The organism is [Mycoplasma] cavipharyngis, from assembly GCF_042984175.1.
Lineage (GTDB): Bacteria > Bacillota_I > Bacilli_A > Mycoplasmatales > Mycoplasmoidaceae > Mycoplasma_N > Mycoplasma_N cavipharyngis.
Genome location: NZ_CP155569.1, coordinates 115,344 through 230,686 on the forward strand (window position 1 = coordinate 115,344; position 115,343 = coordinate 230,686).

The 115,343-nt window shown below is 25.2% G+C and carries 84 protein-coding genes, 1 tRNA gene, 1 other RNA gene, 3 pseudogenes and 1 riboswitch (2 of these 90 cut by a window edge); of the genes and pseudogenes, 46 read left to right on the top strand and 43 right to left on the bottom strand.

Annotated elements, in window-relative coordinates:
* The 4 genes and pseudogenes from MCAV_RS00450 to MCAV_RS00465 all read left to right on the top strand — a co-directional run.
* On the top strand, positions 1-1,900 hold the 3' portion of the coding sequence (locus MCAV_RS00450; protein WP_391591935.1) for an ABC transporter permease subunit. The gene continues 173 nt to the left of window position 1, outside the view; 1,900 of the gene's 2,073 nt are visible here — the last part of the coding sequence; the start codon falls outside the window, past its left edge; it ends in the stop codon at positions 1,898-1,900.
* 141 nt (positions 1,901-2,041) lie between these two features.
* A pseudogene (gene pstB, locus MCAV_RS00455) lies at positions 2,042-2,745 on the top strand (phosphate ABC transporter ATP-binding protein PstB).
* 3 nt (positions 2,746-2,748) lie between these two features.
* The gene (locus tag MCAV_RS00460; protein ID WP_391591936.1) at positions 2,749-3,906 is read left to right on the top strand and encodes a PstS family phosphate ABC transporter substrate-binding protein; all 1,158 of its coding nucleotides are present in this window, start codon (positions 2,749-2,751) and stop codon (positions 3,904-3,906) included.
* Positions 3,884-5,437: an amino acid permease gene (locus tag MCAV_RS00465; protein WP_391591937.1), complete on the top strand. Its 1,554-nt coding sequence runs from the start codon at positions 3,884-3,886 to the stop codon at positions 5,435-5,437. The genes MCAV_RS00460 and MCAV_RS00465 overlap by 23 nt, the downstream gene beginning before the upstream one ends.
* A 16-nt stretch (positions 5,438-5,453) precedes the next feature.
* On the opposite strand, the gene MCAV_RS00470 is transcribed toward MCAV_RS00465, so the two are convergent.
* Positions 5,454-5,969 carry a type ISP restriction/modification enzyme gene (locus MCAV_RS00470; protein ID WP_391592255.1) on the bottom strand — a complete coding sequence of 172 codons (516 nt, stop codon included), beginning with the start codon at positions 5,967-5,969 and terminating at the stop codon, positions 5,454-5,456.
* A 228-nt stretch (positions 5,970-6,197) separates the two neighbouring features.
* Here MCAV_RS00470 and MCAV_RS00475 point away from each other — a divergent pair, with 228 nt between their 5' ends.
* The 3 genes from MCAV_RS00475 to MCAV_RS00485 are packed head-to-tail and all read left to right on the top strand — an operon-like array spanning position 6,198 to position 8,083.
* Positions 6,198-7,127, top strand: a complete 930-nt coding sequence (locus MCAV_RS00475; RefSeq protein WP_391591938.1) for a hypothetical protein — start codon at positions 6,198-6,200, stop codon at positions 7,125-7,127.
* Positions 7,128-7,129: 2 nt separating this feature from the next.
* Entirely contained in the window at positions 7,130-7,426 is a 297-nt protein-coding gene (locus tag MCAV_RS00480; RefSeq protein ID WP_391591939.1) for a single-stranded DNA-binding protein, read from the top strand.
* Positions 7,427-7,432: 6 nt separating this feature from the next.
* Entirely contained in the window at positions 7,433-8,083 is a 651-nt protein-coding gene (locus MCAV_RS00485) for a hypothetical protein (protein WP_391591940.1), read from the top strand.
* A gap of 119 nt (positions 8,084-8,202) precedes the next feature.
* On the opposite strand, the gene MCAV_RS00490 is transcribed toward MCAV_RS00485, so the two are convergent.
* Together MCAV_RS00490 and MCAV_RS00495 are read right to left on the bottom strand one after the other, a co-directional pair.
* The gene (locus tag MCAV_RS00490) at positions 8,203-12,552 is read right to left on the bottom strand and encodes a type ISP restriction/modification enzyme (protein WP_391591941.1); all 4,350 of its coding nucleotides are present in this window, start codon (positions 12,550-12,552) and stop codon (positions 8,203-8,205) included.
* Positions 12,553-12,727: 175 nt separating this feature from the next.
* Positions 12,728-14,326, bottom strand: a complete 1,599-nt coding sequence (locus MCAV_RS00495) for a TrkH family potassium uptake protein (RefSeq protein ID WP_391591942.1) — start codon at positions 14,324-14,326, stop codon at positions 12,728-12,730.
* 223 nt (positions 14,327-14,549) lie between these two features.
* Between MCAV_RS00495 and MCAV_RS00500 the strand changes: the two genes are divergently transcribed.
* Positions 14,550-15,269, top strand: coding sequence for a potassium channel family protein (locus tag MCAV_RS00500; protein ID WP_391591943.1), 720 nt, complete (start codon positions 14,550-14,552; stop codon positions 15,267-15,269).
* Positions 15,270-15,277: 8 nt separating this feature from the next.
* Here MCAV_RS00500 and MCAV_RS00505 read toward each other — a convergent pair whose 3' ends face one another.
* From MCAV_RS00505 to ftsH, 3 genes are all read right to left on the bottom strand, one after another.
* Complete coding sequence (locus MCAV_RS00505) at positions 15,278-17,173, bottom strand: DUF31 family putative serine protease (protein WP_391591944.1); 1,896 nt, start codon at positions 17,171-17,173, stop codon at positions 15,278-15,280.
* Positions 17,174-17,274: 101 nt separating this feature from the next.
* Positions 17,275-18,570 carry a serine--tRNA ligase gene (serS, locus tag MCAV_RS00510; protein WP_391591945.1) on the bottom strand — a complete coding sequence of 432 codons (1,296 nt, stop codon included), beginning with the start codon at positions 18,568-18,570 and terminating at the stop codon, positions 17,275-17,277.
* 157 nt (positions 18,571-18,727) lie between these two features.
* Positions 18,728-20,968 carry an ATP-dependent zinc metalloprotease FtsH gene (ftsH, locus tag MCAV_RS00515; protein WP_391591946.1) on the bottom strand — a complete coding sequence of 747 codons (2,241 nt, stop codon included), beginning with the start codon at positions 20,966-20,968 and terminating at the stop codon, positions 18,728-18,730.
* A gap of 796 nt (positions 20,969-21,764) precedes the next feature.
* Between ftsH and MCAV_RS00520 the strand changes: the two genes are divergently transcribed.
* Both MCAV_RS00520 and MCAV_RS00525 read left to right on the top strand, forming a co-directional pair.
* Positions 21,765-23,141: a hypothetical protein gene (locus MCAV_RS00520; protein ID WP_391591947.1), complete on the top strand. Its 1,377-nt coding sequence runs from the start codon at positions 21,765-21,767 to the stop codon at positions 23,139-23,141.
* 24 nt (positions 23,142-23,165) lie between these two features.
* Positions 23,166-24,179 (top strand): hypothetical protein, encoded by a 1,014-nt coding sequence (locus tag MCAV_RS00525; RefSeq protein ID WP_391591948.1) that lies wholly within the window; start codon positions 23,166-23,168, stop codon positions 24,177-24,179.
* A 102-nt stretch (positions 24,180-24,281) separates the two neighbouring features.
* Here the strand turns inward: MCAV_RS00525 and MCAV_RS00530 are convergent, their stop codons facing one another.
* From MCAV_RS00530 to MCAV_RS00560, 7 genes are all read right to left on the bottom strand, one after another.
* Complete coding sequence (locus tag MCAV_RS00530) at positions 24,282-25,616, bottom strand: hypothetical protein (RefSeq protein WP_391591949.1); 1,335 nt, start codon at positions 25,614-25,616, stop codon at positions 24,282-24,284.
* A 101-nt stretch (positions 25,617-25,717) separates the two neighbouring features.
* On the bottom strand, positions 25,718-27,280 hold the full coding sequence (locus tag MCAV_RS00535) for an ABC transporter ATP-binding protein (protein WP_391591950.1): 1,563 nt from the start codon (positions 27,278-27,280) through the stop codon (positions 25,718-25,720).
* Positions 27,281-27,305: 25 nt separating this feature from the next.
* The gene (locus MCAV_RS00540) at positions 27,306-28,931 is read right to left on the bottom strand and encodes an ATP-binding cassette domain-containing protein (RefSeq protein WP_391591951.1); all 1,626 of its coding nucleotides are present in this window, start codon (positions 28,929-28,931) and stop codon (positions 27,306-27,308) included.
* Positions 28,932-28,984: 53 nt separating this feature from the next.
* Positions 28,985-30,085, bottom strand: a complete 1,101-nt coding sequence (locus MCAV_RS00545) for an iron chelate uptake ABC transporter family permease subunit (protein ID WP_391591952.1) — start codon at positions 30,083-30,085, stop codon at positions 28,985-28,987.
* A 4-nt stretch (positions 30,086-30,089) separates the two neighbouring features.
* Positions 30,090-31,268 (bottom strand): FecCD family ABC transporter permease, encoded by a 1,179-nt coding sequence (locus tag MCAV_RS00550; protein WP_391591953.1) that lies wholly within the window; start codon positions 31,266-31,268, stop codon positions 30,090-30,092.
* A gap of 54 nt (positions 31,269-31,322) precedes the next feature.
* Positions 31,323-31,829, bottom strand: a complete 507-nt coding sequence (locus tag MCAV_RS00555) for an NAD(P)H-dependent oxidoreductase (protein WP_391591954.1) — start codon at positions 31,827-31,829, stop codon at positions 31,323-31,325.
* Positions 31,830-32,011: 182 nt separating this feature from the next.
* Positions 32,012-32,908: an HAD-IIB family hydrolase gene (locus tag MCAV_RS00560; RefSeq protein WP_391591955.1), complete on the bottom strand. Its 897-nt coding sequence runs from the start codon at positions 32,906-32,908 to the stop codon at positions 32,012-32,014.
* Positions 32,909-33,014: 106 nt separating this feature from the next.
* On the opposite strand from MCAV_RS00560, the gene ffs reads away from it, so the two are divergent.
* An RNA gene (gene ffs / locus MCAV_RS00565) (signal recognition particle sRNA small type) lies at positions 33,015-33,097 on the top strand.
* Between the two features lie 57 nt (positions 33,098-33,154).
* On the opposite strand, the gene MCAV_RS00570 is transcribed toward ffs, so the two are convergent.
* The 3 genes from MCAV_RS00570 to deoC are packed head-to-tail and all read right to left on the bottom strand — an operon-like array spanning position 33,155 to position 36,261.
* Positions 33,155-33,568 carry a cytidine deaminase gene (locus MCAV_RS00570; RefSeq protein WP_391591956.1) on the bottom strand — a complete coding sequence of 138 codons (414 nt, stop codon included), beginning with the start codon at positions 33,566-33,568 and terminating at the stop codon, positions 33,155-33,157.
* Positions 33,556-34,881, bottom strand: coding sequence for a thymidine phosphorylase (locus tag MCAV_RS00575; RefSeq protein ID WP_391591957.1), 1,326 nt, complete (start codon positions 34,879-34,881; stop codon positions 33,556-33,558). Before MCAV_RS00575 ends, MCAV_RS00570 begins: the two co-directional genes overlap by 13 nt.
* A gap of 18 nt (positions 34,882-34,899) precedes the next feature.
* The gene (deoC, locus tag MCAV_RS00580) at positions 34,900-36,261 is read right to left on the bottom strand and encodes a deoxyribose-phosphate aldolase (RefSeq protein ID WP_391591958.1); all 1,362 of its coding nucleotides are present in this window, start codon (positions 36,259-36,261) and stop codon (positions 34,900-34,902) included.
* A gap of 260 nt (positions 36,262-36,521) precedes the next feature.
* On the opposite strand from deoC, the gene MCAV_RS00585 reads away from it, so the two are divergent.
* A complete protein-coding gene (locus tag MCAV_RS00585; RefSeq protein WP_391591959.1) occupies positions 36,522-37,040 on the top strand; it encodes a redoxin family protein in 519 nt (172 codons plus the stop codon).
* 330 nt (positions 37,041-37,370) lie between these two features.
* On the top strand, positions 37,371-37,895 hold the full coding sequence (locus MCAV_RS00590) for a redoxin family protein (protein WP_391592238.1): 525 nt from the start codon (positions 37,371-37,373) through the stop codon (positions 37,893-37,895).
* Between the two features lie 138 nt (positions 37,896-38,033).
* Here the strand turns inward: MCAV_RS00590 and MCAV_RS00595 are convergent.
* Positions 38,034-38,110 (bottom strand) — tRNA-Arg (locus tag MCAV_RS00595).
* An 891-nt stretch (positions 38,111-39,001) separates the two neighbouring features.
* Here MCAV_RS00595 and MCAV_RS00600 point away from each other — a divergent pair.
* On the top strand, positions 39,002-39,580 hold the full coding sequence (locus MCAV_RS00600; protein ID WP_391591960.1) for a redoxin family protein: 579 nt from the start codon (positions 39,002-39,004) through the stop codon (positions 39,578-39,580).
* 211 nt (positions 39,581-39,791) lie between these two features.
* Here the strand turns inward: MCAV_RS00600 and MCAV_RS00605 are convergent, their stop codons facing one another.
* Positions 39,792-40,826, bottom strand: a complete 1,035-nt coding sequence (locus MCAV_RS00605; protein ID WP_391591961.1) for an alpha/beta fold hydrolase — start codon at positions 40,824-40,826, stop codon at positions 39,792-39,794.
* 222 nt (positions 40,827-41,048) lie between these two features.
* Between MCAV_RS00605 and MCAV_RS00610 the strand changes: the two genes are divergently transcribed.
* The 16 genes from MCAV_RS00610 (at position 41,049) to MCAV_RS00685 (ending at position 55,760) form a co-directional block, all read left to right on the top strand.
* On the top strand, positions 41,049-42,161 hold the full coding sequence (locus MCAV_RS00610) for a hypothetical protein (protein ID WP_391591962.1): 1,113 nt from the start codon (positions 41,049-41,051) through the stop codon (positions 42,159-42,161).
* 7 nt (positions 42,162-42,168) lie between these two features.
* The gene (locus tag MCAV_RS00615; RefSeq protein ID WP_391591963.1) at positions 42,169-43,134 is read left to right on the top strand and encodes a hypothetical protein; all 966 of its coding nucleotides are present in this window, start codon (positions 42,169-42,171) and stop codon (positions 43,132-43,134) included.
* A gap of 35 nt (positions 43,135-43,169) precedes the next feature.
* Positions 43,170-44,384, top strand: a complete 1,215-nt coding sequence (locus MCAV_RS00620) for a hypothetical protein (protein WP_391591964.1) — start codon at positions 43,170-43,172, stop codon at positions 44,382-44,384.
* Between the two features lie 20 nt (positions 44,385-44,404).
* Positions 44,405-45,427: an ECF transporter S component gene (locus tag MCAV_RS00625; protein WP_391591965.1), complete on the top strand. Its 1,023-nt coding sequence runs from the start codon at positions 44,405-44,407 to the stop codon at positions 45,425-45,427.
* Positions 45,428-45,560: 133 nt separating this feature from the next.
* Positions 45,561-46,205 (top strand): hypothetical protein, encoded by a 645-nt coding sequence (locus tag MCAV_RS00630; protein WP_391591966.1) that lies wholly within the window; start codon positions 45,561-45,563, stop codon positions 46,203-46,205.
* Positions 46,206-46,214: 9 nt separating this feature from the next.
* Positions 46,215-46,967, top strand: a complete 753-nt coding sequence (locus MCAV_RS00635) for a hypothetical protein (protein ID WP_391591967.1) — start codon at positions 46,215-46,217, stop codon at positions 46,965-46,967.
* Positions 46,968-47,064: 97 nt separating this feature from the next.
* Positions 47,065-48,420, top strand: coding sequence for a DEAD/DEAH box helicase (locus tag MCAV_RS00640; protein ID WP_391591968.1), 1,356 nt, complete (start codon positions 47,065-47,067; stop codon positions 48,418-48,420).
* Complete coding sequence (locus tag MCAV_RS00645) at positions 48,420-48,884, top strand: hypothetical protein (RefSeq protein ID WP_391591969.1); 465 nt, start codon at positions 48,420-48,422, stop codon at positions 48,882-48,884. Before MCAV_RS00640 ends, MCAV_RS00645 begins: the two co-directional genes overlap by 1 nt.
* A gap of 79 nt (positions 48,885-48,963) precedes the next feature.
* A complete protein-coding gene (locus tag MCAV_RS00650; protein ID WP_391591970.1) occupies positions 48,964-49,782 on the top strand; it encodes a FoF1 ATP synthase subunit a in 819 nt (272 codons plus the stop codon).
* Between the two features lie 79 nt (positions 49,783-49,861).
* The gene (gene atpE, locus MCAV_RS00655; protein WP_391591971.1) at positions 49,862-50,182 is read left to right on the top strand and encodes an ATP synthase F0 subunit C; all 321 of its coding nucleotides are present in this window, start codon (positions 49,862-49,864) and stop codon (positions 50,180-50,182) included.
* Between the two features lie 44 nt (positions 50,183-50,226).
* Positions 50,227-50,811 (top strand): hypothetical protein, encoded by a 585-nt coding sequence (locus MCAV_RS00660; protein WP_391591972.1) that lies wholly within the window; start codon positions 50,227-50,229, stop codon positions 50,809-50,811.
* A 7-nt stretch (positions 50,812-50,818) separates the two neighbouring features.
* A complete protein-coding gene (gene atpH / locus MCAV_RS00665) occupies positions 50,819-51,370 on the top strand; it encodes an ATP synthase F1 subunit delta (RefSeq protein WP_391591973.1) in 552 nt (183 codons plus the stop codon).
* Positions 51,371-51,381: 11 nt separating this feature from the next.
* Positions 51,382-52,923 carry a F0F1 ATP synthase subunit alpha gene (gene atpA, locus MCAV_RS00670; RefSeq protein ID WP_391591974.1) on the top strand — a complete coding sequence of 514 codons (1,542 nt, stop codon included), beginning with the start codon at positions 51,382-51,384 and terminating at the stop codon, positions 52,921-52,923.
* 33 nt (positions 52,924-52,956) lie between these two features.
* The gene (atpG, locus tag MCAV_RS00675) at positions 52,957-53,877 is read left to right on the top strand and encodes an ATP synthase F1 subunit gamma (protein ID WP_391591975.1); all 921 of its coding nucleotides are present in this window, start codon (positions 52,957-52,959) and stop codon (positions 53,875-53,877) included.
* A gap of 17 nt (positions 53,878-53,894) precedes the next feature.
* Positions 53,895-55,331 carry a F0F1 ATP synthase subunit beta gene (gene atpD, locus MCAV_RS00680; RefSeq protein ID WP_391591976.1) on the top strand — a complete coding sequence of 479 codons (1,437 nt, stop codon included), beginning with the start codon at positions 53,895-53,897 and terminating at the stop codon, positions 55,329-55,331.
* 21 nt (positions 55,332-55,352) lie between these two features.
* Complete coding sequence (locus tag MCAV_RS00685) at positions 55,353-55,760, top strand: hypothetical protein (RefSeq protein WP_391591977.1); 408 nt, start codon at positions 55,353-55,355, stop codon at positions 55,758-55,760.
* 17 nt (positions 55,761-55,777) lie between these two features.
* Here the strand turns inward: MCAV_RS00685 and upp are convergent, their stop codons facing one another.
* Positions 55,778-56,398, bottom strand: coding sequence for a uracil phosphoribosyltransferase (gene upp, locus MCAV_RS00690; protein WP_391591978.1), 621 nt, complete (start codon positions 56,396-56,398; stop codon positions 55,778-55,780).
* Positions 56,399-56,487: 89 nt separating this feature from the next.
* The gene (locus tag MCAV_RS00695; RefSeq protein ID WP_391591979.1) at positions 56,488-57,411 is read right to left on the bottom strand and encodes a hypothetical protein; all 924 of its coding nucleotides are present in this window, start codon (positions 57,409-57,411) and stop codon (positions 56,488-56,490) included.
* A gap of 695 nt (positions 57,412-58,106) precedes the next feature.
* Positions 58,107-58,228, top strand: a riboswitch (TPP riboswitch).
* Positions 58,229-58,395: 167 nt separating this feature from the next.
* Between MCAV_RS00695 and cypl the strand changes: the two genes are divergently transcribed.
* From cypl to MCAV_RS00710, 3 genes are all read left to right on the top strand, one after another.
* On the top strand, positions 58,396-59,595 hold the full coding sequence (cypl, locus tag MCAV_RS00700; protein ID WP_391591980.1) for an ABC transporter thiamine pyrophosphate-binding lipoprotein p37/Cypl: 1,200 nt from the start codon (positions 58,396-58,398) through the stop codon (positions 59,593-59,595).
* Positions 59,596-59,804: 209 nt separating this feature from the next.
* Positions 59,805-61,046: an ATP-binding cassette domain-containing protein gene (locus MCAV_RS00705; protein WP_391591981.1), complete on the top strand. Its 1,242-nt coding sequence runs from the start codon at positions 59,805-59,807 to the stop codon at positions 61,044-61,046.
* Positions 61,047-61,148: 102 nt separating this feature from the next.
* Positions 61,149-61,865: a YebC/PmpR family DNA-binding transcriptional regulator gene (locus MCAV_RS00710; RefSeq protein ID WP_391591982.1), complete on the top strand. Its 717-nt coding sequence runs from the start codon at positions 61,149-61,151 to the stop codon at positions 61,863-61,865.
* Between the two features lie 7 nt (positions 61,866-61,872).
* Here the strand turns inward: MCAV_RS00710 and MCAV_RS00715 are convergent, their stop codons facing one another.
* From MCAV_RS00715 to MCAV_RS00740, 6 genes are all read right to left on the bottom strand, one after another.
* Positions 61,873-62,898: a Cof-type HAD-IIB family hydrolase gene (locus MCAV_RS00715; protein ID WP_391591983.1), complete on the bottom strand. Its 1,026-nt coding sequence runs from the start codon at positions 62,896-62,898 to the stop codon at positions 61,873-61,875.
* 24 nt (positions 62,899-62,922) lie between these two features.
* On the bottom strand, positions 62,923-63,933 hold the full coding sequence (gene trpS, locus MCAV_RS00720) for a tryptophan--tRNA ligase (RefSeq protein WP_391591984.1): 1,011 nt from the start codon (positions 63,931-63,933) through the stop codon (positions 62,923-62,925).
* A 10-nt stretch (positions 63,934-63,943) separates the two neighbouring features.
* Entirely contained in the window at positions 63,944-65,392 is a 1,449-nt protein-coding gene (locus tag MCAV_RS00725; RefSeq protein WP_391591985.1) for a GH32 C-terminal domain-containing protein, read from the bottom strand.
* A 231-nt stretch (positions 65,393-65,623) separates the two neighbouring features.
* A complete protein-coding gene (gene glpO / locus MCAV_RS00730; RefSeq protein WP_391591986.1) occupies positions 65,624-66,763 on the bottom strand; it encodes a type 2 glycerol-3-phosphate oxidase in 1,140 nt (379 codons plus the stop codon).
* 64 nt (positions 66,764-66,827) lie between these two features.
* Positions 66,828-68,189, bottom strand: a complete 1,362-nt coding sequence (locus MCAV_RS00735; protein WP_391591987.1) for a leucyl aminopeptidase — start codon at positions 68,187-68,189, stop codon at positions 66,828-66,830.
* Between the two features lie 100 nt (positions 68,190-68,289).
* The gene (locus tag MCAV_RS00740; RefSeq protein WP_391591988.1) at positions 68,290-69,579 is read right to left on the bottom strand and encodes a glucose-6-phosphate isomerase; all 1,290 of its coding nucleotides are present in this window, start codon (positions 69,577-69,579) and stop codon (positions 68,290-68,292) included.
* 245 nt (positions 69,580-69,824) lie between these two features.
* Between MCAV_RS00740 and MCAV_RS00745 the strand changes: the two genes are divergently transcribed.
* Both MCAV_RS00745 and MCAV_RS00750 read left to right on the top strand, forming a co-directional pair.
* Positions 69,825-72,671, top strand: a complete 2,847-nt coding sequence (locus MCAV_RS00745; RefSeq protein WP_391591989.1) for a hypothetical protein — start codon at positions 69,825-69,827, stop codon at positions 72,669-72,671.
* 1,116 nt (positions 72,672-73,787) lie between these two features.
* Entirely contained in the window at positions 73,788-74,060 is a 273-nt protein-coding gene (locus MCAV_RS00750; protein WP_391591990.1) for a hypothetical protein, read from the top strand.
* 431 nt (positions 74,061-74,491) lie between these two features.
* Here MCAV_RS00750 and MCAV_RS00755 read toward each other — a convergent pair whose 3' ends face one another.
* The 8 genes from MCAV_RS00755 to MCAV_RS00790 form a co-directional block, all read right to left on the bottom strand.
* Entirely contained in the window at positions 74,492-75,529 is a 1,038-nt protein-coding gene (locus tag MCAV_RS00755; protein ID WP_391591991.1) for an NAD(P)-dependent oxidoreductase, read from the bottom strand.
* A 437-nt stretch (positions 75,530-75,966) separates the two neighbouring features.
* Positions 75,967-76,662 (bottom strand): ribonuclease III, encoded by a 696-nt coding sequence (rnc, locus tag MCAV_RS00760; protein WP_391591992.1) that lies wholly within the window; start codon positions 76,660-76,662, stop codon positions 75,967-75,969.
* A 322-nt stretch (positions 76,663-76,984) separates the two neighbouring features.
* Positions 76,985-77,407 carry a ribonuclease III domain-containing protein gene (locus MCAV_RS00765; RefSeq protein ID WP_391591993.1) on the bottom strand — a complete coding sequence of 141 codons (423 nt, stop codon included), beginning with the start codon at positions 77,405-77,407 and terminating at the stop codon, positions 76,985-76,987.
* A gap of 136 nt (positions 77,408-77,543) precedes the next feature.
* Complete coding sequence (locus MCAV_RS00770; protein WP_391591994.1) at positions 77,544-77,993, bottom strand: ribonuclease III domain-containing protein; 450 nt, start codon at positions 77,991-77,993, stop codon at positions 77,544-77,546.
* A gap of 156 nt (positions 77,994-78,149) precedes the next feature.
* Positions 78,150-78,917, bottom strand: a complete 768-nt coding sequence (locus MCAV_RS00775; RefSeq protein WP_391591995.1) for a hypothetical protein — start codon at positions 78,915-78,917, stop codon at positions 78,150-78,152.
* A 582-nt stretch (positions 78,918-79,499) separates the two neighbouring features.
* Complete coding sequence (plsX, locus tag MCAV_RS00780) at positions 79,500-80,459, bottom strand: phosphate acyltransferase PlsX (protein WP_391591996.1); 960 nt, start codon at positions 80,457-80,459, stop codon at positions 79,500-79,502.
* Positions 80,450-82,147: a DAK2 domain-containing protein gene (locus tag MCAV_RS00785; RefSeq protein WP_391591997.1), complete on the bottom strand. Its 1,698-nt coding sequence runs from the start codon at positions 82,145-82,147 to the stop codon at positions 80,450-80,452. Before MCAV_RS00785 ends, plsX begins: the two co-directional genes overlap by 10 nt.
* Before the next feature lie 166 nt (positions 82,148-82,313).
* Positions 82,314-83,282, bottom strand: coding sequence for a phosphotransacetylase (locus MCAV_RS00790; RefSeq protein ID WP_391591998.1), 969 nt, complete (start codon positions 83,280-83,282; stop codon positions 82,314-82,316).
* A 572-nt stretch (positions 83,283-83,854) separates the two neighbouring features.
* Between MCAV_RS00790 and MCAV_RS00795 the strand changes: the two genes are divergently transcribed.
* The 4 genes from MCAV_RS00795 (at position 83,855) to MCAV_RS00810 (ending at position 87,601) form a co-directional block, all read left to right on the top strand.
* Entirely contained in the window at positions 83,855-86,092 is a 2,238-nt protein-coding gene (locus MCAV_RS00795) for a hypothetical protein (RefSeq protein WP_391591999.1), read from the top strand.
* 160 nt (positions 86,093-86,252) lie between these two features.
* Entirely contained in the window at positions 86,253-86,777 is a 525-nt protein-coding gene (locus tag MCAV_RS00800; RefSeq protein ID WP_391592000.1) for a hypothetical protein, read from the top strand.
* Positions 86,767-87,234 (top strand): DUF4231 domain-containing protein, encoded by a 468-nt coding sequence (locus MCAV_RS00805; RefSeq protein WP_391592001.1) that lies wholly within the window; start codon positions 86,767-86,769, stop codon positions 87,232-87,234. The genes MCAV_RS00800 and MCAV_RS00805 overlap by 11 nt, the downstream gene beginning before the upstream one ends.
* The gene (locus MCAV_RS00810) at positions 87,224-87,601 is read left to right on the top strand and encodes a hypothetical protein (RefSeq protein ID WP_391592002.1); all 378 of its coding nucleotides are present in this window, start codon (positions 87,224-87,226) and stop codon (positions 87,599-87,601) included. Before MCAV_RS00805 ends, MCAV_RS00810 begins: the two co-directional genes overlap by 11 nt.
* Positions 87,602-87,630: 29 nt before the next feature.
* Here MCAV_RS00810 and MCAV_RS00815 read toward each other — a convergent pair whose 3' ends face one another.
* From MCAV_RS00815 to MCAV_RS00825, 3 genes are all read right to left on the bottom strand, one after another.
* Positions 87,631-89,502, bottom strand: a complete 1,872-nt coding sequence (locus MCAV_RS00815) for an MIP family Ig-specific serine endopeptidase (protein ID WP_391592003.1) — start codon at positions 89,500-89,502, stop codon at positions 87,631-87,633.
* Between the two features lie 181 nt (positions 89,503-89,683).
* The gene (gene ftsY / locus MCAV_RS00820; protein ID WP_391592004.1) at positions 89,684-90,727 is read right to left on the bottom strand and encodes a signal recognition particle-docking protein FtsY; all 1,044 of its coding nucleotides are present in this window, start codon (positions 90,725-90,727) and stop codon (positions 89,684-89,686) included.
* Between the two features lie 3 nt (positions 90,728-90,730).
* On the bottom strand, positions 90,731-93,685 hold the full coding sequence (locus MCAV_RS00825) for an AAA family ATPase (RefSeq protein ID WP_391592005.1): 2,955 nt from the start codon (positions 93,683-93,685) through the stop codon (positions 90,731-90,733).
* Positions 93,686-94,025: 340 nt separating this feature from the next.
* Between MCAV_RS00825 and MCAV_RS00830 the strand changes: the two genes are divergently transcribed.
* The 7 genes from MCAV_RS00830 to MCAV_RS00860 all read left to right on the top strand — a co-directional run bounded on the left by MCAV_RS00830 (position 94,026) and on the right by MCAV_RS00860 (position 101,355).
* Positions 94,026-94,562, top strand: coding sequence for a hypothetical protein (locus tag MCAV_RS00830; RefSeq protein ID WP_391592006.1), 537 nt, complete (start codon positions 94,026-94,028; stop codon positions 94,560-94,562).
* Positions 94,563-94,788: 226 nt separating this feature from the next.
* Entirely contained in the window at positions 94,789-95,415 is a 627-nt protein-coding gene (locus MCAV_RS00835) for a hypothetical protein (protein WP_391592007.1), read from the top strand.
* A 323-nt stretch (positions 95,416-95,738) separates the two neighbouring features.
* Positions 95,739-97,565, top strand: a complete 1,827-nt coding sequence (locus MCAV_RS00840) for an N-6 DNA methylase (RefSeq protein WP_391592008.1) — start codon at positions 95,739-95,741, stop codon at positions 97,563-97,565.
* Between the two features lie 19 nt (positions 97,566-97,584).
* Positions 97,585-98,274 (top strand): restriction endonuclease subunit S, encoded by a 690-nt coding sequence (locus MCAV_RS00845; RefSeq protein ID WP_391592009.1) that lies wholly within the window; start codon positions 97,585-97,587, stop codon positions 98,272-98,274.
* A gap of 4 nt (positions 98,275-98,278) precedes the next feature.
* A complete protein-coding gene (locus MCAV_RS00850; protein WP_391592010.1) occupies positions 98,279-98,683 on the top strand; it encodes a hypothetical protein in 405 nt (134 codons plus the stop codon).
* Between the two features lie 17 nt (positions 98,684-98,700).
* Entirely contained in the window at positions 98,701-100,266 is a 1,566-nt protein-coding gene (locus tag MCAV_RS00855) for a DEAD/DEAH box helicase family protein (protein WP_391592011.1), read from the top strand.
* Between the two features lie 15 nt (positions 100,267-100,281).
* Positions 100,282-101,355 carry a hypothetical protein gene (locus MCAV_RS00860; protein ID WP_391592239.1) on the top strand — a complete coding sequence of 358 codons (1,074 nt, stop codon included), beginning with the start codon at positions 100,282-100,284 and terminating at the stop codon, positions 101,353-101,355.
* Between the two features lie 83 nt (positions 101,356-101,438).
* Here the strand turns inward: MCAV_RS00860 and rpoC are convergent, their stop codons facing one another.
* From rpoC to MCAV_RS00890, 6 genes and pseudogenes are all read right to left on the bottom strand, one after another.
* The gene (rpoC, locus tag MCAV_RS00865) at positions 101,439-105,350 is read right to left on the bottom strand and encodes a DNA-directed RNA polymerase subunit beta' (RefSeq protein ID WP_391592240.1); all 3,912 of its coding nucleotides are present in this window, start codon (positions 105,348-105,350) and stop codon (positions 101,439-101,441) included.
* Positions 105,351-105,659: 309 nt separating this feature from the next.
* Positions 105,660-109,784 (bottom strand): annotated as a pseudogene (locus MCAV_RS00870) (DNA-directed RNA polymerase subunit beta); the annotation flags it as partial.
* 166 nt (positions 109,785-109,950) lie between these two features.
* Positions 109,951-111,519 (bottom strand): pyruvate kinase, encoded by a 1,569-nt coding sequence (gene pyk, locus MCAV_RS00875; RefSeq protein ID WP_391592012.1) that lies wholly within the window; start codon positions 111,517-111,519, stop codon positions 109,951-109,953.
* 32 nt (positions 111,520-111,551) lie between these two features.
* On the bottom strand, positions 111,552-112,601 hold the full coding sequence (locus MCAV_RS00880) for an ATP-dependent 6-phosphofructokinase (protein WP_391592013.1): 1,050 nt from the start codon (positions 112,599-112,601) through the stop codon (positions 111,552-111,554).
* A gap of 702 nt (positions 112,602-113,303) precedes the next feature.
* Positions 113,304-114,662 (bottom strand): annotated as a pseudogene (gene eno, locus MCAV_RS00885) (phosphopyruvate hydratase); the annotation flags it as partial.
* Between the two features lie 60 nt (positions 114,663-114,722).
* Positions 114,723-115,343: the 3' portion of an MPN555 family protein chaperone gene (locus tag MCAV_RS00890; RefSeq protein ID WP_391592014.1), read on the bottom strand. It continues 30 nt past the right edge of the window; only the last 621 of its 651 coding nucleotides appear in the window; its start codon lies beyond the right edge, outside the window; it ends in the stop codon at positions 114,723-114,725.

Consider the following 115,343-nt stretch of genomic DNA (forward strand, 5'->3'; position numbering starts at 1 on the left):
ATTAATTACTTTATTAGCATTATTGATTTCAACTCCAATTGGAATTAAAACAGCAATTTTAATTCAGTTTCGCATTAAAAATTTAAAGTTAAAAAAATACTTAAGATTATTTATTGCCATTTTAGCTGGAATTCCTTCAGTTGTATTTGGATTGTTTGCTCGTAATTATTTAGGTGGGTTTTTACAAACTGTATTTAATTTACCAACATCATTTAACTTAATTACTGGTAGTTTCATGTTGGCTTTTATGATTCTGCCAACAATTATTTTTCTAACAATTGAAGCACTAGCATCAGTTGATCTTGATTTATTATTAAATTCAATTTCATTAGGAGTAAGTAAAACTAAAGGAATTTATCAAGTTGTTTTAAAAAAAATTCGTCCTTTAATTGTTGTCGCTTTATTTATTGCTGCAGGTAGAGCGATTGGTGAAACAATGGCAGTTTCGATGATCTTACAATCTGAAGCTTATGATTTAACAATCGATTCTGGTTTTTATAGTTTTCTTACTAGTTCACTAACACCAATTGGTGCAGTAATTTCTACTAATATGTTTTCAGATGGTTCAGGACCTGAAGCTCGTAGTGTCTTATTTGGTTTTGGGATTGCTTTATTAATTATTGTGGTTTTATTAAATGGGATCATTACTGTTTTAGTTAAAGAAAATAATAATCAAAATAATCGTTGGTTTAAAAAATGACCAGGTTGACTAAATTATCAAAAACGAGTTAAGTTAGTTAGTAAAAACTTACTAAGTCAATTATTTTGAAAGTGAGAATTATTAACATATTCTCCAGCAAAAAAAATTGCTTCAGAAAAAAACTTAGTTTTAAGTCAATATATTGCTGCACGTAAATCAAGAAATGATTTTCGTTCAATTACAAATGCGTGAAAATTTGTTAGTGAAATTCTTGCTGGATTAGTTGTTTTAAGTTTTATTTTCTGAATTTTAATTGTAATTTTAACTAATGGTTTTGCTGTTTGGTTTTCTAATCAAAATAGTTTATTTACTGCAGCAAAAAATAGTACACTTTATGCCTTTCTAACAACTATTTTAGTTATTGCAGTTGCCATCATTATTGCTTTACCACTTAGTTTATTAATTGCTATTTATTTAAATGAATATTGTAAAAAAAGATTAATTAAAAAAACAACCTATTTTGTTTTACAAGTTTTACAATCAACCCCTTCAATTTTGTTTGCTTTATTTGGTTTATCTTTTTTTATTTTAAATTTAGGTTTAACTGCTTCAGGCGTGCAAGGACGATCGATTTTAGCAGGATCATTAACAATTGCAATTGTTATTTTGCCCCATTTAATTTTATTAATTAAGTTTCAATTAGAATTAGTTCCACAAGCTTTGCGTGATAATTCTTATGCACTAGGAGTGAATAAAGCAACAACAATTATTAAAATTGTTTTACCAAAAGCCTTTTCAGGAATTGTTGAATCAGTTATTAGTATTATTGGACGAATTATGGGTGAGACTGCACCATTATATTTAACTGCAGGATTATCATCAGGAAGATTGTTTGCTCTAAACCAACCAGGGCAAACAATTACAACAAGAATTTATGCTCAAATTTATAATAATAATTTAGTTGAAGCGAACCAAATTATGTTTGAAAACGCCTTACTTTCAATCATTATTATTGATTTAATTATTTTATTTGTTAATATTTTCTTACCTTGAATTATGCAAAATACTAAGTATACATGACAATATTTTGTTTGATCAAAATGACAGAAAATGCAACTAATTAAAACTAAATCAATTTTAAATTATTGAAAATTATCTGCGCAATTAATTAATCGACCTGAAAAATTAGCATTAATTAATTATAAAATTACTAAATATCAAAATCAGCAAACCCAATTATATTTGGAGTTATCAAAGTAAATTGCAATGAAATTCTGATCTTATAAATTAAATAATAAGTTTAATGCTAAAAACATTCAAGCAAAAAGTAGTAATTTTGATTCTAAAAATTGTTTTGAAATTCATAATTTAAATTTATGATATGACAATAAAACTAGACAAATGTTAAAAGCAATTAATTTAAAAATTCCTAAAAACAAAATTACAGCATTAATTGGTCCTAGTGGCTGTGGTAAATCAACATTATATTAAGATGTTTAAACCGAATGAATGATTTTATTGAAAACATTGTGATTGAAGGTGAAGTTTATTTCAATCAAAATAATATTTATCATCCTAATTATGATGTTGAATTATTAAGAACTCAAGTTGGAATGGTTTTTCAAAAACCAAACCCGTTTCATTTTTCAATTACTGATAATATTACTTATGCACTTAAAGCACATGGTTTACACAATCCTTATCAACTAAATTTAATTGTTGAAAAATCATTAAAAAATGTTGGACTATATGATGAAGTGAAAGATAATTTAACTAAACTAGCAACAACTTTATCAGGTGGACAACAACAACGGTTGTGTATTGCTAGAGCGATTGCTTCTGAACCTGAAATTTTATTAATGGATGAACCAACTTCAGCCCTAGATCCAATTTCAGTTGCTAGGGTTGAAGAATTAATTGTGGAATTAGGTCAAATTTATACCATCATTATTGTTTCTCATTCCATGAGTCAAGTTAAACGTATTAGTGATTTTACTGTTTATATGGAAAATGGTGAAATTATTGAAAGTAATGTCACAAGACAATTATTTACTAATCCTAAAGATCATCGAACTTTAAATTATGTTAGTAAAGGCGCAGGTTAGTTTATGAAACGGCCAACTAAATATCGCAAAATTAATTTAAAATGAAATAAATATCGCACGATTGTATTCTCGACATTAACCCTTTCAGGGCTTATAGTTTTAATTGGTAGTTTTGCTTATCGCAAAATTGATATTATTAATTTTGAAGGCAGTTCGACTGTTAAACCATTAATTGATGCTTTTGCTACACCTTATTTGGCTAATAATTCTAATGTTGATATTGCTGTGCAAGCTGGTGGTAGTGGTGCTGGGTTATTAAGAGTAATTAATCATCATACTAATTTTGGAAATTACTCTTATTTTGTTGATCAAGTTGCCACTAAAAATCAATCAGCATGCTTAAATGAACGTTTAAAAACAATTACTTTAGCATGAGATGGGATTGGTTTAGTTTATAAACAACCAACTAATTGTAATCGCGATTTAGTCATTAGTCAAAATAATGTTAATTTATTATATGCTGCTTTTTCAGGTCATAAATTAGCTGATACTAATTTTAATTATACTTATGCTGATTTAGTTAATGCTAATGATGCTAGTTGTAATGTAAAATTATCAACTTATTCTCGTGCAGGAGGATCTAAACGTTCAGGAACGGCTGAAGCGTTTTTACACGCTAATCAAATTTTTAACTTTGATCAGTTTGAACAAAAATATCATCTTCAAGCTCAAGCCTTACTTAATGGTGATTATGGTCAAGATATTAAAACAGTTGAAACTGCTGAAGCTAATTCTGCAGCTTGATCAACAATTGAAAAAGATAATCTTGATGGATCAATGATTTATTTGTCAATGGGCTTTATTTTAAATAATTGACAAGCAATTCATGATCGTGGTTTTAAATTAGCAGGATATCAAGGTTTTAATGGCACAATAGTTAATCTTACACCTGATAATTTCCAAAACGAAATTACTAAAACTTATCAATGATTTAGACCATTAAACACAATTGCTTCACTAAATGATCTAAGTGAAGCAAGTAAACGTTTTATTGAGTCAATTTTAAATCCTGCAAAAAATGATATAATTACCAAACTAGGCTTTGTTCCTTTAACTAAAGAGCAACTAGCAACAATGAGATATCAAGTTAATAATCCTGCTTCAATGTGGAATTTTAGTGATCTTGATTTAGGATATTATGGAGCTAAAACTAAAATTTAAAAATAAAAAATGAATTAAACAAATTAATTATCTTGGTTTCATTTTATTTATTACTGCTTCAACAATTAGTAGTGGCATTTTTTTGAAAAACTATGAAATTTATCAATTGTCATCTCAAGTTTTATTATTATCAATTATTACTTGAATTGTTGGAATTTTTGGACTAACTTGTTTAGTAATTGCTACTTTAGATTTAATCATTACTAAAAAAGGAAAAAGTGGAATTTTAGAATGAACTAAAAGTTTTAGTAATAAATGGTTTCATCAAAGTGCAGTTAATTACATTAAGTTTTTATATAACCCAATTAATTCATTTGCTTTATCAATTTATGCAGTAAAAGTTTTTCAATTATCAGGATGAACTCTACCAAGTGGTTGGGGTGTAGTTTTTGTTGCTTTTTTTATCTTTTTCATTTTTAATTTTTTAAGTTTAGTAGGATATTATGCTGCAATTCAAGTTCAAAAAATTATTGGTGCAATTAAATTAATTGGCGTTATTGTGATACCAATTTTAACTTTAGTCAATGAATTTAATGTTTCTGGTAATAGCACTTTTTATGATATTGAACCAAACAAAGGATTAATTGCTCTTAGTCCTTACTTAGTATTAATTGCTGGCATTCCTGCAATTAGTTTTGCTTTTAATGGTTTTTATAATGCATCAACAATTAATAATTTTGAATTATCTAATCAAAAAGAAAGTAAAGTTTTAATTTTAGCACTACTAGTTGTTGTTGCAACTTACTTATTTATTGCCATTAGTTTTAATGTTACTCATACTAATTTAGGGGCAATTAATGGAACTAAAGTACAATTTTTTAATGACTGAAATACGATTTTAAAAGTTAGTAATTTTATTATTGGCATTGGTATTTTAGGTGTGATTAATGGCTTTGCTATGAGTGTTCCTAGACAAATTGTTGCTTTAGCAAAAAACAATCAAGCTAATGAAGTTTTATGATTTCAAATTTTTGTTTTCAGAAAATCATATGATCATGTTTGCCCCAAACAAATATTATTTAGTGCTTGATGTTCTTATTTTATAATTTCTAGTTTTTTTTATATTATTTTTGGCCCAATTGGTGCGTTTGTTTATCAAGATAGTTCAAATTTAGCTAAACAATTTGGAATTTATTCTGCTAGGATTTATGGTCTTGTTGACTTTCTAACAACTTATAGTTCAATCATTTTCTTTGTAATTATTGCTGTTGCTACTTTAGGATATTTGAAACAAAAAATTAAGCAAAAATTACCTAGTGTCATTAAAGGATTTAGTTTTTTTGCGATTATTGGATCAGTAATTATTTTTAGTGGTTTTGTTTTTAGTATCATTAATATTATTGTTAATGTTACTGGATTTAATCAAGCATCAGTTGCTGATTTTGTTGTTAAATTATTATTATATTTAGTGTTAATTGTGGTTCCAATTTTTGTTCCAACAATTAATTATTTTGCAACTAAATTTTGGCACAAACCAGATTTAATTCGGATTATTTCACCTCAAGAAAAAGGTTATCAAATTTGTAATTAATTGGTTTTTTAATCAATTAAATTTCTTGATACTCTGGTAATTGATCAATGAGATCAAGTGTTTCTAAACTTAATGTAATTAGTGACAAAATTAAATCAAAAACGTATTTTCCACCTTTAACTTCGTCAAATTTGTTTGGATCGTTGATAATTCCTGATTCTTCAAATATTTCAAATTTATATTGACTAACAACTCATTCTAGTGGTGATTTGCCACCTACTTTATATTGATTAGCACGAGCAGGAATATTTTTAATAGTAATATATTCATTAAATTTAATTTCAGTTCGATCATTAGAAAATTTTAATTTTTTAATTGTATAGTCATGTTTTTTGATATCAATTTCAACATTTTGATAAGGTGAAATTTCTTCATAATTCACATGTAGATCTATTAATTTTTGTCCTATTTCAACATATTTTCAAAAATCATTTAAATAAGGAATTCGTGGTAATTCTTTTTTTAAATTATTATTATATTTTTGTTTATAAACTGAGTGATGGAATAGGGCGTATATAAAAATATAGTATAATTATTATATCAAATCAATTGATTACGGCTTTTGATTTAAATCATATTGTTTAAATTTAAGTCTAAGTGTCAGTTGAAACCTGCATTTAGACTTTTTTTTATAAAAATTTAATTGATTTGATAAAAAAAACTATCAAAAGATTACGGCTTTTGATAGCAAGGTAATTATATCATAATTTTTTGGCTATCAATTTGGTTTTAATCTTTTGATAAAGAAAGAAAAATCAAAATGAATTATCAAATCACAGACTTAAACGAACTAATTGAGTTGTTTTTAGAAGTAAATTATCGTTATAAAAAGCCACTTTCTAAGTTAAATTGTAAAAGTTCATTAGTTCATTTAATCGAATTAAACACTTTAGATATTGAAACAATCAATAATTACTTTTATAACAGTGATAAATGAAACGATAACACTAAAAGAACCAAACTAGCTCACATTGCTACCTTTTTAAAATGATTATCAAGTTTTAAAAAAGATTATATTGATACAAAAAAATTGCTGAGATATCAAGCAGTTCCTTCTAAAAAAGAAGAATTTAGTGCTTCAGAATTAGAAATTATTAGAGATACAATCCTAAATGTGATGGAAAATCAAGCATTTTATGTTTATTTTGAAATGTTGCTATGAAATGGGTGCAGACTTGGTGAATTATTCAAAATTGATTGGGATGAAATTAAAAAAACCAACTATAGTTCAGTGATTATGGCTTTAAAAAATGGTAATAGTCGTACAATTGACGTGCCCAAACACTTAATTCCCATTATTGAGAATGAACAAGTTAAGCTTAAAGTCAAATATCAAAGTGTTAAAAACTGGTTTTCACGTTTGCAAAAAATCATTAAAACCAATTATAAAGACTGATATAAACCAATTTCTAGCCATTGTCCAAGGGTTCATAGAGCAACATATGCTTATTTAAATGGCATGACTTCAACTGAGATTTCTGTGATGTATGGTGCTAAAAACTTTCATACCTTCCAAGGAACTTATATCAAAGGTAAAGCAATTAACAAAACTTTGATTTTCCGTGCTAATCAAGATCCAATGCACTTAATGAATGACTTTGAAAAAGACCAAGAAATTAGTAAATTACGGAAAATGGTGGAATTGCAAAAAAACTACATTAATCAAATTAACCAAGAAAAAAATAATTAATCATGAAAAATTATATTGTTGTTTCAGGAGTTATAACTTCAAAAGTAACAACAACTTCAAATAATAGTTTTTGTACCTTTAGATTAAAGCAGAAGGCACCACAGAACTTAAGTATTAGTTGTATTTCGTGAAATCCAAAGATAATTGAGAAAATTAATGATTTTGAGATTAAAAAGGGCTCAATAGTTGAAATTATTGGTTCTTTAAAGTCAAATAATTACATTTGTGATAAAAATGTAAAATATGATTATGAGATAGTTGTTAGTAAAATTTTAACAATTAATGATAAGTTTAACTAGAAAATTATGAAAATTTCAACTCGTAAACTATGAAAAAGACGATTTAGGTTTATTACTAATACTTATATTTATAAGATAATTAAAGATTATGTTGAACATTTTAATTTTGTTTTTCATTTTTTACTTGATACAAATGCGATTAATTATCCAGTAACTGATAAAGAGATCGACTGACCTAACAGATACGTTAAACGTTATCGTTATCGTATGATAATTAGAAAATGAATTAAAATGAAATATTCACCAAAATTACTTTTTAAGCTAGTTTGAGCAATAAAACCAAAAACTTTAGATATTTGAAGACGTTATTTGTATTCTTCAGAACAGTTTATTAACGATTATGAGGACGATAATATTAAAAAAACGATCTATTATCAAGTTTTTATGACTTTTAAAACCGAGTATCGTGTTTTAAAGTATTTAGAAAGTTTTGGTTGAGAAGTTAGTAAAGCTAGAAGTTTTTATGACCAGTTTCACCAAATCGACTTATTTGCCTTGAATAAAAACAATCAGGATTGTGTAATTCAAGTGAAAACTAAGTTATATCAGGATTTAAAAGTGGATAAAATGCTAAAATATGCTAAAAAACACAATTGTATCCCTTATTTAGCGATTGTTAGTGATAATCAAATTAGACTGAAAAAACTTAAACTTTAAATTAAAAAAGTTAAAAATTTTCTCTATTTTCTCATATTTTATGAAAATAACACCTAAAAAGTGTTATTTTTTTTGTTAGAATAAAATCACAAACTTTAAAGTTTTTGGCAATATTGCTTTTATGTAAATCGTTCATAAAAGTACTTATATAAAGTACAATATATATATATATATATATATATATCGCGAGCAGTAATATTTGAATCATTATACTTTTTCCTAAATGAATTAACTGATTCTGAATTAATTGCATGATTTGTATTATTCAAGTTATTTTCAAATAAGTTAGGTTTCTCATTTGTTTTATATCAATAAAATGGATAACATTGAGTAGTTCCAAAAAAACCATGATCAATTAATTTATTCGTTATAAAATAAAAAAATTTTCCTGAACCACCCTTTAATCCTGATGTACAAATTAAAATATTTTTTGTATCAAATTTAGGAAATATGTTTAATCAACGATATTTTCTTTCAATAATTTGTTTATTGAAATAAAGATAACGTTTACTAAAAGGTCTATAATAACAAATTTTTATTTCGGTTTTTTTATCATCTATAAATTCTTTATTACGAATTAATAAAAATTGATAATAACTGATTTTTATTTTTTGATTGGAATTATTATGAATATATTTCATGGCATACTTTTCTTTGTCATGAGAATTATTTATTAATTGAAATTTAGTATCATTATGTAAATCATCTACCAATCTATTAAATTCTTTAATATATCCATCCATTTTTTCATTTAGGGATTTTTTATCAAATGAATATAATCATTCGTTTTTATTTGTTTTAATTCCTAAAGAATAATGTTCATTAAATATGGACATTTCATTATTTTTTTTATTACCAAGAGTAATAAAATTAGAAAATTCATCATTTGTTTTGTTTAATCAATCATTATTTTTATCAGGAACAATTTTTTCAAATTCTAAATTATAAATCGATTTACTATCTTTAATTAATTTTAGTTTTTCTTGAGTTTTTAAATTATCAGCAATTTGATAATAATTAATAAATGATTTAGAAGTTTTATTATTATTTTTTACAAGAAAAATAATGCTTACAGTTGTGCCGCATTTATTGCCAAAAATATTTTGACCTTCTTTTGAGTCATATTTTCTAAAATCACCTCTTAAATTAATAACAAAAATTTTATAAAATTCCTTTTTTAGTGCTTCTCGAAATTTTCTAAAAGCAACACTATCAATAAAACCACCATTAGTAACAAAACCAATAATTCCTTGATCGCCCAAACGATCAGTAGCTCATCTAAATGCTCTTACATATGAGTCATAAATTGAATTAGAATTGCGAACATTACCTACATATTTTTCTTTAATACGTTGATCTAAATTGAAATAACTAGTTCGTTTATTATTATCAGCAGCATTTTTTTGCTTTGCAGAATATGGTGGATTTCCAATAATAATTTTGATATCAGCTTGATCTTGTTCTTTAGCCTTATTATGAACTTCTTGAAACGGATAATCATTTTCAAATAAAGAAAAATTTTGATTTTTATTAAAACGTTTTTCAGATAACTGAAACGTATCAGTTAAAACAGCATGATTAAAAGATAAATATTGATTAGTTAATTTGCCATAAGTGTCTTCAATGTTGATTAAGGCAATATAATATGCTAATAAATTAATTTCATTACATCAAACATCATTTAAATATTTGTTTTTTAAGGTTTGATTATCTGCACCTAATTCTTTAAACTTTTCTAATAGTCTAACAATAAAAGTTCCTGTTCCTGTAAATGGATCAAGAATTTTAATATTCTCTTTTGCGATTGATTGATTAAATTCTTTTTTTAGAATTTCACTAACAGAATTAATAATAAAATCCACAATTTCAATTGGAGTATAAACAATGCCAAATTTTTCTGCAGTTTTAGGTAAAGCGTGTTGAAAGAATTTTTCAAAAAGCGTTCGAATTAATTCTTGACGATCTTTTGATTCATCAATTCCTTCAACTCTAACTGCAACTGATTGATAAAACTGATCCAAGTTAGTAATTTCATTATTAAGTCCATCAAATTTTTGCACCATTGATTCCATTAATTTAGTTACTGGATTATCATTGATCATACTATTTTCTTTGAAAATAATTTTTAGTACTGGTAATGTCACAACATGTTCAGCTAACATATTAATTACTTCTTGATCTTTAATAGTTGGATTTAGTAAATAACGAATTTTTGCTAAAAACCGATCAAAAGCATTTTTTAATTTTTGATTGTTATTTAATTGTTGTTGAATTCTAATTGCAATGCTATTAGTAACATTACCAATATCAACTGATCAGTCTTCTCAATAAAGTCGATTACCACAATTTTTAACTAATGCTGCTTTAAAACCTTCATTAAATTTTTTCAGATCATGTTCACTTGGAACAATATATTTTTGATGGTTATCAACTAAAGGATGATCACTATCTAATGCTGCTTGATCTTGAAAATCATCTGATGTTTTAAAATAGTTTAATTTAACAACACAAATATTGTCAGGTAAATTACCAGTAATACCAGATTTATTAATTTTATTATCTAATTTTTCATCATGTGATCTTAGTGCAGCAATAACTCTTCACACAGTTTTATAATCATCACTTTGTGATAATTGTTGATCAGTTAATTTAACACTATTAACAAAAACAGGAATAATGACATAACCATACTGTTTTTTTCTTTCAGGATCAGTTCGCATCACTCTACCAACTGCTTGAATAATATCAACTTGAGATTGTTTATTATTCATAAAAACAACACCATCTAATGAAGGAAGATCAATTCCTTCAGTTAGACATCGTGCATTAGTTAAAATATGACAATAATCATCTTCGATTTTATTACGCAATCATTCTAATCGTTGTTCTCTTTGATCAACACTATAAGATCCTTGAATTAATTTTGCTTTAGGTCGAATGCAATTATTGGTTTTTAAATATTGACTTTGAGTAAATTGATTAAAAACAGTAGCAACATTATCTGCCATTTTAATTGTAGAACAAAAGGCAATAACACGTTTCATTGGATCTGGATCATAACTAAAATCATAAGATCCGTTTGAGTTTTTTGAGATCGCATTTAATGATGCAATAATTTTGGCATTAATTTCAGTATTAAATTTATTGCTTAAAAGATCTTCAGCAACTGCAATATTTGTGATTTCAAAAACAATCACCCGATAATCACATAAAATTTTATTTTCAATTGCTTCATTAAAACTTAACCAATGAAATCGTGGACCATAATCTTTTTCTTGATCCATTGAATAAACATTATAACCTTGATTTCTCGCTTGGTTTTTAGCACGTTCACTATAAATTTTTTCTGTTGCTGTCATATACAAGCGTTTTTTAATTGGTAATTTTGAATCATGAATTTTAACAAAATTAGAAACGTTGTTTTCATCATAACCACCAATTGTTCGATGTGCTTCATCACAAACAGCAATGGCAAATTGAATCTGACATTTTTTAGCTAAATCAATCACAACATCAATTGATTGATAAGTTGAAAAGAAAATGTTGACTTTTTGATCACTTTTTTGATATTCACTAACTAGCTTCTCTAAATCTGTAGTTGGTGGAATTGGCATTAGAAATAATTTGTCTTTTAACTCATCTTCTCCTTTTTTAGGTTTTGCTTTGTTTGCAGCAGTAGCATCTGAACAAATCCCAAAAGTTCTAACATTGATAAAATCAGTTTGACATTTTCATTCAACAATTGTTTGTGATAGTAAAGAAATTGATGGCACTAAATAAAGGACATTAAAAGGACCATCATTTTGATTATGTTGCTGATAAAGTTGCTCTACAATTTTTAGTGCAGTAAAAGTTTTACCAGAACCACAAGCCATAATTAATTTACCACGGTCATTATTTTTAAAACCATTAATAACATTATTAACTGCTTTAACTTGATAATCTCTTAATTCTTTTTTAGCAACAGGTTCAAGTTTTTGATTTTTAATAAATTCTAATAAATCAAAATGTGCTCATTCAATTCCTGTATCATTAGCAATTTTTTTAGGATTAAAAGTTGCTAGTAAATCTTCAGCATTACAACTAATATGATCAGTTGTTGTAAATAAATATTTTCTTGCAAAAGTTTTACCAACTCCATTAATACTAAATTCACTTGTGCTTGCAGCAATAAAACTATCAATATCTTTTTTAGCAACAACACTATTAGGTTGATAAAACTTACATTGAATTGCTCAATATTGCTGATTATGATCTAAAACTACAAGATCAATGCCCCGATCATGTTTTTTATTATTACCAGGAAATTGACTTCATTTTCAAACTTGTTTAACATCATTTCTAAAAAGTGGAGCAATTTCTAAAATGCGTTTACATAAGTTTTCAAAAATACTACCTTTTTCAGCATTGCTATTAACTAATTTTTCTAACTCAAAAAGAAGATCTCAAAACTTTTCTAAATTGGTCATTACTAATTTTTATTTTCAAACATTAAAAAAAGACTAATTTTTTTAGCAATTAGTTTAATTTATGATGTTGAAATGCTTTCTTATTAATATTAAAAAACAGTGAAAAAAATACTAATTTTTTAACATTAGTTACATACATTTTAAATTAATATCTAACATTTTTAGACTTAGTAGGTTAACTAATTCTTAAATCTTCATATTGATAACGTAATAACTGATAAGTTGGTTTTTTCTTAGTTCAAGCTAAAATCGTATTAGCAATACCTAATTGACCAACAAACATTAATAAAATAATAATGATTTTAGCAAAACCACTAAAGTTTGGAATAATTCCAGTAGTTAATCCCGTTGTTCCAAATGCTGAAACAATTTCAAATAAAATATTAATACTATCAACATTAACTGCTTTATCTTGTGTTGCAGAAGTGAGAATGATTGATGTCACAATCATAATAATTGCTAATACAAAAACAATTAATGCTTCACTAACTAAATTACGATGAATTGTTCTTTTAAAGACTGAAACAAATTTTCGCCCCATAGCTTTACTATATAAATAAAAGACAATAACAAATAAGGCAATTGTTCTAATCCCTCCACCTGTTGAAGCAGGTGAAGCACCAATAAACATTAAAGCAATAAGTAATCAACGACTTTCAATTGTTAGTTGATTAATTTGCAATCCAGCAAATCCTGCTGAACGACTTGAAAAACTAATAAAAATAAAATTTCAAATTTTATCAAAATTACTAATTGTACTAAAATCATAAATTGGTGTTTTAGTTGGAACATTAAGATTAGCAATTTGGTGATTAAAAAATAATTGATTTTCTTTATGATCAGTTAATTCAAAAATTAAAATTGCCACAATTCCAAAAATCGCTACTGCTAAATATGCAGTTAAAGTAACTTTAGTAAACAAAGTAAATTTATGTTTTCTAGCTACTTTATGATCTTTAAACCAACAATATAAATCATAAAAAATTGGATAACCAATCCCACCAATAATTAAACCAATTAACATTACAAAAGATAATAAATTACCAACCCCTTCTTGATATGCTTCAAGTGAATTTGGTCCTAAAATATCAATTCCAGCATTATTAATTGCTGAAACAGAATGAAAATATCCTGATCAAATTGACAAACCAAGATTACCATGAATTTTAGTTGCATCAATATAATCAAATTTAGGCAAAATTAAATTATGATTAATTAAGTTAATTGGTTTTTTTGGTTCAACATAATAAAAAATGAAAACTAAAAAAATTCATAAAATAATTTTGACAATAAAAATGACAACAAAGGCAAAGCCAATAATTTTATAACTTTGTCCAGTTTTATTATTACCACGTTCATTATGCAATAAAGAACGTTGCTCAATTGTAAAATTATTTTGATTAGTAATAAACCTTCAGACAAAAACTAAAATTGTTACTAATCCTAATCCTCCTAATTGAATTAAAATACTAATAATAAATTGTCCAGGAATACTGAAAATATATGCAGTAACTTTAGTAACTAATCCTGTATCACTAAATGCTGATGAAGCAAAAAAGATCGCATCAAGAAAAGAGTATTCTTGAAAAATCAATCCATCTTGATATCAAACATAACGGTTGTTTTCATAAGTTCACCCTGGATTTAGTGAAAAAGGTAAATATAATAAACAAGCACCAAGAAAAATTGTTAAAAAATAAAGGCGAAAAAACTTTTTGTGAATCGTATCACCAATAATATAATGATTTAGCCAATCACGAAAAATAAATTTCATCTTTTTTTTCTTTTTTGGCTTGATTTGAAATATTCGTCTCATAGATTGATGGATTTAACCAAAAAATTATCTTTTTATCTCTATAATTTTTATTAAATAAGATTATAGAGCCAAAATAAGATTATTATCATTTTTCTTGTAATTGTTTTAACTAATAATTACAAGAAAATGATTAATTGTTTAATTTTAAAACAACAAAAATTATTAAAGATCAGAAATTTTTATGAGTATTCAATTATTTAAAAGTAAAACGAATAAATCAGTTAAAGACTATTGTATTATTGGTCTTGGTCGTTTTGGAACTGAAATTGCTCGAATTTTACAAAAAGAACGACAAAATTTAACAATTCTTGATTGTGATGAAGAAGTTGTAGAACAAAAAGGTGAAGATTTTAGTGATGTGCAAGTTGTTGATGCTACTAACATTCACAATTTAACAGATATTGGCATTAAAGATTATGACATTATTGTTGTTGCTGTATCTGATTTTGAAAAATCAATTATTATTTGTTCTAACTTACGTGAATTAGGAATTAAAAATATTATTGCTAAAGCTACTAACTTAATTCACCAACGGATTTTAAAATCAATGGGAGTATCACGAACGATTGTTCCTGATATTGAAATCGCTTCTAAAGTAGCATATCAAACAATTTATGGTATGAACTTTGATTTGTTTCAATTTGATAAAACAAATAGTAAAAAATCTTTTATTATTGAAATTCCAGTTTTTGCTTCTAATTTATGAAAAAAAACGGTTGCTGAAATTACTCAACAAAAAAATAATTATAGTTATACGATTATTGCCATTAAAAATTCTAAAGGGGAAATTAGAATGCCAATTAGAGGAACTGATGTTATTAATCGAGGAGATATTGTTTTTGTTATTAGTAATGCTGATAATGTAACTGAAATTACTAGTATTTTTCAAAACAACCAATAATTTAATAATTAGTTTGTTTCATCATTAGAAACAGGACATGTTGTTAAACTATTAGCCAATTTTTCAGTAATTTTTTTGTTATTTAAAACATCACATAATGATGGTTTTGATAAATTGTTTTTGGCTTGAAATAATTCATAGCGAAATGCTGAAGAAAATAGAACAATTCTTCCTGTTTTTCTAATTGTTGATGATAATGGATTATGATATTGATCAGCACCTGAATAAATTCCAATTAAGTTATAACCAGTTCCAGGAGCATTTGATTTAATTCATTTATCACTAATGGCTAATGAGCCTGATGATCCTGGCTTTAGATCTAAACTTGGTGTTTTAATATTACTATTAATTGCTAAAAAATTTTGATCACCATAATTGAGAACATTAGGATTATTATTTAATTTGGCTTGATTAATTTGTGCTTGATTATCAAAGTATGATAAACGACTATAAACTTTGTCATTTCATAAATTATTAGCAATTCTAAAAATACTTTCATCAGAAAAAGTACCACTATTAACTTCAGCTTCAACCCATTTAACAACTGGTAGACCATCTTTAAATGGTTTTTTATTTGGTTGAATATTAACTGGAGCACTAATTAAACTTTTAAAACCACTAATCACTTGAGTAAAAGTTTTGCTTTTATAATAATTATTATTTCCTGCTGCTTTATTTTGAATTGTTGCATCAACAATTAATAAACCATTATTAACATTATGAGTCAAATTAATTTTACTAATTGTTAAATATTTTTGATTTAAGTTTTTAATTTCAAAATAATCATTAAAATTTTCTGCACTAATTTCATTAGCGAATTTTTCAGTAATATTTTGATTAATTTTAAGAGCAAAATAAGGATCAGCATTATTAACAATTTCATTAATAATTGCATTTTGGTTTAAAGCTGAAAATCCTCCAATTAAGTATGATGGAGTTGATAAATTACTATTTAAAATAAAACTACGATTAGTTGGAATTGCTGAATAATTAACATCATTAGTTTGCATTTTTTGGTTAAATTTTTTTAATCATTCAGGTTGTTCACTAGGATCAAAAGTTAGTTTTAAAACAGCAAAATCAACTGCAAAATTAAATTCAGTTCTTTTCTGAATAAAATTAGTACTTTTAGTAAATGGATCAACTAAAGTTGGATTATATGAATCAATTCATTCAATTTCTTCTTGTTTTTGTGCAGCAATTTGATCACGAAACTGATTTAATAAATTAATGTTTTGATCAAATTTAAATAACTTTTTATTAATTGCTAAATTAGTTGCAGTATAAACTAATTCAACATTACTATTTTTAATTTTTTGATAAACATTCCGTTTTTCAGCATCATTAGCATTGTTGTTATTATTTTCTTGATAAAGATTAAAATCAGCTTTTAGTGGTCCAACGTTTTTAGCATCAGAAGTATCATAATCAAAAAAACTAAGATAAAAATCTTTGTTATTATTACTTGCTAAATCTGATAATTTAACATTTTCTTGCTGATTAATTTTGCTTAAATCAACACTAGGAAATAATTGTTTAACAACATGTAAATTAGTACCAACTAATAAATTAATTTTTTGGTTGTTAGTTGAACTTGAATCATTTTGATCACTAAAAGTATTAATGATAAAACCACTACTATTAATTTTGTTGTCAGGATTTTTATTATCTTGTAAATATAAACTAATATTATGGGTTCGTAAATATTCAGCACCAGAATGATTTTTTTCAGTAATTGGTACTGAAATATTACGACTATTACCTGGAATATTAACATCAATATCTTTTAGACCTTCTTCAAAACCACTAACATTAACAACTTGACTACTAAAACAAGCAGTTAGTAAAAATGTTGTAGGGAATAAAGAAAATAGAGATAATCAAAATTTTTTGAATTTATTCATGATGCTAAATATGATAATCATTTTTTAAAAACAATTCTAAAATGATCCCAATTATTTTTTAGGGATAATTTATTATTGAAAAGATATTAAAAAACAATGATTTATTTTTTATTATTTTTAGGAGTAATTTTTGTCAAATTGTTCATTAATGGTTGTAGTACTTCAGGAATGATAATTGAACCATCTGCTTGTTGATAGTTTTCTAAAACAGCAGCAAACAAACGATCAATAGCAACACCAGAACCATTTAAAATAGCAACATATTTGGTTTTATCAGTACTATTTTTACGATGGCGAATTAATGATCTGCGCGCTTGAAAATCGCCTGTATTTGAACAAGAAGAAATTTCACGATACTTATTTTCTGCTGGCAATCAAACTTCTAAATCATATGTTTTAGTACTTGCAAAACCTAAATCACCAGTACACAAACTTAAAACTTGGTATGGTAATTTTAATGCTTTTAAAACTGATTGGGCATCTTCAGCAATAATTTCTAATTGTTTTAAAGCATCAGTTTGTTCACAAATAATAACTAATTCAGTTTTATTAAACTGGTGTAACCGAATTACTCCACGAGTATCTTTACCAGCTGCTCCTGCTTCTTTACGAAAACAAGCTGTTGTTGCTGTCATTTTAATTGGCAATAATTTTGAATCAATAATACTATTGCCATAAACATTAACTAATTGTACTTCAGCAGTTGGTGATAAGTATTTATTGTTTTCTAAACTAAATAAATCATTAGCAAATTTTGGTAGTTGACCTGAATTAAATAAAGATTTATCACTAACAATAACAGGTAATTCATAAGGAAAATAATTATTATTTTCAATTTGAATTTTTCTTGTTAACTGACTGAGTGCATAATAAAGTTGTGCACCAACTCCTGTATAAGCAACAAATCTTGTTCCTGAAATTTTAGCACCCAATTCAAAATCAATTAAACCTAAATCACTTGCTAATTTTCAGTGTGGTTGAACTTCAAAATCAAATTTTGGTAAATTACCTCACTGGTATAAAACTTGGTTTTCAGTTTCATTAACTCCAATTGGTGTACTATCATCAGCTAAATTAGGAATTTGGTGATAAATTTGATCAAATTCAGTTGCAACTAAATTAAGACGTTGATCTAAATGATTCAAATCACCCCTAATTTTTTGCATTTCTTTTTGTAATTCAGTTGCTTCTTTTTGCTTGTTTTGATTATAAGCAATACCAATTTTTTTAGAAAGTAAAGTTCTTTGGTTATTCAGTTTTTCTTTTTCTAATTTTAGTAAAGATAATAAATCATAATTATCTTTAAAATTTTTAATTAAATTAGGATCAACTTGTTTGTCTAACAATTTTGTTTTAACATATTCAAAATCTTTTTTTAGTAAACGTAAATCAATCATTAATTATTAGGTCCAATCCTTGATTGAAAATTTTATGAAGCATTTTATATATTAATAATAATTCAAAGCAAAGCATGCTAAGACTAAGTAAGTGTTTTAGTAACAACAAATTTTATTTGTTTTTTTATATTAAAACTTACTAAGATTAAAAAATCTACTAATTTAACTTTTTACTAACTTTTTCTTTTTCTAATTGCAATTTAATTTTTACTGCTTCTTCAGGTAATTTTTTGTGCTTGTGAATGTAATTAATTTGTTCACGCACAATAGTTTCCATTAATAATAAACATTCAACAATTAATTGTAATTCTTGATCGTTTTCTCTAATAATTTTTTTAGCTAATTCATACTGTTGGTTAATGATGGTATCAATTTCTTCATCAATTGCTTTTGCAGTAATATCTGAATATTGTTTTACATATGGGTTCTGCTCACCTTCAGAAGGAATAAATTGGGTTAGACCAAGTTTAGACATTCCCAATTGGGTTACCATCGCTCTTGCAATATTACTTACTTTATATAAATCATTAGATGCTCCTGAAGTAATTTCTGATGGTCCAAATATTACTTCTTCAGCTGCTCTACCTGCTAATGCTGTTGTAATAATTGCTAATAAATCTTCTTTTGACTTTAACATCACTTCTTGTTCAACTGGAGCAGATAAAGTATAACCACCTGCTTGACCACGAGGAATAATTGTGATTTTTTCAACAACTTCACCTTTTTGAACATGTAAACCAGCAACAGCATGACCAGCTTCATGATAAGCAACTTTTCTACGTTCACTCATTGTAATAATTCGTGATTTTTTAGCAGGTCCAGCAATCACACGATCAATTGCTTCATCAATATCTTCAGTAGTAATTGTATTACGTTTGTGTCTTACTGCTAAAAGGGTTGCTTCATTTAAAACATTTTCTAATTGTGCACCTGAAAATCCTGGAGTTCTACGAGCAATGTCTTCAAGATTAACTTTAGAAGATAAGTTTTTGTTATTTGAATGAATTAATAAAATTTCCTTACGTTCTTTAATATCAGGTAAATTAACTTGAATGTGTCGATCAAACCTTCCAGGACGTAAAATGGCATCATCAAGAGTATCTAAACGGTTAGTTGCAGCCATGACAACAATTCCTGATGCTGTATTAAATCCATCTAACTCACTCAATAACTGGTTAATAGTTTGATCAGCAATGCCACTATTACCACCATTAACAACTCGATTACCCCGTTTTGAAGCCACAGCATCAATTTCATCAATGAAAACAATACATGGTGCAGCTTTTTTAGCTCTAGTAAATAAATCACGAACCCGTTTTGCACCAACACCAACAAACATATCATCAAATGATGCACCTGAAACTTCAAAAAATGGCACATGTGCTTCACCTGATACGGCTTTGGCTAATAAAGTTTTACCAGTTCCAGGAGGACCATATAAAACAACACCACGTGGTGCTCTTGCACCCATTGCAGAATATTTAGAAGGATGTTTTAAATAATCAACAATTTCCATTAATTCTTCTTTTTCTTCTTTAATTCCTGCAACATCTTTGAAAGTAATATTAGTTTTAACATTTTTAGCACTAGATTTACCAACACCAAAAATTGAATCTTGTCCACCAACACCACCTTGGGCTTTGGCTAAATAACGCATAAATAAAAGGAAAATAACAATATAGATAACAAAAGGTAAAAATTGTAAGAAAATGGTTAGAAAGATATTTGGTTGAGGAACAGCAGCAGTATTTTTAGCTAAATTTAAATATTGGTATAATGGCCTTAATGCAGCAGTATTATCAACTAAAGCATTAGGAGTTGTACCAACATTTGGATCAGCTGGAACATTTGGTGCTGGTGTTGTTGCTACTAATGTTGGAAATGACTGGGTAATTTTTTGAGTTTCAATATCATATAACAGACGATAATTACCAATGTCATACCAAATATTTTTAGCATCAGAACCATAAAAAACACTAAAAGCAATATTACCACGATTACTTGGAGTGGTAATTGTAATTTTTCTTAGTGTTGGTTCAGTTAATTCAGCTTGTGGTCCACGTTCTCTGTCAAGTTGAACATTATAACTTGTTTGATTATTATCAGTAAGTGTTAATGAGTTATTAGCAACACTAAAAGAGGTTGGGTTAACTACTAAAGCCCGGCCATAAAACCCAATAAAATAAATTAAAAGACCAATGATCGAACCAATAATTAAAACCGCCATTAATCTTTTTCAGCGAAATGGTGGCTTCACATTATCAGGTTTAGCAGAGATATTGACTTTTTGATCGGCTTTTTTATATCCAAAAAAAGATTTAATTTTTTCTCAGATAGTTTTATGTTGATTGGTTTTGTTGCTTTCAATCACCCCAAACCAATTTGCTAATTTAAACATAGATATTTAATATATTTTTATTTTTAATTTTTGAATAATCTGATTTTTTTAATAATTTTAAGTTTAAGTTGCCCTTAAACAAGTTATAAGAAGATTAATCTAAACATTAATCTTAATTTAACTAGTAATGATATCAAAGATCAAAATTTTGATCACTGTTCTATTAAATGGGGTTATTATAATATAAAATAAACTTAAATATAGTCGATTCAACCTTATTTGACTTAACAATTTATCTTCAAAAATATTTATCAGATTGAATTTAAGTTTATTTCATTTTCAATTAATGATCAATTAGTAATTTTAATTATGTTCTTGATTCTTAATGATAAATTTTGTTTTAAGATTTAAAATTATTTACTTAAATCTAATTTGAATCATAATAAATTGAACAAAAGCAATCATTTTATTATTAGTTATCCCCATGATCATTGGGGAAAAATAGAAGTTTTCCACAGAATTTTTATTTTTTTAAGCACAATTTAGTTAAAATTCAACTTTTTAAGCATGATTTTCTTAGTTTAATCCCAAAACTAATCAATGTTGAAAAAAAATTTGCTGATTTAAATTTTTATATGTTTAAATTTAGCATACTTTAATATTTGATACTATTAATTATTTTTAATCAGTTTAACTTAAAAAACAAGACATCATTATAAAAATTTTTTTTGCAGTTAGTTTCTTCTTAATATAGTATTTTTAGTCTTGTTAGTTGTTTTAAAATCATTTTTTTAACAATAAATTGCTTTGTTGCTTATATTATTTTTCTCAATTTATTATCATAAGGTTTTTTCTAATGGAACTTAACTCATCAAGCAGTCGCGCCTTTTTTTTAGTGCAAACAGATTTGTCACAAATTAACACTTTAAGTTTTAATCTAATGTATGTTCCAGCATTAGGTGCTGAGGCTGCTGCTTTATACAATCTTTTATATGAGTTTTATCATCGTAATAACATTTTACGAACTAACACTTATAGTAAAATTGATGAATTACTAACTTTTTTAGACGTTGATTTTGAACAATTTAATTTATTAAGATCAAAGTTAGAAATTTTTAATTTATTAAAAACGACCTATGGTAAAGAAAAAAACAATAACCAACTTTATTGTTTTGAAATTATTAAACCTTTAGATTTACATACGATTTTTCAAAACCAAAAATTAATTTTAATTTTGAAACAGCATTTAGGTTCAAGAGCTGAATTAGTTTTTTTGAATGCTAAAACTTTAATTTCTTCTGCTAAAAATGATATTTCATTACAACATGTTGATCAAGTTTTTAACATTTCTAATGATAGTGATGATGAAATTATTAAAACTTTAAGACAAAATAATGCCAAAATTAATGACAATCAAGAAAATCAACTAGTTGATCCTGCTTTAGAACAATTACCAATCAGTTCTTTAATTAGTGATGAAATTAAAAACCAGTTTTATTCTGAAATTTTTCTAACAATTAAAAAACCATTTATTGTTGAAGAGAAAATTTGAAGTTTAGTTTATCTATATGGTGTTGAACAGAAAATTTTCACAATTGATGAATTAGCGCTAATGGCTTATCGTTCTTTAGTACAAAAAAAAGATCAAATTAGGATTGTTTATGAACAATTTCAACTTTTAATTTTAGATGAATTGAAAGTTGATGATGATCATGAGATTAAAATTGATCAAAAATCTTTGAAAAAATTTTGAATTTCTAGTGTTAATTTATCTGATCAAGAATTTATTAAAGCAGCTAAAAAAATTTTTATTAATTTTGTTCCAGAAAAGTTTTATCAAATTATTAATAAAAAAGTTCCAACAAAAGGAATTAAAGGTTGAATTAAAACAACTCAAGCTAATAATTGAACGATTGGTTCAATTAATGTTTTATTCAGTTTTGTTAAAACATGAATTAATAACATTAATTTAAGTTACTTAAAAAAAGTTGAAGAAACCTTAACTTTAAACGAGAAAATTTCTTTTAAAGAAGTTTTACTTCATTGTAAAAATGTGATTGTTTCTGATTATCATAATGGCAATAACAAATTAAATATTATTAAGACTGATCATGAATTAGATAATAATCAATCATTAGACAAAGATAATACTAACTTTAATCATGACGATTCTAATCAATCAAATAATGAAAATGATCCTAGTGTTTGAGATGAAATTTTTGAACAAAATTAATTTTTTAAATAATTTAGATTAAATATGATTGACAAAAAAAGCAAAATTAATCAAAAAAATGAGTTAGAGTCGATTTTATTTAAACGAAGTTTTGATAGTATTAAAAAACATCATCAACTATCTCATTTAAATTTAACTGATGAAGAAATTATTGCTAACCGCCATCTTTTACATAAATTTTTACAACGTGCTGATTTGTGTCATGATGGGTTAGATAAATGTGCTAACATTCACACCCATTATCGTTTTTATCGGATTGAAAATCATGTTAATAAACCATTAACTTATGAAACTTTTGTTTGTCATAAAAGAAAAGATTGAAACCAATTAAGTCAAGAAGATCAAGAAAAGTTTTATAACAAAATTATTAAAACTTATAACATTAATGCTCCTTCCATTAAATTAATGATTAAAGTAGAAAATTTCTTAAATCGTTATCGTAAAAACTTAGAAACAAATAATCAATCATCAAAAAAAACAATTACTAAATTAATTAATGAATGTAATTGGTTTACTCAACAATATGTGCAACAAAATTTTAATGATCTTGGTAAAAATTATTTTTGTACAATTCTTCCTAAACTAATTAAATCTTCAGAAGTTTTTCTTAGTTTTATTATTTTCTTTTTAATTCGTAATTATGGTACAAAAATTTTTCTAACAACAATTTCTGGCTTGAATGATTTAATTAAAAATCATAAATTTAATAATTTATCAAATCAAAAAGATACTGAAGTAATTTATCAAACTTGTTTAAAAGCGCCAACTTTAATTATTTTTGATTTTGATAATGCGATTGTTGAAATGAAAGATCATGCTAATCACATTTATAGTTTTTTAAATGAACGACTATTTAATGTCAAATTATCAACAATTATTATTTCTGGTGAACGTTGGGATAAAATTTATCAACGTTTAAAAATTCGTGATGTTTCTAAATTATCATTCACCCAAAAAAATATTGCTAATTTAGACATTAATCATGATGTTTATCATTTTTACACTTCACATTTTAAATTTAGTTATAAAAATTCTTAATTTAAAAGACTAGAAACTAATCTAATCATTTATCTATTAATAAAAAAGCAACTGATATGTAAAAGATCAATTGCTTTTTTATTATTCTAGAAAAATAATTAATTATTTTAATTGCATTTCAAAATATATCATTGTATGATCAGACACAATTTCTTTTAATGAAGTATTCAATAATTTTTGTTTGTTTTCAAGATTTAATTTTCGATCAATTTTTTTAGTATAAATTTGATCTAATACAACTTTAGTATAATAATCAAATTCAGGATAACTTAAAGCAGCTATTTTTTCTTTATCTTCTTTTTTCATAAAATCATTTGTTAGATCATAATATAATGATCAAAGATTAAAGCGTTTTCAATGATTAATTTGATACTGATTAGTTTGATATCAAATCTTATCATATTGATTAGCATATTGATTAATCCGATCAGCACTACTTAATGTGGTACGAAACTGATTAGGACCACGTTCTTGATCATAAGATGTTTTTAATTCTAACTCATTAGTTTTTAGTGGATATAAATTTTTTAATCCAGATGCTATTGCTGGTTGAAATAAAAAATTATCACGATATTTGATATTAGTATCAGCCATGAAAAAAAGATTTTGTTCACTAAAAACTTGACTAAAATAACTAACAACTTGAGGAATTTTAAGTGCATCATAAGCTTCATTACTACCTAATTGACTTGATGTTTTATGTAATCAATTAAATCATTTAATTTTGCTTGAATCAACTGTTTTAGGATCAAACGGTTTTTCATCTTGACTAACTTTAGCACCAGGAGAAGAAAAATGAGCAGCAATTGTAACAAAAGTTTTATTATTAACTAAATCAGTTCATTGTACTGCACCAGGTGCTCTTGTGTAATAATAAGTTTGCTGATCATCTTCTTGAAAAAATAAAACGTTGCGATTACCTGTGTCATTAAGTAATTGACTGCCATTTTGATCAAAAGGACTATTAGAATTTTCAAACTGACTAAAATCAGCAGGAGTTTGCTGATAAGGTGAAAGATTAAGTTTTAGTTTATTTTTATTATAAATAAAACCATATCTTTCAGCTAAAGATACTCTTTTTAATTTTGGCTTTTTAGAAACACTTGGTAAGGAAATAATTGCTTGATATTTATGATAACCAACATTTTTGTTTAAATGTTTTATTAATAAATTAAAACCATTAACATTATGATATGTTGGTTCAACAACAACTAATAAATCAAGATTTGTGTGAAACAAAATATCAGATAAAACTTTAGCTCTTTCACTAGAATAAGGATCATGATCGTTTTCTTGATAATTAGCAATATTTCATAATCCAATTTTTAAATTATGATTATTAGCCAAATTAGGTTTTTGACTACTAAAACAACCACTAACACTAAAATTAAAAATTATTGAAAAAACAGTAAAGTTAATAAATTTTTTTAGTTTCAAGAAAACAATTGATTCCATTCTTTTCTTAGTAAATCAATAAAAATTAATTAAACATTTTGAAAATTATAAATTGATATTAAATTAATGTTTCAAAAAATCAACTAAAATAATGCTGATTTAATGTTGCTTAAATATATTTGATTGTTTTTAATGACTAAATCAGCATTAATATTAAAAACGTCTAATAACGCTTTTTGACTAATAACTTCAGTAGCAGGACCTTGATCATAAATTTGTCCATCATTAATTAAAATAATTTCATCAGCATATTGAATCGCTTGATTTAAATCATGTAAAATAGCAATAATTGTTTTATTTTCTTTTTGAATTTTTTTTAATAATTCTAATAATTCAATTTGATTTTTAATATCTAAATAAGTTGTTGGTTCATCTAAAACAATCGTATCAGCATCTTGAGCCAAAGCCATAGCAATTAAAACTTTCTGTTGTTGTCCACCTGATAAATTAGTAGTAAAACTATCTTTTAAATCAAGAATATTAGTTTGTTTTAGAGCCTGTTGAATCATTTGATGGTCTGATTCTTGTAATGACGCCATTAAATTTAAATATGGAGTTCGACCATAAGCAACTAAATCATAAACTTTAATTCCACTAATAATTTGGTGTGATTGAGAGACATGAGAAACATTTTGAGCAAATTGTTTTTTATGAATTTCTTTTAAATTTTTATTTGCTCAAAAAATGTTACCTAAATAATGTTTATTTTGTTTAATAACTGATTTTAGAAAAGTTGATTTACCTGAACCATTAGAACCTAAAATCACAATAAATTTATTTTTAGCTAATTGACAATTAATCTTTTTTAATGTTAAGTTTTCTAGATTTTTTTGATCCTTTTTTCAAAACTTTCAATTAACTAATGAATCATAACTATAAGATAAGTTTTGAGTTACTAAAAATTTTTTAGGATCATAATTATCTTGTGGGAAGACAAAATCAATTAAATTAGTTTTTTGTCTTAAAACTTTTTTTAATAATTTTAAAAAACCAATTTTAAGACGTGTTAATTGGTGTTGTCAAAAACTAAAAAGTTGTTGATCAACTTTAATAATCGTGTATTGAACTTGATTTTTTTGTAAATAATAATTACTAAAAACCGGTCCAAAAATACCTAAAAAAATTTCAGTAATTAAACAAGTTTTTATTAATTTTGAGACTGTAATTTTCGATCAGAAAAGACCAAAATTTTTCACGGTAAATCATAAAATAACAATTAAATTAATAATGATTGTTGCAATCATTAATTTAATTTCAGTTTGAATTAATAAATATTTTTCAGCTAAAGCATCAAGGTTATTAACTTGAGTTTGATTTAGTGTTGTAAGAAAATTATTTTGATTATTAAGATAAGCAAACAATTGTGATAATTGTCATATTCCTTGATGATAATTACTACTTTGATCAAAATAATACTGCTGTGTTAAATTAGATTGATTCAGATTTTGTAATTCTTGATCAAATTGAATTAAATGATTTTGGTTAATAAAAAAAATGATTAAGAAAATGATTAGTAAAATTCAAGCAATAATTACTTTATTAAAATTATGTTTGATATTTAATTTTCAATCAAAATTATAATAACCAAAAATTTTTTTAATAAAAAAAATTAACCAATGATAAAAATCAATTAAAAAGGTTGGCATTAATGATTCAATCTTTCTTTTTTAATTAGTAGTTAACATCAAAATCATAAAGATGGGGAATATTATTAATTAATTCAATTTTCGCCTTGACCTGAAAAACTTCTTGTAATAATTTTTGATTAATGATTGTTTTGGGACTACCTTGATTGTAAATAGTGCCATCCTTTAAAATAATTAAATTATCTGAATAATTAATTGCTTGATTTAAATCATGCAAAATCATAATAATTGTCTTACCATTTTTTTGTAATTTTTTTAGTAAGGTTAATAATAAATTTTGGTTGTTTAAATCTAAATAAGTAGTTGGTTCATCAAGAATAATAGTATCAGTTTGCTGCGCTAAAATTGTTGCTAAAATAACACTTTGTCTTTGTCCCCCAGATAACTGATTCATTTTTTTATCAGCAAATTTTAACGTGTTAGTTATTAATAAAGCATCATAAATATTTTTCTGTTGTGCTTGAGTGATTTCACCACTTAAATCTTGGTGGGGGATGACACCAAAAGCAACAAAATCATAAACATTAATTCCTTCAGGAATATCAAGAATTTGGGGAAAGTATGCTACGTTTTGAGCAAAAGAACGTCGTTGAATTCGGTGTAAGTTTTTTTGATTTCAATTAATCGTACCAAAATAATGACGTTCAATTCCTAATAATGTTTTAATTAAAGTTGATTTCCCTGAACCATTAGGACCAATAATTGTTGTAAAAGAACCTTTAGCAATTTTAAAATTAAGATTAGTTAAAATATTTTTTGGTTTTGGTGCTACAAAAGGCATCATTTTATTAATAAATTTAATTAATTTTTTTCTAATAAAAATATGAGTTTCTTCACTATACTCTTTTTCATGCACTGATAATTTAAATGTATCTAATAAATGTTTAGTTCACTTATGACCATGATGATAAGTAAAACTTAAATTTTTCACTTCAATATAACAACTTGGATCATTAGTTTGGTCATTAAATTTTAAAAAGAAATCATTAATTCTTTTAATTCATAAAAATGGTCAATATTGATTAAGTTTACTAATGGTTTCAAATTGGATTCAGCGGTGTTTTTGTTTATATAATTTTCATAAAATTAAAACGATGATTCAACTAATAAAATTAAAAAAATAAATTAAGCTATAACTATAAATTAAATATGGATTTTTTTTAGAAAAAGCAATTGCCAAATTTCAGCAATAAAAAATCGTATTAAAAATTAAAACAATTATTGCTAATCAACTAAAAAAAGCAAATAGTTGAATAACTGTACTTAGTTTTTGAAAACTAGTGACAAAATTAGTTGCACGATCCAAATTAATTTGATTAAATGCACTATTAGAACTAGTGGAAATTGTTCCATCTAAGGTATGTAAAATTGTTTTAATAATATCTGCATCATTAGTACTAAAACGATTTCTTTGTAATAAAAACTGATCACTTAAAAACTGACCACTTTTATTAAATAAATAATTTAAATCATATTTTCACTGATTAGCAATGACAAAATTTAGTTCATTAGTTGCTAAGTTTTTGGTTGTTGTTCAATTTTGATAAACTAAGTTTTTCAATCAAATATTAATTAATCCAAAAATTAGTCCAAGAAAAACAAAAAGCGTGAAATAAATTAATTTGTGATTATGCTCTCAAAAATATTTCAAATTAAAGTTTTTTTTATTATTTCAAAATTTTTTAAAATTAAAAATTTGTTGCATTATCTTTTGTTTCTTTTTAAAATAATAAAAATAAAATATGGAGTAATTATTGCTGTTGATAAAAAACCAATTGGAATATCAGTATTTAAATTAACTGAAACAAATGTAGCAATCATAACCATAATCGCACCAATTAAAAAACTAGTTCATAAATTAGTTTTAGTTTGACTACCAAAAATTGGTTTAGCAATATTAGGTGCTAAAATTCCTAATAAAGGAAAATTACCTAAAATTGCTGCTTCAATTCCCGCTAGAAGTGCAATTAATAAATATAAAAATAGTTTGAGTGATTCAACTCGAATTCCATATGAAAGCGCTAGTTTTTCACTAGTTTCAATTAAATCAATTTTTTTTCGTAAAGTTCAAATAATTAATAAAATAACAACAATACAAATTGAACAAATAATAATCATAATTCTTCAAGTTGCTGTTTGTGCTAAATAATTAATATCAGGTAATTTACCTAAACTAAAATTAGTAATTTGATTAATCGTAAATTGAATTGCACTTCCAGGAGCTGTTGAAACTGAAGGATTTAAAATTGCAATTGAAACTGCTTCAAATAAAAATTGTAAAGCAATTCCAACAATAATAAATTTATCAACATTATTATTACCAAATTTAGTTAATGTATAAATAATTGAAGTCCCTAAAATTGATGCAGCAATCGTAATTAATGGTAATAATTGTCTAATGCTTGCTTGATTGCTAATAACATTAGTCCCAAATGAAAAAATATAAAGGGTAATAAAAATAATATTAAGTGAACCAATTCCTAATATTGAAACATCAGCTAAATTATTTTTAGTAGTTTTTTGTAATAATAAACCAGCAACACCAAGTGCACCTCCGCCCATAATTGCTAATAAATATTGTCAAATACGAATGCTAAAAGTTTCTAATGTGAAATAAAAACCATTAGATAATAATGTCAATCCTAAAAATAATAAAACAGCAAAAATTAAATGAAGTGCAATTAAATTAATTCAGTTTCTTTTTTTAGTAGTTAACTGTTTTTGTTTCACAGCTTCAATTACAAAAGTTTTGTCATGAATAATATTATGACTAATTTTTAGTTTTGATCTAACTGTTGGTGTCATAAAATTATCCTTTTTGTTTTCAACCTAAATAAATTAACATTGGCGCACCAATAAACACCATATAAATTGATGAAGGGATTGAAGCAAAAAAAGTATTAAAAGTTAAACCTAAATTCATTACTAATCCACCTAATAATGCTCCTAGTGGAATAATAATCAGATAATTACGTGTTTTAAAAATAATGCGAATAATATGAGGAACAAATAGTCCAACAAAAGCGACATTACCTACAAGCGTAATAGCAGTTGGTACCAAAATTAAAACAATAATCAAACTAATGATTTTCACTAATTTTGTATTGACACCTAAACTTGCTGCTTTATTATCACCTAATTCTAAAATGCTTAAATTTTTAGCAATAAAAATCGAAACGATTGTGCCAATTGCAATTAATAAAATTGCTAAATATAAAATTGTTTCTTGTGATGGGTATAACCCATAAACATTTTCTGCTCCACCAATACTAATAGCAAAAGAAGTTTTTAGGGCATTTTTTGAACTACTTCTTAAAATAAAACTAACTGTTTTAAAAAAGATACTAATTGCTAATCCTGATAAAGTAATTTTTAAATAATCTAAATTTGATTTTTGTCTAATAATAATTAAAATAAAACCAACTGCTAATAATCCACCTAAAAAACCAAAAGCTAAATAAACATACTGAAAAATGTCAGCACTAACAAAACTACCAACTAATACATTCATTAAAATTGCTCCAAAAATAACAGCTTCAGTTGTTCCTAAAGTAGTAGGATCAGACAGAGGATTTTTAGTAATTCCTTGAATAACTGCTCCAGTAACTGCTAAACCAATTCCTGCAATTACAGTTGCAATTGAAATTCATGTTGCTTTTTTAATTGGAACAAGATCAATAAAGTTTAATGAACCAAAAGTTGATCCTGTGGAATTAGTTAAATTATTAATTTGATCAGTATTATTACTAAAAATATTATTAGTACTAAAAATTAAAAACAAATCATGAAAATTGTATTTACCATTATTAGCATAACGAATATTAATTGCTGCTAATGTAGCAACAATAACAATAAACAACAAAAAAGTCACTAGATAGATAAAATATCTAATGACTTTTTGATAATTAATTTGATGATTAACTGTGTTGAATGTTACATGATAAAATTTGGTTCCAAGATCATTTTTTACTTGAGATTTAACACTCATTATTTAAGGCTTTCTTTTTTTGAGATAAAAATTCAAAAAACTATATTTAAAAAGTTATGGGTTTAAATTATCAATATAATCAATAATTTTTTTAATTTCAGCATCAACGTTATGATCAGGATCATAAGCGCCAAAACCAAAATCTTGAATTGTTTTTGCTCCAGTATAACTTAAAGTGATTTTAGCAAACTGGCGTAAACTAGCCCCACCTTGTGCACCTGGTGATGCAACAACTAGAACAATATTTTTTTCAAAGAAAAACTGGTTATCCAAACGACTTAATCAATCTAAAATATTTTTAAAAAAAGCAGAATAGTAACCATTATGTTCAGGTGTGACAATAATAATATTTTGATAATTAGTTAACTTTAATAAAATTTCCTTAACTGCAGTTGGAAATTGTTTGTTAACTAAATATTTAGTAGATAAGATTGGGCAATTATCACGATAATCATTTAAATCTAATAGATCATAAGAACCTGCATAACAAATTTTTTTAGCTAAATCTAGATTAATTGATTGGTGTGTATTAACTGCGGCAATTACTAAAGTGTTATTCATATTTTATAATAAATTTATCCCTTTTTAATTATTTTTTTAATTAAATAATAAATATACAATAATAATAAATTTTAATGAAAAAAAAGTAAAATAATTTTTAATCAGTCAATTTATAAGATATTGACTTGCTTTAATTTCAGAATACTTATTAATTATATGATTGTAAAAAATTATTTTTAATCTTAAATTAAATTTCTTTTTCTCATTTCATAAATTCCTAATGCTACAGCATTAGCATGATCATTTGATGGCATAAAATCAACTTCGGCTTGAATGTGACTTAAATATTTTTTTTTATTTAAATCAACTCCAATGGCAAAACCACAATGTTTTAGAGCAAGATAATCATTTTCCTGATCGCCCATAACTGCAGTTTCAGCAATTTTTAAGTTCATTTTTTGACTAATTAGTTTTAAACCAAAATACTTATTAGTGTTTTTTGGTCCAATTTCAATACTATACTTACTACTTAAATAAAAATTAAACTTATCACCAAATAAATTTTCTAAAGTTTCTTTAAAAGCAACTGCTTTTGGTCGTAATAAAATAACTGAAATTTTATGATATTGCTCATAAGGTAATTGTTGTTGAAAACTAACAACAACACTTTCTTTAAAATTTAATTGAATCATTTTTGCTGCTAAAACTGATTTTTTTAAATAAACAGTATCATAAAATTGTTTGTTTTGATATTTAAAATTTTGTAAATAAAAAATCACCTTTTTTTGATTTAAATATTTAATTAAATCACTTAATTGATCAAAGTCAAAACTTGATTGAAATAAAATTTCTTGATTTAAATTATCAAAAACTAATGCTCCATTCAAACAAATTAAATAGGGCATGTGATAGTTTAAATTAGTTTTAACTGCTTCAAGAAATTGAATTGTTTTACTAAAGTTTCTACCAGTAGCAAAAATAAATTGACCACTAGTTTTTAAATATGAGTCTAAAGTAGTAAAATTTTCAGCACTAATTTTTTTCTCATGAATTCCAAGCAAAAAATTATTACTTTTTTTAGACAATAAAGTTCCATCAAGATCGATTGATAGTAACTTAATTTTTAAAGTATTGATCATAAGGAAAATTTTCAACTTCTTAGTTTGACAATAAAATTAAAAAATAAAATAACGATAAAAAAGCGATTAATTTCACTAAAATCTTAAAATTGATTTAAAATATATATTGCCACATTAATAATAATTGCGAACCATGTCAGGCTAGAAATAGAGCAGCATTAAGCACATTATTATGTAATGTGGTTTTTTTATTGTTGACTTATTCTTATTTAATTGCACAAGAAAATTATTTTTACTATTACTAATTTATAAAAAATCTTTATTAAAAGCTTCAGGTAATAATTCATAAAAATAAAATTTGTGATAATTACCTTGATGATCATAAACAAAAACAGTAGCATTATAAGCAATATGATCAGATAAGGTTTGTCGACACGAACCACACATATTAGCTTTACCAGTTACATCATCAGTTAATAAATGAACTTCATTAATCCGATTAGCATTATTAACTAAAGCATGAAATAAAGCAACTCGTTCAGCACACATTGAATTTGGATAGGCTGAATTTTCAATGTTAAAACCAAAAAAATTACCAGTATCAGTCACTAAAATACAAGCAACATGAAACTTAGAATAAGGACAAATGGCTTTTGGTAAAAGTTCTTTTAATTGTTGAAAAATAACTTTTTTTTCAAATATTTGATTTACTTCGTTCATAATTCTAATAGTGGAGCCAGAATGATTGGTTGATTTCTAATTACAATTTGTTCATTTAATTTTTTGATTCAATTTTGATCGATTGGATTAGATGAGTAAATAGTAATTAAACAATCATTTGCTTTAATTGGATCATTAATTTTTTTATGAAAATATAAACCAGCATGATAATCAATTTGATCATCTTTTGTTTGTCTACCTGCACCAATATGATTAATGATATAACCAATTTTTTGATTATCAAGCAGATCAAAATAACCACTAGTATTTGCTCTAATTTCTACATGATATTTTGGTTGAAAAAATTGGTTGTTTTTTCACAAATTAAGATCACCATTAAATTTTTCAAACCAATTGCAAGCAACATTAAAAGCAGTTTGATCACTTAAAACTTGCTGATATTTTTGTTTTGCAACTGCTTCATTATCAAACAATTGTGTTTTTAGTAAAATATTAATTGCTAAAGTTTCAATTAATGTTGCTAAATCATTAGCCACAGGTTGATTTTTTAAAAAATGATATGCTTCAGTTAACTCAATTAAATTACCAACAGTATGACCTAATGGCTGTTGCATGCTACTAATGTGTAAAACTAAGTCAACTTGAAACCGTTTGGCAACTTTATTTAATTCTGCTGCTAATATTTCAGCACTTTGTTTAGTTAGACAAAATGATCCTGAACCATATTTAACATCAAGAAATAAATAATCAGTTTTTAATGCTAGTTTTTTTGCCATAATACTAGCAACAATTAAAGGAATACAATCAACAGTTGCTGTAACATCACGCAAACTATAAAGAATTTTATCAGCTGGAGCAATTTCTTTAGTTTGTTCAATAATAAAAATACCAGTTTCTTTAAGTTTTTCAAACGCAGTTGTGATATTAAGATTAGTTTGAACGCCTAAAGAATTTAATTTATCAATGGTTCCACCTGTATAACCTAAACCTCTACCAGATAATTTAGCAACATTTAAACCACAAGCAACTAGAATTGGCAATAGAATTAGTGATACTTTATCACCAATCCCTCCTGTAGAATGTTTATCAACAACAATTTTATCACTAACTGGTAATTGATAAATATGACCAGAATTTAAAATTGCTTTTGTTAAATAGTATGTCTCATCTTCATTCATACCATTAATTGCTACAGCCATTAATCAAGCTGTGATTTGATAATCAGGAATCTTTTTAGCACAAATACGATTAATAAATTGATCAATTTCAACTTCTGATAAAACTTGACAATTTTTTTTCTTTTGAATAAAAGCAATAATATCAAAATCGTTTATTGAATTATTATGATTCATGTAAAATATTACTTTTAATTAATGATTATTTTCTTTATCATTTTGATGGGATTGATCATGATCATCACTCAAATCATCACTTTTTGTTTGCATATCATCTAAATGAGTAAAGATATTATCATTTAATTGATTAGTGTCACCTAAATCTTGATCATTTTGATCTTGGTGCATGTTATCTTGATTATGATTAATCATACTATCTTGATGATCGATCATAGTTTCATTTTCAGTTTGATTAATCACACTATCTTCACTATAGTTGATAATATTATCATCATGACTCATATCTTGACTGATGTCTTGATCGGTTTGATTCATTATGTTGTCTTCAGCGTGAGACATCATATCATTTTTTGCATCATCAATTATGTTATCTTCACTATAGTTCATAATTTCATCACCATGATCAATCATTTCAATTTCACTATGATCGATTTTATGATCTTCAGTGTGACTAATCATACTATTATCATCATAATTAGTATAATATTCACCACTTTCATCAATATAATCTGGTTGAGAAAATTGATATGAATCAGAAGCAGCATCACTACTAAATTCTAATTCTGTTTGATCAGTAGTTTCTGTTATTTGATTTTGATTAATATCATCTACTGTGTGTTCACTTGTCATTTGATCATTATTTTCTTGATCAATTGATTGATCATGAACTAAATCTGTATCATCTAATTTGCTTGAATGATTATGTTCACCATCAGTAACATCACTAATCATATATTCTTCATAAATTGATACACCATTAGAAGTACCAATACGTTGTGCTCCAGCTTTAATTAATGCTTTAGCTTGATGATAATTTCTAATTCCACCTGAAGCTTTAATACGAATGTTTTTATCTAATAATGATTTTAATAAAATTATATCTTCAACAGTTGCACCTTTGTTTTCACCAGCAAAACCAGTAGAAGTTTTTACATAATGAGGTGATACAACGTTTAATACTTCACAAACTAAATGTTTTTCTTCTTCAGTTAATAAACCAGTTTCAACAATAACTTTTAGAATACGACCTTTAATAGCACTTTTAATTTTTAATAATTCTTCAATTAAATAGTCCTTATCGCCTTCTTTTAGTTTATTAATATTAATTACAACATCAACTTCAACAGCACCATTAATTGCTAGTGAAGATGCTTCAAAAATTTTTGTTTTAGTATCAGAATATCCTAAAGGAAAACCAACTACACTACAAACCCGCACATCTGAACCCGCTAATAAATCAGCAGCAAATTTAACATAACAACCAGGGACACAAACAGCACGAAATTTATATTCTAATGCCTCTGTGCACAATGCCTTAATATCCTCTTCACTTGCAGACACTTTTAAATTAGTATGGTCAATATATTTATTTATCATCAAAAAAATCTTTCGTACCTTTTTGTCTAATCATAATATTTTTAATTATTTCGATTTGATTAAACCGGTTTTTAAATTATAATATAAAACATTATTAAAGTTGATAATGATTAGTATTTAAGTATGTTGTAATCTAAAAAAATTACCTTATTAAACACCTATATTAATTTTAATAATATATTTTAAAAAAGAAATTATCGTTTTAATAATTTATCATTATTGATATTGATAATTTTTTCACTAAGAAAAGAGCATATCAAATGTCACTTAAAGATTATACTTTAGCAGAAGTTCCTGGAAAAAAATTAGAAGTTAATGATCAGTTTCCTGATTTTAGTTTTTATACTCATAATTTTGAAAAAGTTAGTTTATCTTCATTACCACAAAAAATCAAAGTAATTATGACTTTAGCTTCAATTTCAGGCAGTGTATGTAGTTTACAATTAAAAAAATTATCAGAACAATTAGAAGCTTCTCATAATGTTTTATTGACCATTAGTTATGATTCACCAATCTATACTGCTCAATTTAGTGCTGAAAATAAATGTCATAATGCCATTAATTTTTCATTAGCAGGTAGTGGTGCAGCAGGAACTGAGTTTCTTAAAACATTAGGTATTTATGTGCCTGAAGCAGAGTTTTTGTGCTATCGTTCCATTTTTGTAATTGATGCTAATAATAAAATTCTTTATGTTGAATATGCTCCTAAATTAAAAACAGGTTTAAACTTAGAAGCAGTTAATCAATTTATTGACTCACATCTTAAAACTCATCAATAAAATTTTTAATTAGGAAATAATAAAGTTTCTTGGATTCTTTGGTGAAACGAATTCAAGAGGGTTTTTTATTTAATATAAAATATTAAAACACGATTTTTTTTTAAAAAAATATCATTTTAAATTTAGATAAAAAAATTAGTTGTTTTTATTATTGAGAAATTAATGTAGTTAAACTATTTACTATAATATGAAACTTTATTAAAAGTTGCTTTGTATGTATATAAAATGAACTAGTTATTAAATTAAAATTTAATCATAAATTTTTATATATAAAAAAGATATTAAATAACACTTAAAAATTATTTATTAACAGAAATTCCTGGTCAAAAATTAGAAGTCAATGATCAATTTCCTGATTTTGAATTTTATCTGAATGATTTAGGAAATTTTAGTTTATCTTCATTACCCCAAAAAATAAAAATTATTGTAACTTTACCTACTATTACAGATTCTTTTTTTGCTCCTGAATTAAGAAATTTTATAAAATCTTTAGAAAAATTACCGTCTGATGTTCTAAGTTCTAATGTTTTTTTGCTAACTATTAGTGATGATGCATCAATACCAATTAAAACTATTAGAGAATTTCAAAATATCAGATCGATTAATTATTTATTAGCAGATAAAGGAATAGCGGGAATTGAGTTTGCTCAAAAATTAGGAATTTATTTTCCTGAAGCAAATTTTTTGTGTTATCCTTCTGTTTATATTGTTGATGAAAATAATAAAATTACTTATGTAAAGTATTCAGATTCCTTATTGGGATCTTTAAATTTAGCAATAATTTATAATAGGCTTTTATGGGAGTATGCACCTCCTCATAGTACGACAAATGCCCTTGTTTCATACAGACGCTAATTGTTACATAAGTGTTTTGATATTATTCGATAAATATTTATTCAGTTAATGAAATAAGTAACAAACAAAACTACATAAATAAAAAAACCCTTGGATTTCTTCTAAGAAAAGAATTCAAGGGTTTTTATTTAATAAATATGGCACGCTCGGAGGGTCTCGAACCCCCAACCTTCTGATCCGAAGTCAGATACTCTGTCCAATTGAGCTACGAGCGCAAATCTTTTTTAGGTAACTATAATTTTAATTTAGTTTAAAAATTTTTTGCAATAATTTTTTTTAAAAAACTTAATTTTTATTTTTAATCACTATTTTAATTTATTTTTTTCATAAACTAAATTTAATATTGATTATTGATTACTAAAAGTTTGTTTTTTTCTAACAATAGAATAAGTGAATTAATCTATTTTAAAAATATTGTTGTTAAAAAAGTTTTGATACGTTTTTAATTTAATCATAAGATTTTTAACTATTTTAATTTTATTAAATTAGTTGAAATATTTAGTTAAGTTAGTTAAAATATTTAAAGAAGTAATTTATGATTTTTAAAAGAAAAGAGCATTATTAAAAGTCATCTAAAGAAAATTCTATTTTAAAAAAACTTCCTAACTAAAAAATTATAAGTTGATGATTAGTTTTCTGAATTTAACTTTTATGCATACAATAGTGTTGAAAAAATTAACTTATCATCATTACCACAAAAAATAAAAGTAGTTATGATTCACCATTTTCTCTTTCTGATACTGAATTTTTATTACCAACTGATGATACAGGAATTGAATTTCTTAAAACATTAGGAATTTATATTCCCGGAGCAGAATTTTTATGCTATCCTTCAATTTTTGTGATTGATGCTAATAACAAAATTCTTTGTGTAGAATATGCTGACTCTTTAGTAAATCCCTTAAAATTAAGAAAAGTTAATGATTTTATTAAATGATATATTACATACAATCAATAAAATTGTTTAAATAAAAAAATAAACTCATCCTTGGATTATTTGATTAAATGAATTCAAGAGGTTTTGTTGTTAATAAATTAATTTAATTAAACTGATTTTTAAATTAAAATTTTAATCATAAATTTTTGAAAAGAAAAGAAGATATTAAATGGCACTTAAAAATTATTTATTAGCAGAAATTCCTGGTCAAAAATTAGAAGTTAATGATCAATTTCCTGATTTTGAATTTTATCTGACTGATTTAGGAAATTTTAGTTTATCTTCATTACCCCAAAAAATAAAAATTATTATAACTTTACCTACCATCACAGATTATTTTTTTGCTCCAGAATTAAGAAATTTTTTAAATTCTTTAGAAAGATTACAAGAAACATATGAGGATATTGAATCTAATATTGTTTTATTAACTATTAGTGATGATCCAATGCTAAATAAAAATATTGAAAATATTGAAAAATTTAAACATATTAGATCAATTAATTATTCATTAGCAGATAAAGAAATAGCAGGAATTGAATTTGCTAAAACATTAGGAATTTATATTCCTGGAGCAAATTTTTTGTGCTATCCTTCTGTTTATATTGTTGATGAAAATAATAAAATTATTTATGTAAAATATGCAGATTCTTTATTGGGATCTTTAAATTTAGCAAAAATTAATCAAATTATTTTATCAATGTTAGAACCATCTGAATCTTCTTATGAAACTGTTCTTTATAAAAAATAAATAATTAAGAAAAAAACTGAATTTATCAAAGCATTAAAGATTGTTTTTTTCAAGCAAAGTTTTTTTAAATTAATTGCTAATATTAAAATTTTTTACATATTTTTTAAAATAACAACAAATAGTAAACCCCTTGAATTTTTATAAATTAAATCCAAGGGGTTTTTATTTTTAATTTGAAACTTTTAATTAAATTATTTAAATAATAATAACTTTATTTTAATTTAAAAATTTTTTGCAACAATCTTCTTCAAAAACCTAATTGTTTTTTTTGATTATGATCTAAATCACTTTCTAATAAATTAGCTTCATTAAGAAGTTGATCATCAGTAAAGGTTCGATTTTTTTCTGGTTTAGGATAAGTGTATTGATCATCATTAAGAAAATTAACAACGTTTAAATAATAACGTCCTGGTTGTTCTAAAAATGGTAAATAACCAGCATTTTTCATAATTAATGATTTGACTTTAAGAAAATTGTTATCAAAAAATTCCACATCTTCATTAACAGCAGTGAATTTACTATTAGCTCCTAAAATTAGTAATAAAGGAATGTCACCAATCGCTTGATAATATTTTTCTTCTACTTGGTGTAAAAAGCCAATGTTATAAACTTCTTCATATAAGTTTTCAAAATTTGCTTTATTGCGAATTAAATAATTTAATTCAGAAACTAAATCTTTTTGATAATCATTATATTGAACTAATTCTTGATAATTAGCAAACTTATAACTTTGTGATAAACATAAACTTTGCAAGTCTAATGGTAAAACTAATCTTTTATAATCATTAACACTACGAAAACTTGCTAAAGTTAATGGAGATACAAAAATTAATTTATTAATATTGCCCTTCATTTGAGCAGCTACAGCAGCAGCTACAAGTGCACCAAAACCATGACCAATAATTGTTAATTCATCTAAATTGTTTTCTTTAATATATTCACAAACTAAATTTACAATTCCTTCAAATTGTAAATTAGGTTGAACTAAACTATTACCATGACCTGGATAGTTAATGGCACGATATTCATAGTAAGTAATTTTTTTAGCAAATTTTTCATGAACAACATAATTAGAAATTAAGTCTGGTAAAAATAAAATTTGACCTCTAATTTCAAAGAAATTTTTCATGTCATAAGCTTTTTGACCATGAAAGTAAGTGTCCAAATTTACTAAATTAGAAGAATTGACAACAGAATTGTTAAATTCTTGATTAATAGTCAAATTAGTATCTTGTTGCATATTCATATTGTTTTTAATATTTTTTATTTATTTTGAATCTTTATTAAGAATTATACAATATTGCTTGTTTTTTATTTGATTTTTCATAGTTTTTAAGATTAATTTATTTTTATATAATTAATTCAAAAAACTAACAATTCTGCTTTTTTAGTTTTTTTGCATAATAAATAATGATTAATATAAGAAAAAATATTTGATCATTAATTTATGCAAATTAATAAAAAATTTTTGAAATTTAAATTTTGACAATGAAAATCAATTTTACAATCAACATCTTGAGAAAACTTATTTTTTATTCTTGTTGTCTCTCTAATTTTATTTAATTGAATTTTTAATCGTTTCAATTGAGTGCAATTACTATTTTTACCTTTATTTTTTTATTTTGCCTATTATTTCAAATTATCTTGAACTCAAAAAGTAATTACTATTTGTTTAGCAATTATTATTGCTTGACTCACTTCTTGAATTCAACTTAATGTTCAAAAATCAATTTTTAATTTATTATGACCTAATAATTATTTGCATCAGCAAGCAATTGAATTAATTGATCATAATTATGGCAAATCTAATGGGGCAATACTAATTAAAATGCTAATTTTAAATGTTAATAATTTTGATCATAATCTTTATTTTGATTTTAAAAATTTAAGCATTTTACATTTAGTTGTAGCTAGTGGAATTCATTTTTATTTATTATCAAGAATAATTAAAAAAATTTTCTTTTTTAGTCCCAAACTAGGTCAATTAATTGCTAATTTAGTTTTAATATTTTATTTTGTTTTAATTGATTTTAAATATCCAATCTTTCGTGTTTTAATTGATTATTTGCACCAAAAGAAAAATCATAAATATTTTTATGGTGGATGATCAAAAACAGCAGTAATCTCAATGCTTTTTAATTTAAAAATTTTTTTGAATTATAGTTTTTTATTAAGCATGGGCATTATTTTAATTATTCGTTTTATTAGTAGTTGCAAAATTAGTTCTAAAATTTTAGTTTGACTAATTATTAATTTTTTAATTTGAATTTATTCATTAATTATTTTCTTACCATTTACTAAAAAAATTTATTATTTTGCAATTTTAAACAATTTCATTTTTTCAGCAATAATTTTAACTTTTTATTTAGTTTTATTTTTTGGATGATTTATAATCTATTTTGTTGTTATAATAGAACACTTAATTGGTTGGTTGATTAAAATTATTGATTTTCTAACAATTAATAAATCTTGGTATTATCTTGAATTTTGAAATAGTAGTTTTTCGCAAATAACAATGTTATGATTTTTAATAATGATTTATTCAATATATTTAGGATCAAAAAAATTAATTAACACTTAAAAAAATTATGATTAATTTATATTATGCTACTGATCTTGGGATCTTAGCAGAAATTAAAAGAAAATTTATTGCAAATAATCCTGAATCTCAATCAATTACAGTTAAAGATTATCAATCACTTTTTGAATCTTTAGAACAAAATAGTTTGTTTTTTAGCCCTAAAGCTTTTGTTTTAAATGATGTCTTTTTCTTAACTAATGAATCACATGATGGCATTAAAAATAGTGATAGCAAAATTAATAATCAAATGATCGATCAATTTGTTGATATTATATCTAACTTGAAAAAAAATCAAATTAATGTTTTAATTTTAGTAAATTGTAATCATTTATTAAAAAATTCAAGTATTAATAAATTATTAAATTTAGTTGATAATAAAGATCATAAAAAAGCTAGTTTAAATGTTTTAACAAAACAGAAATATATTGATCAATGGGTTGAAAAAAGCAAAATTAAATTTGATTATAAAGTGAAAGATTATTTGTATGATTTTTTTCCTAAAGATGCTAAATTCATTGATGAAGTTTTTTATAAAATAAGTTTATTAAATTATAAAAAAATTACTTATGATCAAATGCAGCAATTAGTTGGTAATTTTCAACAACAAGATTTTTATATTTTATTTGATCGTTTATTATTAGCAGATCATTCGTGGCTAACAATTTTTCATAATAAGTGTAATAGTGTTGAAGATGCTGTTAAATTATTAAACATTTTGAATTATAAAATTGAAGAATTATTTTATTTTGTTTATTATAAAGAACAGCGTTTAGATCTTAATCAAATTGCTAAAGCAATGAAAAAACCACCTTTTAGCCTCTTTGTTTATAACAATATTTATAGTAAACTTGGCAATAAATTAAAAAGTAAATTAAACAAAATTATTGTAGACTTATATAAGTATAATGTTTTAACAAGAACAGAAGAATCAATTAGCGTTCTAGGACTTAAAAAAACTTTATTATCATTTTAAAATAGAAATAAGAAACTCAGTTTGGAGAATCACAAATGATTAATGATGCAACACTCAATTCTGAGCAGGTAAAATTAAAAAAATATTTAGAAATTCTTTTAACTTCACAGTTGATTGTTAATGATTTGAAAAATTCAGAATTAAAACAAACCTTGTTAAAAGCTTTAAATATTTTTTATTATTTGTCAGAAAAAATTGGTCGTTTAAGTGAAGCAAGAAAAATTATTGAGCAGTACAATAGTTTTTCAGAAGAGAAATTTGTTTTATCAAAAAACATTAGTTATCAAGAAGACTATCAGTTAATTGATGATGTTAACTATTTGAATGTTTTCATTAAAAATGTTTATGGTGAAGAAATTACTTCTTTAAAAAAAATCGAGCCTAATAAAGATCTTGATGCTAATTCACTTGACAATAATTCTTTTGTAAAATCAAATCAATTTGATCAGAACAATATTAATAATAAAACTAAATCTGAACAAATTCAAGAATCATATAGTGCTTTTAATGGTTTTGGTTTTGGAACTAATAAAAACTTACGTCAAGTTTTTGATGAAACAAGCAAATCATTATTTTTGCAACAACAAATTCAAAAAGAAATTAGTAATGGTAGTTTATATATTTATAAAACTAAACCACGTGAAATTATTTTTCTAAAATATTTATTATTAGTGTTTTTTAGTTTTGTAACTATTTTGTGTATTATTTTTTCAATTGCAATTTTTCTGAATACAAAAACGCTTCTTAGCATTCAACAACTTGAAAACATTCTTGATAAAAACATTGTTGATAGTTTGAGAACTAGAAACCAAACTGATATCCCATTATTTCCAATTAACACAATTAGTGTAACGCTTTTATTTTTAATTTTTTCTGTTTATATGCAAATTCGAATTTATCGTGAATTGTGAAATAATGATAATGACAACACTAAATACTTTTTGTCAACAAAAATTTTAGTTTTAATTATTTTTTTAATTATTATTAGTTTAGTTTTAGATCGAACTGGTGTTTTTATTAATTCCATTTTTCGCTTTGCTAATAATGCCATTAATTATTTTAGTAATACTGAACCTAATTCTGCTAATGTTGCTTTATATAGTACAATTTACTATTCTTTCATGTTAATCATTATTTTTTCTTTAATTTGCATTTTATTACTTGTTGCTGCTTTTTTCTTTAATCCTAAATTCGATCGTCAAAAAATCGATCAAAGAATTAATGAAATTAATTTAGAATTAAGTCGTTAAAATTTCATTTATTAATTAAATTGAGGTTATTTGCTACAAATAATTTTTATTCTAAAAATCAAATTGCCAAAAAACAACTTAATCAAGTTAAAACATTTGCTCAAAATCAAAATAAGTTAAAAAAATCTTGGAAACAATTAATGATTTTTTTGTTTCCAACCTATCCAGTTAGTCCTTTTGCTTCTGCTAATTACATCGTGTTTTTAGCTGTATTTGTTGCTTTACGTTTGATTATTGGCAAACTTTCAATTCCAATTCCAGTTTTTATGACTCGTTTGTCATTTGCTTGAACTCCAGTTTTTCTAATTGGTTGATTTTTTGGACCAATTTATGGTTTTTTTATTGGCTGAATTAGTGATAGTTTAGGATTTTTATTAAGTGGAGGAGCGACTTGATATATTTGATATGCAATTCAAGAACCAATTATCGCGCTTTTTGCTGGCTTGATTGGTGGAATTGAACGAATTTGTCGCAACTATAAAAAAATTTGAATCCATCTGTTAGTGCAACAAATTTTTTTAGCAGGATTTTTAGCAGTTACTTATTATTATGTGATTGATTGGTTTAATAATCACAATAATGTTGCTGAGATCAAAAAGTGATTTAGCTTAAGTTCATACATTATCATTTTGACATTTTTAGCAATTTATTATTTAGTCAATCAATTTTTAGTCTTTTTTGCTATTTTTTATAAATGAGAAAAAACAGTAATTTTGTTATACGCATCGATTTTAGTCATTAGTATGATTGTGCTTTGATCTTTTTTGTTGGGACCAAAAATTTTTATTATGTATTATGCTTTTGTTCACAATGGTAATTCACCAAGTAATTTAAGAAAATATGGCTTAATTTTTTATTTAATTCCTAGAATTTTGCGTGAATCGGTTTTTACACCAGTTAAAATTGTTGTTTTAAGTTCTTTAATTTTGACATTAAGTCCAATTTTTAAACGACTTAATAATAAAATTCAAAACTCTTATGAACCTGAACTAACTAGATCATTTTTTAAAAATAAAAAATTATTTTCCAAAATTGATCATTAATTTTGATAATGTTGCAATTTTCAAACATTATAAAATCAAAATCTATCTTCTTTTTATAATATAATATTAAAAGTAAAGTCAAGAAGTATTTTAAGGATAAAACGATTTGTTTATTTAATCAGTTGAAAATTATATGGCTAAATTATTCTCAAAAAAAAATCAAAATTTAAGTTCTAATAACAAAGAGTTCAAAAACGAAAAAATCAAAGAAAAACTCTTTTTTATTGTCATTAGAGATATTGTCTATAAAATTTTTATCGGCTGTTTTCTAGGGGCTTTTATTTTATTTTTCACTTTTGCAATTTTATATAATACATCAACTTATGTTAATCTTGCTTTTTATTCGGGTTTAGGATTAATTACTTTTTTACTATCTTATTTGATTTCAATTTTCTGAGTTCGTAAGTTAGTGAAAAATCAAGATCCTAATAATAATCAGATCGTTAAAAAAAGTTTAATTATTAGCACAATTGTAACTGTGTTAATTTATTTTTTACTAGCTTGGTTGTTAATGATTTTAATTGGAACTTTTAATGGTTTTGGAATTGCTTTTGCTAATACAACTAATTCTGTTAATGCTTTTAGTGAAGAGTCTGAAAATTTTTATTCGATCAAAGTAACAGGTTTTATTTTGTTTTATATTACAATTGCTGCTGCGATTTTTATTTTTTTAGGCTATTGATTTTATTTACGTTTTAAAAATAAAGCTAATGTTATTTTTAATGCTAGAAGAAAACAAATTCAAAAAGTTCGTGATGAAGCTCAAAAACGAATTTAATTAACTATTATGAAAAAAACTAAAATTAACATTCCATTTGTTTTACAAAGATATCAGACAGAAACTGCTATTGATCCAGTTGAATTAACTAAAGCAGAATTAAAAAAGAAAATTTTAGCCAATACTTATTTATATGATCGTTTTGATCGTTATTTAGGTCGTAAAATTTATACTAAACCAAGATATAGCAACCATACTAGATCTTTAATGCAAAAAATTTCTAAGATGAAATTAGATCATAATTTAGTTATTGGTAGATCAATGAACCAAAATTTAATTAATAGTATTAAAGCTAATGCTTATAGAACTGTGATTAAACAACGAATTAATGATCTGAAATTTAATTATCAATCTTCATTCAATAATCATCAGTTACCAGATAAACTAGATTTACGTTATATTTATCAATTAGATTCAGTTTATAAAGAATTTGATCAATTATCACAATTAAACCAAAATCTTCTAGGATTTAATTGTGAAATTCGTGATTATGATAATTATCAAACTAGTGGTGCTGATTTAGCTTCATTAAGAAATCGTGGCTTAAAAGATCAAGATCTAATCTATGGTAATCATGGTCAAATTTTCATTGACAAACAATTGTTTTTAAAACTAACCCAACTTCCATTTAAAACTAGAAAAATCAATTTGCCTAGTAAAGATTATGAGTGGACCTTACCTAACTATGTCAAAAGTTTACACTATAATAATGGCAAATCTACATTATTTGAAACTAAAAAGTTTCTTGATGAGAAAAAATAGTAATTGATTAAATTAAAAAAATCAATAAAATATCTTATGGTTTTATCTTTAATATTCCATAAGATATTTTATTGTTTAGAGATATCTAAAATTATTTATGAATGATCAAAAACAATGAAAATTGCATCATCAAATTATTATTGATCAATTATTAGCACAAAAATATTTGGCTCCTAATTCTTTACAAGAAGCAATGTTGCTTAATTTATCACAGAAAGGCAATCATATTTTAGTTGCTCCTACTGGTATGGGTAAAACATTAGGTTTAACAATTTATTTAGTTGATTTTTTATTATCTCACCCTAATTTACAAGCCTTTTTTGTTTTTCCTACTAAAGAATTAATTCAACAAGTTTTCAGAATTTGCAAACAGTTATCATTTAATCAACTAATTGAAATTAGTCAATTAAATCATAAAATTAAAATTAATAATTTATTAAATAAGCAATTAATTTTAACAACTCCAAAACAATTACAAGATTTTGGATTAATGATGCAAAAAGAGCCAACAAAATCTAAAATGATTTTAGTGCTTGATGAAGTTGATACTTTAATTGAAGCAGGTTTTTTAAATGACATTCAAACTTTTATGCAAATTAATAAAAGTCTTATTATTAAAAAAATTGCTGCTTCAGCAACAATTCGTAAAGGTTTAATGCAACAGTTAAAAATTTGATTCAAAACGTATCATTCCTTAATTTTTAATAGTAAAAAAATTACTAATAGCCAGCATTATTATTTAATTACACGCAAAGAAAAGAAAAATCAAGATTTTCTTACAGTATTAAATTATGCTAAAAATTTAACTGGAACAATTGTTTTTTTTAATAATCAAGAAGAATTAGTATCTACTTATCAATATTTAATTACTAATTCAGAGATTAGACCAATTGTTTTATATGGCAAAATGAGTCATCGCGAACGTACTAAAGCAATGAATTTAATTCATCAACGTGATTTAGTAATCATTTTTGCTACTGATCTTTTAGCACGAGGAATTTCAATTAAACATGTGCAAACAGTAATTAATTATAGTTTACCAAAAGATCAAATTTGATATTTACACCGTTCAGGTCGGACTGGAAGATATCAGCAACCAGGAAAAATTATTAATTTAATTACTGATCAAGAATTTATCAAAATTAACCAGTTAACTAAAAAAAGTTTAAAATTTTTTGAAGTAAAAATTTTAGCTAATAATCTTGTATTTAAAGATCGATCTTATCAAAAAAAATCACTTAATCCACAATTATCACAACAAATTAAACAAATTATTGCTCAAGCAGATAAACGAGTTAAACCAAATTATAAAAAGAAATTAAAGAATAAAATTAAGGCTGCTAAAAATAAAGTAAAGCGACAACAAATTGAAGCTCAAGTAAAACAAAAGTTAATTAATAAATGAAAACAAGAGTCAATAATTAAAAAAAATAAGCAAATCAACGATCATTAATGAAATCTTGATATTCATACCAATATTTAAATCGTTTTTTGTTTTGCAATATTTATTTAATTGCTTTAATGATTGCTATTATTTTAGATCTAACAACAATTAGTCAATTTAAAAATTTTACTTATTCTTTTTTATTAGCCACTGTTTTTAGTGTATTAGCAACTTTTTTGAACCAATTAATCCATCAAAAAATTTTTTTTAAGTTTAGTTCAAGTTTAGTTAACCAAACAGTTAGTACATTAGAAAAATCACTAATTAAGTTTTATTTAATTTTAACTTATTGCTTAATTGTGATTTGCACTTCATTTGGTTTATTAGTTGCTTTAGTAGTTAATCAATTAATAAAGCAAACTATTTTTGATATCTATTTTGTTTTATTAGGAATCGTTCCTGGACAATTAGGACAAATTATTAGTTTAATTTTTGTATTTGCTAAAAAATTTATTATTAAATATAAATTATAAAAAAAGGTATAAAATTTAGTTTATTCAAAAACTTGAGAATTTTCTTTGATGATATTGAAATTTGTAAAGGATCTGATCTATGGGCGATAATAATCCTAGATTTATTTCGTATGTTAGTCAACCAACTGATCAAATTTGAAGTTTTTTAGCAGTTACTCTTTTGATTTTAGGAGTAGGAATTTACTATTATTTTAGTTTAAAAAAACTTAATGGGTCAGAACTACCAAAAGGATTAGCTTTTTTAGTAATGCTTTATGTTGACTGGATTCGTGAAACAACAAGAGAAACATTAGGTAAACGTTATGAATCATATTCATGATATTTTATTTATCTTTTCACTTTGTTATGAACTTCTAATCTAATTTCGATTGCTGGAATTGAAACTTTAGGTTCTTCATTTACTGTTCCTTTATCTTTAGGAATTATTACTTTCTTATTTACTTTTTATTTTGGAATTAAACACCAAAAACTAAGTTATTATCAAGAATATATTAGTCGGTTGAATTTTAATAATAAATTTAAAATTTATTTTCCTGATCCTTTTAAATGAATCGGTAAATTAAGTCGAATTTTTTCTTTAATATTTCGATATTGGGGTAACATGTTTGCTGGTTCATTAATTATTGGTGCGCTTTATGAGTTAATTGTTAATAACTTGTTAAATGCTAATTTAGGTTATCTAGGAGTAGTACTAACAGGATTTGTTTCTGCACCATTAAGGATGTACTTTGATATATTACCAGGATTAATTCAACCATTAATATTCATGTTACTAACTTTATCATATTGAAGTAGTGAGGCTAATTTGAGCGAAGCTGATGTTAAATATCTGCCTGAAAAAATGGCTCATAAAAAATATTTCACTTCTTTTTCATTAGTATTACCAGAATATTTATAAGTTTTTAGAATTAGCAATTTGATTTATTAAGTCAAATTTAATTTTGTAATTTATTTTAATTTTGTGAAAGAAAAATTATATGTCAGATAAATTTAATATTTTAGTTAGTTGATTACACCAAATTCAACAAGTTAATCAAACTCATCCAATTTTAGATGTCACTGAAGTTAATGTTAGTAATAAACTAGGTGGTTTCATTGGTGCAGGAATTGCTATGATTGCTGGGTTAGGCTCAGGTCTTGGTCAAGGATATATTGGTGGTAAAGCGATTGAAGCAATTGCTCGTAATCCTGAATTGCAATCAAAAGTTTTTCGTCAGTTTATTATTGGTGTTGCTGTTGCTGAATCAACAGCAGTATATAGTTTAATTATTGCTTTATTATTAATCTTTTTGGGCTAATACCAGGATTTTAATGATCAAAAAAAGATAGGTCAATTTATTACATGGAATCATTAATTTCTCATTCTTTAACATTTTTTAATAATGCAACCGCAAATTTATTCCAACAAGCTGATGAATCAGTTTTAGGATCTGATAATTTTTTTGAAAAAATTATTCCTAATGGTTGGATTTTAGCAGCTCATGTTTTAAGTGCGATTTCAGTAGTAGCAATTATTCTTTTTTTAATATGACACCCAACAAGAATTTACATGCAAAAACGTCGTAAGTTGTTTAATCAAAATTTAAAAGCAACTGAAGATCATCGTGCTGAAGCGAGTCGTGATTTAGCTGAAATTAAACAACAAAAGTTAGAAGTACAAAAAACAATTAGTGAACTAATGTTTCAATCACAAAAAGATGCTGAAAAAATTACTAATCAAGCAGTTAATAGTGCGCTTGAAAAAGCCCAACGGATTCAAGAAAAAGCAGCTTTAGAAGTTGAAACACTGAAAAAAAATGCTCAAGCTAAAATTAATGCTAGTGTTTCAGATTTAGCAGTCGAAATTGCTGAAAAAATTATTAATGAAAAAGTCAATAATGAAATTAACCAACGTTTTATTGATGAATATTTAAATTCATTAAACTAATATTGTGATGAGAAAATATATTTTTTTATACCAACAATTTGCTCAAGCAATTTTAAGTTTTTTTAATGACCAAGCTAGTTTAGAAAAAGTCAATGAACAAAATCATCGACTTTTATCTTTATTACAAAATAATCCTGAAATTGTTAATATTTTTACTGATTTTTCAATTATTGCTTCAAAAAAAATAACTTATTTAGAAGCAATATTAGCAGTTGAACCATATGATCAATATTATGTTAATGGATTAAAGTTATTTCTTGATCATGGTCATGGCTATTTCTTTTTAGATTTAATTGAAACAATTGATGCTCAAGTGTTAAATAAATTAAACATGAAATTAGTCCAAGTTGAATCAGCATATCCTTTAACTGATCAACAAAAAAGTAAATTAGAAGCTGGTTGAAGCAAAAAATATCAAGAAAGATTAGTTTTTAATTATCAAGTTGTTCCTGAAATGGTGTTGGGAATTAATATTCGAGTTGATGATTATGTTGAAGAATATTCATTACAATCACAATTAAAAAATTTACAAAACAAAATTAAGAAAATTGTTAATTAGAAGGATTTTTTATGTCTGATGCCAATTTAAAATTAGACCAATATAGTGCTGTAATTCGCAAGTTAATTCAAGAATATCATAAAGAAAAAATTGTTGATGAAACTGGAATTGTGATTAGTAATGGTGATGGTATTGTTACTGTTGGTGGACTAAAAGAGTGTTTGTTAAACGAATTATTAGAATTTGAAGATGGGCGCTTAGGAATTGCCTTTTCACTTTTAGCTGATGTTGTTGGGGTTATTATGTTAAGTGATTATTTGAACATTGTTGAAGGTAGTAAAGTTAAACGCACCAAAAAAGTTGTTAATGTTCCAGTTGGTGATGCTTTATTAGGTCGAATTGTTGATGCTTTAGGTCGTCCTTTAGATAATAAAGGAATAATTAAAACTGATTTATATCGTCCAATTGAACAAATTGCTCCAGGGGTTATGGAACGAAAATCAGTTGATCAACCATTAGCAACAGGGATCTTAAGTATTGATGCGATGTTTCCGATTGGTCGAGGTCAGCGGGAATTAATTATTGGTGATCGTCAAACTGGTAAAACTTCAATTGCTCTTGATGTTATTATTAACCAAAAAAACCAAAATTGTTATTGTGTTTATGTTGCAATTGGTCAGAAAAATTCAACAATTGCTCAAGTAATTAACACTTTACAAGATAATCATGCTTTATCATACACCACTGTTGTTGTTGCATCTGCTTCTGATTTACCAGCATTAAAATATATTGCCCCATTTTCTGGTGTGACAATTGCTGAATATTGAATGAAACAAGGTAAAGACGTTTTAATTGTTTATGATGATTTATCAAAACAAGCAGTTGCTTATCGTACTTTGTGTTTACTATTAAAACTACCTCCTGGTCGTGAGGCATATCCTGGTGATGTTTTTTACTTACATTCACGTTTATTAGAACGAGCAGGAAGACTAAATGCTGAAAATGGTGGTGGATCAATTACTGCTCTACCAATTATTGAAACTCAAGCAAATGACATTTCAGCATATATTCCAACTAATGTTATTTCGATTACTGATGGTCAATTATTTACTAAAACTAATTTATTTAATTCAGGTCAACGACCTGCAATTGATACAGGTTTATCAGTTAGTCGGGTGGGATCTGCTGCTCAAATTCCAGGCATTAAAAAATTAAGTGGTTCATTAAAATTAAGTTTAGCCCAATATAATGAGTTAAACATTTTTGCTCAATTTGGTTCTGATTTGGATGATAATACCAAAATTGTTCTAGCTCATGGTGAAAAAACAACATTAATGTTACGTCAAGTTAATAACCATCCTTATCAGCAAGTTGATGAAATTTTATTACTTTATATTATTGATCAACAATTTATTAAATCAATTCCTAAAGAAGAAATTATTAATTTTACCCAGTATGCTGTTAAACAATTTGCTAATACAAAAATTCGTCAAATTTTAATTCATGATTCTAAGTTAGATGATTTTAAATTAAGTGAATTAAATCAGTTTTGCCAACAAACAATTAGATCTTATGGAGAACACTTAAAAGATTTTAGTTCTAATATCAAATAATTTGATCACTATTTAAGATATAAGAAAGTCTTTATGGCTAATTTAGAAATCATTAAAAAACGGATTCAATCAATTGAAGTTACTTCTAAAATTACTTTTGCAATGAAAATGGTTACGACTGTTAAATTACAAAAGTATCAAAAAAAGTATCAAATTTATCAAAATTATTTTGCTGGTTTACTTAATGTTTTTCGTGCCACGATTAATAATGTTGATGTTGATTTGAATATGGTCAATAGGTTGTTTTATCGTTATAATAAAATTAATTTGGAAAATTCAACTAAAATTCTTTATGTTATTTTTGGTTCAGATTTAGGAATGTGTGGTCATTATAATTCTGATTTATTTAAAAATTTAAAAAACACAATTAATGATGCAACTAATGCTGAATTTTTAATTTTTGGAACGAGAATTGCTCGATTAATTAGTTCACAACAACCTGATTGAAAAATTATTAAAATTATTCATCACATTGATAAAGAGTTAATGAATCATGAATTAATTTTTATTCGTGCTTTTGAAGTTTTTGATTATTTCATTAAAAACAATTATCAAAAAATTCATTTTGTTTACACCCAATTTATTAATTCTTTAAAACTAACAATTCAGTCATTACAAATTTTGCCCCTAACTTTAGAAGTTTATAACCGTAAAGATCTTTTTGGCGCCTATTTATCAGAAGATAATTTAGGTAATTATGAATTAGGTTTTAAACCTGAATCAGTTGTTTTAGCCTTAATTCCCCAATTATTTACCCACTTATTTTATGCGGTGTTAATTGAGTCTAAAATTTCTGAAGCATCTTCACGTTATAATGCTATGACTGCAGCAACTGATAATGCTAAAGCGTTATTAGATGAATATAAACTTGAGTATAATCGCACCCGCCAAGCCTTAATTACTCAAGAAATTATTGAAATTATTAGTGGTGCAACTAAAAATCATAAAAAATAAGAAAGATTGATGCTTTTATGAACTATCAAACTGAACCATTGATTAAAAAAAATGGTGTTATTTACCAATTAACTGGTCCTGTTGTTGATGTTAAATTTAGTCCTCAAGATAATCCAACAATTAATGAAGCTTTAAAAATTAATCATCCAACTTCAAATTTAGAAATTATTTTAGAAGTTGCCCAAATTATTGGTGATGATATTGTTAGATGTATTGCTATGGGGCCAACTGATGGATTATATCGTGGCTTGAATGTTGAAAGAACTTATAAACCAATTCAAGCACCAGTTGGTAATGGTGTTTTAGGTCGGATTTTTAATGTTACAGGTAAACCGATTGATGAAAAACCAATGCCAACTAATATTGAATTTCGTTCGATTCATTCATCTCCTCCTAGTTTAGAAGATCAAGCTTCAGAATTAGTTATTTTTGAAACAGGAATTAAAATTATTGATCTACTAACACCTTATGCTAAAGGGGGAAAAATTGGTTTATTTGGAGGTGCAGGAGTTGGTAAAACAGTTATTGTTCAAGAATTAATTCATAATATCGCCATTAATCATGGTGGTTTATCAGTCTTTGCTGGTGTTGGTGAAAGAACTCGTGAAGGTAATGATTTTTATTATGAAATGCAAGAAAGTGGTGTTTTAGATAAAACTGCTCTTGTTTTTGGACAAATGAATGAACCACCTGGAGCAAGAATGCGGGTTGCTTTAACAGGATTAACTATGGCTGAATACTTTCGTGATGATCGGGGTCAAGATGTTTTATTATTTATTGACAATATTTTTCGTTTTACTCAAGCAGGTTCAGAAGTATCAGCATTATTAGGTCGTATGCCTTCTGCTGTTGGTTATCAACCAACATTAGCTTTTGAAATGGGGTTATTACAAGAGCGAATTACTTCAACTAAAAAAGGTTCAATTACTTCAGTGCAAGCAGTATATGTTCCTGCTGATGATTTAACTGATCCTGCTCCAGCAACTACTTTTTCACACTTAGATGCTAAAACAGTTTTAGATCGGAAAATTGCTGCATTAGGAATTTATCCTGCAATTTCACCACTAGAGTCTAATTCACAATTACTAAAACCTGAAGTTGTTGGGATTGAACATTACACAGTAGCGCGTAAAGTGCAACAAATTTTACAAAAATATCAAGAATTACAAGATATTATTTCGATTTTAGGAGTTGATGAATTAAGTGAAGAAGATAAATTAGTCTTCTATCGCGCTCGTAAAATTCGAAACTTTTTCTCTCAACCATTTTTTGTCGCTGAAAAATTTACTGGTCAACAAGGCAAATACATTTCAGTTAAAGAAACTGTAGCTAGTTTTAAAGAAATTATTGATGGTAAAGTTGATCATTTACCTGAACAAGCATTTTTATATGTTGGTGGAATTCAAGAAGTTTATGAAAAAGCTGCTAAAATTCAGGCTGAAAATAAAAAATAATTCAACAACGGACAACTAATCATGAATCAAGATTTTGAATTGCGTTTGCATATAGCAACTCCTAATGGGATTGCTTTTAATGAATTAATTCAAAGTGCTCAAATTAAAATGCATGATGGTTATATGGGAATTAATCGTAACCAATTACCAACAATTCAAATTGTGCAAATTGGTTTAATGACCATACGGTTTTTAAATGGAACAACTAAGGAATATTTACTAGGTCCAGGAACAATGTTAATTGATCAATATTATGCTCAAGTTTATTCTGAGTTTTTAATTGATCCAGATCATATTGATGATAATGAATTTTTAATTGGTCATCAACAAATTGAACAAAAATTATTTGATCAAAAACTACAAGGAATTTTTGACTATAAAACAGAACTAGTTTTGCGTCAAGAAATTGCTAAACTAAGAAAACAATAATTTTAATATGAATTAAATTATTTAGTTTTAAATAACCGATCACCAGCATCACCTAATCCAGGAACGATATAACCATGATCGTTTAATCCTTGATCTAAACTAGCACAATAAACATTAACTTCAGGATGATTTGCTGCTAATTTAGCCATCCCTTCAGGAGCTGCAACTAAACCAATAACACTAATTGATAGAGGTTGATATTTTTTCACAAGATTAATTGCTGCATCAATTGAATTAGCAGTTGCAATCATTGGATCACAAATAATAACATCACTATGTTCCATGTTACATGGCATTTTTTCATAATATTTAATTGGTTGTAATGTTGATTCATCACGGTATAAACCAATATGACCAATACATGAATTTGGCATCAAATCTAATAACGCATCTGACATTGTCAATCCTGCTCGTAAAATGGGAATAATTACAACTTGATTAGTTAAACTATAACCAGTCATTTTCTGCATTGGAGTAGTAATCTCTTTAGAACTGAGCACAAAGTTTTTGGTTGCTTCATATGCAATTAATTGAGTGATTTCATATAAATTATTACGAAAAATAATCGAAGTAGCATTCTGATCGCGCATGCGGGTTAATTTATCTTTAATTAAGGGATGATCTAAAATTTTGTGCATAAAAATTTTTGTTGATATTTAAGAATAATGTTATTTGCTTCATTTTAAATAAATAATTTAAAAACTAGCAAATTTTAATCATTCTTAAACTATTTTTTTAAACGATTTAAATATATGCGATAAGCTCGGTTAGTAAAAATACCAACAAAAACAGAATCAAATGCCATTTTATTAGCTTTTAAATCATAAGCCTTTTTAATTAATGCTTCACTACTAACTAATTCACGATCAACAATAATGAAAGCTTGAATGTATTTATATTTAACATTTTTTAAATATTTATTAGGTACAGCAAAATGAAATAATTGTTCATTCATTGTCACATTAAAAACAACATCTTTTAAATCTTTATGAGGTACACGATTTAAAACTGCTAATCAAGTGAAGATTTGAGTGTTACTAACTTGCTTAAAATCAATTTTTTCTCAATTATTATGATTAAAAATGTTTTTAGATAAATAACTAATTTCTTGATTGAGATTGATTTTAGCTAAAGTTTTAATGCTATTTTGCACTTTTTGAATTAGTTTATCACGATCATAATAATAATGATGATTAACTTGATTATCAATTTCTGATACTTGATTAGTTGGTGCAATTTTTCTAGGTTCATTTAAAACAAAATCAACTGCACCATTTTCTACTTTTCAATAGTTATTAATCAATCCATAATAACATCCTAATAATCCTCATGGAAAAAGAAAGAAAATGTTGTATAAAATTCATTTTTTGATTTTTCATTTTTCCATATGATAGGAATAGTATCAAAATAAAACAATGACAATAGCATTAATGCTAAAAAAAACAGCTAAAACAATAACTAGATGATAAATGTTAAAAATGCTCTTAATGTTATTGCTTTGTTGGGGGTTTAGTGATAAATTAGAAAAAGAAATGAAAATATTAGCAATTAACATTCAAAAAGCAAGACAACAAATCAAATTAGTAATAGCAGCAATAATTGTTGTTGAGCGTAACAAAATAATTAATTGTTTAATTGATTTAATCATCATAAAAAAGATTAGTCTATATTATTAATTCAAAATAAATATTATCTAATTATTATATCTAAATAATAGGTTAATAAAAAAATCCAAGGGTGAAGACCTTGGATTTAAACTATAAGATTAATAATAATATCTATCATATTAAAAAACATTTTTTTGTAACATTAATTTAATCATTAGATATTAATAAAAGATATTTCATATTATTATTAATTTCGCCTAATCTAAAAATTTTGCTCTCTTGTAGCCAAGTTAAAAAAGATCAACTTCTTAAAATTCTAGTCTTAATTTAAAAAACACACATCAATTTTCCTTTATCAAAATAAAGAAAGAACCGATAGTTAATTATTAAATTACAACTAATAACTTCAAAAGAGTAATCATTCCTAACTTTTCACTCAAAAACATCATTGCTAAACTGATTGAAAATGATATTAACAAAAATTCGATATTAATTTTAATTTCAGAAACTAGATATCCAAAAAGTAATGTTAATTTAATATAAACATTCTAATTTTAACACCAATCTTACTTAAATTACAAGATTTTAATTGTCTTTTATTTGAAAATATTTAATAGTTTATAAGTTTGAATTTAATCAACAACTTTAATTAAATTATTTAATTTCTATTTAATTTTTTATTATGTATAAAACAATAAAAACAATAATCTTATTATTTAAATAGTATAATATTGGTGTATAAAACAAACAGGGGTATTTTAATTTATAAGGGACATTTAAGTTCTTATAAGTTAAGATTGAGATAGATCCTTTGAAACTGATCTAGATAATACTAGCGTAGTGAGTTTTGTTTAAAATAATTAACTTTGTCTTTTTTTAGGGCATTTCTAATAAAGTATGTTATTAAAAAAGTAATAAAGTTATTTGAAACAACATTTCAATTAGTTTAACCCCTTTGTGTTATTGATTTAATACAAAGGGGTTTTGTTTTATTAATTATTGATTTGAAAAATAAATATTAATAAAATATGAAATATAAATCCAAAATTATTGTTGCTTTAAGTAGTTTAATTTTTACAATTCCTATATTAAGTGCATGTGCATCAACTAATCCTAAAGTAATTACATTTGCTTTATCAGAAAATTATTTTGGACTTAGTGCAACTAAGAGTTTACAAAAAGAATTACTAACTGAAATTAAAAAAATTAAAACAACAGATAGTAAATATAGTAATGTTTTACTTGAACAAATTAATGTGCGAAAAATTGAAGATTCTAGTACTAAATTACAAGAAATTAATGCTAATAAAGTGCAATTTGCTTTTGTGCCAACATATCAAGTATTTAAATCTGGTGTTAAAGATTTTGATATTGTATTACAAACAGAAACTGATGCTTTTAAGGGTGATGAAACATTATCATACTATTCACCAACAAATAATCCATTAGAAAAAGTTGCTCAAGCATTAAATGATAATTTTTCTAATCCTGCATATAAGACATGATTTGGTAAAAATTCTCAAAAAAAAGAAATAGAAGTTAAAGAAAAAGATCAAAAAGTTGAAGGAACTAATACCAAAAACTGAAATGGAATTCGTTATAATGACATTTATGCTAATCCAAGAAAATTAGTTCCTTTTTATCGTGGCATGATTATGATTTATGGCACAGATGAACAACTTAAACAAATTAAAGATGCTTGAAATAAAAAAGATTGAAACGCTTTTAAAAAATTTGGTATTGCTGGTGGTAAAACTTCTTCTGCAGGAAAATTTGTTTTACAAGAATTATTATTAAAAAAACACTTTAATAATGCCTTTACTACTTTAGAAGAAGAAAAATTAAAAGATAAAAACTTTAAACTACTAACTGGTCAAAGTGGTAGTAATATTGGTTGAACTAATTTAAAAGATTATCACATCTTTTTTGATGATGAATCATCTTATGCGTGAACTCAAAATAATACTACTAATGATCAACATTTTTACACTCCACAAGTTGCTAATACTAAAGCTGAAGTTTTCATGGTAACTAATCCAATGGGTTATGATCTTGGTATTTTTAATAAATCAATTGCAAAACCAGTACAACAAATTATTAGTCAAGCATTTATTAATTTAGCAAAAGCAAACAAAGATCCATATGGTCCATTAGGTGGTTATAATGGTTATAGTTTTGTTAGTCAAAAAAATTTAGACGATTTCCAAAATAAAACTTTAAAAGTTTAATTTCTAAAATAATAATTTTTAGCATTTTTTATTCGATTTAATTGTGTTTTCGATTTTATTTTTTGAATTAAAAAATTTTTTTAGAATATAATTAACAATGAATTTTGAATGTGATTTTTTTGCATTAATCGCAATTAAACTAATTTAACAACAAAAAATAAATTAAAAACAACACATTTAATATTAGATAGATATTTTAGGTTATCGAAATGAAAAAGGAAAAAGAATTAGAAACTGCCTTAGATACAGTACCTAGCACGTTATTAACAGAAATGAAAGATGTTAATCAACAATTAGCAGAGGTGAGTAAAGAAGAAAAAGAATTAGAAAATTACTTACATTCTAATATTTTCAATTTTGTTGAAGCACGAGAAGGATTAGAAGACATTTTTAAAGTACAAGATAATGCTTTAAGAATTGTTGATGAGTTAGATCGTGGATTATTAAGCCTTGATCGCACTATTCCTTTACTAGAAGTGCGTCATTTAACAAAATACTATGATAATTCTCGTCGCCCAGCTGTTGTTAATGCTAGTTTTAAAGTTTATCCAGGAGATTTCCACGCTTTAGTTGGTGCTAGTGGTTCTGGAAAAACAACTTTATTAAATTGTATTTTAAGAAAAGATGCAAATTATGAAGGTGAAATTTTAGTTGATAATAAAATAACTAATAATGTTGAAGCAGATGAATGACTGCCAAAAATTGGTGTTGTTCCTGCTCAGTTTGAATGAGCACCAGATACAGTTTTACATGACTTACTTGTTAATAAAGCAACTGAAGCTGGTAAATCACAATTAGAAGCATTATCATATGCTAGAAGTTCTTTAGAAGAATTAAATTTATGGCACTTAAGAACTCGTCGTATGGTTGAATTGAGTTTATTAGATAAACGAAAATTAGCATTATCAATTGCCTTAATTAATAATCCATACTTAGTAATTTTAGATGAACCTTTAATGGGATTGCAAAAATTTGAACAAGTAGAATTGCTTGTTTCTTTAGCAAAATTACAAGCTGAATCACGTGGAGTTTTAGTTTTAAGTCATTGCATTGATGAATTTAGTGGCTTTGCTAATTTAATGACCATTTTATCTAAAGGTCGTGTTTTCTTCTCTGGTTTAGTAAAAAGTTTACAATTACAAAATCAATACAAATTTTTAGTACAAACTACTGATAACCAATTAGCACTTTCCTTATTGAAAAAAATTAATTGTAAGTATCGTTACAATGAAGTTTCTAAAACAATTTTAGTTAAATTTGATGGTCAATTAAATTTATTGTTATTCCAAAAAGAATGTGCTGCTAAAAATATTATTATTAATGATTTAAAACATGCTGCAACTAGTCTTGAAGATTTATATGTTGTTTTATTAAAAGTAGGCACTAGTGATGCCATTCGTGAAATTTATGAATATCGTGCTAATCATGAAAAACAAAAAAAAGAATTATAGTTTGTTCTCATCAAATCATAATTTTTCATCAAAAAATTAATAAAAAAACCTCAACTGCCAAAAGTTGGGGTTTTTTCTACTAAAAGAAAAAATTAATTTACAATGCCACGAAAACATTTAATTGCTGCTCAAATTAATTCTAAACAACAAAATAGAGCTAAATTATTACAAAAATTATCTAAAGAAATTAAGGCCGCTGCTAAAGAAGGAACTAATCCTAATATTAATCCACGTTTAAAATTAGCAATTGAAAAAGCATTAAAAAATAATTTATCACAAGAATCAATTAATAAAAACATTTATGGTAATCAAAAAAATGAAGCCTTTTTAGTTCATTATGAATATGAAGTTTTTGCTCCTGAAAAACTAAAAATAATTATTAGTGCACTAACTGATAATGCTAATCGGACAATTGCTAATCTTAATAGTTATTTAACAAAAATTAATGGTCAAATAACTAAACAAAATGCTGTGAAAATTTATTTTAAAAATTTAGGGATTATTTGTATTGCAAACACTAAAAATAATCAAATAATTACTGAAAATGATTTAATTAATGATTTAATTGATTATCCAATTGAAAATGTGATTTTTGATCATGATAATATTGAAATTGAAACGATTGCTGATCAATTTTATTTAGTTAAAACGCAATTAGAAAAAAATGATTATCAAATTTTAGCAGCTGAAAAAAGATGGGTTGCTGATGATCTAATTAATGTTTCAAAAGAATTAGCACAAAAACTAACTCGTTTTTTTGAACAATTAGATCAAGATGATGACATCCAAGATGTTTATAGTAATTGAATTGAACAATAATTAAAAATTATTTTAATGAATTAGACGCACATGCTTTTTTAATTCGTTCATAATGATTAGGATGTTTTTCTTTAAGAATGTTAGTGAAAAAATCAATAATTTTTCAAGCAACGCCATTATTGTCATTATCAAATTTAGTAACACCTTTAGCAACAAATTTAGTTGTTGTTTTACTATTTTTCATTGCATAACCATAATGAGCACTTGATAATAATGAAACATCATTATAACCATCTCCAAAAGCAATTGTTTGATCTCAAGGAATACCATAATAAGATGAGAAAAAATTTAAACTATTACCTTTGTTAGCAAAAGTAGTATTAACTTCTAAAATGTGAGAACGATCATTTAAAGATCACATTTGACAAGTCAGAGTTTTAATTTTACTTTTAATTAAAGTAATGACATAATCAATATCAACATTAACTGATAATTGAATTAAAATCGAAGGAATATTGCGTTTTTGTTCAAACAACTGATCAAACCCTAATAAAGGTTTATCTTTTTTTAAATCCATATGAAACCATTGTGATAAAGCAGCAATATTTTCTTCATTTAATGGACGATAGGTTCTTAAGTTTTGTCCATCTTCTACAATAATATTTTCAATTGCACTAACAATTTCTTCTTGATCACATAATTTTTTTAAAATGTGCGAAGAAAAAACAAATTTAATTGGTGTCATATGTAAATCATATGGTTGGAACATAATTGCACCATTTAAATTAGCAATTAAAGTATCTAATTTTAATTGTTCATAAAAAACATGTGATGATCTTCATGGCCTTCCTGTTGCTAGACAGAATTTATGATCGTATTGGTTTAATAACTGAATAATTTCTTTAGTAAAATTAGTAATTTGTGCTTGGTTGTTCAATAATGTACCATCTAAATCAGAAACAATTAAATATTTCTCATAAATATGGTCCAAAGCACATTTAAAAAAAGCTAATTTTTCTAATTTTTCTTTTTCAGAATATTGTTCAAAATGAGAATTTTTAATTATGAGATTTTCTTGTAATTGTTTTTTCAAAACTCCCTCCTTATTCAATCAAAACTAAATTGGATATAAACCATATATTTTTTGTAATTTTTTAACTTTAGCAGTAGCAATTTTTCTGCACTGATCATGGTGTTTACTTAAAATTGCTAATAAATATTGATCATTTATTTGCTGGTATGAATTTTGAATTTTTGTTAGAAAAGCACACACTGTTTCAGCCACTTTTTGTTTTAGATCATGATAAGTTTGATTGGCCATGCTTGCTACAAATTGATCAATTTCAGTATCAGTTAAACTACAATAAATTTCAATTAAATTAGATACTCCAGGTTGGTTAATAACATCATATTTAATGTGATTTAGTGAATCAGTTTTTGCTTGTAAAATTTTTTTATGAGCGACTTCAATTGGATCATTTAAAAAAATTGTTCCTTTAGGATTAATGGATGATTTTGACATTTTCATTGTTGGATCTTGCAAATCCATAATTCGTGAACCAACTTTAAAAATATACTCTTCAGGAACAGCAAAAATCTTTTCTTGATATTTATTATTAATCCGAATTGCAATATTTCGGGTTAATTCTAAATGTTGTTTTTGATCTTGACCAACAGGAACAAGATTAGCATCATAAATTAAAATATCAGCTGCCATTAAAATTGGATAAATTAATAATCCTGTAGGAACAGTATTAGTTTTATTTTTTAGAGTTATTTGTTGAGACTTATCTTTAAATTGGGTCATTCGACTTAATTCACCAATCGAAGTGTGAACTAAAAGTAAGTAACATAATTCAAGATGTTCAGGAATGGCTGATTGATAAAAAAAGATACATTTATTAGGATCAAGACCACATGCTAAATAACTTTTAATTACTTCTAAACTATTATTAGTTAGCTCTTTTGGATCAAAACTAACAGTTAGCATATGATAATCTGCAACAAAGAAAAAACTTTGGTATTGATCTTGTAATTTAACAAAATTTTTGATTGCTCCTAGATAATTACCTAGAGTTAATTGGTTGGAAGGTTGAATTCCTGAAACAAGAATTTTTTGGTGATTCATAATATTTGATTTATTCATTCACTAAAATTTTAGTAGTAATTGATTCAATGCGATCGATTGAATTCAAATAAATTAAGTTTAAATTTTCTTTAGGATAAATTCGTCCAGTAAATAAATATTGACCTGAATTTAAATTGATTTCAAAATAACTAGTATCAAATAAAAATTCAAATTTAACTAAAGGACGTGATAAAACAATTTTGCGCTGATTAATGCCATTATATTTATTACTTAAATGATGCAAACGTTCAATTTCTAATAATTGACTTTTAGCATCATAAATAATAGTCATTACTAGTGCAAACCCATCATAAACATTAACACAAAAACTTTTATTTTTAACAATTTCAATTACTTTGTGAAACAACTTTTCGTTTTGATGGATTTTAATTTTTTCTAAATATTGGGGCAATCAGTTAATCACTAATCTGCGCTCTTGAATACTAACAACTTTGATTGGTGTGAAACAGTGACATCAACGTTCTTTAATTTCTTTTGCTTGATTTTGTTCAGGATAACCAGCTCAAGCAATCATTAAATATTTATTGTCATGATACCTATGAAAGTATGGCGCATAAAACTCAAAACCATAATCAATTAAACGAATTTTATCAAGTGGTTGAATGGCAATTTCAAAATCAAAAAAAGTCTTTTGATCTAAAATACAATAAAATGATTGACTTATTTTTGCAGAATTAGAATTATTTTGATTAGGAACTAAACTAAAAATTAAAACGACTTGATCTTGATCAAAAATAATGTTAATTGCTTCAGCACGAATTCAATTAGTATCAGTAATTTCAAATTTTTTTAATAGTTGAATTTGAGTTTTAGTAACATTGTAAGTAAATAATCAAATTTGTGCTTTTTTATTATTAGTACCAACTCCAATTAAAAAATAATTTTGTTTTTGGTATACAAAAATAAATGGATCAAAAAAATTACAATCAATTTCTTTAGCATAATTAAGTGTTGTCAATAATAATTTTTTATTTTTAATTTGAAAACGATCACCAACAACATCACGTTTAGGTCTACTAATAACTTCACCTTTAATTAAAGTATGAATTTTTTGTTGGGAATTGGCTTTAACTAAATTAATAGTACCAACATAAAATAGTTGTAATTGCTGATTTTGATAAAAAAATGATCCAGCATAACATCCTTGATGATCATAATCAGAATCAGGAGCATTGAATAATCAATGATAAGTGTAATGAAAAAAATCTAAAGTTTCTACCATTGACAAAAATCGTCATTTTTTGGTTAAATCTAAAGGATTATGTTCAAATGCAATAAAACACTTATTTGATTTAAAAAATATTCCTGCAGGTTTAAAAATTCGTCCTAATTTAGGACTAATTAGTGAAATTGGTCGGTATTGATCGTTTTGCAAATTTAAATTATGTTTAGCATTTCAAAACTTGCGTTGATCAACAACAATCTTTTTTATTTCCATACGAATTAATTTAATTGTTTGCTTTCAATTGATAAATTTTTTATTGATTACAATAATAAATTAATTTTTTTAATATCAGAAACAAATTAGTCTTAGAAATAAAATAATTCTAAGATTAATTAGTTTTTTAATGTAATTTTGCGATTTAATAAAATTGTTTTTAATCTAAATTATTATTTTAAATCAACTTTTTTATTTTTTGATTGATTTGCTTATTATTTACGAACTAAATTATTTACGCACTAAATCTAATTTTGATTTACGTAAGTGTTTAATAATTTCAAGTGCAATTGCTGGGGCTGAAGAAATACCTGGTGATTGCATTCCTGCAGCATTAATAAAATATGGATTAAAACGGGATGGACCAATAACAAAATCGTTAGTGGCAATGTCAATTGGTCTTGAACCAGCATAAGTCATAATGGTTTGTTCCATATCAATTTTAGGAATAATTTTGTGCGCAATTTTACTAATTTCATTATATTTAGCTAAAGTTGTAATTCTAGTTTGATCTTTAGGCACATTATCTTCTGCAGTTGGACCAACTAAAATATGACCAGTTAACATTGGTGCAACAATAATGCCTTTACCATGAATTGTTGGCATTAGAAAACAAATATTTTTAACAATATCTTTTTGACTACGATCAAGCACACGATATTCACCGCGTCTAGTTGTTTGGCGAAAATCAGGACAATGAGCCATTGCAGCAATCACATCAGCATAATGACCTGCAGCATTAATAATTCGTTTTACTTGAATTGTTGTTGAGTGGTTAAACTCAACACTAAAACCATTTTTTATTTTTGGATTAAAACTAATTTTAGTTACTTCAGTATTAGTATGAGCAAAAAACTTTTTATTCTTATTTTTCGCTTGCTCAATTAGTTCTAATGTTGCAGCAACTGGATCAATAATAAAAGAGTTAGTACAAAGTAATGCTCCTAACACACTAGGATTAACATTAGGTTCGTGTGCTAAAACTTGTGCACGATTTAAAATTTTTAAATGATTTGGATTAACTTGATTAGTAAGCCCACGTTCTAATAATTTTTTAGCATGATTCATTTCTTCATCATTAAATGCTAAAACTAAAGAATCAACTTTAGCACGAGGGAATTTAAATTTAGGAAAAATTCTTTTTTGTCATAAACTATTACCTAAAACATTTAAATGCGCTTCTACTTTTTGTGATTCTGCATCAAATCCACCATGAATCACACCTGAATTACCTTTAGTAGTTTCATCTGCAAACACTGGATTTTTTTCTAATAAAACTACTGAACAGTTGTATTTTGATAATTCATAAAAAATACTTGCTCCAATAATACCACCACCAATAATTAAGACATCACACTTTTTAACTGTCATTTTTGTTCTAAACTTTATTTTTCTCAATTGTTATGATGCAAAACTAATTTATTTTGGATCATCATTATTTGTTTTTTAAATTAGCTGCTAATTTATATAAAGTACGAACTAAAGGCCCAGAACCACTACCTTCAGTAGTTGAATCCATACCAGCAATATCTAAATGAAAATATGGCTTATCACTACTAAATTCTTTTAAAAAACATGCTGCACGAGAAGATCCTGCTTTTGGTGAATTGGTTGAGTTTTTGATATCAGCAATATGACTAGTTTTTAATAATGATAAATAGTCATTATGAAATGGTAAACGTCATACAGATTCACCAGCAGCATAAGCAGCATGGTTTAATATTTCTCAATCTTGATCAGATTTAGTTCATGCACCTGCATAAGTACTACCTAAAGCATAAATAACTGCACCAGTTAATGTTGCAATTGATAATAATTGATCTGCCTTTAAATCTTGATAAGCATATGTTAAACAATCTGCTAAAACTAATCGACCTTCAGCATCAGTATTATCAATTTCAACAGTAGTGCCTTGATATGATGTTAGCACATCATCAACTCGATAAGCTTTTGCACTAATTAAATTTTCAACAAGACCAACAACTCCAATCACATTAGTATTAACTTTATTTTTTGCTAAAGCAATAATAGCAGCAACAACTGCAGCAGCACCTGACATATCAAATTTCATTCCTCTTAAATGCCCACCAGTTTTTAAACTATAACCACCAGTATCAAAACAAACTCCTTTACCAACTAATGCTAATAATGGTGCTTGAGAATCTGTTTGATATTCTAAAGTAACAATTCTAGCACCATCTTCACTACCTTGTCCAACAGCAGTAATTAAACCCATTTTTTTCTCTAATAATTGTTTATGAGTTAGTACATTAACTTTAATTGGTAAATCTTGACAACTTTTTTTAATTTCTTCAACAAAAGTTGATGGATATAAAACATTATTAGGCATATCTTGTCAAGTTCGCGCTAATGTTTGTGCTGATGCTAACACTTCAGCTTCAGCAATTTCTTTTTTTAGTTTACTACCGTTTTTAATCACATGAACTAATTGTTCTGTTTTTTTAGTTTTTAGTGAGTAAGGAATTTTATTATTAGCATAAGCAATTGCTGCACAGATTGCTGTTGTTAGTTCAGTTGAACTTAGTTTTTGTTCTAGAATTAATGCAAATGTTGCAAGATCAATTTCAATTGTTTTTTTAGTTTTTAATAAAAATTTTAATAAGCAATGATAAAGATCAACAGGAGTCACTTGATTAGCATCTAAATATAATACTTTAGTATTTTCATCTAAATCTTTTAGTTGTAAATGTTGTTGTTCATCTTGATCTTTAGTTGTTGCTGTTTGAGCAACTAAAGTAATTTTTTTTACTGAGTCATTTTTTTTGTTTTTAGCCATATAATTTGAATAAAATTCCTTTTTTGATTTAATTAAAACAAATTATAACATAACAAATTTAAATGTTAATTATGGCTCTAATTGCTATAAGAAATTAAATTTATTTTTTTAATAAAGCAAACATTCTAGATTTATATGCTTCTACTCCTGGTTGATCAAATGGATTAACATTTAATAAGTATGCTGAAAACACAGCAGTAACACATAAAAAAAAGTAGAAATAACCAAAATTTTCAATTGATCAATCGTTTAATTCTAAAACAAGATTATTAACTTTACCTAACTCACTATGAGCTTGTAATGTTCCTAATGCTGCTTGTTGGTTAATAAAATGAAAATCTTTATTAACTAATCAATCTAATTGATCATCATCATTGAATAATGAAGGTGGAACAACTAAATTTTGTTTTGCTTTTTTAATTAGTAAAATAGTTTCAAAAAATGATTTATCACCATCTTGAATTAATTGTCCAACAGAATGTAAATCAGTTGTGAAATTTAAAATTATTGGCATTAATGCTTGATTGTTTTTTCCTTCAGATTCACCAAAAAGTTGTTTAGCTTTTTCTAATAAAAAAATAGCATCTAAATCATATGTTGCTAAACATTCTGTTTTTAATTTTTGATGAAAGTACATAAAATGTCTAATTGAAGCATACAATGCTGCAGGATTATTGTTAAAATCACTATGATAACATTCTTTTTTAGCTAATTGCGCTCCTTTTAAATATTTTCGCACATCAATTCCTGCTAGTACACTTGGTAGTAAACCAACTGCAGTTAATGTTGAAAATCTACCACCAATATCATCTTCTAAAACAAAATTTTGATAATGATTTTGATCAACTAGTTTTCTTAAAACACCCTTGCTTTGATCAGTAATAGCAACAATTAATTCTTGTGCTTGATCAGGGAAATTTTTATAAAGTTGATTGCGGAATAATCTAAATCCTAATGCAACTTCTAAAGTAGTACCTGATTTGGAAATAACAACAATTGCAAATTTTTTGCCTTCTAATTTTTTTTGTAATGCAGCAAGATAATTAGCAGAAAAAGTAGCAACAAAAATAATTTTTAGACCAGTTGAATTAAAAAATCCTTTAGATCATTCAATCCCAGCTCTAGTGCCAATGTATGATCCGCCAATTCCTAAACAAATGACATATTCAACATTTTTTTTGATTCACTGATCACGAATGGCTTCCATTTTTTGAATTTCAGTTTCATGATCTTGATCAACTCATGTAACTCAACCTGATCATTTTTTAGCACCAATGGCACTTTTATTGTCTCAATTATTAAAAATATCTCTGATCTTATTACTATATAATTCTTCTAATTTTGTTTTATTAGTATCAACTAAATAATCGGTTTTAATTTTTAAACTCATTCTTTTTATTCCAATTTCTTAAATTTATTATTGATTTAATCATTATTAAATATTATAAAGCCATTTTTATGAGAATATTTTTTAAGATTATTAATCTTTTTTAATAATTTTTTATTTTGTAATTAATCTTATCCACTTGAAATAATTATTAATTTACTTTGGATTGTTAATATTTAATATAAGATAGATAAACCAAAGATATTTTAAAAAAACAAAATATTACTTTTTTATAAGGAAGGTTTTTTATGATCAAGAAAAATAATAAGAAGAAATTGTTACAATCATTATTAGTTTTGTGTTCAGTTATTGTGGGAAGTAGTACATTAATTGCTTGTGCTCCTAGATTAGATGATCCATCATTTAGTCAATCACTTAATCCAACTAATAATAATGATAATAATAATTCATTAGCAAAATCAATCGATTTTAAAAAAAGTGCTAAAGATTTTAAATTTTCACCTTCTTTTTATCGTGTAAGTAAATTAATTAATTTATCTTTAGTTGATCAAATTTATCAAGATTATGAAGGTGTTTTTGCCCCTAGTAAAATTAGTGAATTAGCAACATTTAAAAATTTAATTGTTGGATTAAATAATAAAACAAAAATTGTTAATGATATTCTTGACAATTTAAAATTTTTAGATCTAACTGATGAAAATTTGGCAATTGATTTTAATCAGTTATTAATTAATTTTGATTTAGTAACTAATAATTTAAATTTAACTAATCCATCTAGTGAAACTAAAATTACAATAAAAAACTTTTCAATGCAATTAAATATTGCTAATAACCATAATAATAATTTTAGTTTATTTAATAATGCAGTAATTATTCCCGCTAAATCAAGAGCAAATGTTAAGATCAAATTAAATAGTGGTTTAATCAAGCTTTATTTAACAAAAGATAATGATTCTTCTGGTCAAGTTGATCAATATTTTGTTGCTTGAAAAATTGTTGGTGATCAACCAGGGATTATTGAAACGATTGTTATAGATTCAGCTTTAGTTAATAGTAAGAAAAATTTATTTAGTAGTAAAAAGGTTAGTGAAATTCACCTTTTAAATGCGCATAGTTTTGCAATTAATACTTATTTTAGTAATGTTGATCATTCTATTAGTTATAAAACGATTCATAATCAAGCAATTACTAAAATTGCTAATTTAACTAGTGAGCAATTAAAAGCTGATCTAAATAATACTGAAATTAATTTAACTCGTATTTATTATGTGAACTTAATTAAAGATATTTACAATGTTTTAGAATATTGTATTAGTAATAATATTTTACAAATTAATGGTGAGAAAACATCATTAATTAAACTACTTTATAATGAGCCTTCAATTGCAGCTAAAAGAGCATTTTTAGATAATTTTGATGTTCCAGAAATATTAAAAGATTTTTTAGTGAAATTAGTAACTCCACCTTCAACAACAAATGGTGTTACAAATGAGAATAGTTATGGAGTTGATGATATTATTAGATTTTTTACTGCTTTAATTAAGTTAAATTTAGTTGATTATCTTTATCAAGATTTTGATATTCAAATTGAATGAATTGAAGATCCAGTTATTAATAAAACTAATTTAAGAAAACCAACTGTTTCTTTTAAATATCATAAAACAATTACTTTAAAAAAAGAAATTATTATTCCTTTAAAAGGAACAGTAGAAATTAATAATAAAACCGAAACATATGATGCAACAAAATTTTTTAATTTGGGAACACTTTTATCAAGTTTAAATTTAGGTTTTGAGAATTCAGCAAATTTATTTGGCATGATCTTTAATGAATTATCAAGCAAAATTAATTTAAGTAAAGTTACTATTCCTGCTAATACGAAAATTGTAACTACTTATCAAGCTAAAAATAATTATTTAGATTTTTATATGCCCAAAACATTTGATCGCCAAGTAGCTAAAAATTACACTTATGGCTGACAAGTTAATGGTGTTAAATCTTCAACTGATTATTCTAGTTTATATCAAATTATTTTACCAACTCTTAGTGAGTTAAATTTTGCTGATTCTAAAATTAATAACACTGATCTTTTTGGCGCTATTCAAGCTTTCAATTTATTTAAAAAATTTCAAAATCTTAATAAAAAAGATAATAGTGATCAAAGCCAAACAAGTCAAAAACCCACAAAAAAACCTAAAAAGCAATCAGTATCAATTTTAGATACTTTATTAAAAATATTAAATTATTTTTATCTTCCTTATTATCAATCTAATGATCCTAATTTTCTAACTCCAATTGAAAAATTATTAAAATATTTATTAGCTGATCCAATTGTTTTTATTAATGATCAAATAACAGCATGAACCTCTAATGCCTTTTATTATTTTCCAGAAAAAATTAATGATCAAGCATTATATTTAAAAACAACTGATTGAAAAAAACCACATCATACAATTTATCAAACTAATCCTAATTTAGATTTGAAATTTTTATTAAGTAATGTTCTTGAAGCAATTAGTGCTAATAATTTAGATCAAAATTTTAAGCAAGTTAATAATTATCGCTTAATTTGAAAATCAAACCAAGATCAAATAACTGCTGATAATTATCTTAAATTGTTATCAAAAGATACATCAGTAATTGAGACATTTAAAACTCATGAAGCATACCAAAACATCATTAAAACATTAAAATCAAATAGTCAAGTTGTTAATAATAATGATTATCAAAGTCAATTAATTAATCAATTTGAAACAGTTGCAACTAATAATTTTCAAAATAATTTAGCTAATGCTACTCCAAAAGTAGCAATTATTAAAATTCCTTTATTTAGTGCTTTAAGTAAAATTTTTAGTGAAGATTTTGCTCTAAATCATTTTTTAGCTAAAAATGATTTAATAAAAAATATTTTAAAAAATTTTATTAATACCGTTGTCGAATTAGATCCTTATCTTGTTTCTACAGTCTATCCACTAACCCCTGATGTTATTTCTAAAAAAACTATTAATAATTTTAGTGATGATCTTGGTGATATTAAAAATACTACTATTGATTTTATTGCACCAATTATTGATTTCACTAAATTAGTGTTTCCAAGTATTAGTGAAATTTTAAAATCTTTAAAATTGTTTTAAAATTCAATTTTTAAAAAAATAAATTTTTATTATAAGAAATTTTGTAATTAAAATAATTATTTGAATCAATTAAAAAACACCCTAATTTTATTATTAGAGTGTTTTAAATTTTTGTTATAAAAAATGGTTTTAAGAATATTAATACATCTATTGTAATAAATTATATTTAATGTTTTAAACAAACTATTTTAATGACTAAAAGCATGATAATAGGCACATAAATATAGAACTTTTGGTAGTTCTTCTTGAGATATTTGATGATTATCATAAGACAAATAAACTTGAAATTTTGGGGGTAATTTATAAAATGTTGAAAATTAAACTAAAAGAGTTACAAAATAATCAAGTTGATTATATTGTGTGTTAAACTGCTTTTTCTATTTTTTAAATTTAATGTTATATAAATTTTTTATACGATTATTTAGAATTTTTGTTCGAAAAGTTTTAATATCTGAATTAATTTTTAATTTAGCAAAATCATAAAATTGATTGTTAAAATGGTTTTTTAAAATTGAAAAATCTACTTCATTAATTTTTAGTTTTTTCTCTTTTAAAATTAGATAAACAAAATAACTAATTTGAAAACATCATGTTAGAAAATATAAAATGACAAATCCAATAAATATACGTAAATTTCGTTGGATTTTTAAATATTGTTAAAATGTTAATTCAAAATATTCATTAAAGATTAATTTTCCAAGTAATATTGTAGGAATCAAAAAAAATAATATTGCATAAACTATGCTAAAAATACATAAGAAAACAAAAAATTTCGATCAATTTTTATTATATTTCCGTCTAGGATATATTTTCTTTAGATAATCCAAATTATATCTTCTTGTCATATCAATAAGCATTAATTTTTCATAAAATTTCATTGCTCAACAAACTCCAATAGAAGTACTAATACCTAAAAGTAAAAATATATAAAATCTTAAAAAAAAATCTACATCCATAAATATCAAAACTCGCTTTATAATTTTTCAATCAATCAAGATTTAATGTTAATTAACCAAATTAAAACAATTATGTCTTAATTATTAAAAACTTGATAATTATTAATTAAATTGATAATAGAAAATAATTAGTCTAATTTATTAATAGCTTTTTATTTTTATGAAATTTAAAATAAAAGATAGCGCACTAAAAGCTATACTTATTCCAGCAGCGACAACAACAAAAAGAGTTGTAGTATTAAAACTAAATCAAGCAGCAGTTCAAAAACAACACCAATTGCAATATTCATTAATTTATATTATATTTTGAAAAATTTTATATGTTTTTAATTTCTTTTTAAGATCACTAAACTTTATATTATTATTTTTAAATAAAGTTTTTACAAGATGACTTTTATTAGCAATTTTAAAATTAGATTCTAAGTCTGATTAATATTTATCTTGTTCTTTTAAATCAATTTGAGAATATTTATTTTTTTAATAAAACTACTCTAACTTAGTATTTTTTTTCTTCAAAAATGCTTACTAATTTTTCTGGTTCAAATTTAGATTTTTTTAAAAATATTATAAGAAGTATCTTAACTAATGATCTAGTTTTTTAAGATATTCTAATATTCTAGCAATTTTTGATAATTGAAGTAAATTACAATTTCAAAAATAATATAAAAAAGACTTATAATAATTAATTTGAGAAAAAAGTTAATTAATTTATTAGAAAATAATGATCAGTTTTTAATTGTGTGATCATAAAAAAATAAAGTTTAAGTTTTTTCTAGTTTTATAAAAAAGATTTCACAAATTAACTAATTACGTGAATTATTCACGTGTATAAATATTAATTTTTTAAAAGAAAACTTTTAAATATTAACCGTTTTTAACTGTACCATCTTTCATTAATTTTAATGAATTAGTAAAATCGCCTCTTTGAGCTGCATCAGCATTATCTAAAGTAATTTTTGCAATTTGACTAAGTGCTAAATCAGTTAAATATGCTTGGTGTGATGTAATTAAAACATTGTCCATTTCAATTAGTTCTTTTCATTGTGGATCTTTTTGTTGAATTTGTTCTTTAATACTTGAACAATCTTCATAAAATCTACCTTCTTCACGTTCTAAAACGTCTGTAGCTAATCCACGAATTTTTTTAGTTTTAAGTCCTTCTAAAATTGCAGTAGTGTCAATTAATTCCCCTCTAGCTGTATTAACGATAATTACTGATTCTTTCATCATTTCAATTGCTTCTTTATTAATTATATGTCTAGTTGAAGCAAGCAAAGGAGCATGCAAAGAAATAAAATCACTATCTTTAAATAATTGATTTAAAGACACAAATTCAAATCCCATTTTTTGTGCTAAGTCAGGAAAATGTTCTTGTGCATATGGATCATACACAAGTATTTTTGCGCCCATTCCTCTGATAATTCTAATAAATGCTTGTCCTATTTTCCCCCCTCCAATAACACCTACTGTTGAACTATTAACACAAAGTCCTTGAAGTCCATTAATAGAAAAGTTATAATTTGAAATTCTTTTTTGTGCTTGAAGCAAATTTCGATTTAAAGTCATAAGCATTAAAACAGCCATTTCTGCAACACTTTCAGCAGAATAATTAAAAATTCTAAACACTTCAATTCCCAATTCATTAGCTTTAGCAAGATCAACTTTGTTATATCCCATTGATCTTTGAAGTCAGAATTTTATTCCCATTTTATGTAATGTTTCTAAAATTTCTTGATTACCATATGTGTTAACAAACACACATACAGCATCAAAGCCTTGAACTTTATTAATTGTATCTAAAGTAAGGTTTTCTTTAAAATATGTGATTTGGTGTCTATCATTATTAAATTTATCAAAATATTCTCGATCATAATCTTTAGCATCAAAAAATGCAATTTTCATAACTTCTCCTAATTATTGATTAGCAAAGTTAGATTATAAAATAAATTAAATTTTTTTTAATTGTTTTCTAAATTAAAAATTTGATAATTATTGATTAAATTACACATATTAAAAAAATAAATTAATGAAATTTAAAAAATAACTAATTTGATTATGTTTGATTATGAAAATGATTTTTTTAATTTAATCTAATATAAAGGCTTTAGAAAAAATTTTAAGATTTTGATCGATCAATTGTTTAGTAATATATTTAATTTTAATTGATAATAATTAGACACTATTGAATTACAATAATATGAAAAGTTAGAGTTAAAAAATTAATAAAAAAACTAATACTCCTATTTTTCATAAAAACAATATTTCAGAAGAAAATATAAATTTTTTTATTGAATTTATGAATAGGATATATTTTTATTTTAAATATAAGATGATAAAAATTATTTTTTACAACATTTTTCTAATGCGTTTTTAGCAGCGACTCTTTCTGCATCACGAATTGAACTACCAACACCTTGACCATAAATAACTTTATTAACAATAATTGTTACAGTATATTGATTTTTTTCTAAATCTTTAATTGACTTATATTGAATTTTATTATGACCGTTTGATTGTAATAATTCTTGTAACATTGACTTATAATCAGTTGATTCATCTAAATCATCATTAAGATAATATGTAAATAAAGTTTGATTAATTAATTTTTTAATAAAATCTTCATTTTTTTGATCTAAATAGACTGCAGCAACAAATGCTTCAAAGCAATCACATAAAATTTTTTTAGATAATTTGTCAACACCTTTACCTACAAGAATTTGTTGATCTAATTTAATTTTTTTAGCAGCTCTAGCAATTGTTTTTTGTTGCACTAATTTACGCTGAATTGTTGACATATTACCTTCAGTTAATTTTTCAGGCAAATTATATAAATTTTCACAAACAATTTTATCAATGATCGCATCACCTAAATACTCTAATCTTTCATAACAAAAATCTTGATTAATTTCATTACTATAAGAACGATGCGTCATTGCATGTAAATAATATTCTATATTATTAGGTTTGATACCTAAATTTTTTAAATATGCTTTTAATTTTGCAATATTATTAGGATGTTCTTTTAATAAACTCATAATTTATTGATTAATTTTTATCATTTTATATACTAGTTCTTATAAGGAACGACAATATTTTAATCAATTAGCAAAAAATGTTTTTTTAACAACTAATTAATTCAAACCTAAAATAATTGTTTTTTCCATATTTTTATAAATTAAAGGTTTGTTTGACAGTTTGTAAATAAATTATAAACAAAAAAACTAATATTTTAACTAGTGATGTTTTTTTAATAACTAAAAAAATACTATACTAAATTTACTAGCATAGTATTTTTGGATTTTTTAATGATTAAATTATCAATCATAATAATTGTTGATAACAATATTATAACTATAATTAATTAAATAAATTTTCAACAATTAATTTTCTAATAAAATTTTCATTATTCTGATCTAAATAGATTGCAGCAACAAGCGCTTCAAAACAATCACATAAAATTCTATTAGATATTTTGACATTATTACTTACAATAAGTTGACCTAATTCAATTTTTTTAGCAGCTTGAGCCAGTGTGCCTTCTTTGATTGAATTATTATAAATATTTATAATATCATTTAAATTATCAGATGAATTGTATAAATATTCAGAAATAATTTTATTAGTTAAATAATTTCCTAAAAATTCTAATCTTTCATAAGAAATAAATTTAGAATTGATTTCAGTATAAGAAGGGTGTGTTATTGCGTGCAAATAATAAGTCATACGATTAGGGTGCAATCCTAAACGATTTAAATAATTTTTTAAATTTTTCGAATTCATAAAATTCCTTTTTTAATTAATTTTAATTAATTAAGATATATGTTAATTATATGTATGGATATTTTGCATTTCTTTTGATTGAAATTAACAAAAACAATCCAAACATAATTTAAGTAAATTTTTATTTTGATCTAATTTAAATACGAGTTAATAAAGTTTTATTAATTAATTCTCTAACAAAATCTTCACCTTTTTGATCTAAATATATTGCAGCAATAAGTGCTTTAAAACAATGAGATAAAGTTTTGTAAGACAAACTTTGTATACTTTTGCCTACAAGAATTTGTTGATCTAATTTAATTTCTCTAGCAAATTTTGCGATTAAACTTTCTTGAATTAATTTATTCATATTTTCTGACATATCACCTTCACTTAAATTATTTGGTAATCTAAATAAATGTTCAGAAATAATTTTTTTAACTAAATCATCGCCTAAAAATTCTAATCTATCATAAGAAGGATAATTAGAATTAATTTCATTAGTATAAGAAGAGTGTGTTATTGCTTGTAAATAATAATTCAAATTATTAGGATGATGTAATCCTAAATTATTTAAAAAATTTCTTAGTTTTTGTGTTACATTCATATAGTTTTTTTCTTGTAATATATTAATTTTAATTTTTTAATTTTAAAATATGTTGTAAATAAAATAATTATTTAGATCAATAAAAAAACACCCTAACAAGCAAATTAGAGTGATTTTTATTATTTTTTTAAAATTAATATTTAATTTTTGAATGAGTTATTTTTCATTATCAAAAGCATGATGATAAGCACATCGATATAAGATTTTTGGTAGTTCATCTTGAGATAATTTGCGATTATCATAAGCTAAACACATTTGAAATCTTTGAGAAAATTTATAAAGTTTGGAAAATTGAACCAAAAGAGTTATAAAATAATCAAATTGATTATATTGTGTATTAAATTGTTTTTTGTATTTTTTAGATTTAAGGTTGTACAAACGTTTGATGTTTTTATTAATTAATTTTATTTGAAGAGTTTCAGTATTTGCAGTCATTTTTAATTTATTAAAATCATAAAATTCATTGCCAAAATGATATTTTAAAATTGATAAATCAACTCCTTTAATTTCTAATTTTTTCTCTTTTAAAATTACACGAACAAAGTAATAAATTTGAAGAGATCATGTTAGCAAATATAAAATAATAAATCCAATAAATGTTCCTAAATTTTGTGAGATTTGTAAATATTGTTGAAATGTAAATCCAGTATAATATTCAAATAAAGAATTTCCAAATAATATTGTAAAAATTAAAAAAATTGAAATTGCAAAAACCACTCCTAAAACACATAAGAAAATAAAAAATTTTGATCAGTTTTTATTATATTTGCGTCTAGGAAACATTTTATTTAGATAATCTAAATTAAATGTTGTACTCATATCAACAAGGGTTAATTTTTCATATAATTTCATTCCTCAACAATATCCAATCGGTCCTGAAATGCCTATATACAAAAATAAATAAGATATTAAAAAAAATTCCATAACTATAAAACTTCTTTATTTTTATTATTTTAAAATAAAATTTTTATTTATTTTATTTAAATAAGATATTAGTGCCTTCACTGCATTAATAATAGATATTTATTACTACTTGAAAGATGAATTTTCTATCAACTTTTAGTTAGAGAGGTTGCACTAAGACTTGATAAAATGTTTAAACTATTTTAATTAATAATTTTTGAACCAATATTTACACTTAAAAATCCAGTTTTAACTTTTAATTATTAATTAACTTGTTTGTCAATATTTATAATTGCTATGCCTAAAGCACTAGTTACTGTTTCATATACTGCAATTAATAAAGTAAAAGCACACTAAATTAAGCAGCACTCTTTAAAAACTTACTGATACAACTAAGCATACAAGTCGTATTTAATAATATCATTGTAATTTTGGTTATTTTTAAATTTTTAATAAAAATAATTGCTTTAACCATAGTAAAAAAATATGTTCATTGGATATAAATATTTATTTTAGATTGTTAAAACTTTGATGATAATTTTCTAAAATATCTTTGTTAATTTTTCAAAATTATTTGAATCTTTTTTTCAAACTAATAATTTATTAATTATTTTTAGCCATTTTATATAGTAGTTCTAATGAACTATAATATTCTAACTGACCAGCAGAACCATGTGTTTTTACAACTAATCCATTCAAACCTAAAATAATTGCTCCTGCATGTTTTTTATAATTAAAAGTTTCTTTCATAGTTTTTAATAATTTATAAACAAAAAATGCTGAGATTTTAGTTAGTCATGATTTTTTAAAATAATTTTTTACTACAGTTGCTAATACAGTTGCTGTACCTTCCATTGTTTTTAAAACTAAATTACCATCATAACCATTACAAACAACAATATCACAAACATAATTTAATAAATTTTTTGGTTCAATAAAACCAAGATAATTAATTTTAGGATGATTTTTTAATAATTGATCAGCTTCTTGTTGATAACTAAAACCTTTATGTGTTTCAGTACCAATATTTAAAATAGCCACTTTAGGATTTGGTTTATTTAAAACTTTTTGATTAAATTCAGTGGCCATTTCAGCAAATTGCACTAAGTCTGCAGCACTAACTGTTAAGTTAGCACCAACATCAATTAAATTAAATGTTTGATTTTTTTGATTAGTAGGAATAAAAGGCATGAATGCTAATTTATTAATATCTTTTTTTAAACCTAAAATAGCATATGATAAACTAACAAAAACATTAGTATTACTTGCAGATACTAAACCATCAACTGTTTTATTAGCTAAAGCAGACAATCCAAGATGAACTGATGAATTTTGTTTCTTACGAGCTTGAAAAACTGAATCAGTTTGTAATATTTCTACTGCTGCTTGAATTTTAATGATTTTAGGATTATTAATTTGTGCTAAAACATCTTTAGTACCAATTACTGTTAAATCAAGATCAGAATGATTTTTTAAAAATTGTTCACAAGCATTAATAGCATTAATTGGATTAGTTTCTGAACCCATTAAATCAACTGCTAAATTAATTTTTTTTAATTGCATTTAATTATTCCAATCGTAATTAAATTTTTTTCTGATTTGACACAAAAACCATAAACATCATTAATTTTAGTTTCTTTTTCTACAATTTGTTTGACATGTTTAATAATATCAGCAACTTGATTATTGTTATAAATAATAATTAAATTAAACTTAGTTAATCAAGTTCGAATTGAAAAAAATTGCTCAATCATTTTATTAGCAATTATTTTTAAATTATCACTTTCTAAAACAATTTTTCGACCATTATGTAATACCATTGTTGTTTCATTTTGATCATATTGTTTAATTGTCACAAAAATATGAGAAAAATTTTTAAGATAATGATGGAAAAATTTTTGATTCCATCAATTAGCTTTTCTTTTTTCATAAAAACTTAGTAGTGATAAAACATGAATTAAAGCTGTAGTTTTAACAATACTTAATTCTTGTTTAGGATTAATTAATTTTTCAATTACTTGAAATTTTTTACGTTCTTGTAAGTTGCTTGTTAAAACATAAACTTTTTGTGCTTTAGTTTCATAAATTTCTTCAACTAAATTTTTATTATTTGGCTTACCTTGTGCTTCTAAATCTCAAAAATAATTTAAACCAAAACGTTCTTTAGCAAACAACTTTAATTTAGTTGTTGGTAAAATTGCATAAAGAGCATTTTTTTTATCAGTAACAAAATCACTTGATTCAAATTTTTTAATATTTTCATTAGCATGATCTTGAAATTGTAAGTTCATGTTTTCAATTTTAACACTAATAAACTCGCCATATTTTTGTCCAATTTTTAATAAAACATCAGGATTAATGAGATGAGCATGAATTTTTAAAATTTGATCTTCTTGAACAATAACAACTGATTGAGCATTGAATTTATCAAGATCAGCTACAATTTTTTGATAATTATAATTTAATTTAGATTTTTGGTTAGGAGCAATTTTAGCACCAAGACTAACAATAAATTCACAACAATAGCCAAAATCAGATTTTTCTTCAAAATTAATAAATTTTTGTTTTAACATCACTTTCTGTTGTGCTTTTTTTGATGTTAAATTTAGTTCTTGAAATAAATTATATTCAGGAATATTAATTTCATTAGCTTCTAAAAATCCTTTATAAAATTGTAAAACAGCAAATGCTCCTGAATCAATCGCATTGTTTTCTTTTAAAACTGGCAATAAATTAGGCGATTGAATTACTGCATTAGCTGCAGCATCATAAACAATTAATAATAATTGTTCAATTGTTTCAATTGTTTGATATTTATCTGTTAATGCTTCGTGAATAAAACGAGTTACTGTTAACATCGTGCCTTCAGTAGGATTTTGTACAGCAGTATAACAAAATTGATATGAATCTTTAAAGGCATTAATTAAATGATCAATTGAAATATGATCAACACAATTTTTTAAAGGATTAGTTAAACCTTTAATGATTCGACTAATAATGATTCCAGAATTGCCCCTAGCATTCATTAAAGTTTCTCTAGCAAACATTTGAGCAAAATCATTAATTTGTTTATAGTCTTTTTTTTGTACTTCAATTAGTGCTTTTGATAAAGTTTGTTTTAAATTTAGTCCAGTATCACCATCAGGTACAGGAAAAACATTTAAATTATTAATATATTCTACTTGATCAACAATATTTTTAATTGCTTGAACTAACATCGTTTGAAATTTTTTAAAATTAAGTTGGATCATAAGAGTTGCTTGCTATTAATTAAAAAAGATTTTTATTAATTAATTAGATAAATTTGACCTTCCATTTTAAAATCAATAAATTCAAAATTCAAACAAAAAAATATTATATGATTAATATTGAATTAACTAATAAAAATCATATAACATTTAGTTTTTATCAAGATGATTAGTTTTTCAATAGTGCAGTTACTAAAACAGTATAATAAACATCTTCAACAGTTGCACCACGTGAAAGATCATTAACTGCACCATTAATTCCAACAAGAATTGGTCCAACAGCACCTCAATCACCATAACGTTGTGCAATTTTATAACCAATATTTCCAGCATTTAAATCAGGAAAGACAAAAATATTAGCACTATTTTCAAAAACTGGTTCTTTAAATTTCATTGTGCGAACTTCTTGATTAACAGCAGCATCAAACTGAATTTCACCAACCACTTTAATTGCTGTATTAGCATAAGTGGATTGTAAACTAGCAGTAGCATTAGCAACTAATTGACTACTTTCTGTTTTTGCACTACCTTTTGTTGAATAACTTAACATCGCAACTTTTGATGGAGTAGCAAAACCAATTTTTTCATTAAATTCAATTGCATTTTGAGCAATTTCTACTAATTGTTCTTGATTAGGATGAGGGTTAACTGAAATGTCAGTAAAAATTGCTTTTGCTTGATCTTTATGCATTAACATCACTGAAGAAATCGTTTTTTTATTAGCAACTGGTCCAAAAATTTTAAAACTACCACGTAAAATATCAGAAGTAGGATATAATAAACCACCAACAACACCATCAACTACTTGGTTTTTTAACATCATCATGGCGATGTTAACACGTGATTGCATCATTTTTTCTGCTTGTTCAATAGTTTCTTTACCCTTACGTAATGTGTGATATTGTGTTACATATTCTTGCACTAATTTTTCATCAGCAAAAACATTAACACATTCAACACCAACTAGATCTTTAGGAAAATCATCATTTTCAAATAACAGCACAGGAATAATTTTTTTAGTTTTCACTAATAAAGCTGCTGCTTCTTGAGTTCTTGGATCATTACCATCAATTAAAATAATTTTTCTTGGTTCTAATAATTGCTGAATTTTTTCAGTTAAAAAAGTATCAAATGTCATAAAATTCTCTTTTATATATTAAGTATTTATTAAGTTTGAAATTAACAACTAATTAATTTTTCACTTCAATTGATTATAATCAATTTAAAAAAACATCTTATATAGAAATATTATTGTTTTTTTAAATAATATAAAATATTTGTTATTAATCTTATAAATTAAAGTGATTAACAACAATTTATAATTTTAACAATTAATTAATTAGGATAAATTAAAAATTAATTTGATTATAAAAGGATTAAAAACAGAAACTAGTATATATGATTATTTTAAAATTATTTAATTTGTTTTGTTCTTAGTTTTCTTCAAATTTATTTAACAGTTAATTAAAAATTATTGATTGAAATTAGTTTATTTTGACTAAAATGCAAATGGTTAGGTTTAATAAATATTTAACTAAATAATTTATTAAATTAACATTTTTTAATTCTTAATTAAATTTTTTATCGTTTATTTAAGATTATTAAATTTTATTGAAAAATGATAATCATAATAATTAATTTGTTAAAAAGAAGATTTTTAATAATTAAATTAATTATTTTTGGTTTTCAAAAGTTGAGTTTTTGATTATTATGCGTTTAAAAAAATCACCCAAATTGATTGGGCTTGTTTTAATTTCTTTAGTTATAACTGGTTCTTCATATGGCTTATATTATTTTTTATCAAATAATTTAGGAGCACAAACATCTAATAATTATGCTTCAGCATTAGAAGTAGGTTATGATCAAAATTTTAAAATTCCCATTTTTCATAACAAATACCATGATTATCTTCAAGAATCAAATAAAATAGCTATTTTACATCCTGCTAATTTAAAAGCTGCTCAATCAGTGGAATTAAATAATAATGAATATCAAACTACTTTAAGTCAGCCTGAGCATCAATTTCAAATTAATCAAGTTAGTAGTACAACTAATAACCCTCATCAACGCTTCAAGTTTTATCAAATGAATATGACAAAAGAGCAAATCATTCAAGCATTTAAACATCGCTTTGAACCACAGTTAGCATTTTTGTTTGATTTAAAATTTAGTGCTTATGATCAGATTCAAAACAAAAATTTATCTTTTGAATATAAAAACAATTTAGTTGGTTTTAATTTAACAGAACTAGTTTTATCTAAATCATTTAGTCATAAAGTGTTTGATTATAGTGTTAATAATGATTTTATTAACACTTTAGGATCAATTAGTGGTTATTTAATTACTGAACTAAATCGTCAGGGTGATTTAATAATTTCATTAGAATTAGAAACTAATCGTTTAAGCACAAGAAAATTATCTAATGTTAGTGCTCAAAATCAATTTCAAGTTGTTATTAATCAAAATAATCAACCACAAATCTTACCAATTATTTTTTGAGACATTAATAAGTTTAATGATTTAGAACAATGATTTTGACCAATTCCTAAAGGCCCAAAGCAATTAAGTAGTGTTAAAGTTCCTCATAAAGATCATCAAACATTAATTAATGAAAATTCTTATACGACTAAATTTGCTTCTCAATCATTTGTTTATCCTTATCACAAAGTTAATCAATTAGATGATTCATCAAATTCTGTTCCAATTACTAAATTTGATAATATGGCTACTATTAAAATTAAGAGCCAAGTTTGACAAAAAGAATTTTTTAATGGTTGAAAGGATCAACCAATTCCTACTAATCCAGGTTTAAAATTACAATTTAATTTAAGTTTTAGTGTAATTGACGTTCAATATCATCAAGTTCAAAAATACCAAACAAATGTTTTTAGTTTCATTGATTTAAGTAGTTTAGTTAATGGTAACAAAGTCAAGCAAGAAATTGTTGATTATGATTTATCTAATGGTCGTTTACAAAATGCAGGAAAATTTAAACTATTCGTTAATTACAGAGTTAATATTTCTAAAGAAATTGAAATTCAAATTAGTTCTGAAGCTAATAATTTTACTTATGTACTTGATCAAGTTGAAAATGTTACTACTAATTCACAAGAGTATCAATCAAGTGCAAAAATTAGTGATATTGCAATATCAAGATATTATTATGGTGTCAATGATCAAATAACTGTTAATGCTAATCAAATTAAACCTAGAGATCATTTTGCTCAAGATTTATCTAATGGTGGTTATAGCATTGTTCAAGAAGTTAATAAAGCAACTTCATGAAGTGATAGTACTGGTTGACAACGACGCACAGTTCCCCACCATCCTTATTTGTATCAATACAATCCAATTTGAAGTAAAAAAGGAATTTTAAATTTATCTGATTATGTTGAAAACAATGCTGATTTTTTAAATAAAGTTTTTTTAACATTTAATTTTAGTGGTGTACCTAAAACTAATAATCGAACCAATATTTTATTAAATACACCTAATAGACCTTATTTAATTTCTTATACAGAACCTGGTTTTGATTTAAATCAAAAAAAATTAGCATCTAAAGAAAAAATTACATCAGCAAAAACGACTAATGATGGTTATGATAGTTTTCAAATTCCCTTTAGTAAAATTGATCAAGGTTATAATTTTATGTGAAAAAAAGTTTATGCTTTCTCAGATCGTACATATAAAATTCATGAAATTGAAAATTCGATTTTTAACACTAACATTCCTATTGAAACTTGACATTGAAGAGCAAATGATAATAAAAATTTTTCAGCAATGCGGGTTCGTTATTGGTTGCGTTTAGCAAAAGTTGATCAGTTTAGTTTTAGTTATGCAGTTGGTATTGACAGTGCTGCTTATCAATGAAATTCAAGATCATCACTAGCTTCTAAAGGTGTAGCTGGTTATCAAATTAATAATATTTTGATTGATATTAAAGATTAAATTAAAAATTTTTATATTAAATGCTAATTGATTTTTCAATTGGCATTTTTTTAGTTTAGTTTATCAAATTACAAGTTTTTAATGATGAAAACTAAAACAATAAATTAAAATAAGATTTAAATTGATAAATTAATGTTAAGAAAGTAATTAATTATTATTAATGATCCAAAACGATCCTAAAACAATTGATTCGTTTTTTTCTAATTACATCCAACAGAAAAAACGTTTTTTGAAAAGACAAATTTTTTTAGCAACCCTAACTGATAAAATCATTAATTGAATTCAAGTAATTTTAAATTTTATTATTTTATTATTAGCAATTATTACAATTTGATGAGCAACTGAAATTCGTCACAATAGTGCTAGTTTACCTTTTTTAAAAAATGTTAAATTTGATGAAACAGGGTTTATTTACACAATTGTCGTTGCTGTTTTTATGCTTTTACTATTTTTATTATCCTTATTTATTGCTGGTTATAAAATGAGCATGAGATGACAACAATATCGTTATATGATGAATGAAATTGAATATTTAATCATTGCTAATAAAAATAATCCACAATATAGTGAAGATGATTGAAACAATGATTATCAAAAAATTATTGATCAGTATTTAGCAGCAGTTAAAGTGCCATGACTAACATTATTAAAAAATACTTTAAAAGGTGATCGAGGTGCTAAATAATTTAATTATTAAATCTGTTGAAGAAGATTTTGAATCTTTTGTAGAAAAATATTATTTGAAATTTAAATTAAAAGCAAAAATTTATCGTTTTTTATATTGATTTGCTAGTATTGCAACATTAGTGACAACTTTAATTATAACTTTAATTACATCATTAATTTCTGCTCAAATTTTAAAACAATCAAACGATTTTGCTTTAATTGTTTTAATTGTTAGTGCCATTAGTTCGTTTTTATCATCTTTTTTAAGTTTTTTTGTGATGCAAAAACGTTATTTAAAAAATGCTGCTTTAATGGAATTTATTAAATTAGAAAGAATTATTTTTAATAACAAAATTGGTATTTATCAAAATTGTGATAACCATCATTTGTTATTTATTCAACGTTTATTTAAAAAATTAGGCATGAGTGTAATTTCATTAAACCAATCAGGAAAGATTTGAACCAATGAAAAATAGTTTAAAAAATAAAATTAATAACCAGTACAATTTTTTACATAAAAAATTTTTAGCATCAAAAACTATTTATTGAACAACTAATATTAGCATTATTGCTATGAATGTGATTTTTGCAATTTTAAACATTCGAGCAATTCAAACTAATAGTGATCCTAGCAATCCATTAAAGTGGGTTTTTTTAACGATTGGGATTATTAATATTTTGATTACTTTTATTACTGGAATTAAAACATTATTAGCTTTATCTAATATTATTGAAAAAAACAATCAAAAAATTATGCAATTAGAAACAATTGAAAAAAATCAATCTAATTTTTCTAATGCTGAAATTATTGATCATTTAACAGAAATCGATTTAGAAAAATAATGCTTAATTTTGAAATTAACAATAAAAATTTAAGCACCTTGATCAAACAAGTAAGTTTTAATCCCACCTTGATTAGCAAAAGCATCATGTAAAGCTTGACGATATGATGTTTTCTGATCAAGCCCATTACCATAAATTAGATCATATTCTGGTAAATAATAATTAGGAATATTACTATATAAAAATCGTTCTGATTTTAATGCTGCTGAAATTCCAACATCAGAATTTAATCAGTCAGCAAAATGTAAACTAATAATTTCATTCTTGTTGTTTAAAACTAAACTACCAGATGAACCACCAGCCATTGCTTCATGTCTTGTAGCATATGCTAAACCACTTTGCACTAATAAACGACCTCAAAATTTTAAAGTTGGTTCACTTAAATTTAGAAAACTATCAATAATGCCTTCATAATTACTAAATGAAGAAAATTGTCGGGTATTAGCAAAAACAGATCCTTGATTTTTAATTGCATTATCTAAATTTGGATAATTTCAACCATTTTCATAAGGATTTTTATTAGTAGCAATCAATGGTCAACTATTATTAGATGCAGGATATCCCGCTGAATAAAAAATCGGATCTTTTCATTTTTTTAATGGTTCAGTTAAATAAGAAGATTTCCTAAAAGCGAATTTTTCTTTTTCATAATAATAGTTTTGAGTAGCGTTTTTAGCATCTTCTTGATCAGCAAATTCAGCTTCAAAAACAGCAAAATCAATGTATTCTTCTAAATCTTTTTCAAAATAGTTAGGAAAAAAATCAGCTGGTTTAGTTTTAAGAAAATCCATTCCAGTATAAAGTAGTTTAGCAGATTTTAAAACTACCATTTGCCCAGCATCAACATTAGCTAATGTACTACCAGATTTACCTAAAGCATTATCATATTGATCACTTCCAACTGGATAATAACGTAATCTAACATTTTTAGTAATGACATTTGTTTTAGGATCGTATTTATATTGACCATATGAATCTTTTGAACTCAATGCCCTAATCACATGTAAATTAGTAGCATAAAATCATTTTGTAGGATATTGATTATTTTCAGGAATTTGATAATCTAAAATTCAACCTGTTCCTGAAGGTGTATTATAAATCGGTCTTAAATCACCTGTATCATCAGTGAAACTTGTATAATCCTTACTAAGATCAACAACTTCATTATCAAAATATAAACTAGCTGAATATTTTAAAATCTTACGATAAGTATCATTAGGTACGGTGTTATTAGAGTTTTTAGCAATTTGTGTATCATATGCATCTGGATTATTAGCTGCAAGATCTCAAGTATTAAAACTAACACCAGACTTATCAGTTGAAAAATTTAAATTTTTGACATTATATTGAACCCGTTTAGTATCTTGTGGGATTTGCATGTTAGCAATTTGATAATTATTATTAACAATTTTACGTTCAAATAAATCATTAAAATTTCTTTGCAAATTACTAGGATAATCTTTAGGATAATGCAATAAAGGTCTTTTATCAGGTGCTAAATCTGTAGCATAACTAATTTGAAATTGATCAGAATTTTCACTATATCAATCTGAACCTTTAGGATTTGAACGTTTTAAAATGCGACCAGTTTGATTTTCTTTAGGGGGTATTTTTATAGGAACAATTGCATTATCTGAAGGTGATTTTAAATCTTTTTGATCATTTGGTTTTTCTTGATCAATAGGATTATGTTGATCACTTGGTTTTTCTAGATAATTAGGATTTTTTTGATCATTTAAATCATCTTGATTAATGGGATTTTGCTGATCATTTGGTTTTGAATGATCATTAATTTGATTAGGGATTTTTGTTGGAGTATTAAATTTAGCACATGCAACTAAACCAAAACTAAAACTAGTAAAAACAATTATTGTTTTAATCAATCATTTTGATTTAATCATAAAAATAAGTACCGTTGTGAAAATTATTAATAATTTTTAATTCAAGCAAGAAACGATTATTAAAAATATCTAATGTTATTATTATAAAGAAGTAAAGATAGTAATTTTGCATTAGAAATTAAAATAAATGATTATTTTTCAATGAAAAAATAATTGATTTTTATAATCACTATTAATTAATTTAAAGATTTAGCGTATCAGTAATTGAATTAACAACCCGTTCTAAATCAAATGAAGAAAGATCATTAATTTTTTCACCTAAACCAATATATTTGACAGGGATATTAAGTGCTTCTTTAATTGCAAAAATAATGCCACCTTTAGCAGTACTATCCATTTTAGTTAAAATAATGCCAGTAATTTTAGCAGCCTTATTAAATGCTTCTGCTTGATATAATCCTGATTGACCAACTAAAGCATCTAAAACTAATAAAGATTCATGGGGTGCACTAAGATCAAATTTTTGAATTACTTTATGTAATTTAGCTAATTCGTTCATTAAGTTTTGTTTGTTTTGTAATCGTCCAGAAGTATCACAAATTAAAACATCATATTTTTCTTCTTGACCTTTAACTAAGCCTTGATAAATGATTGAACTAGGATCTTGTCCATATTTTTTAGGTGTAACAATATTAATTTTTAAACGTTTTGCTCAAATCATTAATTGCTCAATTGCCCCAGCACGAAACGTATCACCAGCAGCTAATAAAACTTTTTTATTTTGTTTAATTAGCATATATGCTAATTTAGCAATTGTTGTTGTTTTACCAACACCATTAGCACCCATAACTAAAATTACATTTAAACGGTCAGGTTGAATGTCTAAACCAGTATCTAAAATATTATCTTGAATATAAGAAACAAAAATTTTATCAACAATAATTTCTTTAATTAATTCAAGATCTTTAACATTATGATATTTAATTTCATCAACAATGGCTTCAGTAATTTTAGTTGCAGTAATTGGACCAATATCAAAACTAATTAAAGTATCTTCTAAGTTTTGAATGAAATTTTGATCAACGGTTTTAAATTCTTTAGTAATATCATTAATTAAGTTGGAAAAACTAGTTGCTGATTTTTTCAAACTTTCATTAAATTTTTTTTGAGAAGCGACATTAACTAAAATTTTTTGTGCTTTAGCTTCATTTTGCTTAATTAACTGTTTTTCTAAATCAGGTTTTTTTTTCATTTTATCAATTAAGCGTTTAAAAAAATTGGCCATATCTTAATTATTTGTTTCACTTTCAGCATATTCAATTGCTTTTTTTAATTCTACAGGAATGATTTTAGAAATTCCTTTAATCATCATTGTGACACCAAATAATGATTCACAACTTTCCATTGTACCATTTCGATGAGTAATAATAATAAATTGGGTTTTATCACAATTAGTTTGAATAATTTGTCCAAACCGTTCAACATTAGCTGGATCTAATGCTGATTCTGCTTCATCTAAAATCACTAAAGGAAAAGCAGACACTTGCAAAACTGAAAATAAAACTGCAAGAGCAACTAATGTTTTCTCTCCTCCAGAAAATAACATTAAATTAGTAATTGTTTTTCCTGGTAAATGAGCATGAATTTCAATGCCACATTCAAGAATATTATTAGGATCATCATAAACAACTTCACAAGATCCACCACCAAATAAATAATGAAAAATTTCAGGTAATTTTTGATTAGTTGATTTAATAATATGATCAAAATCGGCTTTTGCTTTTTGGTTTAGTTGTTCTAAACTATTTTCTAAATCACTAACTGCTTGTTTAATAATATTAAATTGTTCTTGTTTGTATTTAAAGTCTTTTTCTAAATTAGCTAGTTCTTCAGCTGCTTTAAAATTAATGTTACCAATATTTTTAATTTCAGTACTTAATTTGCGAATTAATAATCTAGCTGCTTCAGCATTAATTTCTAAAGGTTGACTAAAATGTTCAATTGCATATTCAACAGTATATTGATACGCTTCCATTAAACGATTAGTATTTGATTCTAAAACACTATTAATTCTTGTTTGTCTTAATTGTAAATCATTAATTGCTTCATTATTTTTTTTAGCAGCATCATTTAAGTTTTCTAATTGAAATTCATAATTTTGAATATCTAATGATAAATTATTTTTAATTTTAATATTAGAATCAATAATTAGTCTTTGTTGTTCTAAACGTTGTTTTTTTTCAATTAATTCAGTTAATAAACTTTCAATTTTCTGCTTTTGATCTACATTTTCAGGATCATTAATTTGTTGTTGGTATTTTTCATATTCTCACTGATAATTATTTAACTTATTAGTGTTCTGTTCAATTTGTGATTTGATTAAAATTAATTGGTTTTTACAATTACTAATTTTGGCATGATTTTCATCATAAACTAATTTGTTTTTAGCTGCTTGATCATTTAATTGCTGACTATGATCTTGTAATGCTAATAATTGCATATCAATTTCTTGAATTTTGGCTTCAATATTAAAATCAGGTCGAATTCGAGTTTTATTATAACCACCACTAATTGAACCACCAGCAGAAATTTGATCACCATCTAAAGTAATAATTCTGTATGCTGAATCAGTATAACGTTTATGAACTAATGCTGCTTCTAAATCTGTAGCAATAATAATTCTTCCTAATAAAGCATTAATGACTGGTAAAAATTTTTCTTGACAACTAACTAGTTCACTTGCTAACCCAACAAAATTATCTAGTTGGTTTAAAATTTCATAATGATGTTCAGGCATTGTACGAATTCTTAAATTATTAATTGGTAAAAAAGTAGCTGTACCTGCTTTATTAGCTTTTAGAAAAGCAATTGCTTTTTTAGCATCATCATCACAATCAACTACAATATTTTTTACTGCTTTTGCTAAAGCTAAACTAATAGCATTTTCATGTTGTGGTTCAACATTAATTAAATTACCTAAAACATCATAGATTCCAGTTAATGTATTTTTAGCAGATAATATTGCTTTAATGCCATATTCGTTGCGAAACTTATTAGTTAATTGATCTTGTAAGTGATATTTTTCTTGTTGTTTTTGCTGAAACTGGTTATTAATTGTATTTAGATCACGTAAAATTTTTTCATGACTATGATTTAGTTGTTGATCGATTGTTTCAAAAGTGCTTAATTCAGTTTCAATTTTATCTTTTGCAAAATTTAATTCTTTAATTTCTAAATTCAGATTAGTAATAAATTGTTTTAGAGCAATGATTTTGTTTTCAACATTATCAGAAGATAATTGTTGTTGTAATTCATTTTCATAATTATTTTTTTGGTTTTCAAGTTGGTTACATTGATTAGATAACTGCAACATTAACTGATTATCTTGATATAACTCTGAATCAATTTCATTAAATCTTTGTTTAACTAATATTAATTTTTGTTTAATTGTTTGAATTTCTTGATCTTCATGACTATAAGTTGCTAATTTCGTATTTAAATCTTTTTCAATTGCTTTTAAAGAATTGCGATACTCAAGAATATCTTGAGCTAAAATTGTCACTTCAATTCTTTTTAACTGTTCTTTTTTATCTAAATAAATTTTTGCTTTTTCTGCTTGTTGACTTAATTTTTCAACTTGTTTATTAACTTCTTTTAAAGAAATTTCAGCTTTTGATAATTCAATTTTAGTTTGGTTTAATTGGTTAATAATTGATTTTTTAAGTTGGGTGTATTTACCAATTTCAGCAGCATTTTCAAAAATTTTACGTCGTTCAATTGGTTTAGCTTCAGTAAACCATGAAACAGTCCCTTGAGAGATAATTCCTAAGGAATGTTTAGTTAATCCTGAATCTAAAAAAATATCACGAATTTGATTTAGTAAAACTGGTTCATGATTAATGAAATATTCATTTTTATTAGTACCACGAGTTAGTCTTCTAGTAATAATAATTTCTTTTAAATCACTTTTTAATACATGATTAGAGTTATCAAATGTTAGTGAAACTTCAGCAAAATTAGCTGGTTCACGAGCATCTGAACCACTAAAAATAAAATCAATATTATGTTTTCCTCGTAGTTGTTTTAATGATTGTTCACCTAATACTCATTTTAAACCATCAACAATATTAGATTTTCCAGAACCATTAGGACCAACAATTCCTGTCATATTGTTAGTAAAATCAATAATGGTAAGATCTGCAAAAGACTTAAATCCTCGTGATTCAAATCGTTTTAAAAACATTATTTTTCCTATTTTATTACTAAGTTAGATAACAAATGATCTCAACAATTTAACTATATATTATATAAAGTATTTTAAGTTAATACTAAAATAACTTAAACTAATGATGAGATTTATCTTCTTAATCTAATAAAAATCAATAGTTTGATCATGTTTTTTTATTATTATTCTATAAAAATAATAACAAGATTTTTAATTAAAACAATTTATAATGAAACTGCTCAGATTATTTGAAAATGTTTGTTGAATAACTGTAATTCTTAACAATTAAAATTTAAAATCAAACGCTTTATTTAATTATTAATCAAATTAATATAACGTGTAATATCTTTATTAATATATGAACCAACTTCAAAATTTAAACCCACCTACTTATATAACAAGCATTTTTAAAATTTATAAATTAAAGTTTATTCTTTATGCTGTTATTATTTTATTATCGATTATTACTACTGTAATATATGTACTAATCGCTTTTCCTAATCAAAATGTTAATAAATTAAATTTAATTGCTGGTTTTTTTGCAAACTTAATTTCTAGAGATATTGGTAGTAAAATTAATGGCATTGTTAGTAAGCCAAACCAACCTTATTTATTATTTTTTGCTGGTTTAATCGTTATTTTTGTTGGTATTATTGCAATTGTATCAAATGCTATTTCAGTATTTGGTTATGCTAAATTAACTGTTGCCTCTTTAATAATTAAAGAATTAGACAATAAAAAATTAGCTAAAACAGCATTAGCGTCGATTATTTTAAATTGAATCGGATTGGGATTAATTACTTTTATTATTGATATTGTGATTTTTTTTAAATTACTAAAACTAAAAAAAGTTTATAACAAAAGTGAAAATGATCCTAATAAGATCAATCAATAAAATTCAATCATTATTTGACAATTAACAATAAAATTTAAACTGCTTTAAAACTTTTAGAGTAGTTTATTTTTATTCAAATAATCACTTAATAAATGATATTTTTATTTTAATTTTTATTAATAATAGAATTAATAAAGTTTCTAATCTTTTTTTAAAAAAAAGTATAATCGATTCACGACGATCATTGTTTATTGCTTTAGAGTAAAACAAACAAGAAAGATTTTTTATGCGTTTTAATATTTGAAATTCAATAATTGTATATTCAATTATTGTCTTATTGGTTGTTTTTATATCATCTGGTAATTATTGGAAAGATTTTGTTTTAACATTTAATCCTTATTATATTTTCATTATTCTTTTTGCTTTTTTCTTATTAGTAGTTAATTCATGAGTTAGTTTTGTTAGAATCAAAAAAATCAATTTTGTTTCTAAAGCTAATTTTTTCTATAGATTATTGCCATGAACAATGATCTTTAATAAAAAATTAACTAATGTTTCTTTTGAAATTGAAAATAAAGTTAAGGGTTATACCTCTTTTATAATTTATCCATTAGTATTAGCAATTTTTATTACTGAAGTTGTTTCATCTCCAATTTTTCTTTCTGGTCTTTCAAGTGTAATTAATAGTCAAGTTAAAACAACAGAAAGCGCTCAAGGTATTTTAAAAGCTTATACAGCAATGAGTTTTATGATAATGGCTCCTTTTCTTGTAATTCCAATGACCATTTTCATTGCTTATGTTGCTTTTTCAACAACTTTTAATAAAAATGTTGAAAAACAATCAAAATGATTCAAAGCATATTTATTCTTTTTCCCTTATATTTATCTATTAACCTATTTATCTATTAACTAAAAACGCAACTAACACTGAATCTTTCAATTCCAACATTAAAATTCAACCAAATTTTAATTAATTGTTTTATTATCATCTTAATTAAATTATTATGAAGCATTGAAATATAGATTGATATATTTTGATGCTTCTTTTTTTGTTTAAAATAATAATTTTTTAAACTTGAAAATTACAAATTAATGATGATTTAGTAATGATCAAATTAATTTATTTATTAAAATTATTATTAAAACGAATTTATTTAAAGCAAAATTAAAAATCTTTTAAATTAATATTTTTAATTGAAAAGAATTAATCATTATGAAGAATGATCAGATTATCAAATGTCAGAAATTAAATTAGAACATGTTCTTAATGAACAAACAAGCAATCGCTATGATGAATTAGCTGCATTAATTTGAAAAATTGCTAATATTCTTCATGGATTGTATAAACCGCATGAATATGGTAAAGTTATTTTACCTATGACTGTTATTAAAAGATTGCATGACACTCTTTTACCAAATCACAATCAAATATTAAAAGAATTAAAAGAACTACCTGAAAATTTGGTTTCTGAATTTAAGAATAGTCAATTAGAAAAAATATCAGGTTATCGATTTTATAATAAAAGTTCTTATACATTTGACACTTTATTAAAAGATCCAAAAAATATTGAAGACAATTTTCGTTCTTATTTAAATGGTTTCTCAGACAATGTGCAAGAAATCTTAGATAAATTTGAATTTCGTCAGCAAATTGAAAAATTAACTAACAATAATAAACTTTTTTCAATTATTAATGAATTTAATCGAAAAGAATATTATTTAGGCGCTGATGAAATCACAAGTTCTGATATGGGTTATGTTTTTGAAGAATTAATCCGAAAATTTTCAGAAAGCCATAATGAACAAGCCGGATCACATTTTACTAGTCGTGATATTGTTTATTTAATGACTGATTTATTATTAGTTAATCAAAAAGATGAAACAAATTCTTTGATTAAAACTGTTTATGATCAAACAATGGGGACATCACAAATGTTATCTGCCATGGCTGAACGAATTAAACTACTTGATGCTAATATTTCTGTTGAAACTTTTGGTCAAGAAATTAATGGTGAGACTTATGCTATTGCCAAAGCAGATACAATGATTCGTGGTGGCAATCCTGATTTTATGCGATTAGGTTCAACATTATCTAATGACGCTTTTAAAAATCGTACTTTTGATTATGTTATTTCTAATCCCCCTTTTGGGATTAGTTGAGAAAGTGAAAAAACAGAAATCAAAAATGAACATGATAGTGGCGAAAATGGTCGTTTTGCACCTGGATTACCTAAAATATCAGATAGTCAATTATTATTTTTATTAAATGGTATTAAAAAATTAAATGATAATGGTCGAATGGCTATCATCCATAATGCTTCAGCTCTTTTTTCAGGTGATGCAGATAGTGGAGAATCTAACATTAGAAAATATGTTATTGAAAATGATTGATTAGAAACAATTATTCAATTGCCAGAAAATTTATTTTTTAATACTAGTATTCCTACATATATTTGAATCTTAACTAAAAATAAATTAGAAAAACGTAAAGGTAAAGTTCAATTAATTGATGCCAGCCTTGCTTTTAGTAATCGTAAAAAAAATATTGGTACGAAACGAGTTGATATTGAAAAAATTCATCGTGAATTAATTGTTCAAGTTTATGGTGATTTTACTGAAAAAATTTATCATCAAAATCAGATAATTGTTGAATCAAAAATTTTTAATAATGAAGATTTTGGTTATCTAAAAGTAACAGTTGAAAACCCATTAAAAGATGAAAATGGAAAAATAATTTTTAAAAAAGATAATAAAAGTCCACAATCAGATGCTAAATTACGTGATTATGAAGAATTTTCTTTACCTTCTAATAATGAAGAAGAATTTCCATATATTAATTATGTTAATTCTTGAATTAAAAATAATGTAATTCCGTTTAATTCAGAAGCATGAGTTGATCATAAAAAAACAAAAATTGGTTATAAAATCCCCTTTCTTCGTTTATTTTATAAATATCAAGAATTAGAAGAACCTTCAGTTATTTTTAAACGAATTCTTGATGTCCAAGATCAACTTCAAAAAAGCATTACAACACTGTTAGATTTTAATAATGATAATAATTAAAAATAAAATTCATAAACTTATGAACATCAATAATGACACTCTAAGAGAGAGAGAGAGAGAGAGAGAGAGAGAGAGAGCCGGTTCGCATAATGGCATTGTCTGACTAGATCAAATTCCATCTGGTTGAAAATGTAAAAAACTTAAATATCTTTGTGATATTAGCAATGGTAATAAATTTAGACAAGATAATGATCCAAATGGTATTTATCCTCTTTATGTTAATTCAAATAATATTTTAAAAATTAATGATTGAACTCATGATACATTAGATATTCTAACTCCTGGAGGAGGAGATGTTGGTAATGTTTGACATTATGTGAATGGTAAATTTTCAGTTCATACTGATGTGTTTGTAATTGACAAATTTAAAAATAATCAAATTTTTTCTAAATTCTTATTTTATTACTTAAAAGGAACATTTAATAAACAACCAATTATTGAAATTAGAGTATCATTTGTTCACTTACGTCCCATTGTTTTAAAAAATTTTCCTATTCTAATTCCTTCATTAGATGAACAGAAAAATATTGTCAATTATCTTGACCAAAAATTAAATTACATTGATCAATTAATAAAAAATAATCTCAATTTAATTGATCAATTAGAGCAATACAAAAAATCCTTAATTTTCAAAATTGTGACAAAAGGAATCAATTTTATTAATAATTTAAAGATTAAATTGAGCAAAATAAATAAGGAGAGTAGTTAAGATAATGATCAAAGATAATGAAAAACGATTTGAACAAGATATTGAAACATGATTAATTTCCAAACAAGGTGGTTGATCTAAACAATTATTTCAAAATAATGAATTTGATAAAATCAAAGCTTTAGATTTAAAAACTTTAATTAGTTATATTGAAAAAACACAACTAAAAAAATGAAAGGCATACCAAAAAGTTATTGGTAATGATCCAATAAAACGTTTTTATAATCGTTTTGAAGAAACTGTATCAAAATATGGCATGCTTTATGTTTTGCGAAATGGAATTGATGATTATGGTTATAAATTTAAAGTAATTCAATTTAAACCAGCATCAAATTTAAATCAAGAAACAAATCAAGCATATAATGAAAATATTACTACAGTAACTCGCCAGTTTTTTATAGTGCTATAAATAATAAGTCAATTGATATGGTTTTATTAATTAATGGCATTCCATTAGTTGCAATTGAATTAAAAAATCAAATAAAAAACCAATCAGTTGAAAATGCTAAAAATCAATTTATGTTTGATCGTGATCCTGATGAATTAATTTTTAAATTTAATCATAGGATTTTAGTTTATTTTGCTGTTGATTTATATGAAGTTTATATGACAACACATCTAAATAAATCTAAAACAGTTTTTTTACCATTTAATCAAGGTTCACAAGGCGCAGGTAAAGTTGGCGGTAAAGGCAACCCTAATAATCCCAATGGTTATCAAACAGCTTATTTATGAGAAAAAATTTTACAAAAAGATGCTTTTTTAGATATTTTAGATAATTTTATTAATTTAGAAGAAAAAGTTGAAAAAAATGATCATGGTAAAAAAATTATTAAACAAAAATTAATTTTTCCTCGTTTTCACCAATATGATGTTGTGAAAAAATTAGTGGCTGATACGATTAAAAATGGCTCAGGTCAACATTATTTAATTCAGCATTCAGCAGGATCAGGCAAATCAAATTCGATCGCATGACTTGCTTATCATTTACAAAAAATTCATGATCAAAATAACCAACCAATCTTTAATTCAATTATTGTTATAACTGATCGTAAAGTGCTTGATCGACAATTACAAAAAACAATTAATTCTTTTAATTCACACATTGGTCTTGTAGAACTAATTGATCATAGTAAAACTTCTAAAGATTTATTAAATGCCATTATTGACAATAAACAAATTATTGTGACAACATTACAAAAATTTCCTGTTATTTATGATAGTGAAATGATTAAAAATTATGATTCTCAAGGAAAACGTTTTGCAATTATTGTTGATGAAGCTCATTCTTCACAAACAGGTATTTCTGCTGAAAAACTAAAAAGTATGTTTGCTGATAAAACAGCAGCATTAGAAGAATATGAAGCAATTGATGCTGATGAAGCAGTTAAACTAAGTGATTTTAGTGATGAATTAAATGCGATTTTACTCAGTCACGGTCGTCATCAAAATATATCTTTTTTTGCTTTTACAGCCACACCTAAACCTAATACATTACAAATGTTTGGATCAAAAACACCTGAAGGAAAATATGTGCCATTTCATATTTATTCAATGCGACAAGCAATTGAAGAAGGCTTTATTTTAGATGTCTTAAAAAATTATATGACTTATACTACAGCATATAACATTGTCAAAAATATTCCAGATGATCCTGAATTACCAAAATCAAAAGCAAAAAAATTAATTTCTCGTTTTGCTGATTTACATCCTTATAATTTGTCACAAAAAACTCAAATTATGATTGAAATTTTTCGTGAAAAAATATTTTCAAAAATTAATAGTAAAATGAAAGCAATGGTTGTCACTAGTTCTAGAATGGCTGCAGTTAGATATACTAAAGAATTTCGCGCTTATATTAAAGCAAAAAATTATCATCAGATTAATGTTTTAATAGCATTTTCAGGATCAATATCTGTTGATCAAGAAGAACATACTGAAGCAAATATGAATGGTTTTAGTGAAAACCAATTACGTGATAAATTTGCTTAAAATGAATTTAATGTTTTAATTGTTGCTGATAAATATCAAACTGGTTTTGATGAACCACAATTGCAAATCATGTTTGTTGATAAAAAATTAGAAGGTGTTAATGCTGTACAAACATTATCGCGTCTGAATCGCACAATGATCGGTAAAGAAGAAACTTTTATTTTAGATTTTAAAAATACTGCAAGTGAGATTCAAAAAGCGTTTCAACCTTTTTATGAAGTTTCAATATTAGACCAAGAAATTAATCCAAACATCCTTTATGAACTGAAAGCAAAAATTCGTAATTACAATATTTACAATGATCAAGATATTAAAAAAATTATTGATTTATATTCTCAATCACAAATTAGTTATCAAGATGAAAAATTACTTGGTAAACTAACTAGTCTTTTTAATACTATAATCAAACGTTATGATTTATTAGATAATGACACTAAATACCAATTTCGTGATTTATTAAAAAAATTTTATAACCAACATAGTTATATCACGCAATTAGTTCGCATTTTTGATAAAAGCCTATTAGAAGAATCAATTTTTGTGCGTTATTTAATTAGCTTTACTTTTTTATCAAAAGATCATGATGATCAAATTAATTTGCACGACAAAATTAAGATGGAATATTATAAATTAGTTAAATCAGAAGAAGTTTCAATTATGCTTGCTAAAAATGAGACAGTTGAACTTAAACAAATTAATGATGTTAGTTTAATAGCACCACCAGTTGATGAACGCAGTTTATTGACTGAAATTATAGAAGAATTTAATGCTAAATTTTCTTATGCTTTTAGTGAAGATGACAAAATAATTGTTAATACGATTTTAAAACATGTGACAAAAAATCCTAATAACAAACAAATAATTTTAGCTAATAAATATGATTTTGATACTTTTAAAGATTTATACCATCAAGAATTTTCCAAACGTTTAGATCAAATTTATCAAAGCAATAAAAATACTTTTAATAAATTATTTACTGATGAAAATATTTTTAATTTCATTAAAGATCAATCAGCAAAACTAGCCTATCAAACTTGACGTAATTATGATCATGAAAACGAATTAGATTTAAGTTTTTTAAATAAATAAACTAGTGTTTGTAGCAATAAAAAAAAGACACTCTATAAATTATCGGTGTCTTTTTATTTATCTATTTTAGAAAAAGTTAAATGCTAATAATTAAATCGACCTAATTTATTAGCTTCATCAATTACTTCTTGAGCAGTTTTTAATCCAGTACCTGCTGGAATTAAGTTACCCATAATCACATTTTCTTTTAATGAATATAAGTTATCAATTTGTCCTTTAACAGCAGCATCAGTAAGAATTTTTTTAGTATCTTGGAATGAAGCGGCTGATAAGAAAGAATTAGTATTAGCTGGTGCTTGTTCTAAACCTAGAACAATATTAACAATTGTTGGTGGGTTTTTACCATTTAATAATAATCGAGTTGATTCTTCACGAAACAGATTAACATCAACAATTTCATGAATAAATCATGATGAGTCATTTGGTGATTGAATTTGCACTTTTGATGTTAATTGTCGAATAATAACTTCAACATATTTATCAGCAATTTCAATTCCTTGTAAACGATAAACTTTTTGCACTTCTTTAATCATATAATTTCTTACAGCATTAATACCAGCAATTTTTAGTAACTCACGAATGTCAATTGAACCTTCAGTAATTTTATCACCAACACTAACTTTATCACCAACAGCAACTCGTAGTGAAGAATTAATGTTAACAATATAAACACGATAATCAATCTCATTACGGATTTTAATATGAATTTGTGCTACTTTAGCACCAGCTAATGTTTTAGTTTCAATTGATTCAACCACTCCATTTAATTCAGAAATAACAGCAGTTTCTCATTCCTTAGGAGTAATCATATTAAATAATTGTTTTAAGCGTTCAAAACCTTCAACTAAATTCGATTCACCAGCAACCCCACCTGAGTGGAACGTTCTCATTGTCAACTGTGTACCAGGTTCACCAATTGATTGAGCAGCAATAACACCAATGGCAGTTCCAATTGCAATTAACTCTCTTGTTGTTAGATCATTACCAAAACACATTTGACAAATGCCTTGTTTTAGTTGACATGCTAAAATTGAGCGAACTTCAACTTTTTTAATCCCACTAGCAATAATTTTTGCAGCAACAGTTTCATCAATAATTTGGTTTCGTCCCACAATCAATTCTTTAGTTTTAGGATGATAAATGTTTTCATTGGACATTCTGTGTAACATGCGCTCTTCTAATAATTCAATTGGACTTGATAATCTTGTATCAACAATATCTTCAAGAATTAAACCCTTACGAGTACCACAATCATGTTCACGAACAATTACTTCTTGATTAGCATCAACTAGTTTACGAGTCATATAACCTGTTTCAGCTGTTTTCATGGCAGTATCAGTCATTCCCTTACGTGCACCATATGAAGAATTAAAGTATTCTAAAACAGTTAAACCTTCAATGAATGAGTGTTTAATTGGCATTTCAATAATGTCATGAACTACTGTTGATTTATGTTTTTGGTTATAGTTATATGATTTACTCATTAACCCTCTCATTCCTGATAACTGAGTAAAGTTAGAAACATTACCCCTAGCACCAGATTCTGCCATGATCATAATGGGATTATCTTTTTCTTTTTTAGAACTCATAATCGATTTAATCCCTTTAGAAACTTGATCTTTAACATCGTTTCAAATTTTAATCGTTGCTCGATATCGTTCATCATTAGTTAATAACCCTTTAGCATAATAACTTTTTTGTTTTGCTACTTCAGCATCAGCTTTTTCAAACAACTCATATTTTTCTTGATAATGTGGTACATCAAAAGCAGAAACAGTAGTTGAAGATTTAGTAGAATACTCAAAACCTAGATGTTTAATATGATCAAGAATAATTGGAATTTCTTGAGGTGAATAATTGTTATAAATTGCTAAAATCAATTTTGATAAAGCATTTTTATTAAATGCAGGACGAATTTTTTTATTAGCAATTGCTTTAGCAACATTATCTTGTGGACTTAAAATTTCATTCGGATCCATTGCTTCAGGTAAAGTTTGATTTAAGTAAATAAAATCTTTAGGCAAAATCCGATTTAGAATTAGTTTGCCAACAGTCGTAATTAAAATCCCTTGTTTAGGAAATTTTTTATGAGGCATTTCTTTAGTTGGAATGGCAATAATAGCGTGTAAATGAATTTTTTTCAATTCATAAGCAATGACTGCTTCATCAATGGTAGAAAAAAATGAACCAGTACCATATTTTTCATTTGATTCATTAGTTAAATAATAAATCCCTAGAATCATATCTTGAGTTGGAGTAATTACTGGTTTACCATCTTTAGGTCCTAAAATATGTCATGGTGCTAATAAAATACTACGTGCTTCAGCAATTGCTTCTTCAGAAATTGGCATGTGAACAGCCATTTGATCACCATCAAAGTCAGCATTAAATGCTGGAGTAACTAATGGGTGTAATTGAATTGCTTTACCTTCAATAATTCGTGGTTCAAAAGCTTGAATTCCTAAACGGTGTAAAGTTGGTGCTCGGTTTAAAAGCACAGGTCGTTCTTTAATTACTTGATGAACAATTGGTCAAATTTCAGGATCTTGACGTAAAATCATTTTTTCTGCTGCACGAATGGAATTAACAATTGGTTTAACATCATTACCATATTTATCAGTATTACGAATTAGTTCACGAATAATAAATGGTTTAAATAATTTTAAAACCATTAAAATTGGTAAACCAACTTCATACATTTTTAATTCAGGACCAACAACAATAACACTACGAGCTGAATAATCAACCCGTTTACCTAATAAATTTTGACGAAACAAACCTTGTTTACCTTTTAAGTGTTCAGTTAATGATTTTAAAGGGTGTTTATCTTTAGTAACTAAAGGTTTTTTTCGAGCATTATTATCAATTAATGAATCAACTGCTTCTTGTAACATCCGTTTTTCATTATTAATAATAATTGAAGCAGCATTTAGATCTAAAACTCGTTTTAAACGTTGGTTTCGAATAATAATACGACGATAGAAAGTGTTAATATCACTAGTAGTAAATCTACCACCTTCTAATTGAATAATTGGTCTTAAATCAGGTGGAATCACAGGAATAGCACGCAATACCATTCATTCAGGTCGATTACCAGAATTAATTAATCAGCGAATGACTGATAGTCTTCGTAAAATGCGTTTAGTTTTAGTATTAGTGTAATTAATGTGATCGTCTTTTAGTAATTGTTCTTCTAATTCCTTTTCGACTTTTTCAAGTTCAATATTTTGTAACAATTCTTCAATTGCTTCAGCACCAATACCAACGCGTAAACCAGAATATTTTTCTAAAAATTTAAACATTTGTTCAACACTAAAAGGTAAGTTGGATTGTTGTAAATTTTTATAATATGACATTCCTTGTAAATATTCAATGTCATCAGCATCATTATTTTTAGTAGCTAAAATTCGATCACAAACTAGTTTAATTAGTCTTCTTAATTTTGTTCGTGTAGCAATTGATTGTTTAAAATCAGCTAAATTTAAAATCTCATTGATACTAAAATTAGATCGTTCATTCTCAAAACGAAGAAAACCAGGATCAAGAACGATGTAATTTTGAAAATAAACAACTTCTTCAATTTGTTTATAAGTCATTCCTAGAACTAATGAAATTTTAGAAGGTAAAGGTAATTCCTTAATCATTCAAGTATGAGTTACTGGACATGCTAAATCAATATGACCAACTCGTTCACGACGAACAATTGATTCAGTAATTTCTACACCACAACGTTCACATCGTTTACCACGATAACGAACTTTTTTATATTTGCCACAAGTACATTCATAATCTTTAATTGGTCCAAAAATAACTTCATCAAATAAACCACCGCGTTCTGGTTTTAATGATTTGTAATTAATTGTTTCAGGTTTAGTAATTTCACCCCGTGATCATGAACGAATCATTTCAGCAGAAGCCAAACCAATTTGGATCGCATGAATTCTTAAATCATTTTGTTGTTCTAATGCTGTTTCTTCTTGTTTTAACTTTTCAATTCGTGCTTGAATTTCTTCTTTATTTAATGCCATAAGTAAATATTTAATCTTTTTTCTTTATTGTTCAATTTAAAAATTTTCATCAGAACTATCAAATTCATCATGCATAATGTCATGTGAACTTTTAAGATCATCATCATCATTTTCATCATCTTCAAGCATGACATCATCCATTAGATCATCTAGTTCTAAATTAGTTTCTGGTTGTAAGTCGATTTCATTTTCTTCTTTATAAATTTCATTTTCAGTAAACTGATTTACTTCATCAATTCCTTCAATCTTATTTGATTCTTTACTAATTTGATTAATTTCATTTTCTTCGTTTTTAATGTTTAAGAAATCATAAGAATTAACTAAAGGTTGATCACTACCATATTTCAAATTAATTCTAAAACACAACCCTTCTAGTTTTTTAATTAGTAGTTTAAATGATTCAGGAATTAATGGTTGAGGTAGTTTTTTACCTTTAATGATTGCTGAATAGACAGCATTACGGGCTTGAACATCATCAGATTTAACAGTTAATAATTCACGTAAATTATAAGCAGCACCATAAGCTTCTAAAGCTCAGACTTCCATTTCACCAAATTTTTGTCCACCATTTTGTGATTTACCACCTAATGGTTGTTGGGTGATTTTAGAATAAGGACCAACAGATCGAGCATGAATTTTATCATCAACCATATGATCTAATTTCAACATGTAACTAATTCCAACAGCAATTGGATGTTCAAATTTTTCACCAGTACGACCATCATATAGATCAAACTTACCTTTAGTTTTTATTGGATCAATTCCAGCTTCTTGCATAATTTCAACTAAATCTTTTTGATTTACTCCAGAAAATACAGGAGTACAAATTTTATAGTTAAGATCTTCAATTGTTAATCCTGATTTTTGTAAAATAATTACTAAGTTTAAATTGTTTAGTTTTTTATTAGCTTTCTCTTGAGTATCAATTTTTAAAGTTGCTAAATGTTCTTTAAAATTTTTCATTAATAGTTTAATGCTAGATTCACGTACACCAAACATTTGACTAATAACACTATGATCTAAATTAGTAAAATGAGCTTTAATTAATTCTTTTAAAACTAGTTTGCGTGCTGCAAGACCTAAGTGCATTTCTAAAACTTGACCAATGTTCATTCTTGATGGTACACCTAATGGGTTTAATAAAATATCAATTGGTGTTCCATCTTCTAAATGAGGCATATCTTCAATTGGCACAATGCGTGAAACAATCCCTTTATTTCCATGTCTTCCAGCCATTTTATCACCCATTTGAATTTTACGTTTTTGAGCAATAAAAATTTTAATGATTTCAATTACATCATCATTTAAATCATTACCAGATTGAACTGAAAATCGTTTTACAGCAGCAACAACCCCTTCACCACCATGTGGCACTTTTAGAGATGAATCTTTAACTTGACGTACTTTTTCAGCAAAAATGGCTTGTAATAATTTTTCTTCTGAAGTTTGTTCAACTTGAGCTTTTGGTGAAGTTTTACCAACTAAAATATCACCTTCATAAACTTCAGCACCAACCATAATAATCCCATCTTCATCTAAATAACGTTTAGCATCATCTGAAACATTAGGAATTTGACGGGTAATTTCTTCATCACCATTTTTAGTTCTTAAACATTCAATGGTGTGTTCATCAATGTGAATTGAAGTGAAAATATCATCTTCAACTAAACGTGAAGATAAAACAATAGCATCTTCATAGTTATAACCACTTCAAGTAGTAAAAGCAATTAAAACATTTTGTCCTAAAGCTAATTCACCATTTTGCATTGCTGGACCATCAACTAAAATTTGGTCTTTAAAAACTTTTTCACCAACTCTTACAATTGGTGTTTGTGAATTAGAAGTATCTTGATTAGATCGTTTAAATTTAGTTAAATGATATCGTTTATTAACTCCAGCATGATCATAACGAATCGAAAGACTATCACCATCAACAGCAACAACAGTACCATCTGCTTTAGCAACTAATGCCATTCCTGAATCACGAGCAATTGCATATTCTAATCCTGTACCAACAGTTGGTGCATATGGTTTTAGTAATGGTGTGGCTTGACGTTGCATGTTAGCACCCATTAATGCCCTATTAGCATCATCATTTTCTAAAAAAGGAATTGATGCAGTAGAAATTGAAACAACTTGAGATGGATTAACATCAATATAATCAACATCTTTAGCGTCAAATGATTCAATAAAAGAACGATATCGGGCATTAACTGGTGATAATAGTTCGTTTTTTTCATTACGAGCACTAATCGCTTCAGTAATGACATACTCATCTTCTCTTAATGCAGTTAATCAAGTAATTTCATCAGTAATTTGACCATTTTTCACTTTGTAGTATGGTGAAGTAATAAAACCTAATTCATCAATTCGTGAATAAGTTGCTAATGACATAATTAATCCAATGTTCATTCCTTCTGGTGTTTCAATTGGACAAATTCGACCATAGTTAGAATAGTGAACATCACGAATGTCTAAATTAGGATCATCGCGATTAATCCCACCAGGTCCCATTGCTGAAATTCTTCGTTTATTAGTTAATTCTGATAAGGGATTTTGCTGGTCAATAAATTGGGTTAATTGGTGTGAATTGAAAAACTCTTTAATAATAATTTGAAATGGTTTAGTATTAATTAAAGATTTAACAGTAATTTTTTCTTGACCAATTTCGTTTTTTAAAGAAATATGCTTCATTTTTACTTCTGAAGCAGCCATTTTTTCATGAATGAATTTTTCAATTCTTAATAAGGCAATTTGAATCCGATTACATAATAATTCTGAAATTAGACGCATTCGTTTATTACCTAAATGATCAATATCATCAAAAGTACCAATATCATTTTCCATATGTGATAAATAAGAAAAAATCGAGAGAATATCAGTAAAGAAAATTGTATCAATTGATGTATAATCAGGCACCCCAATTAAAGTTAGAATTGGACTGTCTTTTTCTTGATTAGCAAAAATTTTAACTTTTTCAAAAACAACTTCTTTATAAAAATCTTTATTACGGAATTTTTTAGGAATATGATTTAACTTAAAAGATTCCATAATATTTAAATTATGTTCATAAGATAATTTTTTGAATTTTTGAATCTCATCTTTTAACATTAATGTGCCTTTTTTAAAGATGATATTACCTTGATTATCTTTAATATCTTGAGCTAAAGTTTGATGGTACAATCGTTCAGAAATTCGTAATTTCCGATTTAGTTTATAACGACCAACTTTGCCCATATCATACATTCTTTTTTCAAAGAAGTAATTTCATAATAATGCTTGATATGAAACAATTGGTGCTTTAGCAATTTTATAAGAAATATTAATTTGATTAATAATGTGCTTAGCAGCCCGTTCAATACAAATTTGTTCTAATAGTGGTTCAGCCACTTCAAAAAACTTATCAAATTCATTAAGAATTAAATGATAATTTTGATTTTCAGGATTAGTTTGACTCAAATCATGTTTTAGTGTTTGATAAACATCACCAAACTTACTAAAATATTTGACTAATAGTTCATATAAACGTAAGTCTAAACGGTTCTCATGATCTTTTAAGAGTTCAGTAGGATCTTTTGTTTGACTAATTTCTACTAAAATTTCTTGAATATCAGGATCATTTAAAATTTCACGAATGTTAAATGATTCACCACTTAAAGTTTCATGAGCATAAGGATTATGTTCAAAAACTCCTAGAAATTGCTGTTCAGTTAAACCTAATCCTTTAAGTAAAGTAGTTGAAGAAAACTGAACAGCATTTTCACCACTATTACTTCTAGCAAGAGTACGAATTTGTTTGTGTCCATCAGGAATATAAAATAGTAATAATGCTCCTTTTAGTGGTAATAATTCACAAATTGTTCCTTCTTGAATTTTTTTACGAAAGTTTGATAATTTTAATTGTGACTTATTTAACATATAAGCACCAGGAGCACGAATAATTTGTGAAATAACAAATTTTTCAATCCCATTAACAATAAAGGTGCCTTTTTCAGTCATTAAAGGAATATCACCAAAAAAAATTAAGTTTTCATGTCCCTTATTTCTTTTACTACCTAATACTTTAACTTCACCAGTTTCCTTATTAATTAAAGTTAATTGAACATATAAAGAAGCTTGATAAGTTTTTGATTGCTCTCAAGCATCATATTCATTAATGTCTGATTTTTTTAAAACAATTTTATTAAAGTGTAATTCTAAATTTTCAGAATATGAAATAATGGGGAAATTACTTTGAATTAATTTTTCTAAATCATGTTCAATAAAATTTTTATAAGATTGTGTTTGTGCGCCAATTAGACTAAGTGGTCTTTGGCTGTTAGGAATTTTTGAATAATTACGACGACTAACAAGATTGCTAATTTTGTCAATGTAAAATGATTGTTTTAAATTAGGATTCATAAAATAATTTCTTTTTCTTCTAAAGTAAGGAAGATTAATTTTTTTTAATAATTTTCTAGATTAAAAATGACTAATCATTTCATTAGTAAATGATTAGGACAATTAATTTTTAGAATTATTGGATTACTATTTTTTTCAAATGATGTTATAAAAAAAGCAAAAAAAATTAGTGCAAAATTTTAACTTCAACACCAGTTATAGCAGTATTGTTATCAATTTCATAAAGATCAGTACCACAAACAACTAAAGTTCGTCTAGTTAATTTACTATCTCTACGTGTTTGCACTTGATTATCATAATAAGCTTTTAAATAATCAGCTGCATACATTTGAGCATGACTGACATCTTCAACTAAAATTGGTAAAATACCATATAAAACTCCTGAACCATAATAAACATTAGGATCATTAGTAAAAACTAAAACTCTTGTTGCAGGTCTAGCAGCAGAAATTGCTTGAATTAATTGTTCACTAGGACCAAAAATAGCAATTCCTTGATAAGTAAAACCACTATTCATAATTTCTCGTTTAGGAATAACAGTTTCAGCAATTTTTTTAGCAAATTGGTATAAAGGAGTATTAAATTTGGGTGAATGAATGAAATAAGTTTCCAAACTACGTTTATAGTCAAAGAAAATTTCTGATTGTCGATCTAAACGTGACATCACATTAATTGCATTAACTGGATATAATCCTTGAGCTGATTCACCAGATAGCATTGTAGCATCAACGCCTAATTCAACTGCTCAGAAAACATCAGAAGATTCAGCACGTGTTGGAATAATATTTTTTTCTAAACTATCTAACATTTGTGTTGCCATAATGACAGGAATATTAGCATAACGACATTTTTTAATAATATATTTACCCCAATAAGGAACTTCATAATAAGGCACTTCTAAACCTAAATCACCCCTAGCAATCATTACTCCATCAGCAACACTAATAATTTCATCAATGTTATCAATTCCTTGTCGAGTTTCGATTTTAGCAATTAATTTAATGTGTGAACCATGATTAGCATCTAAAATCGCTTTAATATCTAATAAGTTTTCTTTAGTGTTGACAAAACTTACTGCAATGTAATTGAATTGGTGTTCAATGGCTAATAAAATATCATTACGATCTTTATCACTTAAAAAAGGAATTGTGTATTTAGAACTGGGTAAGTTAATTCTTTTATTAGTTTTTAGTAAATGATCATTTAAAACAATGGCTTCAATTAAACCTTGATCAACATCAACTTTTGCTACTTCTAAACTTAATTTACCATCATCAACTAAAATTTTGTCATTAACATTAACATCTTTAGCCATGTTATATGTTCCAGTAGAATCAATTACAGAAAAACTAGTTGAACTACCAATAATTTTTTCAGTTGTATGAATCATAATAATTGATCCAGCAGTAAATAAAACACCACTATCTTGCTCCATTTGAAAGACACGAATTTCTGGACCTTTAGTATCAAGCATTAGTGAAACAGGTCGTTTTAATTCTCTAGCAACATCACGCACAATTTTAGCCCGAACTAATTGTTCTTCATGACTACCATGAGAAAAATTCAACCGGGCAACATTAATTCCTGCAAGTAATGCTGCTTTAGTAGTAGTATATGCTTTTTGCACGATTGCTTGATTATCAGGATTTTCAAGACTTGCAAAAGTGGTTAATTTTTGGGTAATTGCAGGACCTAAAGTAGCAATTATTTTAGTTCTTCTTAAATGACTAATCATAAGATTGAAATTCAATTCCTTACTGTTTTTATTTATTTTTTTTGATTTGAAAAATGACAATGACAGCAATCATTTTTAATTGTTGTTAATGAATTATTTCAAGCAATTAATTCATGCCGTTTAACAGTTGTCATTTGATTAGCAGTTTTTAGTTCAGTAGTGTAGTATTCTCAACCATTAGAACCAATTGCTAAATTGAATTGGTTATTTACAATTAAATCAACTGCTTTTCTACCAAAACCAATCGCTAATTTAATTTCATTAAAAGTTGGAACAGCACCACGTTGTAAATGACCTAGAACCATAACACGAGTAGTGCGATTAGTTTGTGCTTCAATTTTTTGAGCTAAAGTTGATAAATCATCTAATTGTAATTTAAATTTAGGCCCATAAATTTTTTCAGTAATTAAAAATAAAACACTACGTTGCTGATTTAATTGCGTTTGATTAATTACTGCTAAAAAATCATCTAAACTAAAAATGTTTTCATTAGTAACAATAGCATCTACTAATCCAGTAATACCAGCAAAAACTGATAAATCAACACAATCACGCCCCATGGCTTCTATTAAAAAAATTGCTTGGTGTGATTCACCTGTTTGCCTTAAGTTTTTTAAACAATTTAAAATTTCTTGAGCTGATGAATCAAAACCAATTGTTACTAATGAAGAGTTAACATCATTATCAACAGTACCAGGAATTGTAATTACAGGAAAACCTAAATTAGCAATTGTTTCTGCTCCTTGATATGAGCCATTACCACCAATTACTACTAGTGCTTCAATTCCATGTTGTTTTAAATTATTAACTGCTTGTTGTCGAAGTTGTTGATCATTTTGAAATCGTGATGATCTTGAACTGCCAATAAAACTACCCGAAGTGTGCACATGTTGTTTTACTTGATGATAATTAATTGGTTCAATTAAGTTATCAATTAAACCTTCATAACCATTTTTAACAATATAAACTTGACAATTAGCACTAATTGCTTGAGCAGTTAAGCCATAAATTGCTGCATTCATTCCAGGAGCATCACCACCAGAAGTTAAAACGGCAATTTTGTATTGAGCCATTTGGTTCATAAATTTATTAAATTAACCTATTATTTTATTTATTGAGCAATAACAACTAAAAATCTAAAATAATCATGCAAAAACAACAAAACATGAAACTGTCATTAATTTCATATTTTGTTGTTTTCATTAAACGATTAACTTTTAGTTCGAATCAAAATTTTGTTCCCAACAAGTAGTTATAAATAGTTTGATCAAAAAAGTTTATCAACTTTGAAAGATTATAATACTTTTAACAAAAATATTTAAAATTTATAAAATTTTTTAACATTTGTTGATTATAACACAACATTAATTCTATTTATAAAAATGATTAGTTGAATTAATCTAATTTTTTTAGTTTTTATAATTTAAGAATCATTATTTATTCTTACGTGGTCGGCCGCGTTTGTTTTTAGTTTTTTTGTGTGTTTGAGTTTTTTTAGTTGCTAAACTACTTTTACGAACCGATTTCTTTTTAGGTTCAATTGGTAATTGATCAACTGTATCAATTTCTAAAACTTCTTCAACAACTTCTTGAACTGGTTCTAAAACCATTTTTTGTTTGCTAGAAATTTTTTTCTTTTTAGTAGCAACTTTATGAGTTTTATCAGATTTTTTTACTAAAGCTAATTTTGATTCAAATTTATATTCTAAGTTTAGTTGATTGTTAAATTCACGACTACGTAATAAACTATGATCTAAATTAGTGAAAACACCAATTCCTGAATAGTAAGATGAACTACGACCTAATTCCATTTCAATTTCTAATAATCGGTTGTATTTAGCAATCCGTTCAGAACGTGACATTGAACCAGTTTTAATTTGTCCAGCATTAGTTCCAACTGCTAAATCAGCAATAGTTGTATCTTCAGTTTCACCAGAACGATGGGAAATAATATAAGTTCAACCAGCATCGCGCGCAATTTTAATAGTTTGTAAAGTTTCAGTTAAAGTACCAATTTGATTTAATTTAACTAAAACAGAATTAGCTAATTTTTCTTCAACACCAACAGTTGTAATTTTTGGATTAGTACAAAATAGATCATCACCAACAATTTGTACTTTATCACCTAATTGCACCATTAAAGCTTGAAAACCAGTCCAATCAGTTTCATCTAATGGATCTTCAATTGAAATAATTGGATAGCGATTAACTAAATCAACTAAGTAGGCAATCATTTGCTCTGAAGTTTTAATAGCAGATTTATGATCCATTAAACCTCATTTTAAAGCTTTTTTGAAAGTATAAACTCTTTCTTTCTTATCATATAATTCTGAAGCAGCACAATCTAGAGCAAAAGCAACATCACCATCATTAATACCAGGATGATAATTGGCTTTAATTATTGCTTGAGTCATTAATGATAAAGCTTCTTCACTACTTTTTAAATTTGGAGCAAAACCACCTTCATCACCTTTGTTAATGTTATAACCTTTTTCATCTAAAATAGTTTGCAAGGCATGAAAACATTCACTAGCAATTCTTACTGCTTCATGCATTGATTTAGCACCAATTGGCACGAACATAAATTCTTGAAAATCAATACTATTATCAGCATGTTCACCACCATTAATAACATTAACTAATGGTACAGGCATTGCTAATTTAATACTGCTACTACCAGCAGTAACTTTTGAGCCTAATAAATCATTAACATAGCGATAAAAAGGAATTCCTCTAACATTAGCAACTGCTTTAGCAACAGCTAATGAAATTGCTAAAATAGCATTAGCACCATAACGAGATTTGTTTTCAGTACCATCAATCGCAATTAAATTTTGATCAACTTCTTCTTGATTAGCAGCATCAATATCATTTTTAATTAATTGAGGACCTAATACAGTATTTATGTAATTAACAGCTTGTTTAACACCTTTACCGTTATAACGGGTTTTATCATTATCACGTAATTCTAAAGCTTCTTTTTGACCAGTTGAAGCACCAGAAGGAACCATTGCCTTAGCAATTGCTTCTTTAGTTTTAGATAACATTTCACTAGCGGTTACTTTTGCTAAAACAGCAACAGTAGGATAACCTCTAGAATCTAAAACTTCATATGCAAAAATATTTTTAATTTTAATTGTCATTTTTAATACAGGTTGAGATTTTAATTTTTCAATTATTTATTTTTTTAAATTATTTATTAGTTAACTAGCCTTTTTGGCTTCAGAACTATTTTCATTTTTCTGTTGTTCTTGTAATCGTTTTTGATGTTCTGCTTCCATTCTCTTATTGAATTCATCTAACTGAAAATCAGGTTTAAAAGCATTCATTAAACGTTCTGAAATAATTTGATCAAAAATAGTTTTTTTAATTTCTTCAAATTTTTTACGGTTAGCTAAAAACTCACGAATCGATTGACCAGTTTGTTGATAAAAACGATCTAAACTTTCTTTAGTTTGCTCATCAGTAACAACAATACTAAATTGTCGGGCCATATCAGCAAAAATTAATTCTCGAATGATATTTAAGCGTACGATTTCTTTAATTAAATCATCTTTTAAATCATTACGGTGTTGTTTAAATTCTAATTCGCGTTGTTTTAATTCATTAGCATCAAGTTCTACTTCATATGATCTTGAAATTAAGTCCATAACATGATTAAAATAATTATCACGTAGTACCATTTTATAAACTTGTTGTTGTAATTCTTCTTGAGAAATATTAGGATTATTCTCACGTACCCCTTTTTCCATTTGTGATAGAATTGCTGGTTGAATATTCAATTCTTTAATTACAATTACTTGACCTCAGGGAATTGGTTTTTT